At 67.2% G+C, this 108183-nt stretch carries 117 protein-coding genes, 2 tRNA genes and 1 pseudogene (1 of these 120 only partly in view); 64 read left to right on the top strand and 56 right to left on the bottom strand.

Translation table 11 applies throughout. From position 1 onward, the window contains the following. Nucleotides 1-412, bottom strand: partial view of an imidazolonepropionase gene (gene hutI / locus ACORQU_RS19525; protein ID WP_491642684.1) — the beginning only. 794 nt of this gene lie to the left of the window's left edge; only the first 412 of its 1206 coding nucleotides appear in the window; it begins with the start codon at nucleotides 410-412; the stop codon falls past the left edge of the window. 80 nt (nucleotides 413-492) lie between these two features. Here hutI and ACORQU_RS19520 point away from each other — a divergent pair, with 80 nt between their 5' ends. Together ACORQU_RS19520 and hutC are read left to right on the top strand one after the other, a co-directional pair. Beyond that, entirely contained in the window at nucleotides 493-1872 is a 1380-nt protein-coding gene (locus ACORQU_RS19520) for a formimidoylglutamate deiminase (RefSeq protein WP_491642683.1), read from the top strand. Then, a complete protein-coding gene (gene hutC / locus ACORQU_RS19515; protein WP_491642682.1) occupies nucleotides 1872-2600 on the top strand; it encodes a histidine utilization transcriptional repressor HutC in 729 nt (242 codons plus the stop codon). Before ACORQU_RS19520 ends, hutC begins: the two co-directional genes overlap by 1 nt. Nucleotides 2601-2612: 12 nt before the next feature. Here hutC and ACORQU_RS19510 read toward each other — a convergent pair whose 3' ends face one another. The 3 genes from ACORQU_RS19510 to ACORQU_RS19500 all read right to left on the bottom strand — a co-directional run bounded on the left by ACORQU_RS19510 (nucleotide 2613) and on the right by ACORQU_RS19500 (nucleotide 4767). Further along, entirely contained in the window at nucleotides 2613-3590 is a 978-nt protein-coding gene (locus tag ACORQU_RS19510) for a restriction endonuclease (RefSeq protein WP_491642680.1), read from the bottom strand. Between the two features lie 223 nt (nucleotides 3591-3813). Further along, nucleotides 3814-4398: a phasin family protein gene (locus ACORQU_RS19505; protein ID WP_491642678.1), complete on the bottom strand. Its 585-nt coding sequence runs from the start codon at nucleotides 4396-4398 to the stop codon at nucleotides 3814-3816. A 93-nt stretch (nucleotides 4399-4491) separates the two neighbouring features. After that, nucleotides 4492-4767 carry a polyhydroxyalkanoic acid system family protein gene (locus ACORQU_RS19500; RefSeq protein ID WP_271648666.1) on the bottom strand — a complete coding sequence of 92 codons (276 nt, stop codon included), beginning with the start codon at nucleotides 4765-4767 and terminating at the stop codon, nucleotides 4492-4494. Between the two features lie 95 nt (nucleotides 4768-4862). On the opposite strand from ACORQU_RS19500, the gene ACORQU_RS19495 reads away from it, so the two are divergent. Beyond that, nucleotides 4863-5657 (top strand): FHA domain-containing protein, encoded by a 795-nt coding sequence (locus ACORQU_RS19495; RefSeq protein WP_491645185.1) that lies wholly within the window; start codon nucleotides 4863-4865, stop codon nucleotides 5655-5657. Here ACORQU_RS19495 and msrQ read toward each other — a convergent pair. Both msrQ and msrP read right to left on the bottom strand, forming a co-directional pair. Continuing rightward, complete coding sequence (gene msrQ / locus ACORQU_RS19490) at nucleotides 5539-6234, bottom strand: protein-methionine-sulfoxide reductase heme-binding subunit MsrQ (protein ID WP_271648667.1); 696 nt, start codon at nucleotides 6232-6234, stop codon at nucleotides 5539-5541. The two genes, ACORQU_RS19495 and msrQ, sit on opposite strands and share 119 nt — an antisense overlap. A 62-nt stretch (nucleotides 6235-6296) precedes the next feature. Next, entirely contained in the window at nucleotides 6297-7265 is a 969-nt protein-coding gene (msrP, locus tag ACORQU_RS19485; protein WP_491642677.1) for a protein-methionine-sulfoxide reductase catalytic subunit MsrP, read from the bottom strand. Between the two features lie 200 nt (nucleotides 7266-7465). On the opposite strand from msrP, the gene serC reads away from it, so the two are divergent. Then, complete coding sequence (serC, locus tag ACORQU_RS19480; RefSeq protein WP_491642676.1) at nucleotides 7466-8551, top strand: phosphoserine transaminase; 1086 nt, start codon at nucleotides 7466-7468, stop codon at nucleotides 8549-8551. 147 nt (nucleotides 8552-8698) lie between these two features. After that, nucleotides 8699-9868: a prephenate dehydratase gene (gene pheA / locus ACORQU_RS19475; RefSeq protein WP_491642675.1), complete on the top strand. Its 1170-nt coding sequence runs from the start codon at nucleotides 8699-8701 to the stop codon at nucleotides 9866-9868. Between the two features lie 132 nt (nucleotides 9869-10000). Here pheA and ACORQU_RS19470 read toward each other — a convergent pair whose 3' ends face one another. Further along, entirely contained in the window at nucleotides 10001-10351 is a 351-nt protein-coding gene (locus ACORQU_RS19470; RefSeq protein WP_491642674.1) for a hypothetical protein, read from the bottom strand. Nucleotides 10352-10380: 29 nt separating this feature from the next. On the opposite strand from ACORQU_RS19470, the gene aroA reads away from it, so the two are divergent. Continuing rightward, on the top strand, nucleotides 10381-11688 hold the full coding sequence (gene aroA, locus ACORQU_RS19465) for a 3-phosphoshikimate 1-carboxyvinyltransferase (RefSeq protein ID WP_491642673.1): 1308 nt from the start codon (nucleotides 10381-10383) through the stop codon (nucleotides 11686-11688). A 178-nt stretch (nucleotides 11689-11866) separates the two neighbouring features. On the opposite strand, the gene ACORQU_RS19460 is transcribed toward aroA, so the two are convergent. After that, nucleotides 11867-11943, bottom strand: a tRNA-Pro gene (locus tag ACORQU_RS19460). A gap of 153 nt (nucleotides 11944-12096) precedes the next feature. On the opposite strand from ACORQU_RS19460, the gene hisS reads away from it, so the two are divergent. Continuing rightward, nucleotides 12097-13479 (top strand): histidine--tRNA ligase, encoded by a 1383-nt coding sequence (gene hisS, locus ACORQU_RS19455; RefSeq protein WP_491642672.1) that lies wholly within the window; start codon nucleotides 12097-12099, stop codon nucleotides 13477-13479. A gap of 104 nt (nucleotides 13480-13583) precedes the next feature. On the opposite strand, the gene ACORQU_RS19450 is transcribed toward hisS, so the two are convergent. Further along, entirely contained in the window at nucleotides 13584-14699 is a 1116-nt protein-coding gene (locus ACORQU_RS19450; RefSeq protein ID WP_491642671.1) for a hypothetical protein, read from the bottom strand. A gap of 160 nt (nucleotides 14700-14859) precedes the next feature. On the opposite strand from ACORQU_RS19450, the gene ACORQU_RS19445 reads away from it, so the two are divergent. The 10 genes from ACORQU_RS19445 to ACORQU_RS19400 all read left to right on the top strand — a co-directional run bounded on the left by ACORQU_RS19445 (nucleotide 14860) and on the right by ACORQU_RS19400 (nucleotide 24350). Beyond that, nucleotides 14860-15183: a YerC/YecD family TrpR-related protein gene (locus tag ACORQU_RS19445; RefSeq protein ID WP_491642670.1), complete on the top strand. Its 324-nt coding sequence runs from the start codon at nucleotides 14860-14862 to the stop codon at nucleotides 15181-15183. An 11-nt stretch (nucleotides 15184-15194) separates the two neighbouring features. Beyond that, entirely contained in the window at nucleotides 15195-16109 is a 915-nt protein-coding gene (gene hisG / locus ACORQU_RS19440) for an ATP phosphoribosyltransferase (protein WP_491642669.1), read from the top strand. Then, entirely contained in the window at nucleotides 16106-17437 is a 1332-nt protein-coding gene (hisD, locus tag ACORQU_RS19435; protein WP_491642668.1) for a histidinol dehydrogenase, read from the top strand. Before hisG ends, hisD begins: the two co-directional genes overlap by 4 nt. Then, nucleotides 17434-18537: a histidinol-phosphate transaminase gene (gene hisC, locus ACORQU_RS19430; RefSeq protein WP_491642667.1), complete on the top strand. Its 1104-nt coding sequence runs from the start codon at nucleotides 17434-17436 to the stop codon at nucleotides 18535-18537. The genes hisD and hisC overlap by 4 nt, the downstream gene beginning before the upstream one ends. Next, nucleotides 18534-19610: a bifunctional histidinol-phosphatase/imidazoleglycerol-phosphate dehydratase HisB gene (gene hisB / locus ACORQU_RS19425; RefSeq protein WP_491642666.1), complete on the top strand. Its 1077-nt coding sequence runs from the start codon at nucleotides 18534-18536 to the stop codon at nucleotides 19608-19610. The genes hisC and hisB overlap by 4 nt, the downstream gene beginning before the upstream one ends. Beyond that, nucleotides 19610-20209, top strand: coding sequence for an imidazole glycerol phosphate synthase subunit HisH (hisH, locus tag ACORQU_RS19420; protein WP_491642665.1), 600 nt, complete (start codon nucleotides 19610-19612; stop codon nucleotides 20207-20209). Before hisB ends, hisH begins: the two co-directional genes overlap by 1 nt. A gap of 22 nt (nucleotides 20210-20231) precedes the next feature. Continuing rightward, nucleotides 20232-20990: a 1-(5-phosphoribosyl)-5-[(5-phosphoribosylamino)methylideneamino]imidazole-4-carboxamide isomerase gene (gene hisA, locus ACORQU_RS19415; RefSeq protein ID WP_491642664.1), complete on the top strand. Its 759-nt coding sequence runs from the start codon at nucleotides 20232-20234 to the stop codon at nucleotides 20988-20990. Beyond that, a complete protein-coding gene (gene hisF / locus ACORQU_RS19410; RefSeq protein WP_271645429.1) occupies nucleotides 20984-21760 on the top strand; it encodes an imidazole glycerol phosphate synthase subunit HisF in 777 nt (258 codons plus the stop codon). Before hisA ends, hisF begins: the two co-directional genes overlap by 7 nt. Nucleotides 21761-21781: 21 nt before the next feature. Beyond that, nucleotides 21782-22465, top strand: a complete 684-nt coding sequence (gene hisIE, locus ACORQU_RS19405; protein WP_491642663.1) for a bifunctional phosphoribosyl-AMP cyclohydrolase/phosphoribosyl-ATP diphosphatase HisIE — start codon at nucleotides 21782-21784, stop codon at nucleotides 22463-22465. Nucleotides 22466-23018: 553 nt separating this feature from the next. Further along, nucleotides 23019-24350: a carbohydrate-binding protein gene (locus ACORQU_RS19400; RefSeq protein WP_491642662.1), complete on the top strand. Its 1332-nt coding sequence runs from the start codon at nucleotides 23019-23021 to the stop codon at nucleotides 24348-24350. A 170-nt stretch (nucleotides 24351-24520) separates the two neighbouring features. On the opposite strand, the gene uraD is transcribed toward ACORQU_RS19400, so the two are convergent. The 5 genes from uraD to ACORQU_RS19375 form a co-directional block, all read right to left on the bottom strand. Next, on the bottom strand, nucleotides 24521-25030 hold the full coding sequence (gene uraD / locus ACORQU_RS19395; protein WP_491642661.1) for a 2-oxo-4-hydroxy-4-carboxy-5-ureidoimidazoline decarboxylase: 510 nt from the start codon (nucleotides 25028-25030) through the stop codon (nucleotides 24521-24523). Beyond that, nucleotides 25027-25962, bottom strand: a complete 936-nt coding sequence (puuE, locus tag ACORQU_RS19390; protein WP_491642660.1) for an allantoinase PuuE — start codon at nucleotides 25960-25962, stop codon at nucleotides 25027-25029. The genes uraD and puuE overlap by 4 nt, the downstream gene beginning before the upstream one ends. Nucleotides 25963-26118: 156 nt before the next feature. After that, nucleotides 26119-29121 (bottom strand): TonB-dependent receptor, encoded by a 3003-nt coding sequence (locus ACORQU_RS19385; protein ID WP_491642659.1) that lies wholly within the window; start codon nucleotides 29119-29121, stop codon nucleotides 26119-26121. A 413-nt stretch (nucleotides 29122-29534) separates the two neighbouring features. Further along, entirely contained in the window at nucleotides 29535-30017 is a 483-nt protein-coding gene (locus ACORQU_RS19380; RefSeq protein ID WP_491642658.1) for a GNAT family N-acetyltransferase, read from the bottom strand. A 22-nt stretch (nucleotides 30018-30039) separates the two neighbouring features. Beyond that, nucleotides 30040-31398 carry a nucleobase:cation symporter-2 family protein gene (locus ACORQU_RS19375; protein WP_491642657.1) on the bottom strand — a complete coding sequence of 453 codons (1359 nt, stop codon included), beginning with the start codon at nucleotides 31396-31398 and terminating at the stop codon, nucleotides 30040-30042. Between the two features lie 181 nt (nucleotides 31399-31579). Here ACORQU_RS19375 and ACORQU_RS19370 point away from each other — a divergent pair, with 181 nt between their 5' ends. Together ACORQU_RS19370 and ACORQU_RS19365 are read left to right on the top strand one after the other, a co-directional pair. After that, entirely contained in the window at nucleotides 31580-32026 is a 447-nt protein-coding gene (locus tag ACORQU_RS19370) for a hypothetical protein (protein WP_491642655.1), read from the top strand. Nucleotides 32027-32372: 346 nt separating this feature from the next. Next, nucleotides 32373-32954, top strand: coding sequence for a DUF4189 domain-containing protein (locus ACORQU_RS19365; protein WP_491642653.1), 582 nt, complete (start codon nucleotides 32373-32375; stop codon nucleotides 32952-32954). Nucleotides 32955-33005: 51 nt separating this feature from the next. Here ACORQU_RS19365 and ACORQU_RS19360 read toward each other — a convergent pair whose 3' ends face one another. Both ACORQU_RS19360 and ACORQU_RS19355 read right to left on the bottom strand, forming a co-directional pair. Further along, a complete protein-coding gene (locus tag ACORQU_RS19360) occupies nucleotides 33006-33305 on the bottom strand; it encodes a hypothetical protein (protein WP_491642652.1) in 300 nt (99 codons plus the stop codon). Then, entirely contained in the window at nucleotides 33302-33460 is a 159-nt protein-coding gene (locus ACORQU_RS19355) for a hypothetical protein (protein WP_491642651.1), read from the bottom strand. The genes ACORQU_RS19360 and ACORQU_RS19355 overlap by 4 nt, the downstream gene beginning before the upstream one ends. A 97-nt stretch (nucleotides 33461-33557) precedes the next feature. On the opposite strand from ACORQU_RS19355, the pseudogene ACORQU_RS19350 reads away from it, so the two are divergent. Further along, nucleotides 33558-33991: pseudogene (locus tag ACORQU_RS19350) on the top strand (transposase family protein); the annotation flags it as partial. A 153-nt stretch (nucleotides 33992-34144) separates the two neighbouring features. Here ACORQU_RS19350 and ACORQU_RS19345 read toward each other — a convergent pair. The 3 genes from ACORQU_RS19345 to ACORQU_RS19335 all read right to left on the bottom strand — a co-directional run bounded on the left by ACORQU_RS19345 (nucleotide 34145) and on the right by ACORQU_RS19335 (nucleotide 36293). Continuing rightward, nucleotides 34145-34510, bottom strand: a complete 366-nt coding sequence (locus tag ACORQU_RS19345) for a DUF6289 family protein (protein WP_491642649.1) — start codon at nucleotides 34508-34510, stop codon at nucleotides 34145-34147. Nucleotides 34511-35179: 669 nt separating this feature from the next. After that, nucleotides 35180-35764: a hypothetical protein gene (locus tag ACORQU_RS19340; RefSeq protein ID WP_491642647.1), complete on the bottom strand. Its 585-nt coding sequence runs from the start codon at nucleotides 35762-35764 to the stop codon at nucleotides 35180-35182. A 304-nt stretch (nucleotides 35765-36068) separates the two neighbouring features. After that, nucleotides 36069-36293 carry a hypothetical protein gene (locus ACORQU_RS19335; RefSeq protein WP_491642645.1) on the bottom strand — a complete coding sequence of 75 codons (225 nt, stop codon included), beginning with the start codon at nucleotides 36291-36293 and terminating at the stop codon, nucleotides 36069-36071. Nucleotides 36294-36578: 285 nt separating this feature from the next. On the opposite strand from ACORQU_RS19335, the gene ACORQU_RS19330 reads away from it, so the two are divergent. Beyond that, nucleotides 36579-37016, top strand: a complete 438-nt coding sequence (locus ACORQU_RS19330; protein ID WP_491642643.1) for a DUF4189 domain-containing protein — start codon at nucleotides 36579-36581, stop codon at nucleotides 37014-37016. Between the two features lie 51 nt (nucleotides 37017-37067). Here the strand turns inward: ACORQU_RS19330 and ACORQU_RS19325 are convergent, their stop codons facing one another. The 3 genes from ACORQU_RS19325 to ACORQU_RS19315 form a co-directional block, all read right to left on the bottom strand. Continuing rightward, nucleotides 37068-37652, bottom strand: coding sequence for a hypothetical protein (locus tag ACORQU_RS19325; RefSeq protein WP_491642641.1), 585 nt, complete (start codon nucleotides 37650-37652; stop codon nucleotides 37068-37070). 219 nt (nucleotides 37653-37871) lie between these two features. Beyond that, a complete protein-coding gene (locus ACORQU_RS19320; protein ID WP_491642640.1) occupies nucleotides 37872-39701 on the bottom strand; it encodes an AAA family ATPase in 1830 nt (609 codons plus the stop codon). Nucleotides 39702-39929: 228 nt separating this feature from the next. Beyond that, nucleotides 39930-40889: a LysR family transcriptional regulator gene (locus ACORQU_RS19315; RefSeq protein WP_491642639.1), complete on the bottom strand. Its 960-nt coding sequence runs from the start codon at nucleotides 40887-40889 to the stop codon at nucleotides 39930-39932. Between the two features lie 127 nt (nucleotides 40890-41016). Here ACORQU_RS19315 and ACORQU_RS19310 point away from each other — a divergent pair, with 127 nt between their 5' ends. The 11 genes from ACORQU_RS19310 (at nucleotide 41017) to ACORQU_RS19260 (ending at nucleotide 52351) form a co-directional block, all read left to right on the top strand. Continuing rightward, nucleotides 41017-42072, top strand: coding sequence for a Rieske 2Fe-2S domain-containing protein (locus tag ACORQU_RS19310; RefSeq protein ID WP_491642638.1), 1056 nt, complete (start codon nucleotides 41017-41019; stop codon nucleotides 42070-42072). Between the two features lie 5 nt (nucleotides 42073-42077). Then, nucleotides 42078-43046 carry a PDR/VanB family oxidoreductase gene (locus ACORQU_RS19305; RefSeq protein ID WP_491642637.1) on the top strand — a complete coding sequence of 323 codons (969 nt, stop codon included), beginning with the start codon at nucleotides 42078-42080 and terminating at the stop codon, nucleotides 43044-43046. Between the two features lie 2 nt (nucleotides 43047-43048). After that, the gene (locus tag ACORQU_RS19300) at nucleotides 43049-44431 is read left to right on the top strand and encodes an AtzE family amidohydrolase (protein WP_491642635.1); all 1383 of its coding nucleotides are present in this window, start codon (nucleotides 43049-43051) and stop codon (nucleotides 44429-44431) included. Next, nucleotides 44431-46011: a gamma-glutamyltransferase family protein gene (locus ACORQU_RS19295; protein ID WP_491642633.1), complete on the top strand. Its 1581-nt coding sequence runs from the start codon at nucleotides 44431-44433 to the stop codon at nucleotides 46009-46011. Before ACORQU_RS19300 ends, ACORQU_RS19295 begins: the two co-directional genes overlap by 1 nt. A gap of 53 nt (nucleotides 46012-46064) precedes the next feature. Further along, nucleotides 46065-47105 carry a nucleoside hydrolase gene (locus ACORQU_RS19290; RefSeq protein WP_491642631.1) on the top strand — a complete coding sequence of 347 codons (1041 nt, stop codon included), beginning with the start codon at nucleotides 46065-46067 and terminating at the stop codon, nucleotides 47103-47105. After that, entirely contained in the window at nucleotides 47102-48373 is a 1272-nt protein-coding gene (locus ACORQU_RS19285; RefSeq protein ID WP_491642629.1) for an allantoate amidohydrolase, read from the top strand. The genes ACORQU_RS19290 and ACORQU_RS19285 overlap by 4 nt, the downstream gene beginning before the upstream one ends. 37 nt (nucleotides 48374-48410) lie before the next feature. Then, on the top strand, nucleotides 48411-49604 hold the full coding sequence (locus ACORQU_RS19280) for a pyridoxal-phosphate-dependent aminotransferase family protein (RefSeq protein WP_491645184.1): 1194 nt from the start codon (nucleotides 48411-48413) through the stop codon (nucleotides 49602-49604). Beyond that, a complete protein-coding gene (gene hpxZ / locus ACORQU_RS19275; RefSeq protein ID WP_491642627.1) occupies nucleotides 49601-49999 on the top strand; it encodes an oxalurate catabolism protein HpxZ in 399 nt (132 codons plus the stop codon). The genes ACORQU_RS19280 and hpxZ overlap by 4 nt, the downstream gene beginning before the upstream one ends. Then, entirely contained in the window at nucleotides 49996-51417 is a 1422-nt protein-coding gene (locus ACORQU_RS19270) for an FAD/NAD(P)-binding protein (protein ID WP_491642626.1), read from the top strand. The genes hpxZ and ACORQU_RS19270 overlap by 4 nt, the downstream gene beginning before the upstream one ends. Next, complete coding sequence (uraH, locus tag ACORQU_RS19265) at nucleotides 51414-51749, top strand: hydroxyisourate hydrolase (protein ID WP_491642624.1); 336 nt, start codon at nucleotides 51414-51416, stop codon at nucleotides 51747-51749. Before ACORQU_RS19270 ends, uraH begins: the two co-directional genes overlap by 4 nt. Nucleotides 51750-51877: 128 nt before the next feature. Further along, nucleotides 51878-52351, top strand: coding sequence for a hypothetical protein (locus ACORQU_RS19260; protein ID WP_491642622.1), 474 nt, complete (start codon nucleotides 51878-51880; stop codon nucleotides 52349-52351). A 189-nt stretch (nucleotides 52352-52540) separates the two neighbouring features. Here the strand turns inward: ACORQU_RS19260 and mtnC are convergent, their stop codons facing one another. The 4 genes from mtnC to ACORQU_RS19240 all read right to left on the bottom strand — a co-directional run bounded on the left by mtnC (nucleotide 52541) and on the right by ACORQU_RS19240 (nucleotide 56169). Beyond that, nucleotides 52541-53248 (bottom strand): acireductone synthase, encoded by a 708-nt coding sequence (gene mtnC, locus ACORQU_RS19255; protein ID WP_491642621.1) that lies wholly within the window; start codon nucleotides 53246-53248, stop codon nucleotides 52541-52543. Then, a complete protein-coding gene (locus ACORQU_RS19250; protein ID WP_491642619.1) occupies nucleotides 53248-53805 on the bottom strand; it encodes a 1,2-dihydroxy-3-keto-5-methylthiopentene dioxygenase in 558 nt (185 codons plus the stop codon). The genes mtnC and ACORQU_RS19250 overlap by 1 nt, the downstream gene beginning before the upstream one ends. 96 nt (nucleotides 53806-53901) lie before the next feature. Next, nucleotides 53902-54543, bottom strand: coding sequence for a methylthioribulose 1-phosphate dehydratase (locus ACORQU_RS19245; protein WP_491642617.1), 642 nt, complete (start codon nucleotides 54541-54543; stop codon nucleotides 53902-53904). A gap of 78 nt (nucleotides 54544-54621) precedes the next feature. Continuing rightward, nucleotides 54622-56169: an amino acid permease gene (locus ACORQU_RS19240; RefSeq protein WP_271645462.1), complete on the bottom strand. Its 1548-nt coding sequence runs from the start codon at nucleotides 56167-56169 to the stop codon at nucleotides 54622-54624. 183 nt (nucleotides 56170-56352) lie between these two features. Between ACORQU_RS19240 and ACORQU_RS19235 the strand changes: the two genes are divergently transcribed. Continuing rightward, on the top strand, nucleotides 56353-56910 hold the full coding sequence (locus ACORQU_RS19235; protein ID WP_491642615.1) for an NUDIX hydrolase: 558 nt from the start codon (nucleotides 56353-56355) through the stop codon (nucleotides 56908-56910). 162 nt (nucleotides 56911-57072) lie between these two features. Here the strand turns inward: ACORQU_RS19235 and serA are convergent, their stop codons facing one another. Then, complete coding sequence (gene serA, locus ACORQU_RS19230; RefSeq protein ID WP_491642614.1) at nucleotides 57073-58311, bottom strand: phosphoglycerate dehydrogenase; 1239 nt, start codon at nucleotides 58309-58311, stop codon at nucleotides 57073-57075. A 257-nt stretch (nucleotides 58312-58568) separates the two neighbouring features. On the opposite strand from serA, the gene ACORQU_RS19225 reads away from it, so the two are divergent. Continuing rightward, the gene (locus ACORQU_RS19225; RefSeq protein ID WP_271645465.1) at nucleotides 58569-58877 is read left to right on the top strand and encodes a DUF2388 domain-containing protein; all 309 of its coding nucleotides are present in this window, start codon (nucleotides 58569-58571) and stop codon (nucleotides 58875-58877) included. After that, nucleotides 58874-60748: a DUF7844 domain-containing protein gene (locus tag ACORQU_RS19220; RefSeq protein WP_491642612.1), complete on the top strand. Its 1875-nt coding sequence runs from the start codon at nucleotides 58874-58876 to the stop codon at nucleotides 60746-60748. The genes ACORQU_RS19225 and ACORQU_RS19220 overlap by 4 nt, the downstream gene beginning before the upstream one ends. A gap of 276 nt (nucleotides 60749-61024) precedes the next feature. Here the strand turns inward: ACORQU_RS19220 and yeiP are convergent, their stop codons facing one another. The 3 genes from yeiP to ACORQU_RS19205 form a co-directional block, all read right to left on the bottom strand. Then, nucleotides 61025-61591, bottom strand: a complete 567-nt coding sequence (gene yeiP / locus ACORQU_RS19215) for an elongation factor P-like protein YeiP (protein WP_271645467.1) — start codon at nucleotides 61589-61591, stop codon at nucleotides 61025-61027. 48 nt (nucleotides 61592-61639) lie between these two features. After that, complete coding sequence (locus ACORQU_RS19210; RefSeq protein WP_491642610.1) at nucleotides 61640-62410, bottom strand: SDR family NAD(P)-dependent oxidoreductase; 771 nt, start codon at nucleotides 62408-62410, stop codon at nucleotides 61640-61642. A gap of 91 nt (nucleotides 62411-62501) precedes the next feature. After that, a complete protein-coding gene (locus ACORQU_RS19205; protein ID WP_271645470.1) occupies nucleotides 62502-62990 on the bottom strand; it encodes a GNAT family N-acetyltransferase in 489 nt (162 codons plus the stop codon). Between the two features lie 139 nt (nucleotides 62991-63129). On the opposite strand from ACORQU_RS19205, the gene ACORQU_RS19200 reads away from it, so the two are divergent. The 3 genes from ACORQU_RS19200 to ACORQU_RS19190 are packed head-to-tail and all read left to right on the top strand — an operon-like array spanning nucleotide 63130 to nucleotide 65473. Next, nucleotides 63130-63372, top strand: a complete 243-nt coding sequence (locus tag ACORQU_RS19200; RefSeq protein WP_491645183.1) for a FeoA family protein — start codon at nucleotides 63130-63132, stop codon at nucleotides 63370-63372. Next, complete coding sequence (gene feoB, locus ACORQU_RS19195) at nucleotides 63369-65225, top strand: ferrous iron transporter B (protein WP_491642608.1); 1857 nt, start codon at nucleotides 63369-63371, stop codon at nucleotides 65223-65225. Before ACORQU_RS19200 ends, feoB begins: the two co-directional genes overlap by 4 nt. Continuing rightward, nucleotides 65225-65473: a DUF6587 family protein gene (locus ACORQU_RS19190; RefSeq protein WP_491642606.1), complete on the top strand. Its 249-nt coding sequence runs from the start codon at nucleotides 65225-65227 to the stop codon at nucleotides 65471-65473. Before feoB ends, ACORQU_RS19190 begins: the two co-directional genes overlap by 1 nt. 130 nt (nucleotides 65474-65603) lie before the next feature. Here the strand turns inward: ACORQU_RS19190 and ACORQU_RS19185 are convergent, their stop codons facing one another. From ACORQU_RS19185 to ACORQU_RS19165, 5 genes are all read right to left on the bottom strand, one after another. Continuing rightward, a complete protein-coding gene (locus ACORQU_RS19185) occupies nucleotides 65604-65984 on the bottom strand; it encodes a hypothetical protein (RefSeq protein WP_491642605.1) in 381 nt (126 codons plus the stop codon). After that, the gene (locus tag ACORQU_RS19180) at nucleotides 65981-66493 is read right to left on the bottom strand and encodes a bactofilin family protein (RefSeq protein WP_491642604.1); all 513 of its coding nucleotides are present in this window, start codon (nucleotides 66491-66493) and stop codon (nucleotides 65981-65983) included. The genes ACORQU_RS19185 and ACORQU_RS19180 overlap by 4 nt, the downstream gene beginning before the upstream one ends. A gap of 275 nt (nucleotides 66494-66768) precedes the next feature. Then, nucleotides 66769-67110 (bottom strand): hypothetical protein, encoded by a 342-nt coding sequence (locus tag ACORQU_RS19175; RefSeq protein WP_271645479.1) that lies wholly within the window; start codon nucleotides 67108-67110, stop codon nucleotides 66769-66771. A 224-nt stretch (nucleotides 67111-67334) separates the two neighbouring features. After that, complete coding sequence (locus ACORQU_RS19170) at nucleotides 67335-67685, bottom strand: hypothetical protein (RefSeq protein ID WP_491642602.1); 351 nt, start codon at nucleotides 67683-67685, stop codon at nucleotides 67335-67337. Between the two features lie 150 nt (nucleotides 67686-67835). Beyond that, nucleotides 67836-69011: a thiolase family protein gene (locus ACORQU_RS19165; protein WP_271645481.1), complete on the bottom strand. Its 1176-nt coding sequence runs from the start codon at nucleotides 69009-69011 to the stop codon at nucleotides 67836-67838. A gap of 281 nt (nucleotides 69012-69292) precedes the next feature. Between ACORQU_RS19165 and ACORQU_RS19160 the strand changes: the two genes are divergently transcribed. Then, complete coding sequence (locus ACORQU_RS19160; RefSeq protein WP_491642600.1) at nucleotides 69293-72100, top strand: S8 family serine peptidase; 2808 nt, start codon at nucleotides 69293-69295, stop codon at nucleotides 72098-72100. Between the two features lie 86 nt (nucleotides 72101-72186). Here ACORQU_RS19160 and ACORQU_RS19155 read toward each other — a convergent pair whose 3' ends face one another. The 4 genes from ACORQU_RS19155 to ACORQU_RS19140 form a co-directional block, all read right to left on the bottom strand. Continuing rightward, nucleotides 72187-73287 carry a Glu/Leu/Phe/Val dehydrogenase dimerization domain-containing protein gene (locus tag ACORQU_RS19155; RefSeq protein ID WP_271645482.1) on the bottom strand — a complete coding sequence of 367 codons (1101 nt, stop codon included), beginning with the start codon at nucleotides 73285-73287 and terminating at the stop codon, nucleotides 72187-72189. 232 nt (nucleotides 73288-73519) lie between these two features. Beyond that, entirely contained in the window at nucleotides 73520-73735 is a 216-nt protein-coding gene (locus ACORQU_RS19150; protein ID WP_491642599.1) for a hypothetical protein, read from the bottom strand. Between the two features lie 366 nt (nucleotides 73736-74101). Then, on the bottom strand, nucleotides 74102-74590 hold the full coding sequence (locus ACORQU_RS19145; RefSeq protein ID WP_491642597.1) for a pyridoxamine 5'-phosphate oxidase family protein: 489 nt from the start codon (nucleotides 74588-74590) through the stop codon (nucleotides 74102-74104). A gap of 136 nt (nucleotides 74591-74726) precedes the next feature. Continuing rightward, on the bottom strand, nucleotides 74727-75941 hold the full coding sequence (locus tag ACORQU_RS19140) for a cation:proton antiporter (protein ID WP_491642596.1): 1215 nt from the start codon (nucleotides 75939-75941) through the stop codon (nucleotides 74727-74729). A gap of 172 nt (nucleotides 75942-76113) precedes the next feature. Between ACORQU_RS19140 and ACORQU_RS19135 the strand changes: the two genes are divergently transcribed. Both ACORQU_RS19135 and ACORQU_RS19130 read left to right on the top strand, forming a co-directional pair. Next, a complete protein-coding gene (locus ACORQU_RS19135) occupies nucleotides 76114-76971 on the top strand; it encodes a PA4780 family RIO1-like protein kinase (RefSeq protein WP_491642595.1) in 858 nt (285 codons plus the stop codon). Nucleotides 76972-77129: 158 nt separating this feature from the next. Next, entirely contained in the window at nucleotides 77130-77831 is a 702-nt protein-coding gene (locus ACORQU_RS19130) for a phosphatase PAP2 family protein (RefSeq protein ID WP_491642594.1), read from the top strand. On the opposite strand, the gene ACORQU_RS19125 is transcribed toward ACORQU_RS19130, so the two are convergent. Further along, the gene (locus ACORQU_RS19125; protein WP_491642593.1) at nucleotides 77825-79207 is read right to left on the bottom strand and encodes a M28 family metallopeptidase; all 1383 of its coding nucleotides are present in this window, start codon (nucleotides 79205-79207) and stop codon (nucleotides 77825-77827) included. The genes ACORQU_RS19130 and ACORQU_RS19125 overlap by 7 nt on opposite strands. Nucleotides 79208-79352: 145 nt before the next feature. Here ACORQU_RS19125 and ACORQU_RS19120 point away from each other — a divergent pair, with 145 nt between their 5' ends. Together ACORQU_RS19120 and ACORQU_RS19115 are read left to right on the top strand one after the other, a co-directional pair. Then, the gene (locus ACORQU_RS19120; RefSeq protein ID WP_491642592.1) at nucleotides 79353-81122 is read left to right on the top strand and encodes a M1 family metallopeptidase; all 1770 of its coding nucleotides are present in this window, start codon (nucleotides 79353-79355) and stop codon (nucleotides 81120-81122) included. A gap of 61 nt (nucleotides 81123-81183) precedes the next feature. Continuing rightward, nucleotides 81184-81942 carry an SGNH/GDSL hydrolase family protein gene (locus tag ACORQU_RS19115; protein ID WP_491642591.1) on the top strand — a complete coding sequence of 253 codons (759 nt, stop codon included), beginning with the start codon at nucleotides 81184-81186 and terminating at the stop codon, nucleotides 81940-81942. Between the two features lie 18 nt (nucleotides 81943-81960). Here the strand turns inward: ACORQU_RS19115 and ACORQU_RS19110 are convergent, their stop codons facing one another. The 3 genes from ACORQU_RS19110 to ACORQU_RS19100 form a co-directional block, all read right to left on the bottom strand. Further along, nucleotides 81961-82620 (bottom strand): glutathione S-transferase family protein, encoded by a 660-nt coding sequence (locus ACORQU_RS19110; protein WP_333909528.1) that lies wholly within the window; start codon nucleotides 82618-82620, stop codon nucleotides 81961-81963. A gap of 98 nt (nucleotides 82621-82718) precedes the next feature. After that, nucleotides 82719-82958, bottom strand: a complete 240-nt coding sequence (locus ACORQU_RS19105; protein ID WP_271645495.1) for a DUF2789 domain-containing protein — start codon at nucleotides 82956-82958, stop codon at nucleotides 82719-82721. 54 nt (nucleotides 82959-83012) lie between these two features. Next, nucleotides 83013-84014 (bottom strand): cupin-like domain-containing protein, encoded by a 1002-nt coding sequence (locus ACORQU_RS19100; RefSeq protein ID WP_491642589.1) that lies wholly within the window; start codon nucleotides 84012-84014, stop codon nucleotides 83013-83015. Between the two features lie 142 nt (nucleotides 84015-84156). On the opposite strand from ACORQU_RS19100, the gene ACORQU_RS19095 reads away from it, so the two are divergent. Further along, nucleotides 84157-84423: a DksA/TraR family C4-type zinc finger protein gene (locus ACORQU_RS19095; RefSeq protein ID WP_491642588.1), complete on the top strand. Its 267-nt coding sequence runs from the start codon at nucleotides 84157-84159 to the stop codon at nucleotides 84421-84423. A gap of 10 nt (nucleotides 84424-84433) precedes the next feature. Here ACORQU_RS19095 and ACORQU_RS19090 read toward each other — a convergent pair whose 3' ends face one another. Further along, nucleotides 84434-85006 carry a mechanosensitive ion channel domain-containing protein gene (locus ACORQU_RS19090; RefSeq protein WP_491642587.1) on the bottom strand — a complete coding sequence of 191 codons (573 nt, stop codon included), beginning with the start codon at nucleotides 85004-85006 and terminating at the stop codon, nucleotides 84434-84436. Between the two features lie 97 nt (nucleotides 85007-85103). Further along, a complete protein-coding gene (locus ACORQU_RS19085) occupies nucleotides 85104-85634 on the bottom strand; it encodes a DUF1993 domain-containing protein (RefSeq protein ID WP_491642586.1) in 531 nt (176 codons plus the stop codon). A 167-nt stretch (nucleotides 85635-85801) separates the two neighbouring features. Between ACORQU_RS19085 and ACORQU_RS19080 the strand changes: the two genes are divergently transcribed. After that, complete coding sequence (locus ACORQU_RS19080; protein ID WP_491642585.1) at nucleotides 85802-86077, top strand: hypothetical protein; 276 nt, start codon at nucleotides 85802-85804, stop codon at nucleotides 86075-86077. 19 nt (nucleotides 86078-86096) lie between these two features. Here the strand turns inward: ACORQU_RS19080 and ACORQU_RS19075 are convergent, their stop codons facing one another. Beyond that, nucleotides 86097-86543 (bottom strand): carboxymuconolactone decarboxylase family protein, encoded by a 447-nt coding sequence (locus ACORQU_RS19075; protein ID WP_491642584.1) that lies wholly within the window; start codon nucleotides 86541-86543, stop codon nucleotides 86097-86099. Between the two features lie 40 nt (nucleotides 86544-86583). Further along, nucleotides 86584-87471 carry an RNA polymerase sigma factor SigJ gene (gene sigJ, locus ACORQU_RS19070; protein ID WP_491642583.1) on the bottom strand — a complete coding sequence of 296 codons (888 nt, stop codon included), beginning with the start codon at nucleotides 87469-87471 and terminating at the stop codon, nucleotides 86584-86586. Between the two features lie 105 nt (nucleotides 87472-87576). Between sigJ and ACORQU_RS19065 the strand changes: the two genes are divergently transcribed. The 4 genes from ACORQU_RS19065 to ACORQU_RS19050 all read left to right on the top strand — a co-directional run bounded on the left by ACORQU_RS19065 (nucleotide 87577) and on the right by ACORQU_RS19050 (nucleotide 90570). Further along, nucleotides 87577-89142 (top strand): fumarate hydratase, encoded by a 1566-nt coding sequence (locus ACORQU_RS19065; RefSeq protein WP_491642582.1) that lies wholly within the window; start codon nucleotides 87577-87579, stop codon nucleotides 89140-89142. Nucleotides 89143-89225: 83 nt separating this feature from the next. Beyond that, nucleotides 89226-89501: a hypothetical protein gene (locus ACORQU_RS19060; RefSeq protein WP_491642581.1), complete on the top strand. Its 276-nt coding sequence runs from the start codon at nucleotides 89226-89228 to the stop codon at nucleotides 89499-89501. 33 nt (nucleotides 89502-89534) lie between these two features. Next, nucleotides 89535-90173 carry a glutathione S-transferase family protein gene (locus ACORQU_RS19055; RefSeq protein ID WP_491642580.1) on the top strand — a complete coding sequence of 213 codons (639 nt, stop codon included), beginning with the start codon at nucleotides 89535-89537 and terminating at the stop codon, nucleotides 90171-90173. Nucleotides 90174-90204: 31 nt separating this feature from the next. Continuing rightward, nucleotides 90205-90570, top strand: coding sequence for a hypothetical protein (locus tag ACORQU_RS19050; protein WP_491642579.1), 366 nt, complete (start codon nucleotides 90205-90207; stop codon nucleotides 90568-90570). Between the two features lie 3 nt (nucleotides 90571-90573). Here the strand turns inward: ACORQU_RS19050 and arsC are convergent, their stop codons facing one another. The 4 genes from arsC to ACORQU_RS19030 form a co-directional block, all read right to left on the bottom strand. After that, nucleotides 90574-90930, bottom strand: coding sequence for an arsenate reductase (glutaredoxin) (gene arsC, locus ACORQU_RS19045; protein WP_491642578.1), 357 nt, complete (start codon nucleotides 90928-90930; stop codon nucleotides 90574-90576). Continuing rightward, nucleotides 90930-92096, bottom strand: a complete 1167-nt coding sequence (locus tag ACORQU_RS19040; protein ID WP_491642577.1) for a phospholipase A — start codon at nucleotides 92094-92096, stop codon at nucleotides 90930-90932. Before ACORQU_RS19040 ends, arsC begins: the two co-directional genes overlap by 1 nt. Then, nucleotides 92093-93358 carry a phospholipase D-like domain-containing protein gene (locus tag ACORQU_RS19035; protein ID WP_491642575.1) on the bottom strand — a complete coding sequence of 422 codons (1266 nt, stop codon included), beginning with the start codon at nucleotides 93356-93358 and terminating at the stop codon, nucleotides 92093-92095. Before ACORQU_RS19035 ends, ACORQU_RS19040 begins: the two co-directional genes overlap by 4 nt. 108 nt (nucleotides 93359-93466) lie before the next feature. After that, entirely contained in the window at nucleotides 93467-93952 is a 486-nt protein-coding gene (locus tag ACORQU_RS19030; protein WP_491642574.1) for a DUF456 domain-containing protein, read from the bottom strand. A 234-nt stretch (nucleotides 93953-94186) separates the two neighbouring features. Here ACORQU_RS19030 and ACORQU_RS19025 point away from each other — a divergent pair, with 234 nt between their 5' ends. Beyond that, the gene (locus ACORQU_RS19025) at nucleotides 94187-94396 is read left to right on the top strand and encodes a cold-shock protein (protein WP_271645512.1); all 210 of its coding nucleotides are present in this window, start codon (nucleotides 94187-94189) and stop codon (nucleotides 94394-94396) included. 99 nt (nucleotides 94397-94495) lie between these two features. Here ACORQU_RS19025 and ACORQU_RS19020 read toward each other — a convergent pair whose 3' ends face one another. Continuing rightward, a complete protein-coding gene (locus ACORQU_RS19020; protein WP_491642573.1) occupies nucleotides 94496-94978 on the bottom strand; it encodes a glycine zipper 2TM domain-containing protein in 483 nt (160 codons plus the stop codon). A gap of 178 nt (nucleotides 94979-95156) precedes the next feature. Beyond that, nucleotides 95157-95573: a hypothetical protein gene (locus ACORQU_RS19015; RefSeq protein ID WP_271645515.1), complete on the bottom strand. Its 417-nt coding sequence runs from the start codon at nucleotides 95571-95573 to the stop codon at nucleotides 95157-95159. A gap of 86 nt (nucleotides 95574-95659) precedes the next feature. On the opposite strand from ACORQU_RS19015, the gene ACORQU_RS19010 reads away from it, so the two are divergent. Beyond that, nucleotides 95660-96496, top strand: a complete 837-nt coding sequence (locus ACORQU_RS19010) for a tRNA threonylcarbamoyladenosine dehydratase (RefSeq protein WP_491645182.1) — start codon at nucleotides 95660-95662, stop codon at nucleotides 96494-96496. Here the strand turns inward: ACORQU_RS19010 and ACORQU_RS19005 are convergent. Further along, nucleotides 96485-97249, bottom strand: a complete 765-nt coding sequence (locus tag ACORQU_RS19005) for a TatD family hydrolase (RefSeq protein ID WP_491642572.1) — start codon at nucleotides 97247-97249, stop codon at nucleotides 96485-96487. The two genes, ACORQU_RS19010 and ACORQU_RS19005, sit on opposite strands and share 12 nt — an antisense overlap. 3 nt (nucleotides 97250-97252) lie before the next feature. Then, the gene (locus tag ACORQU_RS19000; RefSeq protein WP_491642571.1) at nucleotides 97253-97477 is read right to left on the bottom strand and encodes a DUF6116 family protein; all 225 of its coding nucleotides are present in this window, start codon (nucleotides 97475-97477) and stop codon (nucleotides 97253-97255) included. Nucleotides 97478-97656: 179 nt separating this feature from the next. On the opposite strand from ACORQU_RS19000, the gene ACORQU_RS18995 reads away from it, so the two are divergent. The 3 genes from ACORQU_RS18995 to ACORQU_RS18985 all read left to right on the top strand — a co-directional run bounded on the left by ACORQU_RS18995 (nucleotide 97657) and on the right by ACORQU_RS18985 (nucleotide 99834). Next, on the top strand, nucleotides 97657-98475 hold the full coding sequence (locus ACORQU_RS18995) for a glycine zipper 2TM domain-containing protein (RefSeq protein WP_491642570.1): 819 nt from the start codon (nucleotides 97657-97659) through the stop codon (nucleotides 98473-98475). A 187-nt stretch (nucleotides 98476-98662) separates the two neighbouring features. Next, nucleotides 98663-99211 carry a GNAT family N-acetyltransferase gene (locus ACORQU_RS18990; RefSeq protein ID WP_491642569.1) on the top strand — a complete coding sequence of 183 codons (549 nt, stop codon included), beginning with the start codon at nucleotides 98663-98665 and terminating at the stop codon, nucleotides 99209-99211. 14 nt (nucleotides 99212-99225) lie between these two features. Further along, nucleotides 99226-99834: a glutathione S-transferase family protein gene (locus ACORQU_RS18985; protein WP_491645181.1), complete on the top strand. Its 609-nt coding sequence runs from the start codon at nucleotides 99226-99228 to the stop codon at nucleotides 99832-99834. Between the two features lie 8 nt (nucleotides 99835-99842). On the opposite strand, the gene ygfZ is transcribed toward ACORQU_RS18985, so the two are convergent. Continuing rightward, nucleotides 99843-100709 carry a CAF17-like 4Fe-4S cluster assembly/insertion protein YgfZ gene (gene ygfZ, locus ACORQU_RS18980; protein ID WP_491642567.1) on the bottom strand — a complete coding sequence of 289 codons (867 nt, stop codon included), beginning with the start codon at nucleotides 100707-100709 and terminating at the stop codon, nucleotides 99843-99845. 39 nt (nucleotides 100710-100748) lie between these two features. Here ygfZ and ACORQU_RS18975 point away from each other — a divergent pair, with 39 nt between their 5' ends. From ACORQU_RS18975 to ACORQU_RS18930, 10 genes are all read left to right on the top strand, one after another. After that, complete coding sequence (locus tag ACORQU_RS18975; protein ID WP_271645524.1) at nucleotides 100749-100901, top strand: DUF1674 domain-containing protein; 153 nt, start codon at nucleotides 100749-100751, stop codon at nucleotides 100899-100901. 72 nt (nucleotides 100902-100973) lie between these two features. Then, nucleotides 100974-101369, top strand: a complete 396-nt coding sequence (sdhC, locus tag ACORQU_RS18970) for a succinate dehydrogenase, cytochrome b556 subunit (RefSeq protein ID WP_271645525.1) — start codon at nucleotides 100974-100976, stop codon at nucleotides 101367-101369. Beyond that, nucleotides 101366-101749, top strand: a complete 384-nt coding sequence (sdhD, locus tag ACORQU_RS18965; RefSeq protein WP_271645526.1) for a succinate dehydrogenase, hydrophobic membrane anchor protein — start codon at nucleotides 101366-101368, stop codon at nucleotides 101747-101749. The genes sdhC and sdhD overlap by 4 nt, the downstream gene beginning before the upstream one ends. A 6-nt stretch (nucleotides 101750-101755) precedes the next feature. Further along, the gene (gene sdhA / locus ACORQU_RS18960) at nucleotides 101756-103549 is read left to right on the top strand and encodes a succinate dehydrogenase flavoprotein subunit (RefSeq protein ID WP_271645527.1); all 1794 of its coding nucleotides are present in this window, start codon (nucleotides 101756-101758) and stop codon (nucleotides 103547-103549) included. Nucleotides 103550-103615: 66 nt separating this feature from the next. Continuing rightward, nucleotides 103616-104395 (top strand): succinate dehydrogenase iron-sulfur subunit, encoded by a 780-nt coding sequence (locus ACORQU_RS18955; RefSeq protein WP_491642566.1) that lies wholly within the window; start codon nucleotides 103616-103618, stop codon nucleotides 104393-104395. A gap of 76 nt (nucleotides 104396-104471) precedes the next feature. Further along, nucleotides 104472-104738, top strand: coding sequence for an FAD assembly factor SdhE (locus ACORQU_RS18950; RefSeq protein WP_491642565.1), 267 nt, complete (start codon nucleotides 104472-104474; stop codon nucleotides 104736-104738). Then, complete coding sequence (locus ACORQU_RS18945) at nucleotides 104689-105144, top strand: hypothetical protein (protein ID WP_491642564.1); 456 nt, start codon at nucleotides 104689-104691, stop codon at nucleotides 105142-105144. The genes ACORQU_RS18950 and ACORQU_RS18945 overlap by 50 nt, the downstream gene beginning before the upstream one ends. 50 nt (nucleotides 105145-105194) lie before the next feature. Then, nucleotides 105195-106457, top strand: coding sequence for a lipoprotein-releasing ABC transporter permease subunit (locus tag ACORQU_RS18940; protein WP_271645532.1), 1263 nt, complete (start codon nucleotides 105195-105197; stop codon nucleotides 106455-106457). A gap of 4 nt (nucleotides 106458-106461) precedes the next feature. Then, nucleotides 106462-107151: a lipoprotein-releasing ABC transporter ATP-binding protein LolD gene (lolD, locus tag ACORQU_RS18935; protein ID WP_491642563.1), complete on the top strand. Its 690-nt coding sequence runs from the start codon at nucleotides 106462-106464 to the stop codon at nucleotides 107149-107151. Between the two features lie 61 nt (nucleotides 107152-107212). Continuing rightward, nucleotides 107213-107288: transfer RNA gene (locus ACORQU_RS18930), tRNA-Ala, on the top strand. The last annotated feature ends 895 nt before the right edge of the window (nucleotides 107289-108183 follow it).

The raw sequence follows: 108183 nt of genomic DNA, 5'->3' as shown, positions 1-108183 counted from the left end.
TCTCCAGCGTGGTGACGCCTTCGGCCAACATTGCGTCCAGGCGCGGCAGGCTGGCGGCGACCAGGGCTTGTTCGTCCGCCTGTCGCGTGGCGCGCACGGTGGACACGATGCCGCCGCCGGCCTTGGCGATGTCGGCGTAGCTGACGCCGTTGAGGCGCTGCTCGAACTCGCCGGCGCGATTGCCGGCATAGACCAGGTGTGTATGGCAGTCGATCAGGCCCGGGGTGATCCAGCGACCTGCACAGTCGACGCGGGTGGCGGCATCGAAGGTGGGCGCGGCGTCCGCGGGCCCGACATGCACGATCCGTCCGTCGCGGGCCGCGACGACGCCGTCCTGGATCTCGCCCAGTCCGCCATCGGCGGCATCCAGGGTGGCCAGCTTCGCGTGGTGCCAGAGGGTGTCGCAGCGCATGGCGTTACGTATCGTCGTGACCTTATTTGTCTATACAATAAAACCGTGCCCATGAGAGTGTCCAGCGAGAGGACGAACCGGTGACGACAGGCTTCCAGCACTTCTGGATCGACCATGCCCTGCTGCCCGACGGCTGGGCCCGGCAGGTTCGCCTGGCGGCCCGCGACGGCCGCATCGTGGAGGTGACGCCGGGACAGCGGCCTGGTCCGGAGGACATCCGCGTCGAGGTCGCCGTGCCGGGGCTGGGCAACCTGCACAGCCACGCCTTCCAGCGCGCCATGGCCGGCCTGACCGAGGCGACATCGGCCGGCGCGGTGGCCGCGGGGGGCGACAGCTTCTGGAGCTGGCGCGAGCTGATGTACCGCTTTCAGGACCGGCTGGACCCGGACAGCTTCCAGGCCATCGCCGAGCAGGCCTACGTGGAGATGCTGGAGGCGGGCTTCACCCGGGTGGGGGAATTCCACTATCTGCACCACGCGCCCGATGGCCGCGCCTACGCCGACCCGGCCGAGATGTCTGCGCGCGTAGCGGCCGCCGCGCAGGCCAGCGGGATCGGCCTGAGCCTGCTCCCAGTGTTCTATGCCCATGCCGACTTCGGCGGCGTGCCGCCCAGTCCGGCACAGCGTCGGATGCTGCATGACCTCGACGGGTTCACCCGGTTGCTGGAGCGTGCGGGCGATGCGTTGGCGCCACTGGGCGATGCGGTCCTCGGCGTGGCGCCGCACAGCCTGCGCGCGGTGACGCCCGGGGAACTGGCCGCGTTGCTGCCGCTGACCGAGGGACCGATTCATCTGCACATCGCCGAACAGCTGCGCGAGGTGCAGGCCTGCCTGGATTGGTCCGGCCAGCGCCCGGTGCAATGGCTGCTCGAGCACGCTCCAGTTGATGCGCGTTGGTGCCTGGTGCACGCCACGCACGTCGAGCCGGCCGAGTTGCAGGGCATCGTCGAGGCGGGCGCGGTGGTCGGGCTGTGTCCGATCACCGAGGCCAACCTGGGCGACGGGATCTTCCCCATGCGCGACTTCGCCCGGGCCGGTGGCCGGTTTGGCGTCGGCTCGGACTCGAATGTGCTGATCGACGCGGCCGAAGAACTGCGCCTGCTCGAATATGGTCAGCGCCTGGTGTCGCGCGGTCGCAACGTGCTGGCGCAGGGCGAGGGCGTGTCGACCGGTCGCTGGTTGTTCGACGGGGCGCTGCGCGGGGCGGCGCAGGCATTGGGCGCGGCCGGTGGGCTGCAGGCCGGCGCCTCGGCCGATCTGGTGGCCCTGGATCTGCGGCATCCGGCCCTGCAGGCGCGCGAGGGCGACGCCTGGCTGGATGGCTGGATCTTCGCCGCGCGGCAGGGAGCGGTGCGCGATGTCTGGCGGCAGGGAAGGCACGTGGTGCGCGACGGCCAGCATCTCCAACGCGCGGGCGTGGGCAAGCGTTACGCCGCCGCGCTGGCGCATCTGCTGTCGTGATGCGCGAGGCCAGGCCGCCAAGCCTCCACCAGCGCATCCGGGGCGACATCGAGGGGCGGATCCGCAGCGGTGAGTGGCCACCGGGGCACCGGATCCCCTCCGAGCATGCCTTGATGGCGAGCTACGACTGCTCGCGCATGACCGTCAGCAAGGTGCTGGCGCTGCTGGCGGACGCCGGGATGATCGAACGCCGCCGCCGCGCCGGTTCCTTTGTCGCGCGGCCGCATCCGCACATCGAGCAGGTGGCCCTGTCCATCCCGGATATTCCGTTTGAGGTCGCGGCGCGCGGCCACGTCTACCGCTTCGAACTGCTGGCGCGGCAGCGACGTCGACCACGACGGGGCGCATCCGACGAGGCGGCGCTGGCCGGCGATGGCTGGGTCCTGGCGCTGCACTGCCTGCACCTCGCCGACGGGCGACCTTTCGCCGTGGAGGAGCGCCTGATCAATCCCGCGGCTGCGCCGGAGGCGATGGACGTGGATTTCAGCCAGGTCGTGCCGGGCAGCTGGCTGCTCCAGCACGTGCACTGGACCCGCGCCGAACACCGCATCAGCGCGATCGGCGCCGACGATGCGCAGGCGGGATGGCTGCAGGTGGCGGTCGGGACGCCGTGCCTGGTGATCGATCGCCAGACCTGGTGCGGCGAGCAGCCGGTAACCCGTGTGAGCCAGGCGTTCCTGGGGGATTCCTATGACCTGGTGGCGCGGTTCTCGCCCGGGACGCGCTGAGCGATCCCGGGTTCAGCGCGAAGCGGGCGTGTACAGCGGCTTGGCCTCGCACTGGCGCCAGCGCACGCGGGCGTCGCTGCCTGGGGCAGGGTTGAGCTGGATGCGCGACAGCGCCAGGTCCGGGTATTTGGCCAGTTCCGCGCACACCGTCGGCATCACCATGTCCTCCCCGGCCAGCATGTCCACCGACAGGGTCGAACTGGAGATCCACACCGGCTGGCGCAGGCCGCCCGCCTTGGCCAGCGCCTTGGTGACCGCCACGCGCTGCAGGGCGACCTGTTCCTCGCTGGAGGGCGCGGCAGGCTGGGGCGCTGCCGGTGCCGGATTGTTCGGCGTGGTTGTGGAGGGCGGGGCACTGGCGGGTGCGGGGGCCACCGCTGGCGCCGCCGTCTGCGGGGCCCCGGCGTGCAGCAGGCTGCTCACCAGCACGCCCAGCAGCAGGGCCAGGATCCAGCACAGGCCGATATGCCGGCGCGCGCGCAGGTTGGCCTGGGTGGTGATGCGCTGAACGATGGCGCTGTCCAGCATCGGCTTGACCTGCAGCCAGAGCTTGCCACCGTCGAGCAGTTCCACGCTGGCGCGTTCGGCCTTCTCGCGCCCGGTGGCGTCCACCACGCCTTCGGTGGCCAGGATGCCGCGATGGGCGCCGCGCAGCCGCGCCTCGGACGCGAGTTCTTCCACCGCCACCGAGCTGATCCGGTACGCCGAGCCATGCTTGCAGCTCAGCAGCCAATGCTTGCCTTCGGTATCGGCCAGCAGAAAGCTGGGATGTTGGTTGCGCACGTCTTCTGGCTCGAAGGACACCCGCTGCAGTCCGCGTAGTTGCAGGGACGTCAGCACTAGACTGGAGAAATCCCGCCAACGCAGGCCGGCCAGGGCCAGCAGCCCGGCGGAGATCTCATCGTCGCGACGACGGAAGGTCCAGAGATAGATGGTCGCAGCGAGACCAAGCACCAGGGCGAGGATTGCCCCGATCAGCCAGGAAGCCATGTTCAAGTCGTCCGGTGGATCAATGGAAGGAATTTAAGGACAACGCCTTCTGACGCACACGGGGGAACGCGGCCAGGCACGAAGAGGCCCGCCAGGCTGGAATTCGTAAGGGGAGGGGAGCGAACGAATCGAGCCGGCCTGACGGGCCGACCCCGATTCTGCACACGGCTTGTGCTGCTTTGCAACAAGACCAAGCCTGACATGGTCAAGCGGGCACCAGCCATCAAGGGGTGTCCGACCGGTCGGCCGGTGGAGCCCCGGGCGGAGGAGCAACGGAGGCCGAACGCGTGCGTGGTGCCGTTTTGCGCGCGCGCTTGCGGGCAGTCGGGGCATCGGCGTCGGCGCCTGCCGCAGCCTTGCGCGGCGCCTTCGAGGCGCGCGCCTTGGGCGTTGGCGTTGCCTGGGCCGCGTCGTTATGCCGGCGCAGTTGCGCATTCAACGCATCGATGCGGTCGATCAGCGCGCCGAGTTCGCGCCGGGTCGGGGCTTCCAGGAACTTCAACGCATCGCCGACCCGCCCGGCTGCGCCGCTCGCGCGCTCGCGCGCTTCATTGAGGCCGGCCTCGACGGCATCGCGCATCTGCCGCGCACCAGCGCCGGCGCGCTGCTCGAAACGGCCGCCTTCCTTGACCAGCGTGTCGAACAGGCGGCTGCCTTCGTTCTGTGCGCGCCCAAACGCGCCCACCCCGGCCAGCCAGATCTGCTGGGCCGATTCACCCAGGGCTTGTTGGAGCAGCTCGGCCTGCGCCTGGAGGCTGGGGCCGGCGGTGTCCTGTGAGCGCTTGCGCGAGGTCTTCTTGGTGGTCATGGAAAGCCTCCTGTGATCGGCGCGCCCGCAACAGGCGCATCTCACAGTTTCCGCGCGGTCAGGTGATCGTCACGTCACCGCGAACGCGGAACGTCAGGCGAAGCGCTCATCCAGGACGCGACGGATTTCCGCTTCGATCGGCGTCTTCATGGCCGACAGCAGGAATCCCAGTTCTGCGGTGACATGCAGCGCATCGGGCAGCATCGCGATCCTGCCGTCCACACCGCCGCCATTGAACGCCAATTCGTCGCCTTCCCAGTGATGGCTCACCCCGAAGCGGCTGGCCAGCTTGGCGGCCACCTCCTCCAGTGCCACCCGGGTCTGCTCCGGGCTCTTGGTGTTGGGGTGGAGGATGTCGATGCTGGGCATGGTGTTGGCGAAGAGGCTGCAGGAAAGAAGCGACATTGTGCGCGGCCCGCGCGCGGTGCGCCAAGCGCGGGTGCTGCATGCTAGGCTCGCGCCGCGTGCAGAACCTCAGCCTCCATTTTCCGCAGGGACGTATCCCGGACCGTGCCCTTGGCACCGGTGTGCATCGCGTCGTGCGCGAAGCCAGCGGCACCATCGGGGTGGGGGACGCCGTGCCAGGTGCCTTGCTGGTGCAGTTCTGCCTGGATCGGCGAGGCCTGTGGCTGCAGGTTCCCTCCGGCATGCGCGGCATCCACGTCAATGGCAGGCCGGTGCGACGCATGGCCATGCTGCGACCCGGCGATGCGGTCTACGCCGACGGCGTCGAGGTGCTCGTACGTGGCCAGGTCGGCGAGGCGGCGCCCTATGCCACGCCGCGTGCCGGCGAAGAGGCCGATCCACGCGTGGTCCTGCGCGGGATCGGCGGGCGTCACCATGGCCGCGCCTTTCCGGTCGGCAGCGGGTGCGTGGTCGGCGCCGGGCCGGAGGTGCAGATTCACCTGGACGCGGCCCATATCGGGGTCCAGCATGCGCGCCTGAGTCTGCAGGGCCAAGGTCTGCTGCTCCGCCACTACAGTGGCGCGGCCACCAGCGTGGTCAACGGACTGCCCGTGCACGAAGCCCTGCTGGTGGCCGGCGACCAGGTCGCGTTCGATCCGCAGGCACGCTTTGTGGTCGAGATCCCGTGGGGACGCCCCGAACGCCATGAATCCGGCATGCCGGAGGATGGTGTCATCACTCAGGCGAGCGCGCCGCCTCGGGAGGCTTCGCTGAAGCGCTGGCCGTGGCTGCTGCTGGCGGCCGCGGCGCTGGCCGGGCTGCTTTCGGCGCTGCTGCTGTTCGGCGCCGGCTGACCGCCTTCCAGGCGCGCCATCCCAGCAGGACTGCAAGAATGCCGGCGTAGAGCGCAGGCTCGCGGATGTCGGACTTCACCAGCCACCAGAAATGCAGCACGGCCAGCACGCCGATGGCGTAGATCGCCTTGTGCAGCCGGCCCCAGTTGCGGCCCAGGCGGCGGATCCAGCCGGTGGTGGAGGTGATCGCCAGCGGGACCAGCAGCAGCCAGGCGGCGAAGCCCACGGTGATGTAGGGTCGCTTGACGATTTCGGCGAAGATCTGGGTCCAGTAGCCGCGCAGGTCCAGGCCCAGGTAGGCCGCCAGGTGGAAACACGCGTAGACGAAGGCGTACAGGCCCAGCATCCGCCGGAAACGGATCAGCACCGACTGGCCAGTGAGCTGGCGCAAAGGGGTGATCGCCAGGGTGAACATCAGCAGCCGCAATGCCCACAGCCCGGTGAAGTGCTCGACCTCGGCGATGGGATCGGCCCCCAGCGCGTCCGATCCAGTCTTCCAGACCTCCCAGAACCGCCAGCCCAGCACGGCCAGCGGCGCCAGGCACAGCAGGTGCACAACCACCTTGGCCGCGATCACGCCAGGCGGGGTCTTGGGTTTGGGACGGGCCGGGCGGGCCCGGCCTTTCGGGGCGGCGTCGCTCAGAACCACTTGCGCAGATCCATCCCGGCGTACATCGAGGCCACCTGGTCGGCATAGCCGTTGAACATGCGGGTCTGGATGCGCTCGGCGAACAGCTTGCTGGCGTTGCCGGCGATGCGGCGCTCGGTCTTCTGGCTCCAACGCGGGTGGTCGACCTGCGGATTGACGTTGGAGAAGAACCCGTATTCGTTGGGCTGCAGGTCATGCCAGGCCGTCTCGGGCATCTTCTCGACGAACTTGATCTCCACGATCGACTTGATGCTCTTGAAGCCGTACTTCCACGGCACCACCAGACGCAGCGGCGCGCCGTTCTGCTGCGGCACTGGCTTGCCGTACAGGCCGGTAGCCAGGAAGGTCAACGGGTGCATCGCCTCGTCCATGCGCAGGCCTTCGCGATAGGGCCAGTTGATGGAGCGATAGCGGATGCCGGGCATCTGCTGCGGATCGGCTAGGGTGGTGAAGGCCACGTACTTGGCCTTGGAGGTCGGTGCGAAGCCTTTGAGCACCGCCGCCAGCGGGATGCCGGTCCACGGGATCACCATCGACCAGCCTTCCACGCAGCGATGGCGGTAGATGCGCTCTTCCGGCGAGGCCGCCTTGAGCAGATCCTCCAGGGCGATGGTGCCGGGTTTTTCGCATTCGCCCGAGACCTTGACCGACCACGGCGAGGTCTTCAGCGTCTTCGGCGCTTGCGACGGGTCGGTCTTGTCGGTGCCGAACTCGTAGAAGTTGTTGTACGTGGTGACGTCGGCGTACTTGGTCAGCTCCTCATCGGTGCGAAAGCCCGACTTGGCCTGCTCGGGGGTAATGGTGGTCTTGGGGGCATCCGGCGGATCGGCGTCGGCACAGCCAGCCAGGGCCAGCGCCGGGATCGCGGCGGCCAGCTTGAACAGGTCGCGACGGCCGCGATAGACGGCTTCGTCGGTGACCTGGTGGTCTTTGAGGGTCAGGGCATCGCGGAGGGACACGGGTTTCTCCTGCTTGAAAGTCACATTGGCAACCAATAAGACGCGCGACAGGACCAAAAATTCCAGGGATTGGTGCGCCTGTCCATGCTCATTGCGCCGGGTTTCATGCTCCTTACGCAGATCGCGTCAACGTGGATGCATGGTGGGGCACTTGCCGATTCAGCCTGCGGCATACTATGCGCCCCCAGAAAGAGGCTGCCATGTCCCGCGTCCACAACTTCAGCGCCGGCCCTGCGGCACTGCCCGAAGCCGTCCTGCGTCACGCGCAGTCCGAAATGCTGGAATGGAACGGCGTGGGCGCCTCGATCGTGGAGATCAGCCACCGCAGCGCCGAGTTCATGGAGGTCGCTGCGCGCGCCGAGGCCGATCTTCGCAGCCTGCTCAGCATCCCCGACGATTACGGCGTGCTGTTCCTGGCCGGTGGCGCCACGACCCAGCAGGCGCTGCTGGCGCTGAACTTCGCTGCGCCAGGCCAGACCGTGGCCTACGTGGTCAGTGGGCACTGGGGCAAGACCGCGATCAAGCAGGTCAAGGACTACGTCAACGTCCACGTGGCCGCCACCAGCGAGGCCAGCGGCTTCACCGACCTGCCGCCGCGCCAGACCTGGCAGCTTTCCGACGATGCGGCCTATGTCCACATCACCGCCAACGAGACCATCCACGGCGTGGAGTTCCGCGAGACGCCGGAGGTGGGCGCGGTCCCGCTGTTCGCCGATTTCTCTTCCTCGATCGCCTCCGAGCCGATCGACGTGTCGAAGTACGGGGTGATCTACGCCGGCGCGCAGAAGAACCTGGGCCCGGTCGGTGTGGCCGTGGTCATCGTGCGCCGCGACCTGCTGGAGCGGGCCGGCCAGCCGCGCGCGGACATCTTCAACTACGCCTCGCACCTGGCGCGCGACTCGATGCTCAACACGCCGCCGACCTGGAACTGGTACCTGGCCGGGCTGATGTTCCGCTGGATGCTCGACCAGGGCGGCGTGGCCGAATTCGCTCTCCGCAGTGCGGCCAAGTCGCAGCTGGTCTATGACGCCATCGACGGCTCTGGCGGCTTCTACCGCAACGCGGTGGTGCCGGCGGCGCGCTCGCGCATGAACATTCCCTTCTTTGTGCACGACGAGACGCTGACCGCGCGCTTCGTGGCCGAGTCCAAGGCGGCCGGGCTGATGGGCCTGAAGGGCCACAAGGCCGTCGGTGGACTGCGGGCCTCGCTGTACAACGCGTTGCCGGTGGAAGGCGCGCAGGCGCTGGTGGACTTCATGCGCGATTTCCAGCAGCGCAACGGCTGAACCTTCATGCTCTGTAGCGCCGAGCTCGCTCGGCGGTCGCTCTCCCGGTGAGGGCCCTAGCCGAGCAAGCTCGGCTCTACGGAGGCAGGGGACATCGCCGCCATGGCGGCTCCCACGATAGAAACATCGCTTCATGGATCTTCGCGAATGACCAAGAAAACTCCCAAGCCGGCAGCAGCCAAGTCCGTGTCGGTCGTCAAGCCGGCCAAGGGCAAGGCCGCCAAGCCGACCGCGCCGCCGCTGGTGCTATCGGACGTGCGCGCCAAGATCGACGGCATCGACCGCCAGATCCAGTCGCTGATCGCCGAGCGCGCCGGCTTTGCCCTGCAGGTCGGCAAGGCCAAGGGCAAGCTGGCCGCGGCGGTGGATTACTACCGCCCCGAGCGCGAGGCTCAGGTGCTGCGCATGGTGGTGGACCGCAACGAAGGCCCGCTCTCCGACGAAGTGTTGGTGCATGTCTTCCGCGAGATCATGTCCGCCTGCCTGGCCCAGCAGGAGCCGCTCAAGATCGGCTATCTCGGCCCGGAGGGCACCTTCAGCCAGCAGGCCGTGCTCAAGCACTTCGGCCGCTCGGCGCTGGGCGTGCCGATGGCGAGCATCGAGGAGGTCTTCCAGGAAGTGGAAAGCGGCAACGCCGACTTCGGCGTGGTGCCTGTGGAGAACTCCGGGCAGGGCACGATCCAGATCACGCTGGACATGTTCCTGACCTCCAACCTGAAGATCTGTGGTGAGGTCGAGCTGCGCGTGCAGCAGTTCCTGATGTCGCGCAGCGGGCGCCTGGAGGACATCGAGCGCATCTACGCCCATCCGCAGTCGTTCATGCAGACCGCCGGCTGGCTGCGCTCCAACCTGCCCAAGGCCGAGAAGGTGCCGGTGTCCAGCAACGCCGAAGGCGCGCGCCGTGCGCGCAACAGCGACGATGCCGCGGCGATCGGTGGCGAGAGCGCGGTCCACGCCTACAGCCTGAAAAAGGTGGTGACCAGTCCCATCCAGGACGACAAGGACAACACCACGCGCTTTTTGGTGGTGGGCCGCAAGATCTTCCCGCCGTCCGGTCACGACCGCACCTCGGTGTTGGTGTTCATCCATGACAAGCCCGGTGCGCTGTTCGATGTGCTCAGCCCGTTCGCGCGCCACGGCATCAGCATGAACCGCATCGAGTCGCGGCCTTCGCACCACGCCAAGTGGGAGTACGGGTTCTTCATCGACCTGGCCGGGCATGTGGAGGACGAGTCGATGAAGGCGGCGCTGGCCGAGCTGGAAGCGCACTCGGCGCAGATCAAGGTGCTGGGGTCTTATCCGGTGGCGGTGCCTTAGTCGTTTCCTTCTCCCGTCGGGAGAAGGTGCCCCGGAGGGGCGGATGAGGGTTCGGTGCGCACATGACTCCTCCTTCCCCAGCATGCGGGGGAAGGATGCCCGGAGGGCAGGAAGGGGGGCTTTTGCTTGCTTCTAAACAAAAGCAGCGAAGCTTTCGCGCTTCTTCGAAGCACGATTCACTTTTCTTTGCTTGTGCAAAGAAAAGTAACCAAAAGAAACACACCCGTCCTCGCGCCCTCCGCTGCGCTCCGGGTTCGCAATGCTGGCGGGAATGTCCGGACGCGGCTTCCATGCCGCGACCGGACACGACGTGCATCCATGCACGTCGCCCTGCGGGTTTGACCCGCCAGCGCCGCCGCTGCGGATGGGGCAGGGAAAGCCAATAAGCAGCAGCGACAAGCAAGAGCAACAGCGGAAAGCAAAAGCAACAGCAGCAACAACAACAACAACCAAATCAAGATCAACCACGCATTCGATGCGCAACGCGGCAGGGCCGCTGGATGGACAACACGATGACTTCGCAATCCTGGATCGCTCACACTGGCTCGGCGCTGCAGGGCGCGCTGGCCATCCCCGGAGACAAGTCGGTGTCGCACCGCTCGGTGATGTTCGCCGCGCTGGCGGACGGCACCTCGCGCATCGAGGGCTTTCTGGAAGGCGAGGACACGCGCGCGACCGCGGCGATCTTCGCCCAGTTGGGCGTGCGGATCGAAACGCCGTCGCCCTCCACGCGCATCGTGCACGGCGTGGGGGTGGATGGGCTGAAGGCGCCGAGTGCCGAGTTGGACTGCGGCAATGCCGGCACCGGCATGCGCCTGCTCGCGGGCCTGCTTGCGGCCCAGCCTTTCGATAGCACGCTGATCGGCGATGCGTCGCTGTCCAAGCGGCCGATGCGGCGGGTGACCGGGCCGCTGGCGCAGATGGGCGCGAAGATCGACACGCGCGATGACGGCACCCCGCCGCTGCGCATCCACGGCGGGCAGGCGCTGACCGGGATCGACTTCACCTCGCCGGTGGCCAGCGCGCAGGTCAAGTCCTGCCTGCTGCTGGCCGGCCTGTACGCGCAGGGCGAGACCACCGTGCGCGAGCCGCATCCGACCCGCGACTACACCGAGCGCATGCTCTCGGCGTTTGGCGTGGAGATCGACTTCTCGCCCGGCTACGCCAAGCTGCGTGGCAGCCAGCGCCTGCGTGCGACCGACATCGCGGTGCCGGCGGATTTTTCTTCTGCGGCGTTCTTCATCGTCGCGGCCAGCCTCATTCCTGGTTCGGACGTCACCCTGAAAGCGGTGGGCCTCAACCCGCGTCGCACCGGCCTGCTCGAAGCGCTGCGCCTGATGGGCGCGGACATCGAGGTGCTCAACCCGGCCGAGCACGGCGGTGAGCCGGTGGCCGACCTGCGCGTGCGCCATGCCGCGCTTAAGGGCGCGCGCATCCCGGAAAGCGTGGTGCCGGACATGATCGACGAGTTCCCGGCGCTGTTCGTTGCCGCCGCTGCCGCGCAGGGCCAGACCATCGTCAGTGGTGCGGCCGAACTGCGGGTCAAGGAATCCGATCGCCTGGCCGCCATGGCCACCGGCCTGCGCAGCTTGGGCGTGCAGGTGGACGAGACCCCAGACGGGGCCACCATCCACGGTGGCCCGATCGGCGGCGGCATCATCGAAAGCCACGGTGACCATCGCATCGCCATGGCCTTCTGCATCGCCGGGCAACTGTCCACCGGGGAGGTAGTGGTGCGCGATATCGCCAACGTGGCGACCTCGTTCCCGGGCTTCGACACGCTGGCGCGTGGCGCAGGCTTCGGTCTGCGCGAAGGTTGACCAACCCTCGGCGCAGGCCGGGCGTGCCGCAAAGCCGGTGCCTGCAGGGGCGCCGGCTTTGTCGCATCTGGGCGTGGAAGGGCAGGCGCGTGGCCGCGACGGCGCGGATCGTCTGGCGTGCGGACACAAAAAAACCGGCCAATGGCCGGCTTTTTCAGTCCCGACCAGCTTGAAAAGCTGGTCGGGGAGACAGGATTCGAACCTGCGACCTCTACGTCCCGAACGTAGCGCTCTACCAGACTGAGCTACACCCCGAAGGAGCCGCGCATTTTAGGGAACGCAGCCGGGGAGGGCAAGAAGAATTTTCACTTTTCCTGCCGCGCCCCGGCCGAGCCTGGCCGGCCGGGCGCCGCAGCCCGCGCCAACGCTAGAATATGCGCCCCCCTTTGCATGTCTGGAGTCACCCGCTTGATCAAGCCGCGCACCCCACCGGGGGTCATGGAGCTGCTGCCCCGTGACCAGATCGCCTTCCAGCGCATGCTGGACACGATCCGCCGCAACTACGAGCGGTTCGGCTTCCTGCCGGTGGAAACGCCGGTGTTCGAGCTGTCCGAGGTGCTGTTGACCAAGTCCGGCGGCGAGACCGAGCGCCAGGTGTATTTCGCCCAGTCCACCGGCGCCCTGCAGCAGGACAACGAGGGCCTGCCCGAGCTGGCGCTGCGCTTCGACCTGACCGTGCCGCTGGCGCGCTACGTGGCCGAGCACGAACACGCGCTGGCCTTCCCCTTCCGTCGTTACCAGATGCAGCGTGTGTACCGCGGTGAGCGCGCCCAGCGTGGTCGCTTCCGCGAGTTCTACCAGTGCGACATCGATGTGATCGGCAAGGATGGCCTGAGCATCCGCTTCGATGCCGAGATCCTGGCGGTGATCCACGCGGTGTTCTCCGAGCTGCAGATCGGTGCGTTCACCGTGCAGCTCAACAACCGCAAGCTGATGCGCGGGTTCTTCGAGAACCTGGGCGTGGCCGACGGCGAGCAACAGATGCTGGTGCTGCGCGAGGTCGACAAGCTCGATAAGCGCGGCCCGGACTACGTGCGCGAAACGCTGACCGGCGAAGGCTTCGGCCTGTCTGCCGACGTGGTGGAGCAGATTCTGGCTTTCGTTGCGGTGCGTTCGAGCGGCCATGCCGATGCGCTGGCCCAGCTGGGCAGACTGGGGCAGGGCAGCGAGGGCTTCAACGAAGGCATCGCCGAGCTGCGCGAGGTGCTGACTCTGGTCCAAGCCCTGGGTGTGCCGGAAAGCGCCTACTGCCTGAACTTCTCCATCGCCCGTGGCCTGGACTACTACACCGGCACGGTCTACGAGACCCAACTCAACGACTACCCGCAGATCGGCTCGATCTGTTCGGGTGGCCGCTACGAGAACCTGGCCAGCCACTACAGCAAGTCCAAGCTGCCGGGCGTGGGCATCTCCATCGGCCTGACCCGGCTGTTCTGGCAGCTGCGCGAGGCCGGCCTGCTGGTCGATGCCGAGATCAGCAGCGTGCAGGCGCTGGTGGCCCTGATGGACGAATCCCAGCTGCCCGAGTCGCTGGACATCGCCCAGCGCCTGCGCGCCGGCGGCATCAACACCGAAGTGCAGATGGAGCCGAAGAAGCTCGGCAAGCAGTTCCAGTACGCCTCGCGTGCCGGCATCCGCTTCGTCGCCCTGGCCGGCGAGGACGAACTGGCGCGCGGCGTGGTCACGGTCAAGGACCTGATGCGCGAACAGCAGTTCGAAGTGCCGCGCGACGAGCTGGCCACCACGCTGCGCGTGGAGCTGGCGCAGGTCAGCGCGTTGGCGGGGCGCTAGCTTGGACTGACGTTGAGAAACAAGAGGGCGCCGATGGGCGCCCTCTTTGTTCTGGCTGCCGCAAGGTGTGCGTCGCGCGGACGTTCAACTGATCGAGTGTGAAGTCAGCCGAGCAAGTCATGACGCTGCAGGAGGGCGGTCAGGGCTTCGGCGGCATCTTGCCAATGCTGCGCCCGCTCCAGCACCTCGCCGTTTTCGATCATCAGCAGGATGGGGTGATGCCAGTCGTTCAGCTGCAGGTCGGAGCGGTCTCCGATCGGCCATGCAGGCGTCCTGGGATGACGCAGATCCCAGGGCGCGCGTGCATCGACGGGCTCGCCGCCAAGCGGCAACGTCAGCCAGCCGCCGAAGTGTCGGAGTGCCGGCTGCCATTGCGGCGCGTGCAGCATCAGCGCGAGCGCTTCGGCCTCTGCGGAAGAGGTAATGGCCGCACAGATCCACCACCGGCGCGCAGCCAGGTCGAGGTTTTCGCGCTGCAGTATCTGTTCACCCGCCTCGACGATGGGCCTCCAGGCGCTGGGAGCCCGATGCGCGGTGCGTGCATCGCGCAGGCACGGGAGGATAGGGAGCCCGGCCTTAGGGTGTCGCACACTCAGCTCCCGGGCCTGCTCTGCGCAGCCAGCGCGCAGGAGGGCGCATTGGGCCATGCGCAGGCGCGCAGGCGTGGCCATGCGGCGTGCTTCGATCGCGGCCAGCACATTGAACAGCAGCGGGCGTCGATCGCCACCGGTGAAAACGCAGTCCATCTCCATGTGGCAGGCGGCGACGAAGGCCGCCAGCAGATTCTCCTTGTGCAACTGGCGCAGCGTCTGCGTGTCCCAGGGCGACGCCTGGACGCCGTCGATGATGAGGTTGTCGAGCGGGCCTGCCGGCTCAGGCCTGTCGTTCGGTGCTTCCCGGGTGAAGAGGAAGGATCCGCGGGTCTGGCTGGCATGGCGATGAGGGCGGGTGGACTGCTCGGCGAGCGTCTGTTCCAAGGTTGAATGCTGATCCTCGGGTGTCACCGAAAAGAGGGTCTGCCGGAGCAGGTCCTGCATCGCGGCTTCGGGCAGCACATGGTGCAGTTCATCCAGGCTGAAGCCTGCGAGCTGGTCGCCCTCGAACTGCAGCTGCATGAGGAAGCGTTGCTGCGCGGCCGGACGCAGGCGCGAGAAGGCCTCGGCGGCCATCGGGAAATTTGCGAGCCAGCGTTGGCAGCGGGCGACGTGGTGCTCATCCATGGCGTGACGCTCCTTGTCCGTGTGACGGGCGGCGGCTCCGGCGCGCCTGTCGTCGATCCTAGCGGCGCCGGGGCCGGAATTCATCCCGCGGCGGGATTCCGGGTTGTTCGAGGATGCTGCCTGTGCTAATGTGATAGCGCGTTAATACATTGAGACGTCCATGAAGCGCCGCCCCGAGATCAATGAGAAGACCGCCAGCCTGGCCCAGCAGTCGCTGGCCCGCGCGCTGGCGGGCCTGTCCAAGCCGGAGGAGGTGCGTGCGTTCCTGGTGGACTTGTGCACGCCTGCCGAGCTGGAGGCCATGGCCGACCGCTGGCGCGTGGTGCCCCTGCTGCTGAAGGGCGTGCCATATCGCGAAATCCACGAGCTGACCGAGGTCAGCGTCACTACCATCGGGCGCGTCGCGCGCACGCTGGAGACCGGTACCGGTGGCTATGCTGCCGCCCTGCGCCGCCAGCAGACGCGTACCGCCGCCTCTCACTGAAGTTTCCTGCCATGCCTCCCATCGTTGCCAACGCGACGCGTGATCGTCTGCGTATCGCCATCCAGAAATCCGGCCGTCTGGCCGAACCGGCGCGCAGCCTGCTCGCCGCCTGCGGGCTGAGTTGGCGCGAAAGCCGCGACAAGCTGTTCTGCTATGGCGAATCGCTGCCGGTCGACCTGCTGCTGGTCCGCGATGACGACATCCCCGGCCTGATCGCCGACGGCGTATGCGATTACGGCATCGTCGGGCGCAACGAGCTGGACGAACAGGCCAACGCGCGCGCCGAGATCGGCCTGCCGCAGGCCTACCGCGAAGTGCGCGCCATGGGCTTTGGCGGCTGCCGGCTGATGCTGGCCATCCCGGAGAGCTGGGAGTGGACCGGCCCGCAGCAGCTGCAAGGCCTGCGCATCGCCACCAGCTATCCGGCGATCCTGCGCCAGTGGCTCACCGCGCAGGGCGTGGATGCCTCGGTGGTAGAACTCTCCGGTTCGGTGGAGATCGCGCCCAAGCTCGACACCGCCGACCTGATCTGCGACCTGGTTTCCAGCGGCGCCACGCTGCGCGCCAACCAGCTCAAGCCAGTGGAAACCCTGCTGGAGAGCCAGGCGGTGCTGGCCGGGCCGACCCGCAAGTTCGACGATGCCCGCGCCGACTTGTCGGCCATGTTGCTGCGACGCATGGACGGGGTGCTCAAGCTCAAGGACAGCAAGCTGCTGATGTTCCGCGCCGCGCCGGACACCGTGCCGGCCTTGACCCGCCTGCTGGCCGATGCCGAGCCCCTGGTGCAGTTGCCGGGCGAGCACGCCGAGGGCATCTCGCTGCAGACCATGTGCCACACCGCCCTCAGCTGGCAGCAGTTGGAGGAACTGGAACGCGCCGGCGCACGCGGCCTGATGGTCCTGTCCGTGGAGCGCTCGCTGGCATGAACGCCTCGCTCAAATCCGAATCCCTCAGCGTCCAGCGCATCGTCTGGGCCGCACTGGATGCGCAAGCACAAACCCAGACGCTGGAGCGCCCGGCGCAGACGGTCGCGGCCGAGACGCGCCGCACCGTCGCCGCGTTGATCGATGAGGTCCGCAGCGGTGGCCTGGAAGCGCTGCGCGCCATCACCGCGCGCTTCGATGGCGCCGCGCCCGAGTCCTTCGAAGTGGGCGAGGCCGAATTCGCCGCCGCCGAACGCGCCATCGATCCGGCGCTCAGGCAGGCCATGGTCGAGGCCGCCGCACGCATCACCGCCTTCCACAAGGCCGGCATGGCCCAGCCCTATGCGGTGGAAACCGCCGCCGGCGTGGTCTGCGAACGCATCATTCGTCCCATCGGCCGCGTTGGTCTGTACGTGCCGGCCGGCAGCGCGCCGCTGCCGTCGACCGCGTTGATGCTGGGCGTGCCGGCTGGGCTGGCCGGCTGCCGCGAAGTGGTGCTGTGCACGCCGCCGCGCAAGGACGGCACTGCCGATCCCGCGGTGCTGGTCGCCGCGCGCCTGACCGGCGTGAATCGCGTGTTCGTCCTCGGCGGTGCCCAGGCGATCGCCGCGATGGCCTATGGCGCCGGGCCGGTGCCGGCCTGCGACAAGCTCTTCGGCCCGGGCAACAGCTACGTGACCGAAGCCAAGCAGCAGGTCGCGCAGAGCGGCGCGGCGGCCATCGACATGCCGGCCGGTCCGTCCGAAGTGCTGGTGATCGCCGATGCTGGCGCCAACGCGGACTTCGTCGCCGCCGACCTGCTGTCGCAAGCCGAGCACGGCCCGGACTCGCAGGTGCTGCTGCTGTCCGACGATGCCGGCCTGCTGGACCGCGTGGAAGCCGCGCTTGAGGCGCAGCTGGCCGTGCTGCCGCGCGCGGATATCGCGCGCAAGGCGCTGAGCGCCTCGCGCCTGGTGCTGACCACGTCGCTGGACGAAGCCTTCGCCATCAGCAACCGCTATGCGCCCGAGCATCTGATCCTGGCCCTGCGCGAGCCGCGCCGGTGGCTGGACAAGGTGGAAGCGGCTGGCTCGGTGTTCCTGGGCGACTACACGCCCGAGGCACTGGGCGACTACTGCAGCGGTACCAACCACGTGCTGCCCACCAGCGGCGCGGCGCGCGCCTACAGCGGCGTGTCGGTGGCCAGCTTCCAGAATTTCGTCAGCGTGCAGTCGGCCAGTGCGGCCGGCATCCTGGCCATCGGGCCGTCGGCGGTGACCCTGGCCGAGGCCGAAAGCCTGGAGGCCCACGCCAATGCCGTGCGCCTGCGCCTGCAGGAGGCCGCCCGATGAGCGCCCCTGATCCGACACCACGCGACCTGCTCGACCTGGTCCGCCCGGACCTGCGCGGCTTTGGCGGCTACAAGTCGGCCCGCACCGAAGCCCTGCGCGGCGATGTCTGGCTCAATGCCAACGAAAGCGCGTGGAGCAATGCGGCCGATGCCAACGCGACCTCGCGCCGCTATCCCGATCCGCAGCCGGCCGCGCTGAAGACTGCGCTGTCGGGCCTGTACGGCTGCGCGCCGGATGAGCTGCTGATCGGTCGCGGCAGCGACGAAGCCATCGACCTGCTGGTGCGCACCCTGTGCGTGGCCGGGCGCGATGCGGTGGTCGCCACGCCGCCGGTGTTCGGCATGTACGCGGTCAGTGCGCGCCTGCAGGATGCGCGGCTGATCGAAGCGCCGCTGGTCGATGGGCCGGAGGGTTTTGCGCCGGATTGCGATGCGATTGCCACGGCCGTGCTGGAGCAGGGTGCCAAGCTGGTGTTCCTGTGCTCGCCGGCCAACCCGACCGGCGCGTCGATTCCGCTGGCGCAGATCGAAGGCCTGCTGCAGACGCTGCAAGGCAGGGCGCTGGTGGTGGTGGACGAAGCCTATGGCGAGTTCTCCGACACGCCTTCCGCGCTGACCCTGCGCGACCGCTATCCGGAAGTCGCGGTGCTGCGCACGCTGTCCAAGGCGCATGCGCTGGCCGCGGCCCGGGTGGGTGTGGTGATCGCCGATCCGCGCCTCATTTCGGTGCTGCGCGCCTGCCAGGCGCCGTACCCGGTGCCCACACCGTGCGCGGAGCTGGCCGCGGCCGGCTTGTCCGCATCCGCCCTGGCGGCCACGCAGGCGCGGATCGCCATCGTGATCGAGGAGCGCGCGCGCCTGGCCGCCGCGCTGTCGGCGCTGCCCGGCGTGCGCCGTGTGTACCGCTCCGACGCCAACTTCCTGCTGGTGCGCTTCGCCGATGCCGAACGCGCATTTCGTGTGCTGCTGGCTGCCGGCGTGGTCGTACGCGACCAGCGCGCCGCGCCGCAGCTGGACGACGCGCTGCGCATCACCATCGGCACGCCCGAGCAGAACGCCCGCGTGCTGGCGGCCCTGAGCGCACAGGCGGAGGCCGCATGAGCCAGAAGATCCTGTTCGTCGACCGCGACGGCACCCTGATCGAGGAGCCGGCCGATTTCCAGATCGACGCCTACAAGAAGCTGCGCTTCGTCAAGGGCGTCATCCCGGCGATGCTCAAGCTGCGCGATGCCGGCTTCCAGTTCGTCATCGTCACCAACCAGGACGGGCTGGGCACCGAGGGCTATCCGCGCGAAAGCTTCGACGGTCCCAATGACTTGATGCTGCAGATCTTCGAAAGCCAGGGCATCAGCTTCCGCGAGGTGCTGGTGGACTGCAGCTGGCCGGCTGACAAGGCGCCGACCCGCAAGCCCGAGCTGGGCTTGGTGATGCATTACCTGCGCGATCGCGGCATCGACCTGGATCACTCGGCGATGGTCGGCGACCGCGAGACTGACATCCGCTTCGCCGAGAACTTGGGCATCCGCGGGTTCCAATTGCAGACCGCGCAGTTCGGCGGCGAGTGGGACTGGGCCGGTATCGCCCATGCCTTGGCCGATGCGCCGCGCACGGCGAGCGTGCGTCGTAAAACCAAGGAAACCGACATCCGCGTCGAGGTCGACCTGGACCGGGTCGCAGAGCCCAAAGTCAGTACGGGCCTGCCGTTCTATGACCACATGCTGGAGCAGATCGGCAAGCATGGCGGTTTTGCGCTGGAGATCCAGACCACCGGCGACCTGCACATCGATGAGCACCACACCATCGAGGACACTGCACTGGCCCTGGGCGAGGCGTTGAAGCAGGCGCTGGGCGACAAGCGTGGCATCGGCCGCTATGGCTTCACCCTGCCCATGGACGAGACGCTCGCGCAGGTCGCGCTGGACTTCTCGGGCAGGCCATACCTGGTGTTCGACGGCAGCTTCCAGCGCGAGCGCGTCGGCGACATGCCCACCGAGCTGGTCGAGCACTTCTTCCGCTCGCTGTGCGACTCGGCTGGGGTGAACATCAATGTGCAGGTGCGCGGCGACAACGACCACCACAAGATCGAAGGCAGCTTCAAGGCGCTGGCCCGCGCCCTGCGCCAGGCGATCAAGCGCGAAGGCTCCGAGCTGCCCTCGACCAAGGGCGCGCTGTGATGCGCCTGGCGATGATCGATGCCGGTGGCGCGAATATCGGCTCGGTGCGCTATGCGTTGGGCCGCCTGGGCGTGGAGGCCGAGCTGACCACCGATGCCGAGGTGATCCGCAGCGCGGACCGAGTGATCCTGCCGGGCGTGGGCGCGGCCGCGCAGGTGATGGGCCGGCTGCGCGAGCTGCAGCTGGTCGAGACGATCAAGGCGTTGCAGGCGCCGCTGCTGGGCGTGTGTGTCGGCATGCAGGTGCTGTTCGAGCATTCCGAGGAAGACGACACGCCGTGCCTGGGCCTGCTCTCGGGCAAGGTCGCAAAATTGCCTGTCAGCCCCGGCATTCGCGTGCCGCATATGGGCTGGAACACGCTGAGCGCCCGGCGTGAGGCTTCGCTCACTGCTGGGATCGGCGCGCAGGACCAGGCCTATTTCGTGCACAGCTACGCCGCGCCGGTGAGTGAGGATTGCCTGAGCAGCGCCACGCACGGGCAGGAATTCGCCGCGGTGGTCCAGCGCGGCCGGGTGGCGGGTGCGCAGTTCCACCCCGAGCGCTCGGCTGCGGTCGGCGCGCGCCTGCTGCAGAACTTCATTGAACACGGCCTGGCCTGAGGCCACGCCCGTAGGACGCCTGATGTCTTCCAAGCCTTTCTTCCAACTCTTTCCGGCCATCGACGTGCGCGGCGGACGCGTGGTGCGCCTGGCGCAGGGCGATTACGACCGCGAAACCACCTACGGCGACGATCCGCTGGCCGCCGCACAGGCCTATGCCGCGCAGGGCGCCAGCTGGTTGCACCTGGTCGACCTAGATGCCGCGCGGGCCGGCGGCTACACGCTGGCGCCGCTGTTGCAACAGCTGCGTGCGACCACCGGCCTGCAGGTGCAGACCGGCGGTGGCGTGCGCAGCCGCGATGACGTGGTCGCGCTGCTGGAGGCCGGTGCCTCGCGCGTGGTGGTCGGCTCACTGTCGGTGCGTGCACCCGAGCAGGTGCTGGGCTGGCTGGCCGAGTTGGGCCCCGAGCGCATCACCGTGGCGCTGGATGCGCGCCAGGACGAGGCCGGTATCTGGCAGCTGCCGATCCACGGCTGGACCGAAGGCTCCGGCGTGGCCCTGGATGCCCTGGCCAGCCGCTATGCGCAGGCCGGCATGACCCACCTGTTGTGCACCGACATCGCCCGCGACGGCATGCTGACCGGGCCGAACTTCGCGCTGTATCGCCATCTGGTCGCGCTGCTGCCGCGGGTGCAGGTGCAGGCGTCCGGCGGCGTGCATGCGGTGACCGATGTCAGCGCCGCCAAGACCGCCGGCTGCGGCGGCATCGTGCTGGGTCGGGCATTGCTGGAAGGGCGCTTCACCCTGGAACAGGCCTTCGCGGAGGCCGCCTCATGCTGAGCCGGCGCATCGTGCCTTGCCTGGATGTGCGCGGTGGTCGCGTGGTCAAGGGCGTCAAATTCCGCGACCACATCGACATGGGCGACATCGCCGAACTGGCGCTGCGTTATCGCGATGCCGGCGCCGACGAACTGGTGTTCTACGACATCGGCGCCAGCCCGGAAGGGCGCTCGGTCGACTACGGCTGGGTGGAGAAGGTCTCGCGCCTGCTGGACATCCCGTTCTGCGTGGCCGGTGGCATCCGCAGCGTGGAGACCGCGCGTGCGGTGCTGCACGCCGGCGCGGACAAGGTCTCGATCAATACCCCGGCGCTGGAACGCCCCGCCTTGATCGGCGAGCTGGCCCAGGCCTTCGGCGTGCAGTGCGTGGTGGTGGGTATCGATTCGGTGCGCGAGGACGATGGCCAATGGCGCGTGCGCAGCTATACCGGTGATCCGTCCAAGACCCGTGCCGAAACGTTGCGCACCCTGGACTGGATCGAGCAGGCCCAGGCGCTGGGTGCCGGCGAAATCGTGCTGAACTGCATGGACAGCGACGGCGTGCGTCGCGGCTACGACATCGAGCAGCTCAAGGCCGCGCGGGCGCTGTGCCATGTGCCGCTGGTGGCCTCCGGCGGTGCGGGTCTGCCGGAACATTTCACCGCGGCGTTCAAGGACGCCGACGTGGACGCGGCGCTGGCCGCCAGCGTCTTCCACAGTGGCGCCATCGCCATTCCCGATCTCAAGCGCACACTGGCCCAGGCCGGCATCGCCGTGCGCCAGGCCGCTTGAGCGGTCGCAACAGGAACCGACATGAGTCAGATCGAAGCACTGGACTGGGCCAAGGGCGATGGGCTGCTGCCCGCCGTGGTGCAGGACGCCGACACCCTGCGCGTGCTGATGCTGGGTTACATGGATGCCGAGGCGCTGCAGGTCACACGCGAGTGCGGCCATGTGACCTTCTTCAGCCGCAGCAAGCAGCGCCTGTGGACCAAGGGAGAGACCTCCGGGCATTTCCTGGACCTGGTCGACATCCAGGTCGACTGCGACGCCGACACCCTGCTGGTGCTGGCGCGTCCGCATGGGCACACCTGCCACCTGCAGCGGCCCAGCTGCTTTCCCGAGGCGCCGGGCGTGGTGGGAGCCGCCATGGCGGCGGAAGGCCCTTCCCAGGAAAGCCCAATCGCGGCCATGGCGGCTCCCACCGAAGGGATCGCCTTCCTGGGCGAACTCGACGCCCTGATCGCGCAGCGTCACGCACAGCGTCCGGAAGGCAGTTACACCACCCGACTGTTCGAGGGTGGGATCCGCCGCATCGCACAGAAGGTGGGCGAGGAGGGCGTGGAGACCGCCCTGGCCGCTGTCGCGCAGGACGATGCGGAGTTGCTCGGCGAGAGCGCGGATCTGCTCTATCACCTGACCGTGCTGTTGCGCGCGCGCGGCCTGTCGTTGGGTGATGCGGTTCAGCTGCTCTCGGAGCGTCATCGGCCAGCCTGAGGCCGTGGTGACCACCCTCGTTTCTTCCCGTCGGAGCTGAAGCGCTGTCCGCCGCGATGTCCTATCCCGGACATCTCGTGCAGGACAGCGCCCGCCACACGGCGTTGCGTGAGCCGCGCCCGAGGTGCGGTTGGGGTCGCGGCTGATCCCAGCCCAGCGCCTTCGATAGGCGCTGCGACAGGGAAGCGGTTTCTGTCTTGCGCCAGGACCGATGCGCATCTTGCGTGTCGGGGGAGGGGCGCATTGGTGGGTCTTGATCGCGCCATTTGAAGACCTGCATCGCCTTGTCTGCAGCGCGTTGTGGGTCAATCGCTTGGGGCGACCGACGCCTTTGCGGTCTTGCGCGTAGTCATTGGGACCGTGCACCCAGTTTCAGTTTCTCTCCGTTGACAACGTTGTCTTCGCTCGTGGACGGTGCAGTGGCGGTCGTCGACACGCGTCGGCCATCGCAGCCACGCAGTCCGGATGTCTGCTGGAGCCTCGACGGGAGCGGCAGGCCAACTACGTCACGGCATGGGGCATGCGCCACCGTGCCACCCAATGGAGAGAGACGATGACCCTCAGGAAATTCACCTTGTGGTCCGTAGTCACCGCAGGCACATGCACCAGCCTGATCGGCAGTCTGGCCACCGCAGCCGCGCTTTCGGCCCTACCCATCGCCCCGGCCCATGCCCAGACCGCCTGCGCGCCGGCCTGGAGTGCGGGCACGGTTTATACCGGTGGCAACGCCGCCAGCGAAAACGGCATCAACTATCTGGCCAACTGGTGGACCCAGGGCGACGAGCCAGCCACCCACAACGGAGGTGCCGGCTCCGGCCAGCCCTGGACGTCGCAGGGCAGCTGTTCCGGCGGCGGCGATGATGGTGGCGGCGACACGGGCGGCGGGGACGACGATGGCGGCAATGGCGGCACGCCGACCAATCCGAGCTACGAGAGCTTCATTTTCAGCCCGTACAAGGACATCACCATCAACCTCAACTGGAACAACAACGTGATGCAGACCAAGGTGACCGGCAGCGCCATTCCGGTCGCCGGTGCCGGCAGCCTGCTGTCGACCCAGTTGAGCAATCTGGACACGCTGACCCTGGCGTTCGCCACTGGCGAATGCGGCAGCGAAAGCTGGGGCGGGGTCTCGGCCAACGCCTTCGCCAATGCCAACATCCCCACGCTGGACAGCAGCGGGGTGAACTACATCATCTCCACCGGCGGCGCCTCGGGGACCTTCACCTGCGGCAGTGCGGCGGGCATGAACGCGTTCTTGTCACGCTACGCCTCACCGCACCTGGTCGGGGTGGATTTCGACATCGAAGGCGGGCAGACGCCTGCGCAGACCGATTCGCTGATCGCCGCGGTCAAGGCGGTCGAATCGCAGTATCCGAACCTGCGCTTCTCGTTCACCCTGGCGACCCTGGCCGCTTCCGATGGAAGCTATGGCGGCGTGAATGCCCTGGGCGATCGTGTGATCCGCGCGGTCCAGGCCTCTGGTTTGCAGCACTACACCATCAACCTGATGGTCATGGACTTCGGCCGGGCGCAGGCGTCCAACTGCGTGCTGGGGAGTTCAGGGCTGTGCGAGATGGGGCAGTCGGCCATCCAGGCGGTGCAGAACCTGCAGCACACCTACGGCATCAGCGCCGACCACATCGAGCTGACCCCGATGATCGGGCGCAACGATACGGCCGATGAGATCTTCACGCTCAACGACGTGGACATCGTCTCGCTCTACGCCGCGCAGAACGGCCTGGCCGGCGTGCACTACTGGTCGCTGGATCGCGACACCCCGTGCGCGACGCCGTCGGACTACGCCTCGCCGATCTGCAATTCCTACAGCGGCCCTGCCGCGCTGGAGTACACGCAACGCTTCCTCAACGATCTGGGCTACTGAGTGGGCTTGGCTGCCAGGGAAGGCGGCCCTTGTTGAGCGAAACGGCGCGCAGCGATGCGCGCCGTTGTCGTGTCTCTTGTTGTGGGAGTCGCCATGGCGGCGATGAGGTTTTACGCGGGAAAGCCCGATCGCCGCCATGGCAGCTCCCACACGCAATCAAAGTGCGAGCGCTATTCGGTGATCAGGTCGCACAGCCGCAGCAGGGCGATGCGCTCGATCTGCGCCAGGCAGGTGGCGACTTCCTCGCCGCGCTCGTGCGTCAGGCGGGTGCGCAGGGCGGCGATGACGCTCGCGCGGGTATGACCGCGCACGGCCAGGATGAAGGGGAAGCCGAAACGTTCCCGATAAGCGGTGTTGAGGTCCAGCAATTCGGTGTACTCGGCCGGGCTGCACTGGTCCAGGCCGGCGCCACGCTGTTCGCTGGCCGAGGAAGCGGTGAGTTCACCGGCGATGGCGGCCTTGCCGGCCAGTTCGGGATGGGCACGGATCAGGGCCAGTTGCGCGGGCTCGCCGGCGTTGGCCACCACCTCGCACATCGCTGCGTGCAGGGCGGCGACATCGGCGTAGGGGCGACCCGCCACCGCGCCTTCAGCCACCCATGGCGAGTGCTCGAAGATGCCGCCCAGCGCGGTGATGAAGTCCGTCTCCGGCAGGGCGTTGAGTTCGGTCAGTGTAGTCATGCGGATTCTGCCTTGAACGGATGGCGCTGCTGCCAGTGTCGGGCGATGTCGATGCGCCGGCATACCCAGACCTTGTCGTGCCGGGCGAGATGGTCGAGGAAGCGCTGCAGGGCGACAAAGCGCCCCGGGCGCCCGAGCAGGCGGCAGTGCATGCCGATCGAGAGCATCTTCGGCGCCTCCTCGCCCTCGGCGTAGAGCACGTCGAAGCTGTCGCGCAGGTAGGTGAAGAAGTGATCGGCGGTGTTGAAGCCCTGCGGCGTGGCAAAGCGCATGTCGTTGCTGTCCAGCGTGTAGGGCACCACCAGGTGCGGCTTGTGTTCGCCGCCCGAGGTTTCCACCTGCGTCCAGAACGGCAGGTCGTCGCCGTAGTAGTCCGCGTCGTAGGCAAAACCGCCGTGCTCGACCACCAGGCGCCGTGTGTTGGGACTGTCGCGGCCGGTGTACCAGCCCAGCGGCGCGCTGCCGGTCAGGCGGGTGTGCAGGTCGATGGCGCGCGCCAAGTGTGCGCGCTCGGTGGCCTCGTCCATGTCCTGGTAATGGATCCAGCGCCAGCCGTGGCTGGCGATCTCGTGACCCAGTTCGACGAAGGCGGCGGTCGTCTCCGGGTTGCGTTCCAGCGCCATGGCTACGCCGAACACCGTCAGCGGCAGGCCACGCCGCTCGAACTCGCGCAGGATGCGCCACACACCCACGCGCGATCCGTATTCGTAGATCGACTCCATGCTCATGTGCCGCGCCGAGTAGCTGGCCGCACCGATGATCTCGGAGAGGAACTGCTCGGAGCCGGCATCGCCATGCAGCACGTTGTTCTCGCCACCTTCCTCGTAGTTGAGGACGAACTGCACCGCGATCCGCGCGCCACCGGGCCAGTCGGCGTGCGGTGGATTGCGGCCATAGCCGGTGAGGTCGCGGGGGTAGGGCGTGAAGAGCATCGGCAAGCGCCACCATGGGGATGCGGACCACTCTAGGAACAAGTCCGCTCCTTGGAAAGCATCCCGTGCACGCATCCGCGATAAAAAAAACGCCTGGCGGGGTGAGCGCCAGGCGTCTTGGTCCACGTCAGGCCGTCGGGGCCGTGGTGGTGTGGCTTACCACTCGTACATCAACTGCAGCCGGGCGTAGCGCGGCTCCTGGTAGTACTGGCCCAGGCCATAGGTGGCGTAGTGGGTGGTGCCGTTCTGCTGGACCGACTCGTAGTGCTGATACACCTGCAGCGGCTTGTCGTTGTTGAACAGGTTGAGGATCGACAGCTGCGCGGTCAGGCCCTTGATGGCCGCCGGCTTGTAGACCAGGTTGGGGCTGAGCTCGAAGGTCCACGGGGTACGGCCCTGCGTGCCTCCGTCACTGATCTCGCCGTTGCAGTAGTGGAACTGGCCGGTGTAGCCGTATTCGGTTCCCAGCGTGCCGTAGCCACCGCCGAAGCAGCTGATCGGCGCTCCGGACTGGACCTGCAGATTGGCACCGACCTGCCACTCATCGCTGAACTTGTACGCACCGTACAGCTTGAAGCTGTGCATGTGGTCGTTGGGCAGGAAGCCATAGGCGCCTTCCATGATCTGCGCGAAGTCGAAGTCCGCCGTGGTGCCGGTGTCGTCCTGGCCGTTGTTGGACTTGACCAGTCCCTCGTAGTTGCCCTTGCTCTGCGACCAGGTGTAGCTGGCGTTGACGTACCACTTGTCGGTGCCCTTCTGCGCGCTCAGGGTCAGCGCCTTGTAGGTGCGCTTGGCCTTCGGGCCCAGGGAGTCGGCCGACATGGTGATCGTGTCGGGATTGCCGTCGCCGTCCACGTCCACCGCGATGGTCGAGGAGCTGCCCGGGTTGTACAGCCAGCAGCCCGAGCTGCCTTCCGGCGCGGTCCAGGCATCAAAGCCGGAGGTGTCGTAGCCGTCGGCGGTGGCCGCGTCGTACAGCGCCTGCGAAGAGCAGCTGTCGTCGATGGCGTTGTGGATCTCGCGGTAGGTGCCCTTGGCGCCCAGCACCCAGCCATCCATGAAGGCATTGTCGCTGGTCAGGCGATGCTCGAAGCCCAGGATCGCTTCATCCTGTGTATAAGGCTTGAGCCCCTTGCTGGCGGCAGAGGACGCCGACGGCGTGGTGCCGTTTTCGCCGTTGAAGTACACCGTATCGCCCAGGGCCACCGGATCGATCGGCGAACCATCGGCGGTCACCCCGCTGTAGCTGTAGGCGGTTTCCGAATAGATCGAGGCGCTGGCCCCACGCAGGGCGACGTTGGCCGCGATCGGCAGCGCATAGCGGCCCAGGTTGCCGTACAGGCGGCTGGTGCCGTCGCCGAACATGTCCCAGGAGAAGCCCACGCGCGGCTGCCAGATGTTGTCCTGTTTGACGAACACGCCGCCGGAGGTGTTGTAGTTCTTGAACGAATCGTTGCGCACGCCCAACGACAACAGGAAGTCGTCGGTCACGTGCCAATGGTCCTGCACGTACCAGGAGTTCTGCTTGATCTCCACCGCGCCGCCGGTGGCGTAGATGTCGTCGTACACGAGCTGGTTGCCATCGCTGTCGGTGGTGTAGTCGTAGTGATGCCCACCCGAGTATGACTCGCCCTGCTTGGCGTTGAAGTCGTTGTAATCGTAGCCGAAGCTCAGATCATGGTCGCCCAGCGTCCAGTCGAAGTCGGCACGGTAGTCCTGGCGCTGGCTATAGCCGTTGCTCACGCCCAGTGTGGAGTCCAGGAAGCAGCTGTTCTGCGCGCCGACATAGTCGGATTCATACGACACGTAGGGGCAACCGGTGGCCGGCGCGTTGATGTTGCCGGCGTAGGTGGAGCGCGAACCATCCGGCGACACCGCGACCTGTTCGCTGACCGTCTTCATCTTGCCGTACTGCAGCGACATGGTGAAGTTGTCGGCCAGGTTGCTGGTCCACTTCAGGATGCCGGTCGGGCCACCGCTCTTGGAGATGAGCTGCCCGTTGTAGCTGTCCTTGTAGGCCTTGTTGGCCTCGAAGCCGATGTTGCTGTAGTCGTAGGTGGTGCGGCTGCTGTTGTTGAAGCCGGTGAATTCCAGATGGTTGTTGTCGTTGAGGAACCAGTCCAACTTGACCAGTTCGTAGGGCTTGCTCTCGTTGTAGTCGTCCTGGCTGGCGGTGGTGCCGGAGGGAGAGGAACGACCGCCCCAGGTGCTGCCGGTGGTCTTGTTGTACTGGGCGATGGCAAAGACGAACAGCTTGTCCTTGATCAGCGGGCCACCTTCCCACAGGGCCCAGGTGTTGCTGTTGGAGCGGTTCTTGCTGAGCGGGCGATAGAGGCTGCCGTCACCGAAGTATTCGTTGTCGGTATGCGCGGCCAGTGCGTCCGGGGCCGAATCCCAGCTGATGCCGCCGTGCCATTCATTGGTGCCGCGCTTGACGTTGACGCTGGTGACGCCGCCGGTGGAGAAGCCGTACTTGGCGCCGTAGCCGCCAGTCTGCACGTCCAACTGGTCGATCGCCTGCCACGGCACCTCGCTGAAGGACAGGTTGTCGTAGGAGTCGGTGATGTTCATGCCGTTGACGTAGTAGCTGTTCTCCGCCACCGACGCACCGCCGAACGAGTTGAGGCTGCCAAAGTAGCCGCTGCCGGTGGCGGTGCCCGGGGTCAGCTCGGCCACGGCATTGACGTCGCGCGGCACCGGCAGCTCATTGAGCTGGCCGGCGGTGAAGGTGGTGCGCGACTCGACGCTGCTGGTATCGATGTCGTTCATCACCATCGGGCGCTTGACCATCACCGTGGTCAGCGTGGTGGCATCGCTGCCATCGCCCAGGTTGACCTGCGCGGTCTGACCGGCCAGCACAGTGGCGCTGCCGGTGGAGACGGTGCTGCCGTCTTCGACCAGGGTGACCTGATAGTGGCCGGTGGGCAGGGCGGGCACGCGGAAGCGGCCATCGCTGCCCAGCGCCACGGTGCGGCTGATGCCGGAGCTCGGGTCTTTGATCTGGATCTGCGCGCCGGCCGCGTAGGGCGCGGTGCCGACGATGTCGCCGGAGGTGGCCTGCGCGAACGCGCTGGGGGCCTGGGAAAAGCACAGGCCCAGCAGCGCTGCGGCCAGCGCGTTGCGCTTGAGGGAGCGGGAAGAGGAGGGAGCGTGGCGCATGAGATGCCTTCAGGTTCTTCGACAAAAGCCCACCCGCACGGATCGCATTGGATCCGCGTTGTGATGCGAGCGGTGGTCACCGGTGGCCGGCCCTGACATGCGACCGTGACAGCGGCTTGGCGCGTATTTAACGATTCGATTACACCGGGAATTTTTCATCCGGCACGCGACTTTGACCAAAACTGACAAACGCGACAGCTTGCCAAGCGGGCCGTAGGACGCCTCTGCATCCCACGTTGCTTCCGCAGCGAGGCTCGGGAAGACACCGGCGGCATTCAGCGGCTTTCCACTGGCGCGCCACATGCCGGCACATGGCGTTCAGGCTCGCAGCGCGCGGCGGATTTCTGGACAGCCACGCTTCATGAAGCTCAAGCGGCAGGCGTGCGGATCTTCCCCAGCGCCCCTGTCATTCGCTAGGACGTGCCCAGCCGACGCAGGAAGAAACGTGAGTCCACCGCCATGACCGGGAAGCTGCCCGGCAGCGCCTCGCGCGGCAGTTCGGTGAAGCCATGCTTGCCGTAGAAGCGATGCGCGGCCAGGAAGCGTTCGGTGGTCCCCAGGTAGATCGCCCGCAACCCGCGCGCGACCGCGTGGGCGAGCAAGGTCTCCAGCAGGGCGGCGGCCACGCCGCGCCCGCCGCCCCGGTGCGAGGCCGCCACGAACATCTTGCGCAGGGCCGCATCGCCCTGGCCGATGTCGCGCAGGCCGATGCAGCCGATGATGGCGCCATCGTCCTGCGCCACCCAGAACCCGCCATCGCCATGGAAGTAGAAGTCATCGACCGCCACCAGATCGGGCTGCGCGGTCAGATCGATGTCCAGGCCGTATTCGCCGCGCTGGATGCCCAGGATCAGTGCGCTCACCGCCTCGCGGTCGGCCGGGCGCCAGGGTCGCACCCTCAATGTCTCCATGCGCCGCTCAGCCTGGCGGGGGTTCGGCACCCAGCGGTTCGGGTGCATCGCCGCGTGCTGTGCCAAGCCCGTTGAACCACAGATTCAAGGCCACGCAGGCCAGCGTCGCCAGCAGGATCCCGCTATGCAGCAGCGGCGCCAGCGCCTTGGGCAACTGGTCGAAGACCGTGGGCGCCACCACCGGCGCCATCGCCAGGCCCACGCCCACCGCCACGATCAGCAGGTTGTGCCGGCGCGCGTGGAAGTCCACCAGCGACAGCACGCGGATGCCGTTGGCCGTGACCATGCCGAACATCACCAGCCCCGCGCCGCCCAGCACGGCCGGCGGGATGGCGGCCACCAGCACCGCCAGCTTGGGCACCAGCCCCAGCGCGATCAGGATCGCCCCGGCCAGCACGCACACCCAGCGGCTGCGCACCCCGGTGATGCTGACCAGCCCGATGTTCTGCGAGTACGAGGTATCGGGGAACGCGTTGAACACCCCGCCCAGCAGCGTGGCCAGCCCGTCCACGCGCAATCCGCGCACCAGGGCGGGGCGTTCCACCGGGCGCTCAACGATGTCGCCCAGCGCCAGGAACATGCCCGTGGACTCCACGAACACGATGAACAGCACCACGCACATCGTCACGATGGACCACGGCTCGAAGCGCGGCAGGCCGAAGTGGAACGGCGTCACCGGCGCCAGCCACGCAGCCGCGCCCAGCCCGCTGAAGTCCACCCGCCCCAGCAGCGCCGCCAGCACCGTGCCCGCGGCCAGCCCCAGCAGCACCCCGATGTTGGCGATGAAGCCGCGCCCGTGGCGCAGCAGCGCCAGCACGCCCAGCAGCACCACCGCGGCAATCGCTAGGTTGGCCGGCGCGCCGTAGTCGGCCGCGCCCACGCCACCGGCGGCCCAGTTCACCGCCACGCCCACCAAGGTCAGGCCGATCACCGTGATCACCGTGCCGGTCACCACCGGCGGGAACAGCCGCAGCAGCCGCCCGATCAGCGGCGCAGCCAGGATGCCGATCACGCCGGCGGCGATGTTCGCGCCAAACACGTAAGGCAGGCCCAGCGCCGGGTTGCCGCCGATGGCGATCATCGGCCCCACGCAGGCGAAGGTCGCCGCCATCACCACCGGCAGGCGGATGCCGAAGCCACCGAGCCCCAACGACTGCACCAGCGTGGCCAGCCCGCAGCAGAACAAATCGGCACTGACCAAAAAGGCGGTATCGGCCCGCGATAGATGCAACGCCCCGGCCACGATCAGCGGCACCGCCACCGCCCCGGCATACATCACCAGCACATGCTGCACGGCCAGCAGCAGCCACGGCCCGACCGGCGGCACCGCATCGATGGGCGAAAGCGAGGGCAGGGCGCGGGACATCGGTGGGCTCGGCAGGGGCGAGCGTTGAAGTTAGCCGCAGGGTGGTGCGGTGCACAATCCTTGCGTGCTGGTGCTGAGGAGGCGATTGCCCGGCGGGAGCGAATGAAAGCGGGGAACGTCGCTGAACCGGCAATGTGGCTTTGAGTTGTCCGCTTCTTCTTGAAGGAATGATGGATCTTTGATGGCCGCCCTCGCCAAGGGGCGACGAAGGCAATACAACGATGTCGGAAAAGCCAGGTCTCGCGCAGGCTTCGGTCAGCATCATTTCCACTCTTCTTTGCTTTTGGGAGAAGCTGGCTCAAAAGAGGGCGCTATGCGGGATTATTCACTCTCACTTCTCATGCTGGGCATGCTCTCCATTTCTGCCTGTGCCCAAACCATTAAAGCGCCTGTCCAACCGTCGTCTACACGCAAGGAGCCCCAGATGACCGCGATGAACCATCAGACCGCCCAGACAGAAGCAGGCAAGCTCATCTCCGGGTTGCTGGCGCTGATCAATAGCAGCAGATCCATCGCCGATTTCACTGCGGAGCGTCTTGGCAACGCAATGGATGCCGAGGTCAAGTCGTTCGGTCCCGGGCATTTCGGATACGGCGGCAAGCTGACGGCACAATGGGTATGCGCTTGAAGTCATGCAGGAGAGCATGCATGGGCCCAGGCTCGATCTTGAATTCATGGATCAAAGCCCCTCGAAAGATGCCAGTGCGACCGGGATCTGCGAGGTGGATTTCGATCAGGTTTCCAAAGATCTCAAGGCCCATGGGTTCTCGCAGGAGCCGGCATAAGGCGAGCATGGGAATATCATTGCCTACCACTTCGACCGCGCCGGCTTGAGTGTCACCACCGTCGTGATTGGTGAAGCTTCAAACCCCATTGAGAAGAGTAGCCACCAGTGCGTTCGCGCCATGACCATCCAGTGATAAGGGCATCAAGAGTGGGAACCGATGCTGCAAGTGAAATAGAAGGAACTTGGGATGAACTTGATAAAAAATTTGATGTGCGCTTTGCTACTGGTGGCGATTGCGGGTGACGCATTGGGGCAGCAGCGCCCTGGTGGAAATGGACCGTTGCCGGGCGACCCTGGATATGGGAGGGGCGGGAATCAGCCAGAAGTCCCGATGCCGCCGCTAAAGATGCTCAGTCCTGAAGAAGAAGCATCTCTGGAAAATGAAATCGTCAGCGGGTATGCGGCGGCGATGGGCACCGGCCGTGGCGGTCTTGCTTCCTTCGGCGCCATCGCCATTGAAAGGCGCGGGACTCACTACGGCACCATGGTCAAGCAAATCACGAAGGATTCTGCCGAATACGGCGCCCTCCAGTACTGTCAAAGCGCTGACAGCAAGAAATGCAAGGTTGTACTTTCCTTCCGGGATAGCTGCGGCGCCCTGGTCGCGGGCTTCGAGCCGAAGGGCGCAGCCGATGACGTAAGACAGTGGTTCCCGAAGATCGGGACGACCCTTGATGCGGCGCGTTCCGCCGCCATGGCTGACTGCCAGGCCACGGGCAACAACTATGAGTGCGTGGAAGTCACAAAGGTGTGCTCAGCCAGCGGCTGAGGCCCGGACGCCAGGAAGACCTGCCGGGGATAGGTGGATATCGGATGTGCACTAGGGCGATTTCGTGCTGGTCGAGGGCTTGTCGCAGGCAGATTTTTCCGGCGGAGGCGGCGGTTGGAGCACGGTCCGGCCGGCCACGAACGGGCCGGGGAAGGCGGAGTCGAGCGGAGTCTGCGTATAGAGATGGCGGATGACTGGGGCGATCAGGAAGGAGCGCAGGTTGCTGCGCTTGTCCCGAGGATCATAGAAGCCCTCCAGGTCGATGATCGAGCCGTCGGCCTGCACCAGCTCCATGGTGGGGCCGGCGTCATGGGTTGCGATCAGGTAGTGATGGCCCACGACGAGGTTCACCGCGCCGCACCACGCAGTGGGAACTGGATGCGGGCGTACTGGTTGCCGTCGCCCTTCAAGGTCTGGAGGGGTCGAATCTTGCCTTCGACCCAATCCGTGTAGGCGAGGCGACCAAGCGGCTGCTTGATATAGCGCGCCTCCACCAGCTGGAACACGAAGACGTTGCTCGCCGCGTCCAGCCTTGCGGGGTGCTTGCTCTAGGTTGCGCGATCCTGCGGGCTGGAGAGGAGAGCGGCTAGGTAAACCTGAGCCCGTTATCGCCCCAGCAAGATCTCATGCGCATCCGCGAGCTTGAAAGCCGCTGCGCGGGAACGGGAGCCGTGGTTGATTGTGGCTTCGCCCGAACTCAAGACTCCAAGCGCACGGTAGCTGGTCAATCTTTATGCCAAGCGCACGCAGATCGAGCTTGGCTTTCGCGATCTTGAGCCGAATCGCTACGGCCAAGGTCTGGAAGACAGCCTCACCCGCCAAGGCGCACGGCTACAGGTCCTGCTGCTGATGAGCACGCTTGCCAGTTTCATGAGCTGGCTTTCCAGTCTTGGTTGCGTAGCCACCGGGACCTATCATTGGCTGCAATCCCACCGCACCACGCGCAAGCTCTACTCAACCATGCGTATCGGTCGCGAAGCCTGGTCAGACGATGGACGCTGGAGCTAGTCTTGCGATGGCTTGATCGCATGCGATAACTGCCATCAGCAGTCCTGAACCAGATGACCTCGGTGGCCTGAGAACTTAGGGAAAGCTAAAGGCCTGACCCCGTTACTGGGAAAAGCCCCGCATAGGCGGGGCTTTTTTGTGAATTGGCGACAGCTAGTAGCTGGCCGGGGCCAATCAGGGAGTCACTGGTAGAAGCCACTCGACCACGGGCTAGTCAAATCACTATTACGCCAAGGCCCAACATCACACATCTGTTGACCCCATGTGTCACAAAATACGTTACGCAGAGCGGTAGAAGCGTTGTAGTAGCTAAGCGTGTTCGTATCGCCGGTCTGGCACGAGTAGGTGATCGTTACTCGTACTGTCCCTGCAGTTGTGCCCTGGTGCTCGGACTGATTGTCGCAATAAAGAATGCTCTGCCCAACTAGATTCTCGCTGGAATCAAACCACATTACAGTACGACCGTACTGAGTTGCTGCATCTGCTTTCGGAGCGACAGCCATGGAGGCGATTGCCATCAACGCCGCAGCCAAGATTCCTGATTTCATAAATATCTCCTTGTCTCGCCCCAAATCCTTGGGACAGGGCCATTTAAAGTAACCTCATGTAATTTTTTAGCGCGGATCAAACCGGGCACTTGTCGAGCTTGCAGTTTTCGTAGTTGGCATAGCAGGTTGCTTCGCTTAGGACGCCATTTGTCAGGCAACGATGCAAGCTTGCATCGCACTGAGAGCATGGGGTCACCTGAGCGGAGGCGGATCCAGCGAGAACAACGAGTAGGAAGAGAGCGGACTTCAAAGAGTGCTTAATCATCGACTTCAATCCTTGAATGCCTGAGAGCCAGGCTGGTCTATTTAATCGGACACACCGTGGCGCGCGCTAGTCAGGTGACTGACACTCTCTGAAATCAGCATCGGCTACCGATAGCGCTACTCCGGTAACGGAGTCAGGTCAGCTTCTTAGACATGGACGACTTCCGCTTCACCCCCTTCTTGGATCTCCCCACCAACCGCCCGGCAACCTTTGCAACGCCGCCCCCGTTCTCGCCAGTACTAATTGCGCCGCGCGACTCGGCTGACGTCTAGGCCCGGTACACACACTGCCAGCTGCAGCGGCCGGGCCTGCCAGCCGTGCCGGCGGGACGAAGGCGAGCTGGCCTTTCTCCACGCCATGGTAGACATGCCGGTAACAGGATTGGGTTCACTTTCAGATGCGCGCTACCGCGATGGCGGGGCGGATGAAGGATTTTTGCGGACAGGCTGTTCTAGCGGAGGTGGCGGTTGGAGCACGGTCCGGCCGGCCACGAACGGGCCGGGGAAGGCGGAGTCGAGCGGGGTCCGCGTATAGAGGTGACGGATGACTGGCGCGATCAGGAAGGAACGCAGGTTGCTGCGCTTGTCCTGTGGGTCATAGAAGCCCTCCAGGTCGATGATTGAGCCGTCGGCCTGCACCAGCTCCATGGTGGGACCGGCGTCATGGGTTGCGATCAGGTAGTGATGGCCCACGACGAGGTTCACCGCGCCGCACCACGCAGTGGGGAACTGGATGCGGGCGTACTGGTTGCCGTCGCCCTTCAAGGTCTGGAGGGGTCGAATCTTGCCTTCGACCCAATCCGTGTAGGCAAGGCGACCAAGCGGCTGCTTGATATAGCGCGCCTCCACAAGCTGGAACACGAAAACATTGCTCGCCGCGTCCAGCGCCTCGCGAAAGGTTGGGGGTGGCGGGTACTGGCACGCCTGGGCCGTCAGGCCGGTCGGTAGCATCAAGGCCAGGGTCAAGACCAAGCGGGAAAGAAGGTTCAAGTGCGTACTCCTTGCGGGATGCTTACCCTAGCTTTGCGGCTCTAGCTTGCGTTAGTGCTCAAGCTGGTTGAGGCGTCTAAGTGAACCTGACCCCGTCACCGTTTACTGAGTGAGCGACTCGTGGCGTCTTCCCGGCTCGGCTGTTACGGCGTCACGGAGTACTGCCAGTTTTAGCGGAGGGTATGCCTTCATGTCGATGATCGCGCGGTCAACCAGCACCAGCGAGAGGGGCAAGCACGCGTCATAAGTGGTGCGATGTGCCTGCCGTGGCCTGTGTGGGGCGTCTGGCTGATTCGGGCTTCGGTCAAATGAACGGGAACCTGATGCCGTTACCGTCAAGCGAGTTAGGGCGGCTAAGCGAACCCAACCCGTTACTGGCCGGCATCACCACCGGCAGGCGGAGGCCGAGGCCCTCGATGCCCAGCGACTGCACCAGGGTGACCAGCCCGCGGCCGAACAGATCGGAACTGACCAAAAGGGCGGTATCGGCCCGCGACAGATGCAACGCCCCGGCCACGATCAGCGGCACCGCATCGATGGGCGAAGGCGAGGGCAGGGCGCGTGACGTCGGCAGGCTCGGGAGGGGCGAGCGTTGAAGTTAGCCGGAGGGTGGTGCGGCGCACAATGTTCGAGATGGTTGCTGTGCGTGGCTCGATGCCGCTGCACCAGCTCACAGAGCGAAGTGCTTCATCAAAAAGCCGCACTCTGACCCCTGTTTTCGGGTGACGCATTGGGGCAGCAGCGCCCTGGTGGAAATGGGCCGTTGCCGGGCGACCCTGGATATGGGAGGGGCGGGAATCAGCCAGAAGTCCCGATGCCGCCGCTAAAGATGCTCAGTCCTGAAGAAGAAGCATCTCTGGAAAATGAAATCGTCAGCGGGTATGCGGCGGCGATGGGTACCGGCAGTGGTGGTCTTCCTTCCTTCGGTGCCATCGCCATTGAAAGGCGCGGGACTCACTACGGCACCATGGTCAAGCAAATCACGAAGGATTCCGCCGAATACGGGGCTCTCCAGTATTGTCAAAGCGCTGACAGCAAGAAATGCAAGGTTGTACTTTCCTTCCGGGATAGCTGCGGCGCCCTGGTTGCGGGCTTCGAGCCGAAGGGCGCAGCCGATGACGTAAGACAGTGGTTCCCCAAGGTCGGGACGACCCTTGATGCGGCGCGTTCAGCCGCCATGGCTGACTGCCAGGCCACGGGCAACAACTATGAGTGCGTGGAAGTCACAAAGGTGTGCTCAGCCAGCGGCTGAGGCCCGGGCGTCAGGAAGACCTGCCGGGGATAGGTGGATCTTGGATGTGCGCTAGGGCGATCTCGTGCTGGTTGAGGGCTTGTCGCAGGCAGATTTTGCCGGCGGAGGTGGCGGTTGGAGCACGGTCCGGCCGGCCACGAACGGGCCGGGGAAGGCGGAGTCGAGCGGGGTCCGCGTATAGAGGTGGCGGATGACTGGCGCGATCAAGAAGGAACGCAGGTTGCTGCGCTTGTCCTGTGGGTCATAGAAGCCCTCCAGGTCGATGATCGAGCCGTCGGCCTGCACCAGCTCCATGGTGGGACCGGCGTCATGGGTTGCGATCAGGTAGTGATGGCCCACGACGAGGTTCACCGCGCCGCACCATGCGGTGGGGAACTGGATGCGGGCGTACTGGTTGCCGTCGCCCTTCAAGGTCTGGAGGGGTCGAATCTTGCCTTCGACCCAATCCGTGTAAGCAAGGCGACCAAGCGGCTGCTTGATATAGCGCGCCTCCACCAGCTGGAACACGAAAACATTGCTCGCCGCGTCCAGCGCCTCGCGAAAGGTTGGCGGTGCCGGGTACTGGCACGCCTGGGCCGTCAGGCCGGTCGGTAGCATCAAGGCCAGGGTCAAGACCAAGCGGGAAAGAAGGTTCAAGTGTGTACTCCTTGCGGGGTGCTTACCCTAGCTTTGCGGCTCTAGTTTGCGTCAGTGCTCAAGCTGGTTGGGGCGTCTAAGTGAACCTGACCCCGTCACCGTTTACTGAGTGAGCGACTCGTGACGTCTTCCCGGCTCGGCTGTTACGGCGTCACGGCGTACTGCCAGTTTTAACGCAGGGCATGCCTTGCGTCGCGTTCGTCGTCCATGTCGCTTCTCTTATGGCCGCCGCTCTGTCGTGAGCGTCAGCAGGTTGCTCACCAACTCTTCAAGTTCGTACCGCTCTCTGCCGTCGTCGGTATAGGCCGATCTCTCGCGCATCAGGTCTGCTGTCATGCTGGGCCAGAAATGATCAATCACGTCGTCCGCTGACACTCGTACTGCCGCTCCGATGATCTTCTTCGCATCGCACGTGTCGGTGTAAGCCACGTCCTTGGTAGTCAGCTGCCTGATCAAGTCCGGGCACAAATAGTTTTCGATCTCGCGCTTTCTGGTGGTGTAGAACGGCCTACCGACCGCTTCAACCTCTGCTTTGCGCTTTTGGACGCTCTTCACCGCCACGGGATCACCGCCTACGTCCGAGTCCAAGAACACGCACCACGGAACCCCCAGGCTGTCGGCCACTTTGAGCGTCACCCAATGCTTCACGCTTCCGCATCCGCCCATTGGGACAGGGACAATGCGTTCATCGTCGAGGCTCGACACGAAGTAGCCAGCATCCCGAAGGGCCACCGAGGTATGACGTAGGAACACGACATCGGCCTTGCCCTCCACTAGCACCAGGGCGCGAGCTCGCTCCATTCCGCTTTCAGGCAAGACCCCCAGGCTCTCTGCGGCCTCCTTTAGGACATCCTCATCGGGCATTCTGACTGACGGAGCGCCGTGCTCGTCCTTAGTTACATATCGAATGCCGTCCGTGGGAATAAGGCCCGCCAGTGCAGGAACGTGCGTCGTGACGATGATCTGTCTGTTCGACTGGCCCGCTAACGCAAGCAGAGCTTTCATCAGCATCACTTGGTAATTCGGATGTTGCGAGGTCTCAGGCTCTTCGATCGCATAGATCACGTTGCGCGCGGAATCGGCGCTCTTCTCCGCCTCTGCGCGGAAAAAGTTCAGCAGGATTAATCGCCGCACCCCGCTGCCACGCTTGTTGATCGGGATCCCGTTTTCGCCATCCAAGGTAAAGCTAAAGGACCACTTAGGCTTCTCCTTGAACCGCGGCTTGAGCTCGTTAGCAAGTTCTGGCGCCATCTCCTTGAGTTTCTCAAGCGTGCGATTTGCTACGTCGAGGACACTGTCTTCGACCTGACGTTCAAGCGCGCTGATCTGGTCTTGGAGGGCAGCTTGCGCATCTCTGACTGCTTGCTGGAGAGGGTTTTTCGCCTCTGCGTCACTGTCGCTGCTTTCGCGGTCTGACTTGAACAAAGCAAAAGTCGGCAGCTGCTCCTGGATCTTCGACCAGACCGACTTGGCCTCGGTGGACAACGCCTTGTCGACGTCCAGCAACGTTTCTTGGCACTGGATTGGCGCAGCCGCCTCCCGGATTGCCTGCCGCCACAGCGAGGCCACCCGCTCGTCAGCAACGGCCACTCCCATCTCTCTTCCTAGCTTCTTCAGATCAACGATCTTCTGGCTAAGCAAAGAGTTCAGAGGGGAAGCCGCGGGATGCTCGCAGCGGATCGCGGTGCGCTCAGGCTTACCCGTCGAAGCTTTGAAGGTTTTGACCACTTCGAGAGCGCCACCTGCGTTGAGCAGGTGCTCCCGCTCCAGAGTGGTCTCTACATTTGCATCCAGCACCAGACGGTCCGGCAGATCGTCGAACTCGCACGCGATCTCGAACCGTTCCTCGCCAGCGGCAAGCGCAAAGCAGTCCATATCGCTCTTATCGACCTTGACATTGCCAGACTCAAAAAAGATGTCCAGCGCCTCCAGGATCGTGGACTTGCCAAAATCGTTTCTACCGACGATTCCCGTCATTTCCTCGTCGATAGGCACAACTACTTCGCGATAACCACGAAAGTTGATGAGCTTTACGGTCTTCAAACGCATCCTGCGTTCCCCATGAGAATCTAATGCCCCCGTCCCTGGCGTCGGAACCCAACGTCCGAACTAACCAACCAGGGGGCGGCCCGGCCTCATTTCACGCTGCCCCCGTTCTCTTTGCAACAGCAAAAAAATGGTCAGAGTCGACTTTTCCTCATCTATCTCTGAGGCTAGTTGAAGTCCATGGATTCCCGCGTTCGCGGGAATGACGAGCGTAGAGGGGAACTGGCGCCTTCAGCGGCTTCGCGTCCTTCTGGCACCGACCTTCTTCGCCGGCTTCCCCACCAACCGTCCCGGCAGCCCCTGCAACGCCGCCACCATCCTGGCCAGCACCAGCTGCGCAGCGCGGCTCGGCTGACGCCGCGGCGCGGTACACACCGCCAGTTGCAGCGGCCGGGCCTGCCAGCCGTGCAGGGGGACGAAGGCGAGCTGGCCTTGTTCCACGTCATGGGCGACATCGACCAGGCTTAGGATGCCGACGCCACCGCCATCGCGGATGAGGGAGCGGATCAGGCGGGTGTCGTTGCAGGTGGTGACGCGGCGCGGGTCCACGCCGTGGCGCACGTACAGGCTGCGGGTGCGTTCCTCGATCACCAGCGGGGCAGCAGGCACCAGCAGGCGTTCGTCCAGCAGGCGGCTCATGGCGATAGTGGTTTCGCGGGCCAGGGCGTGGCCGGGCGGCAGCACGGCGCCGACGGGGATGTCGATGGCGGCGCGGACCTCCAGGTTGCCGTGTTCCACTGGATCCAGCAGCAGGCCGAAGTCGACCTCGGCCGCGGCGACCTGCTCGCTGGCGTAGCGGTTACCCACCACGCGCAGGTCGAAGGAGAAGCCGGGGTACTCGCGGGTCAACTCGGCCAGCAGCTGGGGCACGAAGCCTTCGCTCAGGGCGTCGATCAGGGCGATGCTGACGTGGCCGCGGCGCAGGCCGCGCAGGTCGCCCACGCGCTCCAGGGTGCGGGTGTGCTCCTTGCGCCAGCGGCGCAGGTCGCCCAGCAGCAGCTCGCCGGCGGCGGTGAGCTTCATGCCGGTGGGCAGACGCTCGAACAGCTCCACCTCCAGCTGCTGCTCGGCGCCCTGGATCTGGCGGTGGATGGCCGAGGGCGAGACATGCAGCACCTCGGCGGCCTTGCGCAGGTTGCCCAAGCGGGCGACCTCGATGAAGTAGCTGGCGAAGCGGGAGAAGGGCAGCACGGGGTTGGCCTGTTCTGTTTTTTGCAACGCATGATTGAAAAATCTTGAATGGACTGCAACAAGCGCCGCGTCGCAAGGTAGGGCCGCAACCCCGCACTTCCGCGTTTTTTCGCCAGGTCGCCGCGCCATGTCTGCCGTCCCCCATCCCGCCAATCCGCACAGTCTGTTGCCGCCGGGCAGCACCTTCACGACCAGCGACTGGCAGCTGCTGGCCCGCCAGTGGCATCCGGTGGCCAACGCCAGCGAGATCACCGGCGCGCCGTCCAAGGCCACGCTGCTGGACGAGGCGCTGGTGGTGTACCGGGTCAAGGGCGAGGTGGTGGTGGCGCGCGATGTGTGCCCGCACCGCGGCGTGCCGCTGAGCATGGGCAGTCACGACGAAGAAGGCGTGGTGTGCCCGTACCACGGCCTGCGTTTCGGCGCGGGCGGACGCTGCAACCGCATTCCCTCCAGCCCCAATCAGGCCATCCCGGCCAAGTTGAACCTGGCCACGTATCCGGCGGTGGAGCGCTACGGCCTGGTCTGGGTGTGCCTGGCGCCAGACGCCGACAGCCCGGCGCCGTTGCCGGTGATGCCGCACTGGGACGATGCCGGCTTCCAGCAGATCAACTGCCCGGCCTTCGACATCAACGGCTTTGCCGGCCGCCAGGTGGAAGGCTTTCTGGATGTGGCGCACTTCGCCTGGATCCACACCGACACCTTCGCCGATCCGGACAACCAGTTGGTGCCGGACTACACCACGGTGGAGACCGAGCACGGCTTCCGCGCCGACTACATCAGCAGCGTGAGCAACTACAGCGAGGGCTTCCGCCACCTGGCGCCGGCCGACTTCGCCTGGCTGCGGCGGTTCGAGACGCACCTGCCGTTCACCGCCTCGCTGACCATCCATTTCCCGGGCGAGCAGCGGCTGGTGATCCTCAACTGCGCCTCGCCGGTGTCGGCGCGCAAGACGCGGCTGTTCGTGCCGATCGCGCGCAACTTCAACCTGGAGCAGCCGGTGGAAGAAGTGCACGCGTTCAACCTGCGCATCTTCGAGGAGGACCGGGCGATGGTGGAGTTGCAGCGGCCCGAGCGCCTGCCGCTGGACATGGCGCTGGAAGCGCACATCCCCGCCGACCGCAGTTCCATCGCCTACCGTCGCGGCCTGAAGAAGATGGGCTTCGGCGAGTTCTTCCTGGTCTGATGGCGATGGAGACGCTGGAGGTCGTGATCGACGCCATGAGCCGCCAGGGCGCGGGCAACGTGGCGGTGGAACTGATGCGCGCCGATGGCGCGGCGCTGCCGGCGTTCGAGGCCGGCGCGCACGTGGACGTGCATCTGCCGGGCGGATTGATCCGCCAGTATTCGATCGCCAGCCCGCCAGCCGACCGCTCGCGCTACGTGTTGTGCGTGCGCCGGGAGCCGGCCTCGCGCGGGGGTTCGGCCAGCGTGCACGAGCGCCTGCGCGTGGGCCAGGCGCTGACCATTTCCACGCCGCGCAACCTGTTCGCGCTGAGACCCGGCGGCCACCACGTGCTGGTGGCCGGCGGCATCGGCATCACCCCGCTGCTGGCGATGGCCCACCAGCTGCTGGCGGGCGGGGCATCCTTCGAACTGCATTACTACGTGCGCAGCCGACAGGAGATCGCCTTCCTGCGCCAGCTGCAGGGCGAGCTGGGCGATCGCGTGCACCTGCACAGCGCCGAGGAAGGCCGCGACGCGCGCCAGGTGCTGCCCGGGGCGCTGGACGGGGCAGGGAACGACCATCAGCTCTACCTGTGCGGGCCGGCGGCCTTCATGGACCACATCACCGCCGCCGCGCAGGCGCGGGGGTGGGACGCGTCGCGCATCCACAGCGAGGCCTTCGCCCCGGTGGTGCCGGTGACGTCGGCCGATGCGGCCGCGAAGGATGCGGCGTTCGAGGTGCAGCTGGCGTCCTCCGGGCAGGTTTACTGCGTGCCGGCCGATCGCACCATCGCCCAGGTGCTGGGGGAGGCCGGTGTGCCGCTGAGCCTGTCGTGCGAGATGGGGATCTGCGGCGCCTGCCTGACCGACGTGGTCGAAGGCATGCCGGACCATCGCGACTCGGTGCAGAGCGAGACGGAGAAGGCGGGCAACCGCCAGATCACCGTGTGCTGCTCGCGCAGCCGCAGCCCGCGTCTTACATTGGCCCTGTGAACATGACAGACCCTTCGACGCGCCCTGGCGTGTCCCAGAACCTTGAATTGCTGGCTGGCTACGTGGACGCGCTGGCCACCTTCGATTTCTCACCGCTGCCGGCGGCGGGCGATGTGGCCGCCGACCAGCGCGTGGAGCTGCCCGAGCTGGTCGCGACGCTGCACGCGCGCAACTCGGAACTGGTGGCCTTTACCCGCATCTTCGAGGCCGGCAGCACCTCCAATGCGAGTCCCGATGCGCCGCTGGCCGGTGTGCCGTTCGCGGTCAAGGACCTGTTCGACGTGGCCGGCCTGACCACCACCGCCGGCGCGGCGATACGGATCGACGCGGCGCCTGCCACGCGCGATGCCAAGGTCGTGCGCCGACTCAAGCAGGCCGGCGCGGTGCTGGTGGGCACGACCAACATGGACGAATTCGCCTATGGCTTCGCCACGGTCAACGCGCACTTCGGCACCACGCGCAATCCGCATGATGTGCAGCGGCTGGCGGGTGGCTCGTCGGGTGGTTCGGCGGCGGCGGTGGCAGCGGGGCTGGTGCCGTTCTCGCTGGGCTCGGACACCAACGGCTCGATCCGCGTGCCGGCCGCGCTGTGCGGCATCTACGGCCTGCGCAGCACGCATGGGCAGGTGCCGCTGGAAGGGGTGTTTCCGTTCGTGGATGCGCTGGACGTGGCCGGGCCATTCGCGCGCTCGCTGGACATGCTGCAGACCGTGCATGAGGTGATGGCCGAGGCGGCGCTGGCGCCGGTCGAGGTGGCGGGCCTGCGCATCGCACGGCTGGGCGGCTGGTTCGACGCGAACCTGGATCCGGACCTGCGTGCCGGGCTGGACGCCATCGCGGCGGCGTTGAATGTTCAGGACACGGTCGAACTGCCAGAGGCGAAGCACTCGCGCATGGCGGCCTTCGTCATGACCGCCATCGAGGGTGCGTGGCTGCATCGCCAGGCGCTGCAGGATCATCCGGATGGCTTCGATCCGGCCGTGCGCGACCGCCTACTGGCGGGAATGTTGCAGCCGGCCCCGGTGCTGGCGCAGGTCCAGCACTTCGCGGCGTGGTTCCGCGCGGCGATGGCGCGGCTGTGGGAGCGAGTGGACGTGCTGATCGCGCCGGCCGTGCCCTGCGTGGCGCCGCGCATCGACCAGGCCACCATCGAGATCGATGGCCAGCCGGTGTCGGCGCGGGCCAACCTGGGCATCTTCACCCAGCCGCTGGGCCTGGCCGGCTGCCCGGTGCTGGCCGTGCCGTTGTGGCGTCCCGGGCAGCTGCCGCTGGGCGTGCAGCTGGTTGCCGCGCCCGGGCGCGAGGATCGGCTGTTCGCGGTGGCCCGCACGCTGGAGGCCCGCGGCCTCACCGGCGTGCATGCGCCCGCGGGAGGGGCCGCCTGATGCTGCACACCTTGCGTGCCCGCCGCGGCATGGCCGTGGCCCCGCACCATCTGGCCACGCAGGCCGGGCGCGATGTGCTGCGCGACGGCGGCACCGCGGTCGAAGCCTGCGTGGCCATCGCCGCGACGCTGGCGGTGGTGTATCCGCACATGACCGGGCTGGGCGGCGATGGCTTCTGGCTGGTCCGCGAAGCCGATGGCCGCGTGCACGCCATCGATGCCTGCGGGCGCAGTGCGCAGGCGGCAGGCCTGGCGTTCTACGCCGGCCAGGACACGATTCCCTGGCGCGGGCCGGGTGCGGCCAACACCGTGGCCGGCACGGTCTCCGGCTGGGCCAAGGCGCTGCAAGGCGAGGGCAACCGCCTGCCGCTGGCGCGCCTGCTGGAAGATGCCATCCACCACGCCCAGGCCGGCGTGCCGGTCACCGCCGGCGGCGCGCAGATCGCGGCGAGCAAGGGCGCTGAACTGCGCGTGCAGCCCGGCGCCTACGCGGCCATCTTCGAACCCGAAGGCCGCGCGCTGCGCGAAGGCGAACTGCTGCGCCAGCCCACGCTGGCCTCCACCCTGCAACAACTCGCGAGTGCAGGCCTGGACGATTTCTACCGCGGTGCGCTGGGCGAAGATCTCGCCACCGACTTGCAGGCGCTGGGCAGCCCGCTCACGCTGGACGACCTCAAAACGCATCGCGCAGAAGCCAGCGTGCCGCTGCAGGTCCGCCTGCGCGCGGCCACGCTCTACAACCACGCGCCACCGACGCAGGGCCTGGCCTCGCTGCTGATCCTGGCGCTGTTCGAGCGGCTGGACGTGGCCGAAGGCGAGGGCTTCGCGCACTTGCATGGGCTGGTCGAGGCGACCAAGCAGGCATTCCTGATCCGCGATCAACATGTCGGCGATCCGGCGTGGATGACGCTGGATGCGCAGGCGCTGCTCGACGATGCAGCCGCGCTGGACGCGATGGCCGCACGCATCGATCCGCGCCAGGCGCTGCCATGGCCGCAGCCCTCCCAGGCCGGCGACACCTGCTGGTTCGGCGCCATCGATGCGCGCGGGCAGGCGGTGAGCTGCATCCAGTCGACCTATTTCGAATTCGGCTCCGGGCTGGTGCTGCCGGGCAGCGGCATCACCTGGCAGAACCGTGGCTGCAGCTTCCGTTTGGCGCTCGATGGCTGGAACGCGCTCAAGCCCGGCCGCAAGCCGTTCCACACGCTCAATCCCGCGCTGGCGGTGTTCGACGATGGCCGGGTGATGAGCTACGGCACCATGGGCGGCGAAGGCCAGCCGCAGACGCAGGCGGCGGTGTTCAGCCGATACGCGCGCTTCGGCATGCCACTGCAGCAGGCGGTCAGCGCGCCGCGCTGGCTGCTGGGCCGTACCTGGGGCGAGAACAGCACCTCGCTGAAGCTGGAGGACCGCTTCGATCCGGCCGTGGTCGAAGCGCTGCACGCCGCCGGCCACCACGTCGAACTGCTGCCGGCCTATACCTCGGTCATGGGCCATGCCGGCGCGCTGGTGCGCGAGGCCGATGGCACGCTCAGCGGCGCGAGCGATCCGCGCAGCGATGGTGCGGTGGCCGGATGGTGAGCCTGACGCCCGCAGCGCATCATGGGCGGCCCGCCGTTTCCTCGATGCAATCCATGTCCTTGAATTCCTTTCGTTCCAACTCCGGTATGCGCAACGTGCGACCGCGCCGTGGCCTGCAAGCGCTCGCCCTTGCGGCTGTCCTGCTGCTGCACGCAGGCCTGGCCTGCGCGGCCGACGCGGCGAAGCCCGCGCCGATCCCGGTGATTGTGGATAACGACTTCGGCACCGACATCGATGACGGCTTCGCGCTGTCGCTGGTGCTGGCCTCGCCGCGGCTCAAGCCGCTGTTGGTGACCACCGCCTATGGCGACACGCAGACCCGCGCGCAGTTGATCGCCCAGTTGCTGAAGGACACCGGACATACCGACGTCCCCCTGGCCGCCGGCCCAGCCATCGGCACGCGCGAAGGCGAGATCGGGCAGGCTGGCTGGCTGCGCAGCCCCGCGCCGCAGGTGCGCACCGATGGCGTGGACGCGATGCTGGCCACGCTCAGGCAGGCGCCCACTGGCACGGTGACCCTGCTGGCGCTGGGAGCGCTGACCACCGTCGATGCCGCGCTGAAGCAGGACCCGCGGACCTTCGCGCGCCTCAAGCAGGTGATCCTGATGGGCGGCTCGATCCATCGTGGCTACGGCCCGCAGGCGGGCACCAACTCGGACACGCCCAGCGCCGAATACAACATCAAGCTGGCGCCGCAGGCCCTGCGCGACCTGCTGGCCAGTGGGGTCAAGGTGGAAGTGCAGCCGCTGGACTCGACCGAGATCGCGCTGCCGGCGCCGCTGCAGGCGCGGATCTTCGCCGCGCACACGCCGTATGCCGCGCCGCTGTCGGCGCTGTACACGCTGTGGGCCGAGCGCAGCCCGTGGGGCACCACGCCCACGCTGTTCGACGTGGTGCCGGTCGCGCGCCTGCTGGCGCCGTCCGTGTGCAAGCCGGTGCCGCTGCACATCACCGTGGACGATGACGGCATGACCCGCGTCGGCGCCGGTGCACCGAACGCCACCGCCTGCCTGGACGTGGACAAGGCAGGCGTGCTCAAGCTGGTGGAAGCCGCCCTGGCACCCGCTGCGGTGCCGAAGCAGGCGCAGCCATGAGCGCCGCGCCCGCCCTGACGCACGCCGAGGCCGGCGCCCGCGCCATCGCCCGCTGCGATGCGCTGGGCGTGGCGCCGTTCACGGATTCGGACACCGGGCTGTATCGGGCCTGGCTCACGCCCGCCCATCGCGCCGCGCAGGCCCAAGTGGCCGAATGGATGCGTGAGGCCGGCATGGCCGTGCGCATGGACGCAGCCAGTAACCTGATCGGCCGCTACGAAGGCGATACGCCGGACGCGCCGGCGCTGCTGATCGGCAGCCACCTGGACAGCGTGCGTGACGCCGGCCGCTATGACGGGCCCCTGGGCATCATGCTCGGCATCGAGTGCGTGGCCTGGCTGCAGGCCGAAGGCATTCGCCTGCCGTTCGCCATCGAGGTGATCGCCTTCGGCGACGAGGAGGGCTCGCGCTTTCCCGCCTCGATGTTCACCAGCCGCGCCGTGGCCGGCACGCTGGTGCCAGACGCCATTGAGGGCGTGGCCGACGCGGCCGGCGTGTCGGTCGCGCAGGCGCTGCAGGCCTGGGAGCTCGACCCGGCCCAGCTCGGGCAGGCCGCGCGCCGCAGCGATGAGGTGATCGGCTATCTCGAAGCGCATATCGAACAGGGCCCGGTGCTGGAAGCCGAAGGCCTGGCCCTGGGCGTGGTCACCGGGATCGCCGCGCAGCTGCGCTTCGAAGTGAGCGTGCGTGGGCGCGCCGGCCATGCCGGCACCTCGCCGATGCCGCTGCGCTTGGACGCGCTCACCGCCGCCGCCGAGTGCGTGCTGGCGGTCGAGGTGGTGGCGCGCGAGGCCGACAGCGACCTGGTCGCCACCGTCGGCCGCCTGCAGGTGTTGCCGGGTGCGACCAATGTGGTGCCTGGACGAGTGACGTTTTCGCTGGACGTGCGCGCGGGCGACAACCCCACGCGTGATGCGGGCGCGGCGGACATCCTGCGCCGCTTCGAGGCGATCGCCGCGACGCGCGGGATCCAGGTCGAAGCCAAGCAGGTGCAGGACCTGGCCGCCAGCCCCTGCGATGTGCACCTGATCGAACTGCTGGCGCAGGCGGTGCAAGCGCAGGACATCGCGCCACGCCGGCTGGTCTCCGGGGCGGGGCACGACGCGATGGTGATGCGCGCCCTGTGCCCGACCGCGATGCTGTTCATCCGCTGCGACGGCGGCATCTCACACAACCCGGCCGAGCGCGCGCGCGCGGCCGACGCCGGCGCGGCCGTGGCGGCCATGCTGGATTTCATCGAACGATTGGGAGCAACCCGTGGCAACTGACGTTTTTGGCGAGATCGATCCCCCCCAGCGCCTGCTGATGGGCCCTGGCCCGGTCAACGCCCACCCGCGCGTGCTGCGCGCCATGTCCGCCGACCTGCTGGGGCAGTTCGATCCGGAGATGACCGCGTACATGAACGAGGTCATGGCGCTGTACCGTCCGATCTTCGGCACGCGCAACGCACAGACCTTCCTGATCGACGGCACCGCGCGCGCCGGCATCGAGGCGGCGCTGGTCTCGCTGGTGGCGCCGGGCGACACGGTGCTGGTGGTGAACTTCGGCCGCTTCGGCCTGCTGCTGGGGGAGATCCTGGGCCGCATCGGCGCGAAGATCGAAACCGTCGAAGCGCGCTGGGGCGAGGTGGTGCCGCTGGACGTCATCGAGGACGCGCTCAAACGCGTGCGGCCGAAGGTGGTCGCCACCATCCACGGCGACACCTCCACCACCATGGCCCAGCCCCTGGAAGGCTTCGGCGCGCTGTGCCGGCAGTACGGCGCGCTGTCCTACGTGGATGCCACCGCGACCATCGGCGGCATGGAGATCGCGGCCGATCGCTGGGAGGTTGATGTGGTCAGCGGCGGTCTGCAGAAATGCCTGGGCGGGCCGTCAGGTTCGGCGCCGATCACCGTGTCCGAGGCGGCCGCTGCGCACATCTTCGCGCGGCGTCATGTCGAGCGCGGCATCGCGCGCGATGACATCGACGATGGCGACGGCCCGCGCATCCTGTCCAACTACTTCGACCTGGCCATGGTCATGGACTACTGGTCGGACAAGCGCCTGAACCACCACACCGAGGCCACCAGCATGCTCTACGGCGCCCGCGAGTGCGCGCGCGTGGCGCTGCAGGAAGGCCTGGAACGCCGCTACGCGCGCCATCGCGCCGCCGGTGCGGCGGTGACCGCCGGCGCGCGGGCGCTGGGGCTGGAGGTGTTCGGCGACGACCGTCATCGCATGACCAACGTCACCGGCCTGGTGATCCCCACCGGCGTGGATGGCGAAGCGGTGCGCAAGCGCATGCGCGAGGATTTCGAGATCGAGATCGGGACCGCGTTCGGTCCGCTGCAGGGCAAGGTCTGGCGCATCGGCGCGATGGGCTACAACGCGGCCAAGCACAAGGTACTCATCACCCTGGGCGCGCTGAAGACCGTGCTGCGCATGGAGGGCTTCACTTGCCCGCCGGGCGCTGGCGTGGAAGCCGCCTTGGCCGCCTGGAACGCGGAACTGGCCGCATGAGTGCCGCAGGCAAGCCGGCGATCAACGACCCGGCCATCGTGGCCGAGGTCCGCGCGGCCTTCGATGCCTACGAGCAGGCGCTGATGGCCGACGACATCGCCACGATGGATCGCCTGTTCCATGCCGCGCCGACCACGGTGCGCTACGGGGTGGGCGAGGTGCTGTACGGCATCGAGGAGATCCGCGCGTTCCGCGTCGGGCGCGGCGGCTCGCCGCAGCGCAGGCTCGGACGGGTGGAGATCGCCACGTTCGGGCGCGACTTCGCCACCGCCAACGCGGAGTTCTTCCGCGAAGGCGCCACCCGGCGCGGCCGCCAGAGCCAGAGCTGGGTGCGTTTTGCCGAGGGCTGGAAGGTCGTGTCCGCGCACGTCTCGTTGGAGGGCACGCACGCGTGAGTCTGGCCGAGCTGGAACGCCGTCTCGCCCACGACCTGGCCTGCCTGGACCATGGCAAGCCGGACTGGACGCGTCCGCGCGCCAGCGAGGCGGGCCATGTATTCGACGTGGTCATCGTCGGCGGCGGACAGAGCGGGCTGGGCGCGGCGTTCGCGCTGATGCGCGAGCGGGTCTCCAACCTGCTGGTCATCGACGAGTGTCCGGAAGGCCGCGAAGGCCCCTGGGTCAGCTATGCGCGCATGGTCACCCTACGCACGCCCAAGCAGATCACCTCGATCGACCTGGGGATTCCGTCGCTGACCTTCCGCAGCTGGTGGGAGGCCCAGCACGGCGCCGCCGGCTGGGAGGCGCTGGACAAGATCCCGCGCGAGGACTGGATGGCCTACCTGCGCTGGTATCGGCGCGTTCTGGACCTGCCGGTGCGCAACGACACGCGGCTGGTCCGCGTCGAGCCGGTGCCCGAATCCGGCCTGCATCGCCTGCACCTGGATGGTGGCGGCGCGCTGCTGGTGCGCAAGGTGATCCTGGCCACCGGCATCCAGGGCGGCGGGCAATGGGTGGTGCCCAGGTTCGTGTCGGACAAGCTGCCGCCCACGCTGTACGCCCACACGTCCGGCCCGCTGGACTACGACGCGCTGGCCGGCAAGCGCATCGGCATCCTTGGCGGGGGCGCATCCTCGTTCGACAACGCGCAGTACGCGCTGCAGCGGGGTGTCGCGCAGGCGCATGTGTTTGTGCGTCGCGCGCAGCTGCCGCGGGTCAATCCGATCCGGCACATGGAGCAGGCCGGCATCATCGCGCGCTTCCCCGCATTGCCCGATGCCGACAAGTACGCGCTGATGGCGAGCTTCTTCGCCCGCAACCAGCCGCCGACCAACGACACCTACGCCCGCGCGGTGGCGATGCCAGGCTTCCACCTGCATCTGGGCGCGCCGTGGCTGTCGGTTGCAGAGCGCGACGGCAAGGCCGTGGTGACCACGCCGCAGGGCGAGCAGGTGTTCGATTTCCTGGCCATCGCCACCGGACTGGTGACCGATCCGGACCTGCGTCCGGAGCTGGCCGAACTGGCGCCGGGCATCGCCCGCTGGCGCGACCGCTACACGCCGCCCGCGGAAATCGCCAACCCGCTGCTCGATGCGCATCCCTATCTGGGACCGGGCTTCGAGCTGCAGCCGCGCGATGCGCAGGTCGCGGCGCACTTGCATGGCCTGTTCGCGTTCAACTACTCGGCGCTGATCAACCTGGGGTTGTCGGCTGCGGCGTTGTCGGGCCTGAAATACGCGCTGCCGCGGCTGGCGCAGGCGGTGGCCAACCAGCTGTTCGTCGATGATCGCCAGGCCGTGGTGCATGACTTCCTGGCCTTCGACGAGGAAGAATTCACCGGCCAGTGGCCGCCCCTGCAGGAGTCCGCGGCATGACCTCGCTTTCCACCCATGTGCTGGACACCAGTCGCGGCGGCCCGGCGGCGGGGGTGGCCGTGCAGCTGCTGGATGGCGCTGGCACCGCGCTGTGGCAGGGCGTGACCGACGCCGATGGCCGCTGCCCGGCGCTGCGCGAGCATGTCCTGGCGGCGGGGCGCTACCGGCTGGTGTTCGCGGTGGCCGACTATTTCCGCAGCGCGGGCGCCGCACTGCCGGAGCCGCCGTTTCTCGACGTGATTGCGCTGGATTTCGGCATCACCGGGGAAGGCCATTACCACGTGCCGCTGCTGGTGTCGCCGTTCGGCTATTCGACCTATCGCGGCAGTTGAGGGCAGGGCTGCGCGGGCGGTCGAGGTGGCGGCCCGCTAAACTGATGCCACACCCGACGGTGCGCTCGCGCCGACGGTGATGATGTCCTTCCCTTGTTCGCGATGCCCCTGTCTTCGAAGTCCTGCCCATGGCCATTGGCCTGATCGTCCTTGCCACGCTGCTCGCCTTCGCGCTGCTGGCGTGGTTCGCGGCGCGCTGGCGCCGTGGCCGTCGGACCTGGGCACTGCCGATGATCGCCGCGGGCCTGGTCGCCGTCGTGTTGGTATGGGAAATCGCAGCGCCGCAGGACGCGCCAGTCCCGACAGCGCAGCCGGTGGCGGCCATGTCCTTGACGGCGGAGCAGCAGGCGGTGATGTCGATCGTGGTGCAGCACTGCCAGGCCTGCCATTCCAGCCACGCCACGCAGATGGTCTATGCATCCTGGGTGCTGAAGCTGGACACCTTCCAGCAGGTCCAGGACAACGCGCAGCGGATCAACCGTCAGGTGGTGGAACTGCGCAACATGCCGATGGGCAATGCCACGCAGATGACCCCGGACGAGCGCGAAGTGATCGCCCGCTGGTATGCCGGGCGCGCGCGTCCGGCGACGCGCCCGCAATGACGGGGCCGGAAACGCGAAACGCCCCTTGCGGGGCGTTCGAAACGGTCTGCTGGCTGGCTGAAGCTGGCGGGCGGTGACCGGCGCGCGTCCTCGCTGGCAGGCTGCTGGCGGAGGACGCGGGGCGCAGTCTAGGCCATCACATCGATCGATGAAGAAACGCGAATCGTTCTCGAAAAGCGCGGGTCCGGCTTATTCCAACGCAGGCGCGATATGGCTGAAATCGGTGACCCGGGGATGCCCGCCGGTGGCCTCGCCGGTGCGCGGCTGCGCGTAGTCCTCGAGGCGGTCGACCAGGACGGTCTGCAGCCCCGCCTGGCGCGCGGCGTCCAGCTCCTCGACCACGTCGGACAGGAACAGGATCTCCTCCGGCGCATCGCCGATGGACTGGGCGATCGCACGGTAGCTGGCGGTGTCGCGCTTGGGCCCGGTCGTGGTGTCGAAGAAGCCGGAGAACAGTGGGGTCAGGTCGCCGGCGTCGCTGTAGCCGAACAGCAGCTTCTGCGCGGCGATCGATCCGGAGGAGTACACGTACAGCGCCACGCCTTCGGCATACCAGCGTTGCAGGGCCTCGACCGCGTCCGGATACATGTGCGAGGTGAACTCGGCCTCGCGATAGCCGGCCTCCCAGATCATCCCCTGCAAGGCCTTGAGCACGGTGTGCTTGCGGTCCTCGTCGATCCAGGTCTGCAGCAGCGCCACGCGTGCCGCGTCATTGGCGGCCTCGGGCACTTCTTCGGTCAGGGCATCGAGCAGGGCGCGCACATCCGGTTCCTCGGCGTTGCGTGCCACGAAGTCGGGAAGCGCCTGGCGCGCATAGGGAAACAGCACGTCCTTGACGAAGGTGATGCTGCTGGTCGTGCCTTCGATGTCGGTGACGACGGCCTGGATCGTTGTCATCAGTGCGAAGACTCCGGTACGTAGCGGGGGAAGCGTGCGGCGATGGTCTCGCCGGTGAAGTGGCCCACCCAGCCATCCGGCTCGGTGAAGAAGCGGATCGCCACGAAACTCGGCGACTCGCCCATGTCGAACCAGTGCCTGGTGCCGTCGGGCACGGCGATCAGATCGTTCTTTACGCATTCGATCTCGTAGACCTTGTCCTCCACGTGCAGGGTGAACAGGCCCGAGCCGGCGACGAAGAAGCGGACCTCGTCTTCCTTGTGGAAGTGCTCGTCCAGGAACTTGGTGCGCATCTCGGCGCGCGCCGGATGGTCGGGGGCGATGCTGACCACGTCGACGGACTTGAAGCCGCGTTCGGTCACCAACCGGTCGATGTCGGCGCGGTAGGCGTCCATCACTTCCTGCGGCGAGGCACCGGGCTCGATCGGCTTGGACGCCTGCCAGCGCTCGAACAGCACCCCGATCTTCTCCAGCTCGGTGGCGATGAAGTCCGGGTCGTAGCTGGCGAACAGGGGGGTTTCCGGCTGCGCGTGGTCAAAGATGCGAAGACGGCTCATGGGGGACTCCAGGCGGAAAGGGAGCAGGGCGCGAAGCGTAGCAAGCCGGCCCGACGGGCGGCGTGGTGCAATGCAGAACGCAGTGATCGGGCGTGGTCAGCTGCGACAGCCGAGCTTGCGCAGCTCCAGCTCGCAGTGGAACAGGAATTCGAACGCCTCCAGGTGGCGCCGCGCCTCGGCCATGGTCCGGCCCCAGGCATACAGGCCGTGGCCATCGATCAGGTAGCCCCACAGCGGGCGCTCGTCCAGCAGCGCGTCCACCTGCGCGGCCAGCACCTGCATGTTCTGGGTGTTGGCGAACACCGGCACGTCCACGGCCATCTCATGGGTGCTGTTCCCGTGGAAGGCCTTGAGCAGCTCGTAGCTTTCCAGGCGAAGGTGGCCGGCGCCGGCATACAGGCGCGAGGCGATGGTCTGCACCGGCGAGTGGGTGTGCAGCACGCAGCCCACCTCGGGGAAGCGCTTGTACAGCTGGGTGTGCAGCAGGGTCTCGGCCGAAGGGCGCTTGTCGGTCGCCACCGGCGCACCCTCGAAGTCCACCACCATGATGTGCTCGCGGCCCATGCGACCCTTGTCCGCGCCGGAGACGGTGATCGCCGCATGGCGATCGTCCAGACGTTCGGAGAAGTTGCTGCTGGTGGCCGGGGTCCAACCCAGGCGCGCCAGCTCGGCGACGTTGGCGGTGATCTCGTCGGCCAGCACGTCCAGGCGCGCGGCATCGTAGGGCAGGGCGTTCATGCGCGGAATTTTACCCGCATGTGGAAACGGCGCGGGTGACCGCGCCGTTTCCATTCATGCGTTGCCGCGTTGGGCCGATCAGGCCTGGGGGCCCTCGTGGAACTTGGGCTCCGGCGGCATCGACTCGCCGTCGTCCGGCGGCTCGTTGCCCGGGATCATATGGCTGCGACGATAGCCGTACAGGTAGTACACGACCAGGCCGATGACCGCCCAGCCGAAGAACAGCGCGATGGTGTAGCCGGAGAGGTTGACGAACAGCAGCAGGCAGCCGGCGATGGCCAGGATGCAGATCGGCCACGCCAGCGGCGTCTTGAACGGACGCGGGCGGTTGGGCTGCTTCACGCGCAGCACCAGCACGCCCACGGCCACCATGATGAAAGCGAACAGCGTGCCGGAGTTGGAGATGTCCGCCAGGATGCCGACCGGGAACATCGCCCCGAACAACGCCACGAAGATTCCCGTGATCAAGGTAATCCGGTGCGGGGTGTGGAACTTGGGATGCACCTTGGCCAGCCACTGCGGCAGCAGGCCGTCGCGGGACATGGTGAAGAAGATGCGGGTCTGGCCGAAGATCATCATCAGGATGACCGTCGGCAGGGCGAGGGCGGCGACGATGCCGATGGCGTTGCCCAGCCCGGCGAAACCCAGCACGCGCAACACGTGGGCCAGCGGCTCATGGCTGCAGACCAGCGCTTCGGCGTGCTCGGGCAGGGCGCAGGCGGCGGCGAACTCGGTGCTGCCCGGGGCCAGGGCGGCGCCGGTGGCGTCCATCAGCGGCTGTGCGCCCATCGAACCGACCGCGCCGTAGCCGACCAACAGGTAGAACAGGGTGCAGATCACCAGCGAGCCGATCAGGCCGATGGGGATGTTGCGGTTGGGGTTCTTGGTTTCCTCAGCGGCGGTGGAAACCGCATCGAAGCCCACGTAGGCGAAGAAGATCGAGGCGGCTGCCCCCAGCACGCCGATGCCGCCCATGGGGCTGCCCCAGCCGGTCGGCAGGAACGGCTGGAAGTTGGCGTCCTTGGCCGCGGGCACGGACACGGCGATGAACAGGATCAGGGCGACGATCTTCAACGAGACCAGGATCGCGTTGACCCAGGCGCTCTTGGAGGTGCCCAGCACCAGCAGGCCGGTCACCACCAGCGAGATCAGGAACGCCAGCAGGTTGAAGGCGCCGCCGGCCTGAGGGCCGACCTGAAGCGCTTCGGGCAGGCCGAACCCCGCACTGTTGAGCAGGCCATTCATGTAGCCCGACCAGCCCACCGCGACCGCGCCGGCGGCCACCGCGTATTCCAGCACCAGGGCCCAGCCCACGATCCAGGCCAGCAGTTCGCCCAGCACGCCATAGGTGTAGGTGTAGGCCGACCCGGACACCGGGATCATCGAGGCCAGTTCGGCATAGGCCAGCGCGGCCAGCGCACAGACGACCGCGGCGATCACGAAGGCGATCATCAGGCCGGGGCCGGCCTTCTGGCCGGCCTCGGCGGTCAGCACGAAGATGCCGGTGCCGATGACCGCGCCGATACCCAGCATGGTTAGCTGGAAGGCGCCGAGCTGGCGGGTCAGCGCCTTCTTCTCGGCGGTTTCGAGGATTTTCTCAAGCGGCTTGACGCGCCAGAACAGCATGCGGTGTTCCCCTAGGACGAGGCGAAAAAGCGGATCTGAACCCGCTGTTGCCCCCTCGGCGCGGCGGATACGACCGCCGAACCTTACCCGTCATACTGTCAGTTGCACAAGTTACCTTGGACCCTTGCCGGGACCGACGCAGCCGCTGTCACGGCGGGGCGCCTGGCACCCGCTTTCATTGCCATGACCCAGCTTCCCGCGTTGACGGCCCAGTTGGCCGCCTACCGACGTCAGCGGCCCACCGAGGCCGATGTCTGCGATCACTTCGAGGCCTTGCTGACGCACACCGACGCGTTCATGCGCGGGCGCCTGAGCGGGCACTTCACCGCCTCGGCCTGGCTGGTCAGTGCCGATGGCACACGGACCCTGCTGATGCATCACGCCAAGCTGCTGCGCTGGCTGCAGCCCGGCGGGCACGCCGACGGCGACATCGACCTGGCGCGGGTGGCGCTGCGGGAAGCCGAGGAGGAAACCGGGCTGACCGGGCTGGTGGTGGAGGACGCGGCGATCTTCGACCTCGACCGGCACTGGATCCCCGAGCGTGGCGAGGTGCCTGGGCACTGGCATCACGACGTGCGCTACGTGGTCCGGGCGCTGGGAGGCGAGGACTTCGTCGGCAACCACGAGTCGCTGGGCCTGGCCTGGCGGCCGGTGAGCGAGGTGGCGGAGGATCCGGATGTCTCGCTCAGCCGGATGGCGGGCAAGTGGCTGGCGATGACCGCAGATCCGGCGGCCAGATGAGCCGTGTGGGAGCCGCTATAGCGGCGATGGGCTTTCCTGGTGAAGCCCGATCGCCGCTGTAGCGGCTCCTACAAGCACCTACCGCTGGAGCGGAGTTGGTACAGGACGGGCGCCGGTGGCCTTCCTGGTCAAGCCCTTCGCCGCCATGGCGGCTCCCACGGATCAGTAGAGGACGCGCACCCGCAGGGTGCCCTCGATCGCGGCCATGGCGTCCTTGAGTTCGCCGGCCTGTTCCTCGCTGGCGGTCACGTCGATCACCACGTAACCGACCTGCGGATCGGTGCGCAGGAACTGGCCGTCGATGTTTACGCCCTGCTGGCGGAAGACTTCGTTGATCTGCGACAACACGCCCGGCACGTTGCGATGGATGTGCAGGATGCGGCGGCTGCCTTCGTGGCCGGGCAGGGTGACCTCGGGGAAGTTCACCGCCGACAGGGTGCTGCCGTTGTCGCTGTAGCGCACCAGCTTGGCCGCGACCTCCACGCCGATGTTGTCCTGCGCCTCCAACGTACTGCCGCCGACATGCGGAGTCAGGATGACCTGGTCCAGGCCGGCCAGCGGGGACACGAACGCATCGCCGTTGCCCTTGGGCTCGACCGGGAACACGTCCACCGCCGCGCCACCGACGTGGCCGGACTTCAGGGCCTCGGCCAGGGCGTCGATGTCCACCACCGTGCCGCGCGAGGCGTTGATCAGGTGCGCACCAGGCTTCATGCCGGCGATCTGCGCCGGGCCGAACATGTCCTTGGTCGACGGGGTCTCCGGGACGTGCAGGGTGACCACGTCCGACTGCGCCAGCAGCTCTTCCAGGCTCGCCGCCGGCACGGCGTTGCCGAGCGAGAGCTTGGTTTCGATGTCGTGGAAGACGACCTTCATGCCCATCGCCTCGGCCAGCACGCCGACCTGGGTGCCGATGTGGCCGTAGCCAATGATGCCCAGGGTCTTGCCGCGCACCTCGTGGCTGCCGGTGGCCGACTTGGACCAGCCGCCGCGATGGCACTGGGCGCTCTTCTGCGGGATGCCGCGCATCAGCATGATCGACTGTGCGATCACCAGTTCGGCCACGCTGCGGGTGTTGGAATAGGGCGCGTTGAAGACCGGGATGCCGGCCAGTTCCGCCGCCTCGGTATCGACCTGGTTGGTGCCGATGCAGAAGCAGCCCACCGCGATCAGCCGGCGCGCGTGCGAGAGCACGTCCTGCGTCAGCTGGGTGCGAGAGCGGATGCCGATGATGTGAGCCTCGGCGATGGCGGCCTTCAGGTCGTCTTCGGGCAGGGACTTGGTGTGGTAGTCGATCTGCGTGTAGCCGGCCGCGCGGAAGGTCTCCACGGCGGTCTGGCTGACGCCCTCGAGGAGCAGGACGCGGATGTCTTCCTTCGGAAACGAGGTCTTCTTCGACATTGGGGGACGGCATGGGTCGGGCGAAGCGGGGCGCCACTATGCCACGCACCTGCCCAGGCTGCGTGATGCGCCCGAACGACGTGGTGTTGCGCGATTGGCACACCGAAAGCCCTGTTTTCATGCGGTTTCAGACGCAACCGTCGGAACGCCGGTGCACAGGTCCTGCGGCGGAGGATGGCGCGCTGGCGGTGGCCTGCAGTAGCCTGCGCAGCTTGGGCAGCCGGCCGCTGCCCTCAATGACAGTGGAGTGATTGGACATGCGTAGATTCCTCGCCACGGCGATGCTGCTGGCCTGCAGCGCCCCGGTCTGGGCCTCCTCGGCCGGTGGCACCTCGGCCGGCGCCTCCTCGGCGGGCTCGGCTGGCTCATCGGCCTCCTCGGACAGCTCGTCGGACGACGACAAGCTGGTCCTGGATGCACGCGGCGACGCGGCCAGCTTCGTGGCCAGTGACGGCGCCATCCGCGGTGCACGTCTGGAGGCGGCGTTGCGCAACCTGCGCGCGCGCAACGTGGCCGCGCGCGAGGCCTCGGACCTGCAGCTGGCCCAGGCGATCCTGGCGCTGTGAACCGGACGCGCCGGCCGCCGCGCTGGCGGTGGCTGGTGTTGTGCTGGCTGGCCTGCGGCCTGCCTGCCCGCGCGGAGCTCTACTGGGAGCTGGACGCGCAGGGTCTGACCGGGCCTGAACAGCAGGTGGCGCAGGCCGCGCTCGATGATGCCGCCGAACGCCTCCCGCCGGCCTGGCGCCAGGCGCTGGGGGCCGTGCCGGTGCAATGGCGAGACGATCTGCCGGCCCGGGTTCACGGGCGCACCACCGGGGCGGGACGCTTGCTGTTGCCGCGCTCCCTGCTCGATGGCGAACCTCGCGCGGCCCTTGGACCTGATGCCCCGCTGCGTGCCGCACTGATTCATGAATTGGCGCATCTGCTGGATCGCAGTGCGGTCGGGGGGCTGTCGCGTGATCCGCGCCTGCTGGACCTGGCCGGTTGGCAGGTGGGCACCTGGCCGCGTCTGTGGCTGCGTCAGCGGCACAACGCCTTCACCGACCGCTCGCCCGATCCCTACGAGCTGGCATCGCCGCGCGAATACGTCGCGGTGAACCTGGAGCATTTTCTGCTCGACCCGGACTACGCCTGCCGTCGCCCCGCGCTGGCGGCGTATTTCGCTGACCGCCTGTCGATGCCGGTGCCAGGCCGCACGTCCTGCGCGCCCGGTCTGCCGTTCTTCGAGGAGGCGGCCAGGCAGCCGTCGCAGACGCTGGATCCGGCGCGTGTCTATGCCGTCGACTACCTGCTGGCCGAAGGCAACGACCAGCCGATGAGTCGCTGGGGCCACAGCATGCTGCGGCTGGTGATCTGCGCACCGGGGCGGCCACTTGGTCCCGATTGCCGGCTGGACCTGCAGTTCCATCGGGTGCTGTCGTTCCGTGCGTTCGTCAACGACGTGCAGCTTTCCAGCTGGGGCGGACTGACCGGACGCTATCCCGCGCGCCTGTATCTGTTGCCCCTCTCCCAGGTCATCGACGAGTACACGCAGGTGCAGCTGCGCGGCCTGCGCTCGGTGCCGCTTGCGCTATCGCGCGCGGAGATCGCCACGCTGCTGCAGCGTGCCGCGCAAGTGCATTGGAGTTACGACGGGGGCTACCGCTTCATCTCCAACAACTGCGCTGTGGAGACTTTCAAGCTGCTCCACGACGGTGTGCCGCGGTTGGCGGAGGCGGACCTGTCGGGCATCACGCCCAAAGGCCTGCTGCGCCGCCTGGAACGTGCCGGTGTGGCCGATGTCTCGGTGCTGAAAGATGCCCGCCAGGCCGAGCGCGAAGGCTATTTCTTCCCCGCAGCCAGCACGCGCTATCAGGCGATGTTCGAGGTGGTGCGCCGCGCGTTGCCAGTGCGCCAGCGGAAGGTGGAGGCCTGGTTGTCCGCGCCGCCGGACCAGCGCGCCGGTTGGATCGACCGGGGCGACCTGCGCACCACCGCGGCCCTGCTGGTGCTGGAGCAGGCCGCGCGCCGGCAGCAGGAACAGACCGCGCGTGATGCCCTCAAGCATCGCTTCGCGGGGATGCGGCAGGATGCGGCCATGCGCGAAGGCGGCCAGCGCCTGCAGGCCTTGCTGGACGAAGAAGGCCTGTTCGCACAGCCGTCGCGGTTGCTGGCGGTGCAAGCCGGCTATGGACTCCCGCAGCAGGCCGAGCGCGAGGCGCTGATCGCCGACGCGGGACCGCGTGCGCAGCGGCAGCGGCAGGCGCGCGATCGCCTGCAGGCCGATGCGCTGCAGTGGCTGCCGGCGTCACTTCGGGCGCAGATCGAGGGGACCGAAGCCAACCTCACCGCGCTTGGGTCACGCCTGCGGATACTGAATCGAAAAGCGGGCGGGCTGGAACTCGACGGCGGCACCGATTCGTTCAACGGCGGCGCGAATCCGACCCTGCGTCCGTAGTGCTCCGCCGGATGGCGCCTGCTTGCGACGCGCAAATCGACCGAGGGTGTCGGCGCGGTCCGGGCACTGCGCTTGCATCGCCGTGCCGGCTTCGGTCTTGTACCCGACTTCATAAAGCCGCGTGCTGGAGGGATGCACGCGGGCTGGACGCGGTGCGGCCAGCGTGCGGATTCCCATCGGCGTACGAACTCGTTGTCCAGTGTGGTCGGGCCCGGTGCAGGGCGGCGTAGCCGCCGCTGCACCCCCGCTCAGGCCCGGGACGGGCCTGGACAACGATCAGTCGGCGCGGCCGCCGAATTCGCCGGTGGTGGTGTTGACCAGGATGCGTTCGCCGGTGCCGATGTACTCGGGCACCATGATCTCGATGCCGGTGCTCAGCGTGGCCGGCTTGGGACGCTTGGTCGCGGTGCCCCCCTTGAGCTCGGGCGGGGTCTCGATGACTTCCAGGGTCACGTGTTGCGGCAGCTGCAGGGCCACCGGCTGCTCGTCGATGACCTGCACGTAGCAGCCGCTCAGGCCCTCGGTGATGTAGCCGGCATCGTCGCCCAGGACGTCGGGGTCCAGCGTGTACGGGGTGTAGTCCTCATCGTCGAGGAACACGAACGCCTCGCCATCCTTGTAGGAGAAGGTGGCCTGGCGACGCAGCAGTTCGACCTCGGTGAGGTTGTCGTCGGCATCGAAGCTGGCATCGAGCTTGTTGCCGCCCGGCACGCTGTACATGATGAAACGGAAGCGAACGTTGCCGCCGCGGCCCTGGGGCGAGGAGCGTTCGATGTCGCGGATCTGGTAGACGCCGTTGTTGTATTCGACGACGTTGCCCTTCTTGATGTCACCAGCTTTCATGGATTTGACTGTGTTGGGTTGGTGGGTGGTAGGGAGGTGCGCCGGCGCCTACTTGGGCGCCAGGCGGGTGGCGCCGTCCAGGCGGATGGTCTCGCCATTGAGATAGGGCGAGGCCAGGATGAAGGCCACCGTGTCGGCGTATTCGCCCGGCTGGCCCAGCCGCGAGGGGAACGGGATCGAGGCCGACAGCGACTGCTGCACGGCCTCGGGCATGCCGTCGACCATCGGGGTCCAGAAGATGCCCGGCGCGACGGTCATCACCCGGATGCCGAAGCGCGCCAGCTCGCGGGCCATGGGCAGGGTCATGGCGACCACGCCGCCCTTGGACGCGGCGTACGCGGCCTGGCCGATCTGGCCCTCATAGGCGGCGATGGAGGCGGTGTTGACGATGACGCCGCGCTCGCCGTCGGTGCCGGCCGGGTTGTGCTGCATGATCGCCGCGGCGGCCTTGGCCACGTTGAAGCTGCCGACCAGGTTGACCATCACCGTGGTGCTGAAGGTCGCCAGTGGCATCGGGCCTTCCTTGCCCAGCACGCGCCCGGCGCCAAGGATGCCCGCGCAGTTGATCGCCGCGTTGAGCCCGCCCATGAACTGGTTGGCGGCGGCGATCGCCGCGGCGGTGACACGCTCATCGGTGACATCGGTGTTGATGAAGCGCGCGCGGCCCGCGCCCAGCGCCTCGACCGCGGCTTGGCCCTTGTCGTCGTTGACGTCCAGCAGGGTGACCTTGCCGCCGGCGGCGACGATGCGTTGCGCGGTCGCCAGGCCCAGGCCGGAGACGCCGCCGGTGATCACGGCACGGGTGTCGGATAGCTGCATCGCGGGCCTCGTGGGGATCGTGGAAAGGCCGCCCAGTTTACGGGATGGCCGGCCGAGGCCTTGCGCGCTGCACCAGCGCCCGCCCGAACGGTCAGAGCGCCAGTGCGTACCAGCGATCGCAGCCGCCGTGCCCGGTGGCGCCCAGCGGCGCATCAAGCCGGGTGAAACCAGTCCTCTCGTACAGGCGCATCGCGCTCTCCATGCCGTCCAGGGTCTCGATGTAGCAGCGGCGAAAGCCGAAACCCCGGGCGGTCTCCAGGCAACGCGCCATCATCGCCCTCCCGGCACCCAGGCCACGCGCCTGCGACAGGAAGTACATCTTGCGCAGTTCGCAGGTGTCCGCGTCGCCGCCTTCCAGCGGGGCCACGCCGGCACCGCCCAGCACCTGTCCATCGACTTCGACCACGAAGTAGGCGCTGCGCGGCGCGGCATAGGCGCGGCTGAGCCAGTCCACCTCCGGGTCGTTGATGGCAAAGCCCGCGCCGCCGGCCCCGAACTCGGGCATCACTCGGCGGATGATGGCGGCCATGGCCGCGTCGTCGTCGGAGGTGATCGGGCGCAGGGTGAAGGCGGTGGACATGGTGGCGCGGGTCGAGGCGGGCGCGCATCGTACGCCAGCGGCGGTCCGCAGCGTCCTGTCCCATGACTTGCCCGACATACGATGCCAGCGAGGGGAGTGATACTATTGAGAACTGTTTTCATTTGAGCCCGCTCGCGTGATGCTGTCCGAACTGCCAAGACGCACCCAGGCCATCGTCGAATCGGTCGAGGACCGGGGTCCCAACGATGGGATCGCCAGGCGCCTGCGGGAGCTGGGCTTCGTGGCCGGCGAGCAGGTCGAGGTGGTCGCCCAGGGTCCGATGGGTGGCGAGCCGATCCTGGTCCAGGTGGGCTTTACTCGTTTCGCGTTGCGCCGGTCCGAGGCCGCCCGCGTGCGTCTGAGCGGGGAGCGTCCCGCGTGAACGCTGTCGTCAAACCCGCCCGCCTGGCGCTGGTGGGCAACCCCAACTGTGGCAAGACCGCGCTGTTCAACCTGCTGACCGGCAGCCGCCAGAAGGTGGCCAACTACGCCGGGGTGACGGTCGAACGCAAGGAGGGCCGGTTCACCGGTGCCGATGGCCGCGGCTACGTGCTGTTGGATCTGCCCGGGGCCTACAGCCTCAACGCGGCCAGCCTGGACGAGGCGATCACCCGCGACCTGTGCCGGGGCTTCCTGCCCGGCGAACCGGCGCCCGATGCGCTGGTGTGCGTGGTCGATGCCACCAACCTGCGCCTGCATCTGCGCTTCGTGCTGGAGGTGCTGGGCCTGGGACGGCCGGTGGTCGTGGCGGTCAACATGGCCGATGCCGCGCGGCACCGCGGGATCGCCATCGACCTGGAGGTCCTGCAACGCGAACTCGGCGTGCCGGTGGTGGAGACCGTGGCGGTGCGCTCCAACGGCGCGCGCAGCCTGCTCGATCAGATCGACCGGATGGTCGACAACCCACAGCCGCCCCGCCATGTGCCGCCCGAAGACGCGGACCTGCATGCCGAGGTCCGTCGATTGCTGGCGCTGGCGGTGACCATGCCTACCCGCACCGCGCGGGTGGACGACGTGCTGGACCGTTGGCTGCTGCACCCGGTCTTCGGCCTGGTGGCGCTGGCCGTGGTGATGTTCCTGATCTTCCAGGCGGTCTATGCCTGGGCCACGCCGGTCATGGATGCCATCGATGCCGGGACCGCCTGGCTGGGTGCCTCGGTCGGGGATGCCCTCCCTGCCGGGCCGCTCAACAGCCTGCTCACCGACGGCATCATCGCCGGCCTGGGCGGGGTGATCGTGTTCCTGCCGCAGATCCTGATCCTGTTCTTCTTCATCCTGGCGCTGGAGGAATCGGGCTACCTGCCGCGCGCGGCCTTCCTGCTGGACCGGCTGATGTCACGGGCCGGGCTGTCCGGGCGCTCGTTCATCCCGCTGCTGTCCTCCTTCGCCTGTGCGATCCCGGGGATCATGGCTACCCGATCCATCCAGGACCCGCGCGATCGCCTGGCGACCATCCTGGTGGCACCGTTGATGACCTGTTCGGCGCGTCTGCCGGTCTACGCACTGCTGATCGGGGCCTTCATCCCGGCGCGGCCGGTGTGGGGCATCTTCAACCTTCAGGGGCTGGTGCTGTTCGGCCTGTATTTCGCGGCGATCGTCAGTGCACTGGTGGTCTCGTGGGTGATGAAGCGCTGGCGTCGCGACAAGAGCGAGCATGCGTTGCTGCTGGAGCTGCCGTCCTACCGCATTCCGCAGCTGCGCGACCTGGCCATCGGCCTGTACGAGCGCGCGATGATCTTCCTCAAGCGCGTCGGCGGCATCATCCTGGCGTTGACCGTGCTGCTGTGGTTCCTGCTGTCCTTCCCGGGCGCGCCGGCCGACGCGACGCTGCCAGCCATCGATTACAGCCTGGCCGGGCGCATCGGCCATGCCATGACCGCGATCTTCGCGCCGCTGGGCTTCAACTGGCAGATCTGCATCGCGCTGATCCCCGGCATGGCCGCGCGCGAGGTGGCCGTGTCCTCGCTGGCCACGGTGTACGCGCTGTCCGGCGATGACGCGGTGACCTCCGAGGCGCTCAAGCCGCTGATCCATGGCGGCTGGTCGCTGGCCACCGCGCTGTCGCTGCTGGTCTGGTACATCTACGCGCCCATGTGCCTGTCCACCCTGGCCACGATCAAGCGCGAGACCAACTCCTGGAAGCGCATGGCAGTGTCGGCGGGCTATCTGTTCGGCCTGGCCTACCTGGCCTCGCTGGTGACTTACCAGGTGGCCGTGATGCTGGGGGGCGGCTGATGGAGGCCGGCCTGCTCCTTCAATATCTGGTGATTGCGCTGGCCGTGCTGGTCAGCGCCTGGGTCGTTGCGAAAAAACAGTTCCCCAACGCCACGCGCCGCGCGCGCACCGCACTGGCCTTGCCGATGCTGCGCGAGGGTCGGCCGGCGTGGCTGCGCCGCCTGGGGCGCTCGCTTGCGCCGCCGGCAAGATCCACCGCATCGGCCTGTGGCGGCTGTAGCAGCTGCGGGCCGGACGCGCGGAAGTAAGCGCGCCAGGCGCGTTCAACAGCCCGCGGCTGGCGCGGTTTTTTGGCACCTGCAAGCCTCGACTTGCGGGCAATGAGAGAGAAGCGCGCACACAGCGAGTCGCCGCGCGTGTGGACGACGCCCTGTGGCCTCAGGACAGCCTGCGCTTGCCGCGGGGGATGACGCCGCCGTTGTGCGGGAACATCTCCACCGCGAGCGAGAAGGTGCGCGCATCGCCTGGCAGCAGGGCGCCAACGCCGACCACGTGTCGTTCGACCTCGCGTCCGCGCTCGTCGCGGATCACCACCACAGCGGTGTACTCGTAGGCGGGCGCGTCCTGCGGGTGATGCACCGTGCCCTCGACCTTCAACGGCACCTGTCGGCTGGCTTCGCGCTGGCTGACCGTTGCCGAGTCATCGAAGCGTAGGTGGTGCCGACAGGACGGGCAGACCGCCGCCGTCTCCAGGATCATGGCCTTGCAGTGCGGGCAGGCGCGGGTGGCGCCTGCCGTGCCGGGACGGGCCGTGCTCACGCCGCGTCGGGATCCCGATCCTTCTTCTTCGGCTCGCTGCCATCCCAGCCGAAGTCGGCCTGACCGCGCATGCGCGCGCCGGTGGCCACGGTCATGCTGCCGCACTTCACGTCACCGGTCAGCGTGCCCGAAGCCAGCAACTCGACCTGTTTGGCCGCCTCGATGTTGCCCTCGAGTTCACCAGCAATGACGACCTTGTTCGCCTTGACCCCGCCCGAGAGTCTGGCGCCCTGTTCGATGGTGAGGTCGCCCTGCACGTTGACGTCGCCCTTGAATGTGCCGGCGATGCGGACATGTCCGGTGCCTTCGATCTTGCCCTCGATGGTCAGGTCCGAGGCGATCAGCGATTCCTTGACCTCGCGCGCGGCAGGGCGGGGAGTCGGGGTTGGCGTGCTGGCGACCGGCTCGGGCGTGAAGGGCGCCGGGGTGGGCGTCGTTGGCGGCGCGGCTTCGGGGAGCGGGCCGGGGTCATCCTTCTTGCCGGACAGTTGATCTTTCCACATGGACATGTCGCACGATCTCCAGGTCGGGGGAATCAAGAGACTATCGCGGCAAAGCCCGCAGGCGCGTTGTGACTGGGCTCACCGATTGGCCGGTCTTTCCGCGGTACCGGCGTGCTCCGATCCTAGCGCCGGACGTGCCGGCCTGCATGTCGGCGCGCAACATCGGCACCAGTCGCGGTGTGTCGCACTGGCCCGATGTCCACGGACGCGCAAAAAGAAAGGGCCCGCACAAGGCGGGCCCCAAGGCTGCGCGACGCATCGGCCGCATCAGCGTGATCGGCTTACTTCTTCGAAGCGTCCTCGGCTTCCTTGGACACCTCGGCCGCCTTGTCGGCAGTGGCATCGGCACCTTCGGACACGGCCGCAGCGGCGTCGGCGGTGGCCGACTGCGCAGCGTTCTCGGTGGTCTCGGCGGCCTGGCTGGCGGCATCGGCCGCGTTGTCGGCAGCCGCAGCAGCCTTGTCAGCGGCGTTATCCGCAGCCGCGGCGGCGTGGTCGGCGGCGTGGGCAGCGTCCGAAGCGGCGCTGTCAGCGGTGGCCGCGGCGTTGTCCTGCGTCTTCTGCGAGCACGCGCCCAGAGCCAGGACAGCGGCGATCAGCGCGATATTGAGCTTGTTGTTCATAGCGTTCCCCTTCAACGGAATGGATGGATGGGTCGTACTTGCAACGTAACCGACCCAAACAGTGGGAGACCGGAGCCGCTGCAGCGGGCGGATTCTACCGGCGTGGATGTCAATTGAAAGTCGCGTCGGACTTGCGCGGCATCGACTCTCATAAAAAAGGCCGCCGGGTTTCCACGGCGGCCTTTCGCGTTGCGACCGGAGAAATGCTCCGGTCGCTTGGCGGATTACTTCTTGTCAGCGTCCGAGGCAGCCTGATCAGCCGTGTCAGCGGCGTCCTGGGCGGTGTCCTTGGCGTTTTCAGCGGTGTCGGCGGCAGCGTCGGCAGCCTTGTCCGTGGTCGCGGCGCTGGCGTCGGCAGCAGCGTCGGCAGCGGTGTCAGCGGCGGTCGCGGCGGTATCGGCAGCGGCCTGGGCCGAGTCGGCGGTCGCGGTGGAAGCGGCGGTGTCGGCGGAAGCCTGGGCTTCGGTCGCAGCCTGCTTGGCGTCGGTGGCGTCGTCAGCAGCCTGTTCCGGCTTCGAGCAGGCAGCCAGGGCCAGGCCCATTGCCAGCGCGATCAGCGTCTTGTTGATGCTCATTCGGTAAATCCTCGTCGATTAGTTTGGCAACGCGCTGTTGCGCGCCGGGCGACATCATGACAAGCCGGTTTCCACTGTCAAGCATTCGCTCGCGTACGGCTTAGATTCGTCAACTTTGCGTTAATAGCATGCGACGGCTGCGCGAACGCGTCAGGGCACCTCGATCGCAATGGCGGTCGCCTCGCCGCCGCCGATGCACAGCGTGGCGACGCCGCGGCGCTTGCCGGTGGTGCGCAGCGCGTGGATCAGGGTCACCACCAGGCGCGCGCCAGAGGCCCCGATGGGATGCCCCAGCGCACAGGCACCGCCGTGGATGTTGACCTTGTCACGGGGGATGCCCAGCTCCTTGATCGGGACCATCGCCACCACGGCGAAGGCCTCGTTGATTTCGAATAGATCCACGTCCTCGACGGCCCAACCTGCTTTGTCCAGGACGCGGCGAATGGCACCCACGGGAGCGGTGGTGAACCACTCCGGCGCCTGCGAGTAGGTGGCATGGGCCACGATCTTCGCCAGCGGGGTCAGGCCGCGACGTGCGGCGTCCTCGGCGGTCAGCAGGATGGTGGCGGCCGCGCCGTCGGAGATGCTCGAAGAACTCGCGGCGGTCACCGTGCCATCCTTCTTGAAAGCCGGCTTGAGCGAAGGGATCTTGCCGACATCCGAGCGGCCGGGTTGCTCATCGCTCTCCACCACCACCTCGCCCTTGCGCGTGGTGAGCGTCACCGGCGCGATCTCATCGGCAAAGGCATTGCTGGCCTGCGCGGCTTTCGCGCGAGTGACCGACTCGATGGCGTAGGTGTCCTGATCCTGGCGGCTGAAGCCATACTTCTCTGCGGTCGCCTCGCCAAACACGCCCATGGCCTGCCCATCATAGGGATTGACCAGGCCGTCCCAGGCCATGTGGTCGACCGCCTTGAAATCGCCGAAGCGGTTGCCGGTGCGCGAGTTGGGAATCATGTGCGGCGCGTTGGTCATCGACTCCATGCCACCGGCCACGATGACCTCGGCCGAGCCGGCCTTGATCAGGTCGTGTCCCAGCATGATCGCCTTCATCCCCGAGCCGCAGACCTTGTTGATCGTGGTGCAGCCGGTCGAGGTGGGAATGCCAGCGGCCAGGGAGGCCTGCCGTGCGGGAGCCTGGCCCAGGTTGGCCGGTAGCACACAGCCCATGATGACTTCGCTGACCTCTTCGGCAGGAATGCCGGACTGCGCCAGCGCAGCCTGGATGGCCGTGGCACCGAGCTGGGGGGTGGGCACGCCGGTGAACTGGCCGAGGAACGAGCCGATGGCCGTGCGCTTGGCGGCGGCGATGACGATATCGCGCATGAAGAAGGGTCCGTGAATGCGAATGTGGCGGCATTATCCGGGGCGCTCGCAAAGCGGAGCAACACGACCATCGGAGGCGCCTTGCGCCTTGCGCTGACGGGAGCGATTCGTGCGAGTCCCGCCCGGCATCAACCTGAGAGGAACCGTGATTGGCGTGCAAGCCGAGCGTGAGGCATGACGTCTCGCACGGAACGCGGGCGGCGGCGACTGGCTTCTGATTGCGATAGATTGCACCCGGGTGGGCGCAATGCGTTGCGCCGGGCAATCAAGCGGAGGGGGAAATGGACGCCAGGGAGTGGGAGCGGGTCCGCGCAGGTGGCCGCCTGGCCCTGGGAACGCTGGCATGCGCAGTGATGGCGGCATGCGGCGGGGGTGGGGGCGGCGACAATGTGCGCCAGGCGCCGCCACCGGTCACTACGCCGCCTAATCCGGCCACTCCGCCAGTGGTGACCACGCCGGATCCGGCATACAGCAAACACCTGACCTTGACCCACGCCGATGTCGCCCGCGCCGCTGGCTTCACCGGTGCCGGGACCGTTATCGGCATCGTCGACACTGGTGTGAACAGCAAGCACCCGGCCCTCTCGCCGCGGGTCACGGCCAACCTGACCTACGTCAACAGCACCGACAACGACCTGACCAAGCAGGACGTGGTCGGACACGCCACGGCCGTGGCGCAAGTGGCCGCCGGGACCGCGTTTGGTGCCTGGCCAGGTGGCGTGGCGCCGGGCGCGACGATCGTGTCGGCGCGCATCATCTCCGACAAGGAGCCAAGCGACGACGGCTCCGGGCAAGGCAACGAGACCTCCGGCGCACTCGGTCTGGCCAGCGTGCACCAGGCCCTGATCGCACGCGGGGTCAAGGTCATGAACAACTCCTGGGGTGGGGTTTATTGGACCGATCCGGCCGCCACCGCGCCGATCGCGCAGGAGTACCGTCCTTTCGTGATCGGCAACGATGGGATCGTGGTCTTTGCCACGGGCAACGAAGGCAACGCCGAGCCCACCGATACCGCCGCGCTGCCTAGCAAGCAAGGTCCCAATGGAAGCCTGCCTGCGGCGGACCTGGAGCGGGGTTGGCTGGCGGTGGCGGCGCTGGACACCGACAACCCCACGCAGCTGGCTTCCTATTCCAATGCCTGTGGCGTGGCGATGCACTATTGCCTGGTCGCGCCTGGGACGGTCGTGGTCACCGGGACCGACGATGCGCCGACCGCGCCGTCCTACTGGCAGTGGACCGGCACCTCGCTGGCAACGCCGCAGGTGTCCGGCGCCGCGGCCGTGGTCTGGCAAGCCTTCCCGTATTTCAGCAATGATCTGGTGCGTCAGACCTTGCTGGGGACCGCCACTGACCTGGGCATGCCCGGGGTCGACGCCGTCTTCGGCTATGGCCTGCTGGATGTCGGCAAGGCCATCGGCGGTCCGGCCAAGCTCGACTGGGGGACGGTGGCGGTGAGCTTCACTGGGGCATCGACCTGGTCCAACGACATCAGCGGTGCCGGTGGCATCCGCAAGTCCGGCGACGGGACGTTGACCCTGTCCGGGCAGAACAGCTACCTCGGGACGACCGAGGTGCAGGGCGGCAGTCTGGTATCCAGCCACGGCGTCCCTGGAGCGGCCACGATCGCGGCCGGCGCGCGCATGACAAGCTCGGGCGGCATCGGCGGAAACCTCAGCAACGCGGGCAATGTCCGGTTTGATGGCGCGGCGGGGACCCGGATCATCGACGGCAACTTCGTCCAGGCCGGCAGCGGCACGCTGGAGTACCAGGTTGGCACGCCGCTGAAGGCGACGGGGACCGCATCGCTGGATGGGACGCTGCAGGTCTTCGGGATCGCCAGCGGCTACGTGCGCAGCAGCCGGGAGTCGGTGCTGTCGGCCGATGGCGTCCTGAGCGGCACCTTCGCCAGCCTGACCGCCGGCTCCGGGGTGTTCCTGGAGGCCTCGCTGGACTACACCAGCACCCAGGCCTGGCTGGACATCACCCGGCTGGACATCACCGCGACCGCTGCCTCGCTGGGCATGAGCCCGGCTGCGGTCGGCAGTGCCCAGCGCGTGGACCAGGCGCTGGACCAGATCGATGGTGGGGCGGCAGTGTCCGGGGATTTCGTCGGCCTGGCCGGGGACTTCCTGCACTCAGCCAGCACGGCGGCGGCCCAGCGCTCGTTGGAGAGCCTGTCAGGCCAGGCCCATGCCGCGGCCGACATGTTGACCCTGGACGTCCTGGACATGCGTCGGCGCGCACTCTCGGTCCGCGAAGCGGCGCGTACGGGCGGCGCCAGGAGCTGGTTTGCGTCCCTGGACGATCGCCAGGCCCGTGGCCTGGGGGTCAGCGCCTTCGATGTCGGCGGCTGGATGCTGGGCAACGAAGTCGCGTTGGCGCCGGGGCTGGTGTCGGGCGTTTCATTCGGTCAGGTCGATGCCGGTGGGCAGTTCGCCCTGGCCGGCGACAACAGCCGTGACCGGCAGACCCATGTCGCCTTCTACGCGGCCCAGCACTGGTCCCACGGCTACGCGCTGGCCCAGGTCGGCACCGGGTTCTATACGCGCCAGCTGCAGCGCCACCTGTTCCTCGGGGACGCCACCTATAGGGTCGGTAGCCGCGAGCGCGGGGCCATGCACTTTGCCAGTATCGAGGCCGGACTCCCGGTTTCGTGGGCGGATGCGACGCTCACGCCATACGTCGGCGCTGACCAGGTGTCGCTGTCGCGCGACGGTTTTTCCGAGACGGGTGCGCAGGGGTTCGGGCTCACCGCCGATGCCAGCGATGCGCGCCGCAGTCAGCTCATCGCGGGCCTGCGCGTGGAGCAGCCATTGGCGTGGCGAGGCGCGGCCCTCTCCTTGCGTGGTCATGCCGAGTGGCAGCGGGTGGTGTCGGCGGACGGCTTTGTCCGGCAGGCGCGTTTCACCGGCATCGATGCCTGGGGCGCACTGTGGAACGGGGACGCCCAGGCTTCCGGTGGCCAGTTCGGGGTCTCCCTCGACGCGGATCTGGGCCTGGGCCAAGTGATGTCCTTCGGCATGGACCGCCGCTTCGGGCCGCGTGGCACGCTGGGTGTGGTCTCGGCGCAGTATCGGGTCGGCTTCTGAGGTGTCGCTGATCCGTGGGCTATACGCAACGATGCCGGCGCAAGGCCGGCATCGGTCACACTCGGGTTGGGCGGCTGGCCCGTGGTTCAGTGATCGCCGCGCAGGTGGCTCATGTAGCGCGGCGCCGTCCGGCCCAGCGGCAGCTTGAGTTTGCCGATTGAGCCAATGCGCGCCTCGGCGATGCGGTCGGCGGCGTACTGCGGCGCAATCTTTTCCTTTTCCGCCAGATCGAAGATGCGCCCGATGTTGTGGTAGATGTTGCGCATCAGGCGCATGGCGCGCTCGCGGTTGTAGCCGTCGATCTCGAGGGAGACGTTCATCACGCCGCCGGCGTTGACCGCATAGTCCGGCGCATAAAGGATGCCGCGGCGCATGGCGTCCTCGCCAACCACATGCGACATCTGGTTGTTGGCCGTGCCGCAGATGACCTTGGCGCGCAGCCGCGGCAGCGTCTCCTGGTTGATCGAGCCCTCCAGCGCGCACGGCGAAAATACATCTGCCTGCACGTCGTAGATCTCATCCGGCTTGACCGCCTCGGCGCCGTACTCTTCCACCGCGCGCTCGACCAGTGCGGGGTTGAGATCGGTCACGAAGAGCTTGGCTCCGCGCTCCTTGAGCAGCTTCACGAACTCCATGCCGATATGGCCCAGGCCCTGCACGGCATAGCTGTACTTGCCGATTTCTTCGTTGCCGAACCGGCGGTTGAGCGTGGCCATCAACCCCTGTAGCGCGCCGTAGGCGGTGAACGGCGCCGGATCGCCCGAACCCCGGTGCACCTGATGGACGCCGACCACGTACTCGGTCTCGCGGTAGACGTGCTCCATGTCGTTCACGTCGGTGCCCACATCCTCCGCGGTGATGTAGCGGCCGCCCAGCGAGTCGACATAGCGGCCGAACATGCGGAACAGCGCCTCGGTCTTTTCCTGCGACGGCTCGCCGATGATCACCGCCTTGCCGCCGCCGACGTTGAGCCCGGCCAGGGCGTTCTTGTAGGTCATTGTTCGGCTCAGGCGCAGCGCGTCGGTAAGTGCCGCTGCGCTTTCGGTGTAGGGACGCATGCGCACGCCCCCCAGGGCTGGACCGAGCACCGTGCTGTGGATGGCGATGATCGCCTTCAACCCGGCATCGGGGTTGTGGCAGAACACAACCTGCTCATGGCCGGAGGTGTCGAGGGTCTCGAAAATCATGGTGGGCTCCAATCCGCGCAAATCCTCAGTTGCGGAGGCTTGCGTGGAACGTTTCCTAAGTGGCTGATGCAAAAAACAAAAGACGACGCCGCCCAGGTTTGGGCGGCGGCGTCGCGCGGGCACAGTCTAACGATACGGGCGTCCAGTGGCGGCGGATGCACGCAATGCAGAAGGTTTGACCCCTGGTGGCCCGGAAGGGGGTCGTCCGGCATTCGGCCGGGCTGAACTGGGCTCAGCGCTGTTGTTTGCCCGCCTCGTGTGCGGACACCTGGGCTTCATCAGGCTGGCTGGTCTGGAGATCGGCGGTCTTTGCGGCCTCCTCGGCCGGTGAGACGGCGTCAACGGTGCGGACGATGGAGTGTTCCTCGCCCTCACTGATGGCGCGGGACAGGGGAATGCTGGCGGCGAGCAGGATCACGGCGGCGAGCAGGGCAATCACGACTTTCATGCGGCGTCTCCAGGGCCCGGCATCCGGCGGGCAACGCGCACCACGGCGTGGCAACACCGCGGACTATCGCGGCGGCGCGGGGCGAGGTCACGACGCGTCGCACCATCGGGACCGAACTTCCGCACCAAGGCTTTCCAGACGCGCTTGCGTGATACCCGAGAAGGCGTGTTCTGCCCAGTGTGATGAAAGCCGGCGCCCCCTTTTCAATCTGCCGAACGCATGTTCGAAGCTCCGACATCCAGTACCGCCTTGTATGCGAGGTCTCTACGCACCGGGTCTACTCTCGTGCACTGGCGCCCGAAGCTGATAGACCGTCACCCTGCGAGCCCGCCTCGAGGAGGCGGGGCTTCTGCAGAGATCGACGCCTTAGCGAAGCTGGACTTCGGCGACCTTGTCCTTGTAGTCCTGCTTGGGATCACGGCCAAGCAACAGCTTGATTCCGGCCAGCAAGCTCGAGCCGTTTTCCCAGATCTCGGCGTGTTCGGCGTCCAGGCGCAGCAAGGCCAATTTCGGATCATCCTTGCCGCCCTCATACCAGGCGGCGATGAAGGGATTCCAGAGACGATCGATGACGGCGCGATCCTTGTCGGCGACTAGGGTGCCGCGGATGCTGGCAAAAACCTCGTGGTTCTTTGAGGCAAACGCCGCCACGGCCCGATGACCTGCGTCGAGCTTGCGCACCATTTGGTTGTCGGTGGAGGTGAAGAACCAGACTGGCCCGCCTTGGTCACCTTCGATCAGGGCGGTCATGGGTCGCGTGTGGCCATCCTCGGCGCCTTCCAGGCCCAGCATGACGGTGCGATCGGACTTCAGGGCTTTCCAGAACTTCTGTTCCAGTGCTTCTTCCTTCGACATGCGGGACTCCCGTGTGTTTGAGTCCCTGAAGTCTGGAGCACCGAGCGCTTGCCCGATGTCAGCGCAGCGGCACCATGGTGTTGACGCGCGGGCAACACCTGTCGAAATGCGGCACGCCGTGAGCGCCGTTCGCGCGTCAGCCGCCCGACGCATCCGTGTGACACGCGCCGAGCCGCCGCAGGCGCGGGGTCGCCATCGGGGTGGAGAGCATCGTGCTCATCACCGCCATCAACAGCAGCGCGGTGAAGGTGGCGCTGGTGATGATGGCCTTGTCCAGCAGGATATTGGCGAAGATGATCATGATCAGCGCCTTGGTCTGCAGCAGCCAGCCGATCAGCGAGGCCTCGCCAGGCCGCCACTTCAACAGGCGCCCGGCCAAGTGCACGCCGGCCAGTTTGCCGGCGACCGCGGCAAGCAGCAGCAGGAGCGCGGCGGCGAACACGACCGCGCCGCCGACATCCCACTGGGTACGCAGCCCGGTGCTGAGGAAGAACACCGGCATCAGCACCAACAGGACGTTGTGGCGCAGCCGGTCCATGGCGTCCTGATCGAACCAGTGTCCGTCGATCACCACCCCGGCCAGGAACGCGCCGACCATGTAATGCAGCCCCGACCAGTCCGCGCCGAACGCGCACAGCGCCAGCCAGACCAGCATCGCGTACCAGCGGTCGCGTTCGGGCAGGGCGCGCATCAGCCGCCGGAACAGCACGCAGGCCACCGCGAAAGCCAGCAGGAAGCCCAACTGCCGGCCGATCCGCTGCCAGTCCATCAGCACCAGCGCCAGCACGCCCCAGATGGCGATATCGTCCAGGCTGGCGTAGCGCAGGATGCGCTGGCCAAGCGGCTGGCGCAGGATCTCCAACTTCTCCATCAGCAGGATCAGGATGGGCAGTGCGGTGACCGCACAGGCCATGCCGACGCCGACCAGGAATTGCCACCGCTGGCCCTGCGCGCCCAGCCAGCCGGGGAACTGCAGCAGGATCAGCGCCGCCAACGCCCCCATCAGCAAGGGCGCGCCCAGCGCCAACCCGGCGGTGATCCCGCTTTCGCGTCGATTGGCCCAGGCCCGGCTCAGGTCCAGCTCGATCCCGGCGATCAGCACGAACAGCATGACCGCCCAGCCGCCCAGGCCGTTGAGGATTTGCACGACCTGGGGGGTGAACACGAACTGGTAATAGCCGGGCAGGGCCGCCCCCAGTACACCCGGCCCCAGCACGATGCCGGTGATGATCTGGACGACGACCAACGGGGCGAAATAGTCGGTGCGTCCCAGGCGCCAGACCAGGTAGGGCAGGCAGAAGATGATCGCCATGGCGATCAGGAAGACTTCCATAGTGCTGAGGGAATGCATCGATGCGTGACCTGGACGCGCGTTGCGGACGAGGCCGCGGCGGGCGGCATTATGGCGGGCCTGCGGGCGTCCGCGGCAAGCTGCCGGCCATGTCATGCCGCGCGGGAAACAATGCGACACTGCTCGCATGCGACCCGGCGGCGGGGCGCTTCCCCTCACGGCACAGGATGGCATGAAGACACCACAAGGCTTGCAGGCGCTGATCGATGATGGCGTGATCGACGAGGTGCTCCGGCCGCTCAAGAGCGGCAAGGAGGCCTCGGTCTACGTGGTGCGCAGTGGCGGGGAAGTGCGTTGCGCCAAGGTCTACAAGGACATGGCCCAGCGCAGTTTCCAGCAGCGTGTGCAATACCAGGAGGGGCGCAAGGTCCGTGGCAGCCGTGAGGCACGGGCCATGGGCAAGGCCAGCCGCTATGGTCGCAAGCAGGCCGAAGCGGAGTGGAAGAACACCGAGGTCGATGCGCTCTATCAGTTGCGCGAGGCCGGCGTACGCGTGCCCGAGCCTTTCGGATATTTCAACGGCGTGCTGGTGATGGAACTGGTCACCGATGCGGATGGATTTTCGGCGCCGCGTCTGGGGGAAGTGGACCTGAGCCCGGAGCAGGCGCGCGCCTTCCATCAGGTGCTGGTCCGCCAGGTCGTCAGGATGCTGTGCTGTGGCCTGATCCACGGGGATCTGTCGGCGTACAACGTCCTGGTCGGCGCCGACGGCCCGGTGGTGATCGATTTTCCGCAGGTGGTCAGCGCCTCGGGCAACAACGCGGCCAGGCGCATGTTGTTGCGCGATGTCAACAACCTCACCGCCACGCTGGGGCGGGCGGCGCCTGAGTTGCTGGATACGTGGTATGGCGAAGAGCTGTGGGCGCTGTACGAAGCCGGTGCACTGCAGCCCGACACTGCGCTGACGGGGCGGTTCAAGGCCCCCGCGCATCAGGCCGACGTTGACGGCGTGCGCCAGGCGATTGAGGAAGCGCGCTTTGAGGCCATGATCCGCCAGCAGGGGCGTGAGGCGGCCGACGAGCAGGCGTGACGCGGCTGGCTGATGAAGATGTCATTTTCATGACATGATCCAGGTCACAGTTCATCCAGGAACCTGACAGGGGATTGGGCGCCAGCGATGCCGTGCATCGGTCATTGCGGCGGTCGAGCGGTCCGTGTCGTTTCCGGACGCGACACCCTGGAGCCGCCTTGAACACGTTCGACCAGACCCTCATCGACACGGTGAATCATTACGCCCGCCATTCCTGGGCGCTCGATCGATTCGTCGGCGTCGTTGCGATCAACCACTTGATCAAAGGCGGCGTGTTCGCCCTGCTGATCTGGTGGCAATGGTTCCGCCTGTCGCCACGGCAGCAGGAAGACCGGGCGCGGGTGCTGGCGACCATCATGAGCAGTGTGGCGGCCATGGCCCTTGCCCGGGTCCTGGCCATGCTGCTGCCCTTCCGCAACCGTCCGATGCACGAGCCGAGCCTGCATTTCGTCCTGCCCTACGGGGCTGCGCCGGACATGCTCGATGGCTGGAGCTCGTTTCCCAGCGACCACGCCACCTTGTTTTTCGCGCTGGCCACCGGGCTGATGTTCGTCTCCCGGCGCGTGGGCCTGGCGGCGCTGGCCTACGCCACGGTCTTCGTGGCGCTGCCGCGGCTATACATGGGCCTGCACTATCCCACCGACCTGTTGGCTGGTGCGGTGCTGGGCGTGGTAGTGGTCACGGCGGGCAACGCGCTGCTGGTCCGCACGCCGCTGCCTGACTGGCTGGTGGGATGGTGCGACCGGCACCCGGGCTACTTCTACCCGGGGATGTTCCTGTTCACCTACCAGATCGCGGATAACTTCGAAGCCGCCCGTGCGCTGCTCAAGGCGGCCTGGGGCGCGGTCTCCGGTCAGTAGTCGCCAAAGCTGCCGGCCGCACCCGGGAACACCACCGGGCTTTCGCTGCCGTCCTGGGCGACGGCGGCCACGCCGAAATAATAGTTGTCGATCACCACGTCCTGGAGCGTGTGGCGGTCGGTCTTGCCCACGTAGAGGCTGTGGGTCCACTGCGGGTCGGTGGTCAGTCGCCAGTAGACCTTGTAGCCGGCCAGGTTCGGCGCCTGCGCGCTGGGCGGAAGCTGCCAGGTCAACGTGGTGTCGGCACTGACCGCGCCGCTGATCTTGACTCCAGCCGGCGGCGGCGGCGCCCAGGCCATGCCGGCCAGGCTCACCGCGTTCAGTGCGGTCAGGCGCGCGGCATAAGGAAAATCCATCCCGTCGATCGTGTCGCCATAGACACGCCCGTCCTCGGTACGCAGGTCCTGGTGCTGGCGGTCGTAGTGCTCGTTGGTCTCCATCACCCGGACGGCCGGAAAGCCCGCCTCGTTGAATGGGCTGTGGTGGCCGCCGCGGCCGAAGCGATCCAGCCGGTAGACCATCATCACGTCCAGGTTGGGCACGTAGCGCGACATGGCGGCGACATAGCGGCCCAGGTTGCGCGAGGGCGAATCCAGCTCGCCACCGGTGAAGCGGCGCGCGCGGGCATCGGCCTCGGTCTCGGTGGCGCGGGTGCCTTCGGAGAACACGCGGGCGGTGTGGTTGTCGGTCACGCCATTGATGCCGGCGATGTTGCCGATCATGTCGTTGTTGAGCATGCCCTCGATGCGCCAGCCTTCCTTTGTTGCCTGCGCAGCGACGATCTTGCCGCCGAACAGGCCCTGCTCCTCAGCCGACAGGCCCATGTAGACGATGCTGGCCGGGAACCGGTAGCGGGTCAGCACCCTCGCGGCTTCCAGCGTGCCGGCCAGGCCGGAGGCGTCGTCATTGGCGCCGGGGGCATCGTCGATGGCGTTCATCACGTCCGACACGCGTGAGTCGATGTCGCCGCTCATGATCACGTAGCGACCCGGGTCGGCGGTGCCGCGCTGGATGGCGACCACGTTGACGACCTCGGTCGGGTCGGGAATGCGCTTTTCGCCCGACACCGTGCCGCTGATGTAGCGCACCTCCAGGCAACCGCCGCAGTCGCGCGAGATCTGCTGGAACTGTGCATAGACCCAGCGCCGCGCCGCGCCGATGCCGCGCGTGTCCGAAGTGGTGTCCGACAGTGTGTGCCGGGTGCCGAAGCCGACCAGCGTGCGCACGTCGGCCTCGATCCTGGCGGCCGAGGGGGCAGTGCCGATCTCCTGCAGGCGGGCGTCGGCGGATTGCGGCGCGCTGGCTTGCGCACAGGCGAGCGCCAGCATGAGGGCCAGGGGCAGCAACAGCGTGCGGGTGGTCAGGGGAGCAGGCATCGTTGCATCGGGGCTGGCGCGCCGACAGCGCGGGACCTGCGATGTTCGCACGGGGGCGCCATACCGGCGCATGACTTCGGACCGATGCGGTGGCAAGCGCGCAATGGCACGCTAATGCACTTGTGTCCTGTACGTTGGTCCCGCCATGTCCCATTGCCGCCCCGTCCTGTCCATGCTCGCGTTGAGCCTGGCCGTCCTCACCGCACCGGCCTTCGCCGCCGAGCCCCCTGCCGACCAGCCGCCACTGGGTGCGTTGACCCGCGAGACCGGCCTGCCGCGCACGCCCGAGCAACTGGCCGTGGTGTTCGAGCACGCGGACCTGGGCTTCAAGGTGATCCCCGACCAGCGTCGGATCGAGGGCGATGCCACCTTGACCTTCAAGGCCACCGCGCTCCTGGCCGCCGTGGTGCTGGACCTGGATACGGAATACGCGATCAGCCGGGTCGAGATCGACGGGCGCGCGCTGCCGACCAGCGCCTGGACCAATCCGGACGGACGTCTGCGCGTGACGCTGCCCAAGGCCCTGACCCCCGGTCGGCAGGTCAAGGTGCGCGTGGTCTACGCCGGCAAGCCGCACGTGGCCAAGCGCGCGCCCTGGGACGGCGGCTTCGTCTGGTCCACCGCGCCGACCGGTGAGCCGTGGGTGGCTTCGGCGATCCAGGGCGAGGGCTGCGACCTGCTGTGGCCGTGCATCGACCATCCGCAGGGCGAGCCACTGCGGGTGGACGAGCACATCACCGTGCCGGCCCCGCTGGTGGCGCCGGGCAACGGCGTGTTCGTCGGCATGCAGGAAAAGGCCGGTTGGCGCACTTACCACTGGCGCGCGCGCAGCCCGGACACCTATGCGGTGGCGATCAACGTCGGGCCCTACGATGCGCTCAAGGCCGACTACAAGAGCCGGTTCGGCAACACCATTCCATTGGCGTATTGGCACCTGAAGGGCGAGGGCGACAAGCCGGCGGGCCTGTTCGCCGAGCTGCCGAAGATGCTGGACTTCTTCGAGGCCCAGATCGGCCCGTATCCGTTCGGTGACGAGAAGGTCGGCATCGTCGAGACCCCGTACCTGGGCATGGAGCACCAGACCATCAACGCCTACGGCAACGACTACAAGAAGGACAAGTACGGCTACGACTGGCTGATGCAGCACGAGTTCTCGCACGAATGGTTCGGCAATCAGCTGACCAACGCCGACTGGGACGACATGTGGCTGCATGAAGGCTTCGGCAGCTACATGCAGCCGCTGTACCTGCAGTACCTGCGCGGGGAGATGGAATACCACGCGGCCCTGCTGGATCAGCGCGCGGCGCTGACAAACAAGGTGCCGATCGTCAGCGGCAAGCCGCAGACCGAAGAATCGGTGTACAGCCGCGAGCACGGCCCCGGCCTGGACATCTACTACAAAGGCTCGCTGATGCTGCACATGCTGCGCGGGCTGATCGGCGACGAGGCGTTCTTCAAGTCGATCCGCCTGGCCGTGTACGGCACCGATATGCCGAGGCCGGGCAATTTCAAGCCGCGCTACGTCTCGACCAAGGATTACATCGAGATCGTCAACCAGGTCACGGGCAAGGACTACGGCTGGTTCTTCGACGTATACCTATATCGCGCGGCCCTGCCGCAGCTGCTGGCCACGCGTGATGGCACCGGCCTGGCGCTGCGCTGGAAGACGCCAGACGACGTGCCGTTCCCGGTGCCGGTGGAGGTACGCATCGGGCCCAACAGCGGCCGCACGGTCACTGTGCCCATGTCCGATGGACAAGGCCATGTCGATCTGCCCGCCGGCGAGGTCTATACACTGGATCCGCAGTCCAAGCTGCTGCGTGACGAGCCGCGCTTCCCGGCCGCGGTGGCCGATGCCGCGGCCCGCAGGGCAGCGGAAAAGGCGGCTGCGGACAAGGCGATCCAAAAGCCCTGATCGCAAGGCGGGCACATCGCCGGCGTAGACTGCCTCGCTCACCCTTTGGAGGAAGGTCCTGATGATCGACACCCCACTGATCCGCCGCAGCCTGCTGGTGCTGGGCTTGCTTGGTGCGGCTGGCCTGTCGTGTCCGGCCCTGGCCGATGGACAGCCCACTGCCGTGCAGGTCGCCGGGATGCAGAAGCAACTGGCCGACTGGCCGCAGCTGGCGCGTTATCGGGCTGAAAACGCGGCGCTGCCTGCGCCGGTGGCGGGCAAGCCGCGGGTGGTGTTCTATGGCGATTCGATCACCGATGCCTGGGGCCGCAACCACAACGGAAGCGTGTTCTTTCCGGGCAAGGACTACGTCAACCGGGGGATCTCCGGGCAGACCACCGCGCAAATGCTGGTGCGCTTCCGCCAGGACGTGATCGATTTGAAGCCGGCCGCCGTGGTGATCCTGGCCGGGACCAACGACATCGCCGGCAACACCGGCGAGGCGACGCCTGCGATGATCGAGGACAACCTGCGCTCGATGACCGAACTGGCCAAGGCCAACGGCATCAAGGTCGTCCTGGCTTCGGTGCTTCCCGCTCGCGATTACCCCTGGCGTCCGAGGCGCGAACCGGCGCCCAAGATCCGCGCCCTCAATGCCTGGCTCCAGCAGTACGCCTCGCAAGTCGGCGCGACATATCTGGACTACTACAGCGCCATGGACGACGGGCAGGGCGGTCTGCCCAAGCGCCTGTCCGCCGATGGCGTACATCCCAACGCCGCCGGCTACGCGATCATGGCGCCGCTGGCCGAGCAGGCGGTGCAGGCGGCCCTGGCGCGCTGAAGGTTGGCGCCACGCGCCTCAGTCGCGGTCCGGCGCGCCCAGCGGGAAGTAGTGGCGATAGGGCCGCGCTTCGTCCACCGCGCGCCTGACCGAGGGCCGCGCCAGCAGCCGCGCGCGGTACGCATGTACGCGGGTGAAGCGCGGGGCAATGGCGCAGGTCCAGTCGGCGTAGAACAGGAACGGCGCGGCGCCGCAATCGGCCAGGCTGAAGGCATCGGCCACCGCCCAGGTGCGGCCCTGCAGGTAGCCTTCCAGCCAGATATAGGCGGTCTCCAGCTGGGCCCGGGCCTTTTCCACGCCCAGCGCATCGTGCGTGCCGGCTTCGCGCAGACTGTCGAACACGATCGCCTGCTGCGGCGTGGAGATGTAGTTGTCGAAGAACCGGTCCAGCAGCCGCACCTCCAGCGCGGTCATCGGATCGTCCGGAATCAGCCTGGTCGGGCCGGGATGGGCCAGCTGCAGGTATTCGATGATGACGCTGGCTTCCATCCACTGACGTGCGCCATCGACCAGCAGCGGGAAGCGCTGGATCGGCCAGCGCCGCGCCAGTTCCTGCAGGTTGGCCGGCGCGGCCTGGTCCAGCAAGCGCAGGGTGAAGGGTGTGCCGTGCTCGTACAGCGCGATCAGAACCTTCTGGCTGTACGAGGAAAAAGGATGGGCAAACAGTTCCAGCGGCATGGCATCGGCCCGGTCAGTGGCGGTATCGACACGACGAAGCGGCGGGGCCTGATTCGACACGCCGCGGCCACGCCGTCAGCGTGTCGCCTGCGCCGGGCTCACGGCGTGGCGTGCAGCGCCAGGTTGAGCTGGTCGACCACCTCGGCCCAGTCGGCGTCGTCGATGCGCTCTTCGCGCAGCAACTGGGCCTGGGCCGGTGACCAGAACGGGGCTTCTTCCAGCCGCATGTTGTCGGGCAGCGGGGCATGCTGCGCAATAAAGGCCCGGATGCCGGCTTCATCGGACGCCAGTCCGAGCTGTGCGAAGAGTTCGGAAAACGGGTGGACGGTCTGTTCCATGGCAAGGCTCCAAAAAGGTCAGGGCAGCGTGACGTCGGCAACGTCAACGCAGGATCACAGCGAGCCTGCGATGCGTCGGCGCAATGCGGCGGCTGCCGCTTCGTCCAGTGGTCCCAGCACGCCCCGCCTGTCCTGTGGCAGGTGCGCGCCTGGGTCCTGGTCGCCGAAGACATAGTGGTTCATCAGCGTGCGCCACGCGGCGCGTTCGTGCGCGGGCAGGCTGGCGAATGCCAGGCGCGCATGCAGCAGGGCGGGCAGGCCGGGACTGGGAACGCGGCCATCGCTGGTGGTCGAGGACCACCAGAAGTTCACCAAGGCGTTGAGGTCCTCAAGTGACTCCACATGGTGCCACCACAGTGGCGGCAGATAGAGCGCGTCGCCCGGGCCGAGTTCGGCGACAAAGGCCGCATCGCGGGCCTGGGCCAGGCGCGGGAACCGCGCGTCCTCGGCGTGGAGGTCGGCGATGCTGATCGCCGCACCGGTCGGCGCGAAGTCCAGCGGTCCGATGTAGAGGTCGCCGACCTGCGAGGGCGCAAACACGGTGAAGCGTCGCCGCCCGCAGGCCACCACCGCGATGTTGTGGAAGGCATCGAAATGCGCCGGTGTGGTGACACGGTTGCCGAGCCACAGGCGCGGCTGAGTGCCTTCCGGCAGGCCCTCGAGCGCATGCGTCGCAAGCAGGTCGGGCAGGCAGGCCGCGATGGGCGCGCTCTGCAGCGCCACGCCGTGTGCAGGCCCTTCGCGCCGGCTGTAGTGCGCCAGCCGCTGCAGGACATCGGTGACCGAGACCTTGAAATGCTCGTAGTTGAAGCCGTCCAGCGCAGCGTTGTAACCCACCCGTCCATTGGCTTGCGGCGGCATCAGCAGGGTGTCGACGGCGGTGCCGCTGTCGTGCGCCGCCAGCAGCTTGGCGAACTCGGTCTGCGAGCGTTGCGCGGCCCGCACCATCGGCCAGTCCGCGCACAGCCCGCGCAGGACCAAGGGCGCGCCTCGGCCGGTCAGCGTCTCGAGGGCGGGCGTCCCGGGCGTGCGTGATTCTTCGATGGCGGCGGGCATGGCAGGCCAACGGCAGGCGGTGTGGCCGTGCATGCTAGCCAATCGGCCTCGGGTCTGGGGCGGAGGTGCACGATGGGCGTCCCGCGCGGATTCACGCAGATCGGCGTAGCGTGGTGCATTCCCTCATCATCAGGAGTTCGCCATGGCGACCGGATGGGCCAACGATGGCGCGGTTCAGGACCAGATCGACGCGACGGTGTCCGATGCGATCCAGCGTGCGCGTCGCAAGCTTCCGAGCGGGCCAGGGCTGACCCACTGCGAGGAGTGCGATGCGCCGATCCCGGCCGCGCGCCGCCAGGCGGTGCCGGGCGTGCGCCTGTGCGTGCAGTGCCAGGCCGCGCAGGATGCGGAACAGGGCGCTGCCAGTGGCTACAACCGCCGCGGCAGCAAGGACAGCCAGCTGCGCTAGTGCGTGCGCGCTACGAGCCGAGCACGCGCGGGGAGCCGCGCCAGCGCCGGATACCGCGCAGGAAGAACCAGCTATTGGGCACCTGCAGCGAGGTGGGCGCCTCGCCGGTGCCGGCATCGGCTTCCTGCAGCGTCGTATAGAGCAGGTTGATGTCCACGACCTTGCCCTTTAGCCCCGTTTTTTCCCCGTCCTCAAGCAGTTCAACCATCTCGTAAAGGCGGAATGGGCGGGTGATGAAGATCAGGAACGTGCAGAAGATGTTGGACAGCACGCTCCACGCAGCGAAGAACGCCACCGCCGCGACGGTCGCAAATCCCGTAAAGGCGGCCCACAGGACGCCGGCCGACACGCCCAGGCGCTCCAGGATCAGCAAGGTGACGGCCACCAACAGCAGGGTCCCGAAGGCGCGGCGCAAGCCCATTGCCAGTTCCGGCGGCAGGTCGTAGCGCTCCACAGCGCGTCGGATCAAACGACGGACCAGCAACTGCACCAGGCGCGCCAGCAGCAGGATGAGCAGCACGTGCAGGCCGGGCACGATGACGTCGAGCCAGTCGTGCAGCCAGGAAGGAAGGTGTTCTTTCATCGCGGGAAAGGGTGGGGAGCGAACAGTCCACCATGATGCCGGCGCACCCGAGACGGAGCAAAGTCCGTCCGGGTGGGATCACGTCACGACCGGTGCTTCAGCCTTCCACGGGCAGGGGCGTGCCGATCTGGCCGAGGAAATCCCGCTTGCCCAGCGGCGCGCCCTGATGGCGCAGGATCGCGTAGGCGGTCACCAGGTGGAAGTGGAAGTTCGGCAGGCCAAACTGGATCAGGTAGTCGCTGCCAGTGAAGCGAGCCCCCATCGGGCCGAACTTCAGGGTGATCTCGCGCGTGGCGCCGGCATCGACCTGGTCGTCGGGCAGGGACTCGAGATAGTCCAGCGTCGCGGCGACCCGTGCCTGCAGTTCGTCGAAGCTGCGTTCGGTGTCGGCCAACTTGGGGGCGGGAATGCCCGAGAGACGCTCGCCGGTGGCCTTGGCCGTATCGCTGGCGCGCTGGATCTGCGCGGTCAGATCGAGCATGTCCGGGGCCAGGCGCGCCGTGATCAGGCTGGCCGGATCCAGGCCGGTCTCGGCGGCGTGGCGTGCCCCGACCTCCAGGATATGGGACAGCTGGCGCAGGCCATGGGTCAGCGACGGGAGGACGAGGGCATGCAGGGGCAGGGACATGGAAGGCATCACAGGGAAAGGAATCGACAGCCTACGTGGACCGCGCCGGCGCAGTGACCCTGCCGGCAAGGACGCGGCGTTGCACCGATGCGCCCTTGTGCTGGCGCCGGTCCGGCAGGACCTCCGGCATGCGCGCTGCCGGCGCTGGGCGGGCACAATCGGTCGGGATGAAACCGATCATCCCCCTGTTCCTCAACGCGTTGGCGCTGCTGCTGTTCGGCATCGGGCTGACCGGACCCCTGGTGCCGGCCACCGGGACGCCGGGTCGCTGGCCGCTGTTGCTGTTTGGCGCCGCGCCGATCGCCTGTCTGGTGGTGTGCGGTTATTCGGCCAAGGGCTGGCCGTCACGGGTGGCCTTCGTCCTGCAGGCGACCGCGCTGCTGGCCGTGCTGCTGGCCATCCTGTCGATCGAGTCCGGCGCACTGGGCCCGCGCCCGGGTTGAGGGCGCGGGCTGGCGTCGGTCACGGCAACTGCGGCAACAGGCCGACGCCAAGCCGGTTCCATGCGTTGATGATGGCCACGGCCATGGTGAGCGTGGCGATGCCTTCGTCGTCGAAATGCGCATGCAACGCCTCATACAAGGCTGCCTCTGGTTCGCCCGAGGGTAGGGTGGTCAGGGCTTCGGCCCAGGCCAGCGCGGCGCGTTCGCGTGGATCGAAGAAACGGCTGTCGCGCCAGGCCGCGACCGTATCCAGCTTGCGCGGCTCCACGCCAGCCTTGTGCAGCGCGGTGGCGTGCATGTCCAGGCAGTAGGCGCAGCCATTGAGCTGGGACACGCGCAGGAAGATCAGCTCCACCAGGCTATGTTCCAGCGTGCCGGCGTGGACGCGCTGGCTGGCGGCATAGAGGCCCTTGAACGCTTCCGGTAGGTGCTGGGTGTAATCGACGCGGGCGAATTGCACTTTCATCGGGAAATCCTTGGCAATGTGGCGGCCGACCGGGCCACCTTCATTGCAAGGACGGACCAGCCTGCGGGCCTGTGACAACCGCGCCCAGCTTGTCGGGGTTCATCAGCGTCAGGATCTCGCTGATGGCCTCGCCGTCGCTGACGATGACCGTGAACGAATGCAGGCGATCACCGGCAAGCCGCACGATCGCCGGCTGTCCGTCCACTCGGCCCAGGACCGCTGGCATGCTGCCGCCGCGACGCGCGATGGCCCAGTACAGCCGCGCGATACGCTCGGCGCCGACCAGCGGACGCAGCGCCGCGGTGACCTTGCCCCCCCCGTCGGAGACCAGGCGCGCATTGGCGCTGAGCAGGGCGGTGATCGCAGCCTTGTCGCCGGACTGCGAGGCCGCCATGAACCGCTCCAGCAGATGTCGATGGCGATCCGGGGCGACGTCGAACCGCGCATGTCCGGCCTGCAGCCGGGCGCGGGCGCGATGCACCAGTTGCCGGCAATTGGCCTGGCCGTGGCCCAGCAGCGCGGCGATCTGGCCGTAGTCGTAATCGAAGACCTCCTTGAGCAGGAAGGCGGCGCGCTCGTCCGCGCCCAGGCGTTCCATCAACGCCATGAGCGCCCATGACACCGTCTCGGCGACCTCGTGACGTTCGGCCGGATCGGGCGCCAGCTCCACCCGGAGTGGTTCGGGCAGCCACGGTCCCACATAGTCCGTGCGCGCGCTGCGTGCCGCACGCAGGCGATCCAGCGCCAGCCGCGTGGTGGTGGTGACCAGCCAGGCCTCATCGTCGCGGATGCCGTCCGGCTCGGCGCCATGCCAGCGTAGCCAGGCGTCCTGGAGGACATCCTCGGCCTCGGCACGGCTGCCCAGCAGGCGATAGGCGAGCGAAAACAGGCGGGAACGATGGGTTTCGAAGCGCGAAAGCGTGTTCATGCGTCCCAGGACGTGGGAGGGCGCCGCCCTGTGACAAGGGGTGGCCCGGCAGTTTGGCCTAAAATGGCCGGATTCCGCCTCCCCACCGCTAGCGCCGAGCCAGCCATGAACCTCCACTCTCACACCGCCGTGCCTGCATCCACCGATCCGGTGTCGATCAAGCAGGAAGACCTGATCCAGTCCATCGCCGATGCGCTGCAGTACATCAGCTATTACCACCCGGTCGATTACATCAAGAACCTCGCCGCCGCCTACGAGCGCGAGGAGTCGCCGGCGGCCAAGGACGCCATCGCCCAGATCCTGATCAACTCGCGCATGTGCGCCGAGGGTCACCGGCCGATCTGCCAGGACACCGGCATCGTCACCGTGTTCCTGGAAATCGGCATGAACGTGCGCTGGGATGACGCCACGATGGGCGTGGAGGACATGGCCAACGAGGGTGTGCGCCGCGCCTACCTGCACCCGGACAACAAGCTGCGCGCCAGCGTGCTGGCCGACCCGGCCGGCAAGCGCCAGAACACCAAGGACAACACCCCGGGCGTGGTCAACGTCAAGGTCGTGCCGGGCAACAAGGTCGAGGTGATCGTCGCGGCCAAGGGCGGTGGCTCGGAAGCCAAGTCCAAGTTCGCCATGCTCAACCCGTCCGATTCCATCGTCGACTGGGTGCTCAGGACCGTGCCGACCATGGGCGCCGGCTGGTGCCCGCCGGGCATGCTCGGCATCGGCATCGGCGGCACCGCCGAGAAGGCCATGCTGCTGGCCAAGGAAGCGCTGATGGAGCCCATCGACATCGTCGACCTGCAGGCCCGTGGCGCGTCCAACCGCGCCGAGGAACTGCGCCTGGAGCTGTGCGAGAAGGTCAACGCGCTGGGCATCGGCGCGCAGGGCCTGGGCGGGCTGACCACGGTGCTGGACATCAAGGTCAAGGACTATCCGACCCACGCGGCCAACCTGCCGGTGGCGATGATCCCCAACTGCGCCGCCACCCGCCATGCGCACTTCACCCTGGACGGCAGCGGCCCGGTGATGCTCGATCCGCCCTCGCTGGAGGACTGGCCGGAGCTGACCTACAACCCAGACGGCGCGCGCCGCGTGGATCTGGACACCATCACCCCGGAGGAAGTGACCAGCTTCAAGCCCGGCGAGGTCCTGCTGCTCAACGGCAAGCTGCTCACCGGCCGCGACGCCGCACACAAGCGCATGGTCGACATGCTCGACCGGGGCGAGCGCCTGCCGGTGGACCTAAAGGGCCGCTTCATCTACTACGTGGGTCCGGTCGATCCGGTGCGTGACGAGGTCGTCGGCCCGGCCGGCCCGACCACGGCCACGCGCATGGACAAGTTCACCAACCAGATCCTCGAGCAGACCGGTCTGCTGGGCATGGTCGGCAAGGCCGAGCGCGGCCCGGCGGCGATCGAGGCGATCAAGACGCACAAGTCGGTCTACCTGATGGCGGTCGGCGGCTCGGCCTACCTGGTGTCCAAGGCGATCAAGGCCGCCAAGGTGCTGGCCTTCGAAGACCTGGGCATGGAGGCGATCTACGAGTTCGAGGTCAAGGACATGCCGGTGACCGTGGCGGTGGATTCGACCGGCGAGTCGGTGCACAAGACCGGCCCGCGCCAGTGGCAGGCCCGGATCGGCAAGATCCCGGTGGTGGTCGAGCCGGCCTGAGCGCCGGCGCCAGATTGCGGACATCAGCAGGGCCGGCGTGCATACTCCGGCCCTGTTTGCATGTGACGGACAAGGAGCGCCGCATGGCAGGACGCTGGATCACGATGGGCGCGCTGCTGCTGTTGACGAGCTGTGCGACACCTTCCACGCCGACCACCTTGCTGCGTCCGGCCACGGTGCAGGGCCAGGCCTGTGCCCATCAGTGCGACCGGATTCGCGCCGCCTGCGTTGGCATGCCGTCGCCGCCTGCACCCGCCTCGCTGGGCGGGGGCGCCGATCCGCGTCCCAGCGCGGCCTCCTGCAGCACGTCCCACGCCGACTGCGTGCTGGCTTGCGGTGGTCGCCTGGTCGGCGACTGATATCGTGCTTTCCCCCTCCCGCGAAAGATTCCGATGACCGACGCCGTCCTGTACTACAGCCCCAGCACCGCCAGTCTGGTCGTGCATTGGCTATTGATCGAACTGGAGATTCCGCACCGCCTGGAGCTGGTCGATTTCGAGACTCGCGCGCAGCGGTCGCCGGAATACCTCAGGCTCAACCCGCAGGGACGCGTGCCCACGCTGGTGCTGGATGGGCAGGTCCTGACCGAGTCGGCCGCCATCGCCATGCACCTGGCCGACCTGCATCCGCAGGTAGGCCTGGCCCCGGCCATCGGCACCCCGCAGCGCGCCGCCTACTACCGCTGGATGTTCTTCTGCGCATACACGCTGATGCCTGCGTATCGCAGCTGGTTCTATCCGGATGAACCGGCGGGCGAGGCCAACATCGAAGCTACCAAGGCCGCCGCACGCGGCGTGCTGGAACACGCCTGGCAGCAAGTGGCCGAGCATCTGGAGGCGCACGGGCGATACCTGCTGGGCGCGCAGTGCTCGGCCGCGGACTTCGTCCTGACGATGCTGATGCGCTGGTCGCGCAACATGCCGCGGCCGACCGACGACTGGCCTGCGCTGAAGGCCTTCGCCGCGCGGATGAAGGCACGTCCGGCTTTCCAGGAAACTTACCGGCGCGAAGGCATCACCGACTGGCTGTAGCATCCAGGCGGACAGCAAAGGGAGTGGTGCGATGCGCAGGGAAGTAAATCTGGCGATGGCGCTGGTCGCCATCGCGCTTAGCGGCTGCTGGGCACCGGTCGTCCATCGGCCGCCCACCGCAGCCGGCGGCATCTGTGCGGACCAATGCGATCAGCAACGGGTGCAGTGCGATGACCACGCCGAGTTCGTGGCGCAGAGTGCCCAAAGCAGCTGCCAGTCAACACAGGACCATGTCGAGCGGCGCTGCTCGCCCTGGGTCAAGGACTCGGACAAGCAGCGCTGCGAACTGGTGAACAACCCCGGTGGGCAGCACTGCTCGGCAGCGGTGGCCGACTATGGCAGCTGCACCAGCACTTGGCGCAGCTGCATCGTCTCGTGCGGTGGCCGGTTCGAATAGCCCTCAGGCCGGCAGGAGTTCCAGCACCCGTTCCGGCGGCCGACACAGGCGGGTGCCGCGCTCGGTGATGACGATCGGGCGGTTGATCAGGGCCGGGTTGCGCATCATGGCCTCGATCAGGGCGGCATCGTCGATACCCGGATCGTCCAGGCCGAGCGCCTTGTAGTCTGGCTCCTTGTGGCGCATCAGCTCACGCAGCGGCAGGCCGGTGGCCGCGAGCGTGGCGGTGAGCGTTTCGCGGTCGGGTGGATCGGCGATGTAGTCCACGATCTCCGGCTCGATGCCTGCGTCGCGGATGAGCTGCAGGGCGCCGCGTGAGTTGCTGCAGCGCGCGTTGTGCCAAATGGTCACCGCCGCCATCAATACCATTCCAGCAGCGAGATACCCACGCCGACATAGGTGGCCTTGTGGTTGTAGTCGATCAGGCTCTCGCCATAGCCGTGGAAGACCTCGATGTGGCCACGCAGGTTGCGGTCGATCGGAAAGCCCCACGCAGCCTTCAGCGCGCCATGGGAACGATCGCCGGTGCGCAGGGAGTGGCGGCCCATGAGCGAGAACTCCTGGCCGTTGTTGCTGTAGACCAGCGTGGCGTCGCCACGCCCCATGTAATCCTCGATGTCCGGATTGTCGTCGTCATTGCCGTCGGGAATCCGATACCACGGGCGGACCGTCAGGGCCCAGTGGTCACGATCGAAGCCCACCATGCCGATCACCCGGTTCCAGCTGCGGGAGAGCGGATCGCCGCGTCCATTGGACTGGTGGTTGAGGCTGAGGCCGGCCATGCGCCCGTGCCAGCCGCCGAGCGCATAGTTGGTGCGGAACACCATCATGATCTCGGGTTCGTAGTTGGTTTCGCGGAACGGGCGCGAGGCATCGCCGTTGTAGACCTGCCAGCGCGAACTCTGGGTGTAGCCGCCCCAGATGTCGCCGTTGTTGCCGAACACGTTCTCCACGAACTTGGTCTTGAAGCTCAGCTGGAACTTGGCTTCCACGCTTTGCAGGTCCTGCGGCGTGGTCACGGTGTTGTCCGGGTTCGGAGAGGAGGGCATTTCGTTCTTCTTGCTGGTCCAGAAGGCCGGCAATAGATAGACCGGCTTGTAGGCGCGCATCTGGAACACGCCAAGCTTGGAGTCCGCCGCGAGCTCCCAACGGCTGTCCAGCAGCGATCCCTTGCCGGCGTTGGCGCGCACGGCGTCGTAATCGTCATCGGCAAACATGGCGCCGGCGCGATGGCGCAGGCGCTCGCGCAGGGGGGCATCCTCAGGCGGCGCGGACTGTTCTTTCTGTTCCTTGGCCAGTGCCGCGGCGCGGTCCGCCGCCGCGTCGGCTTCGCTGGTGCTGGGCGCGGTGCGCTTGATCGCCGTGTCGTAGCAGGCCAGGCGCTGGGCGTCGGTTTCCACCAGTGCGCAGGCCTCGATCGAGGAGGGGTTGATGGTCGGCTTGCCGTCTTGGGCGGCGGCCATGCCGGGCAGCGCGGCTGCGCACAGCAGGGGAAGCAATCGGGGCAGGGGGCGGCGCGGGCTCATAGCTGGGACCTGATGGGAAGGACGAATTTCTCGAAGAGTTTCTCCCGCAGCGGCCGATTCTGCCAACGCGCCAGGTCATATCGCTGCGTGTGCTCCAGGTCCTGCTCGAAGATCTGGGTCATGTGCGCGGCAAGTTCTCGATCATAGACATTGAGACTGGCCTCGTCGTTGAGGCGGAAGGAGCGGATGTCGAAGTTGGTGGACCCCACCGAGACCAGCAGGTCGTCGATGATCAGCAGCTTGGTGTGCAGCATGGTCGGCTGGTACTCGTAGATCTCCACGCCGGCTTCCAGCAACGGTCCCCAGCTGGCCTTGGACGCCAGGCGCACCGAGTCCGAGTCGATGTGAGGCCCGGGGAGCATGACGCGGATGCGGACGCCGCGCTGGCGGGCCTCCAGCAGGGCCTGGGTGATCAGCTCGTCGGGGACGAAGTAGGCCGCCGCCAGGTCGATGCGGGTTTCGGCCGCGGCGATGGACAGCAGATACATCAGGTGCATGCTCTCGCTGCCACCTGCGGGCGAGGCCAGGAACAGCTGCGCGTCGCTCTCACCGGCCGGCGACAACGCCGGGTAGTAGTGATCCCCGTTGAGGACCCGCCCGGTCGTCTTGATCCAGTTGTCGTTGAAGGCGGCCTGCACCTGGCTGACCACCGGCCCCTCGATCCGGTAGTGGGTGTCGCGCCAGTGCTTGGGATCCTGTGCGTGGCCCATCCACTGGTCGGCCACGCCCACCCCGCCGGTGAAGCCGATCCGGCCGTCCACGACCAGCAGCTTGCGATGGGTGCGGTTGTTGACGCGGTGGAGCGTGTACCAGGCCAGCGGCCGGTAGCGGTGGATCTTGACCCCGGCCTGCTCCATGGACTCAAGCAGGCTCTGATCCATTTTCAGGCTGCCGCCCCAGTCGATGGTGACGTTGACCTCCACGCCCTCCCGCGCGCGATCGGACAGTGCGTCGCTGAATTCACGGCCAATCTCGCCGGACCAGTAGATATAGGTCTCGAAGGTGATCGTGTACTTGGCCGCATGGATCGCCTCAAGCATCGCCGGAAAGATCTCCTGGCCATTGTTGAGGACCTGGACGCGGTTGCCGGGGAGAATCGTGGGGCCGAGCAGCACGGACATCTCGCGCTTGAACTCGGGATCTTCAATGCCGTGCCGATGGGGGGGAACGTGCTCGAGTTCCTTCTCGGGTGTGGAGAAATTCAGCGCGACCAGTCCCGCCACCAAGGTGGCCACCACGGCCGCAACGATGATCCATGTCATCCGCCCAAATCCCCATCTCCGCGCCATTTCGGCCTCCCCGTCGAACCGCGATTCTGGCAAAGCCCGTCGCACGCGATACGTGAAGACGGCAAGGGAGAGGGCGCGCGGTCAGTAGAACCACGCCACGAAGAACAGCCCCAGCATCGCGAATGCCAGGCCGACCTTGAGCACCATGCCGGCCACCAGCCCGACCCAGGTCGCCAGTCCCACCTTGGTGGCCATACCGACCTTGCGGCCGTGCAGCAACTCGCCGGCCAGCGCACCGGCGAAGGGGCCCACGAACAGGCCCAGCGGCAGGAAGAACAGCCCGGCGAAGGTGCCGATGACTGAGCCGACGATCGCCATCCGGCTGGCGCCGACCCGCTTGGCCCCCAGTGCCGTGGACAGAAAATCCACCACCACCGACAGGAGGGTGAGCAGGCCCAGCAGGCTGAGCGACACCCAGCCGACCTGCTCGAATCCGCCAGCCCAGGCCGCCAATACCATGCCGGCGAAGGTCAGCGGGAGTCCCGGAAGTACCGGCAGGACCACGCCGGCCACCCCGACAACCATCATCAGCGCTGCCAGGACATAGAGAATGGTCTGTAATGTCACTTATTTTCCATTGCAAACAGGGGGTTAGTCGAAGATGAACCGGCGTTGAAGTGCGTTGCAATTTAAAATTTGAAGGGTTACTGTCAAGCCGCTGCGTTTGCCAGGGTCACCGTGAATCGTGGCCTGATGCGGTAGATCCACCGATCCGCTACATCGTTGTACCTCGTTTCCTCCTTGCAACCAGCCGCCCGTCCAAGGTGTCAACAAACCCCCTGTTCCAAGGAGTCAACGACAATGGCAGACCGCGAGTCCGGTACCGTGAAGTGGTTCAACGATGCGAAGGGATTCGGCTTCATCAGCCGCGAGAATGGCGAGGATGTCTTTGTGCATTTCCGCGCAATCCAGACCCAGGGCTTCAAGAGCCTGAAGGAAGGGCAGAAAGTGTCCTTCACCGTGGTGCAGGGCCAGAAGGGCCTGCAGGCTGATGCGGTGACGCCCGAGTAAGCCGTCGCTGTAATCGCGCAGCCATCGATCCCCCGGGGTGGCGCGCAAAGAAAAACCCGGCCTGCGTGCCGGGTTTTTCTTGGGTTGCTTCCGCTGGCTTCAGCGAACCACGACGCGTCCGTTGACCACGCGCACGTAGGTGTTTTCCGTGATGCCGCCGAGATCGCGCTGGTTGATCACGATCGTCCGGCCGTCGTCCATGCGCACGGTGACATCGTAGGTGTCGCTGGTGACCCGGTTCTGGATCGCGTTGCCGGCCAGGGCACCGCCCGCCGCGCCCGCAACCGTGGCGACGTTCTTGTTGCCCTTGCTGCCGCCGGTCTCCTTGGAGATCTGGCGGCCGGCCACCGCACCGACGATGCCGCCGAGCACCGCGCCGGTGCCGGTCGGAGCGCTACGGTTGGAGGACACCGCGTCGATCCGGGTCACGATCCCGCAGTCCGCGCAGGTGCGCGATGACGGTGCCGGATAGCTGGAGCTGCGGCTGCCGCCGTAGCCGTAGCCGCCGTTCGGCGAGGTGGTTGCGCAGCCGGCCAGCGTCAGCGCGCCAGCGGCCATCAGGGTCAAGGTTCGAAGTTGCATGCCGGACTCCCTCGCCGTGTCGGCGAATCGAAAACGAAGACGGCGCGGCTGCGCCGTGTGCCAGCATCGTGTTCGGGTCGCTATGAATGTGGCGTCAACCGACGCGACACGTTGCAGATGGAGCCTGGCGACATCGACAGCCGGTCAGGTACAGGCGTCCTTTCGGGTGCAGGCGTCCTTAGTGCGCGAAGTCGTCGTGGCACGCCTTGCAGGCCTCACCGACCTTGGCCAGGGTGGCCTTGGTATCGGGGCAGCCGACCGGCGGTGCCGACAGCGCACCATCCAGCGTCGCGCGCAGCTGACTGGCATGGGTCACGAAGCGCTGGTCCTCGGCCAGATCGGGAAATGCGGTTTCCAGGTCGTTGCTGACCGCGCGCAGGGTCTGCAGCCGGGGCAAGGCGTCGCTGCTGGTGCAGCGATTCTGGGCGAGGTTCTGCTTGAGCATGTCGGTCTGCTTGCTCATCACATGCATCACGCTGTCCGGGAACGGATCCTTTCGCGCCTGCAGGGCACGCATGGCCATGACCGTGGCCACGGCGCCGACCAGCAGCCCGAGCAGGAAAAGAAACAGGAAACGTGATGCCTGGCTTGCCATAGGGCGCGCTCCGTCGAAGGGGTGGTGCTGGATGGTACGACGCCCGGCGTCAATGCGGCGCGCCGTAGAATGACGCGATGAACGCCATGACCTCGCCCCAGCCCCCTGTCGCCAGCACCGTTTGGAAGGAGCGCTTTGCTGGCGTGGACCGGCTTTACGGCGTGGGATCGGTCCAGCACCTGGCCGCGCGCCGGGTCGTGGTGGTGGGGCTGGGCGGCGTTGGATCCTGGGTGGCGGAGGCCTTGGCGCGGTCCGGCGTCGGTGGCCTGCGTCTGATCGATGCCGACGACATCTGCCTGTCCAACACCAACCGCCAGCTTCCGGCGCTGGATGGGCAATACGGGCGCAACAAGGTGGCCGTCATGGCCGAGCGCTGCCGGGCGATCAATCCGGAGATCCAGGTGGAGACGGTCGAATCCTTCCTGACGGCCGGCAATCTGGAGACCCTGCTTGGCGATGGGCCGGATCTGGTGATCGACGCCTGCGACAGCTTCCGGACCAAGGTCGAGTCCATTGCCTGGTGCAGAAGGCGCAAGCTGCCGGTGATCACCGTGGGATCGGCCGGTGGGCGCACCGATGCGACGCAGGTGCGGGTGCGCGACCTCTCGCGCACCGAACACGATGCGATGCTGGCGCTCGTGCGCAAGAAGCTGCGCGCGGAGTTCAACTTCCCTCGCAATCCCCAGCGCTACTTCGGCGTGTCTGCCATCTATTCGCTGGAGAACGTCAAGTATCCCCAGGCCGATGGCACCGTCTGTGGCCTGCGCCCCTCGCTGGATGCCGATGCGGCGCTCAAGCTCGACTGTGGTGCAGGTCTCGGCGCCGCCACGCACGTGACGGGCACCTTCGCTTTCGCCGCGGTGGGACGGGCGTTGGAACTGCTACTCAAGTCCGCGCGTGGCGCTGCCGGTTCACCCGGGTAGGGCGAACAGCCGAGTCGCGTTGTCCGAGGTCGCCTTGGCGATGTCTTCGGGGGGCTGCCCGCGCAGCTGCGCGATCACCTCGCAGACCCGGGGCAGTCTTGCCGGTTCGTTGCGCTGTCCCCGATGGTGGGCGTCGGGCTGGTCCGGGGCGTCGGTCTCCAGCAGCAGGGAATCCAGCGGCATCTGGGCGGCCAGGCGACGCAGGCGTTGGGCCCGTTCGTAAGTCACCGGTCCGCCCAAGCCGATGAGAAATCCGTTGTCCCACAGCTGCCTGGCCTGTTCCGGGCTGCCGGCATAACTGTGGATCACCCCGCGCAGGCCCCCGACGCGCCGGATCGCGACGATCACCGCTTCCACGGCACGGCGCGCATGGATGATCAGGGGCAGGTCTAAGTCCCGGGCCAGACGCAGTTGGCCTTGGAAGTAGTGTTGCTGGGCATCCGGGTCCAGCGTCGGGACATGAAAGTCCAGGCCGCACTCACCGACGGCGACGGGTTGCTCGCGCTCGATCCAGTCAGCCAAGGCCTGAAGATCGGCAGGCTGGTGCCGAGACAGGAACATCGGATGCAGGCCGTACGCCGGGAACAGCCCCGACGCCATCTGGCACGCCTCGCGCAGACGAGGCCAGCTGGCGGCGTCCACCGCAGGGACGATCTGACGCATCACCCCGGCCTGGCGCGCGCGCGCGATCACCCGCTCGCGATCGGCATCGAACTCCGGGGCGTCCAGGTGGCAGTGACTGTCGGTCAGCATCGATCAGCGGGTCGGCCGGTGCGACGGCATCTCCACGGGCGCACGCTTGCGATCCTTCCAACTGGCCAGCAGCAGCGTGCCCAGACCGAGCAGGATCTCATCGGCGAACGGGACCACGTCGGGGATCGCCAGATCCAGCACGAACAGCGCGGCGGTGATCTTGAACAGGGTCGGATAACGGAGCTTGCGTGCCCAGTGGAGTAGGGGCGTGGTCATCGGGGACGGCATGGCGGCGTCACCTCGGTACAGGGGAGTCCAGACGCTAGCACGGGCGGGGCCGGCGCCACGTCGTCCACCGCGTTCATCGCACGTGCGGGTAGACAGGTGTCAGTCGATGCCTTGTTCAGCTTGATAGGGCAACAATCCCGCCACGTCAGCACGCGGGTCCACCCGCCCCGGAGGCTTCCATGAAAAACACCACCACCATGATCCTGGTTGGCGCTGGCGCGCTGCTGTTCGGCGGCGTCGCGACGGCGGCCTATATGAATCATCACCAATCCGCGCAGACCCTGGCGGCCACGGATGAGGCGTCCGTTTCCAGCGCTCCGCTGGAAGACGCGCTCCCCGCCAACGATGTCCCCGCCGGAGCCCAGCTTCAGTACGCCGATGTGGTGAGCGTCGAACCGGTGACCAAGTCGGGAACCTTGTACGCCACCGTCATTGGCACCGATCCGGTGCGGGAAACCACCACGACGACCACGCCACACGAAGTCTGCGAGGACGTCGTGGTGAATGAGCGCCTCCCCGAGCGGGATGGCAACGTCGGCGGCACCGTCGCTGGTGCGGTGATCGGCGGCCTGATCGGCAACCAGATCGGCGGTGGCCACGGACGCGACGCAGCCACGGCCGCCGGTGCGGTGGCGGGCGGCTTCGTTGGTAACCGGGTGGATCGCAACCACGTGGGCGGTCGCCAGGTGCAGCGCACTGAACGCCAGTGCCACACCGAGAACGCGACTTCCGAGTCGTCCCGGGTGACCGGCTACAACGTGACCTATCGCAATCCCGATGGCACCACCGGCACCATGCGGATGGACAGCAAGCCGGGCAGCCGCATCGCGATGGGCAAGTCCAAGGAGGTCGCCGGCTACAACGTGACTTATCGCTACGACGGCCAGGAGAAGACCGTGCGCCTGGACCAGAAGCCGGATTCGGACCGTCTGCCGGTGATCGACGGGCGCGTCGTAACCCAGACCGCTTCGCTGGATGCTGGGGATGGCAAGGGCTGATCATCGCCTGGATGCAGGTGGTTCGAGAGCCGGCGCAAGCCGGCTCTCTCGTGTCAGGTGCTTGCACGACGCGCGCGGGTTGCTTCAATGCCGGCGCGACACGCGCCTTGGCCTGTTGCATCGGGCGCGGCACGGGATGACGGCGCGCCTGGGTAAACTGCCGCACTGACTCCTCGACGGGTTCGCCATGGATGTGTCCAAGCTGCAACTGCAGACCGAGCGACTGCTGCTGCGTCCGCCGCGTGCAGAGGACCTGGAGGCGTGGGCCGCTTTCACGGCCGATGCAGAGGCCATGCGCCACCTGGGGGGCACGCTGCCGCGCCCGATGGCGTGGCGCAGCTTGGCCACGGTCGTAGGCGGCTGGCAGCTGCAGGGTTTCGGCTTCTTCTTCGTGTTCGAACGTGCGACCGGCGAGTGGGTGGGGCGGGTCGGCCCGTGGTGGCCAGAGGGCTGGCCCGGGAGCGAGGTGGGTTGGGCCATCCGCCGCGACCGTTGGGGCAGGGGCTACGCGACCGAGGCGGCCGTGGCCGCCATCGACTGGGTCCTGGAGCACCATCCTTGGAATGAGGTCGTCCACACCATCGCACCGGACAATCTGGCCTCCAAGGCCGTGGCGGCCCGGTTGGGGTCCGGCCTGTTGCGGATGGACACCTTGCCTGAGCCCTATGCGGGGCAGGTGGTCGAGGTCTGGGGGCAGCGTCGTGCGCAGTGGCGCGCCAGAAAGGGGCCGGCGTGATCACGGTCTACGGGATGTCGGCGTCGGGCAATTGCCACAAGGTCCGCCTCGCGCTGGACCTCTTGGGGCGGCGATACGAGTGGATCGAGACCGACAGCGCAGCCGGCCAGACACGGACGCCGGCGTTTCTGACGCTCAGCCCGGCTGGCCGGGTGCCCATCCTCGTGCGCGATGACGGACAGGTGCTGGCCGAATCCAATGCGATCCTGTGCTGGCTGGCCGACGGAACGACCTTGCTGCCGGCCGACGCCTGGCAGCGCGCGCAGGTGCTCTCCTGGATGTTCTTCGAGCAGTACAGCCACGAGCCCTATGTCGCCGTGGCGCGCTTCATCTGCGGTTGGCTGCCCGATGATTCACCGCGACGCGAGGAGCTCCCGCGACTGCACGCCCGGGGGCGCGAGGCGCTGGCGGTGATGGAGCGGCATCTGGCCGAACACGCCTGGTTTGGTGCACCGTCCCTGTCCGTGGCAGACCTGGCCCTGTATGCCTATACGCACTGCGCGGGCGATGGCGGCATTGGGTTGGATGACTTTCCCGGGGTGTTGGGCTGGCTTTCGCGCATGCAGGCCGTGCCGGGCATCATCCCGATGCCGCCGCAGCCCGGGCTGCGCAACACGGATTGAGCGCGATGTCAGCGCGCCAGGCCGTCCAGCAGCGGCGCGATACGTAGCGGCGTGCCGTGGCTGTGCACGGCTTCGGCGCTGTGGTCCAGCGGCAGGACCGCCAGCGCCAGGCCTGGCGCGTGGGTGCTCGACCCGACGATCTGGCCCAGCGGCCGATCGGCCTGCTCGACCGGCGCGCCCGGTTGCAGCAAGGCATCGCACTCGAACAACACCAGGCCGCGTTTGGCCTTTCCCAGAAAATGCGTGCGGGCCACGATCTCCTGGCCTGGATAGCAGCCCTTCTTGACGCTGAAAGCGCGTAATCGCTCAAGCGAGAGCTGTTGCGGCGTCCACTGCTCGCGCTGGGAGGCGTCCAGGCGGATCAGGCCGTGACGCAGGTCGATGTCGCGCCACCTGCCAAGTTCCGCCGGCCCCTGTTCACCGGCGCGCGGCCCAACATGCAGGGTCCGCGGCTCTTGTGCGGTGCCCAGGTCCAGGGTGACCTCATCGGTCGGGTCCAGGTCGATCAGGGCGCCCTGGGCGCGTGTGGGCTTGACGAAGGCCGCGCTGACCGACAGATCCGGTGGCACCTCGATGGTGACCTTCTTACGGAACACGAAGCGCTTGAGGGCCGTGGCCAGCTCGGCGGCGGGCGTGTCGGGAACCACCATCAACAGCTGGTCGTGGGCAATGCGGAGCAGGGCGAAGACCGCGATCACCCGGCCCTTGGGCGTCAGCCACGCGTTCCACTGCCAGCGGCCATCCTCAAGCGCGTTGAGGTCATTGGAGAACTGGGCTTGTGCAAAGGGGATCGCATCCGCACCCTGCAGCCGCACCACGCCGTGGTCGGACAGGGCAAAGACCCGTTCACTGGGATTTTGACGGTTGTCAGTCAAGATCGTGAGGATTAACATTTTGTGCGTTGCGAGATACACATGATAGGCCAAACACCTCCCATCCCCGAACCCGATCCTGAAACGCTGCAGCCCGAACCGGTGCCAGCGCAGAAGGAAATCGGTGGGCGCGACGGCCCGGAGCCGACCCGCTACGGAGATTGGGAAAAGAACGGGCGCTGTATCGACTTCTGATGTCGAGTAGCACAGCGCCTTCCAGCCAACGCGGCCTTAGCTGACCGCCCAGCCGAGACAAAGAGCCACGCAATGGCGACACGTCAACGTCCGCTTTCCCCGCACCTGCAGGTGTATCGCTGGCAGATCCAGATGGCCACGTCCATTCTGCATCGCGCCACCGGCATCATCCTGGCGCTCGGCGCCCTGCTGATCGCCACCGCCCTCGTCACGCTGGCCACCGGGCCCGATGCGTGGAACTGGATCAGCACCCAGGCAGGCACCTGGTACGGCCTGGTCTTCCTGTTCCTGTGGACCTGGGCGTTCACCTATCACCTGCTCAACGGCATCCGCCACCTGGCGCAGGACGGCGGCCTAGGGTTTGCCGTGTCGGCGTTCGTGCGCAATGGCTGGCTGGTGAGTCTCGGCAGCCTGGTCGTCGCGGTGCTGATCTGGGGCGCCGTGTACGCCAAGGGGGGCCTGGCATGAAGCAGTTCCGCACACCGCTCAAGACCGCCCGCGGCCTGGGCTCGGCCAAGCAGGGCCTGCATCACTGGCTGGTTCAGCGCTACACCGCCGTGGCTCTGGTCTTCCTGGCCCTGTGGTTCGTCTACTTCGTCGTGGGCCTGATCCACGCCGATTACCTGGCTGCTACCGACGCCATCGCCAAGCCGTGGAATGCCACGCTGCTGGTGGCCTTCCTGGTGGCCATGTTCTGGCACGCCCAACTGGGCGTCCAGGTCGTCCTGGAGGACTACGTCCACGCGCCGCTGACGGCGATGGTCACGCAGCTCCTGGTCCGTTTCATCTGCATCCTCGGTGCGCTGGCCAGCGTGTTTGCCGTGGTCCGCATCGCATTGGGGAACTGAGTACTCATGGCTTCCGCATACAAGATCACCGAACACAAGTACGACATGGTCGTGGTTGGCGCCGGCGGCGCGGGCCTGCGCGCCACCTTCGGCCTGGCGGCCAAGGGCCTGCAGACCGTGTGCCTGACCAAGGTGTTCCCGACCCGTTCGCACACCGTGGCCGCGCAGGGCGGCATCTCCGCCGCGCTTGGCAACATGGGCGAGGACGATTGGCGCTACCACTTTTACGACACCATCAAGGGCTCGGACTGGCTGGGCGACCAGGACGCCATCGAGTACATGGTGCGTGAGGCGATCCCGGCGATCATCGAGCTGGAGCACTACGGCGTGCCGTTCTCGCGCACCGAGGGCGGCAAGATCTACCAGCGCCCGTTCGGCGGCATGACCACCAAATTCGGCGAAGGCCCGGCGGCGCAGCGCACCTGCGCGGCGGCCGACCGTACCGGCCACGCCATGCTGCACACGCTCTACCAGCAGTCCCTGGCACACAACGCGCGCTTCATGATCGAGTATTTCGCGCTCGATCTGATCTTCGACGAAGAGGGTGTCTGCCGCGGCGTGCTGGCCCTGGACATGGCCGAGGGCACGCTGCACCTGTTCCGCGCCCATGGCGTGGTGCTGGCCACCGGTGGCTACGGCCGCGCCTACTTCAGCGCCACTTCGGCCCACACCTGTACCGGTGACGGCGGCGGTCTGGCGATGCGCGCCGGCCTGCCGATGCAGGACATGGAGTTCGTGCAGTTCCACCCCACCGGCATCTACGGTGCGGGCTGCCTGATCACCGAGGGCGTGCGTGGCGAAGGCGGCATCCTGCGCAACGCCAGCGGCGAGCGCTTCATGGAGCGCTATGCGCCGCACTACAAGGACCTGGCCTCGCGCGACGTAGTGGCCCGCTCCATGACCATCGAAATCCGCGAAGGCCGTGGCGTGGGCGAGCACAAGGACCACATCCTGCTCGATCTGACCCACCTGGGCCCGGAAGTCATCCACGAAAAGCTGCCCGGCATCGCCGAAAGCGCGCGCATCTTCGCTGGCGTGGACGTGGCCAAGCAGCCGATCCCGGTGCTGCCGACCGTGCACTACAACATGGGCGGCATCCCGACCAACTACCACGGCGAAGTGGTGCGCAAGGTCGGCGACGACCCCGATGCGGTCGTGCCTGGCCTGTACGCCATCGGCGAGGCGGCGTGCGTCTCGGTGCACGGCGCCAACCGCCTGGGGTCCAACTCGCTGCTGGACCTGGTGGTCTTCGGTCGTGCCGTGGCCAATCGTTGCGCCGACACGATCAAGCCGAACCAGCCGCACAAGAACCTGCCGTCCGACGCCTGCGACAAGGCCCTGGGCCTGCTCGACAAGCTGCGCAACGCCAATGGCGATACGCCGACCTCGGTCATCCGCGACAACATGCAGCGCACGATGCAGGCCGACGCCGCTGTGTTCCGCACCAGCAAGACGCTGGCCGAGGGCTGCGAGAAGATGGCCGGGGTGTTCGACAGCTTCCAGGACGTGAAGGTCTCCGACCGTTCGCTGGTCTGGAACTCGGACCTGATCGAGACCTACGAGCTCAACAACCTGCTGCTCAATGCCGTGGCGACCATCAACTCGGCCGAACAGCGCAAGGAAAGCCGTGGCGCCCACGCGCACGAGGACTTCCCGGACCGCGACGACGAGCACTGGCAGAAGCACACCCTGGTCAACGTCGACGACAAGGGCAAGTGCAGCTTCGACTACCGTCCGGTGCACATGTACACGCTCACCAAGGACGTGGACGTGGTCCCGCCGAAGCCGCGCGTTTACTGATCAATGCCGTGAACCGGTGGCGCCGCCAGCGCCGCCGGCTCCCCAATCCACTATCGGACCTAGGCCATGGCTGAGTTTGCACTCCCCAAGAATTCCAAGATCGGCAAGGGCAAGCATTTTCCCGCCCAGGGTGCCAAGAACACGCGCACCTTCAAGATCTACCGCTGGAGTCCGGACGACGACCAGAATCCGCGCACCGATACCTACGAGGTCGACCTGGACAAGTGCGGCCCGATGGTCCTGGACGCGCTGATCAAGATCAAGAACGAGATCGATCCGACGCTGACGTTCCGTCGCTCCTGCCGCGAGGGCATCTGCGGTTCGTGCGCGATGAACATCAGCGGCACCAACACGCTGGCCTGCACCAAGGCCATCGAGGACTGCGGCCGTGGCGAGGTGCCGATCTATCCGCTGCCGCACATGGACGTGGTCAAGGATCTGGTCCCGGACCTGACCCATTTTTACGCCCAGTACGCCTCGATCAAGCCCTGGCTGCGCACCCAGACCCCGGCGCCGGATCGCGAGCGCCTGCAGTCGCCGGAAGACCGCCGCAAGATCGACGGCCTGTACGAGTGCATCCTGTGCGCGTGCTGCTCGACCAGCTGCCCCAGCTACTGGTGGAACGGCGAGCGTTACCTGGGCCCGGCGATCCTGCTGCAGGCCTATCGCTGGATCGTCGATTCGCGCGACGAGGACACCGGCTCGCGCCTGGATGACCTGGAAGACCCGTTCAAGCTGTACCGCTGCCACACCATCATGAACTGCGCGCGCACCTGCCCGAAGGGCCTGAACCCGGCCAAGGCGATCGCCGAGATCAAGAAGCTGATGCTGGCCCGCGCGGCCTGATCGCGGCGCCGCGACCGCACCACGCAATGCGCCCTCCGCCGGAGGGCGTTTTGCGTTCTACCGACTGGATATGCCCATGAGCGACGCTCCCGAGCCCACCTTCGACCCGGTCATCAAGCGCCTGCGCTGGCGCAGCCGGCGCGGCATGCGCGAGCTGGACCAGCTGTTCGAGCGCTACCTGGACCATGCGTGGGCGACCGATTCCGAAGCGCAGCGGGCGGTTTTCCTACGACTGCTGGATTGTGAGGACGATAAGCTCTGGCGCTGGTTCATGGGCTACGAGGAGTGCCCCGATGCCGCGCTCGACCAGCTCATCGAACGGATCCGTCAGCTGCCGACTTGAGTGGCGGCCATCGCGGCTGTTGGCCGCTGCGCTGGTCCTGATCGGCGCGCTGGCCGTGCCCGCCGTACTGGCCAGTGCGTTGCCACGCGCGATGGCGTGGGGCATGGCCGCCGTCGCGTTGGGCGACGCGATCTGCATGGCGTGGCGCGAGCTGCATAGGCCCCGGCGCTGGCTGGTGATCCCGACGGGGGAGGGCGCGGTGCCGACGCTGGACGGCGAGCCCCTCGTCCGCTGCCTGGTTCGGTGGCGCGGTCCGCTGGCGATCCTGGCCTGGCGCCTGCGTGATGGCCGGCGGGGCCGGCTGGTGTGGTGGCCCGATACACTCGCCCTGGCGCAGCGACGTGAACTGCGTCTGGCCGCTGGCGGCCTGGGGTTAACCGTCGACGCGGTGGCAATGGCACCATAGCGGGCCAACTGGGCCATGCGGCCCGATCACCTCGTCTTCCGCGGGACGCAATGTTCAAACCCATTTCTGTCGCCATCGGCCTGCGCTACCTGCGCGCCAAACGGCGCAACGGCTTCATCTCCTTCATCTCCATGGCCTCGATCATCGGCATCGCGCTGGGCGTGATGGTGCTGATCACCACGCTGTCGGTCATGAGCGGATTCCAGAAGGAGATCCGCGACCGCCTGCTGGAGATGACCGCCCACGCCACGGTGGAAACCGCCGGACAGCCGATGCAGCACTGGCAAGGCGCGGTGAAGCTGGCGATGGAAGACCCCCGCGTCGCCGGCGCGGCGCCCTACGTGGACAGCGAGAGCCTGCTGACAGGCAACGGGACCCAGAACATGGGGGCCATGGTGCGCGGCATCGTGCCGGTACAGGAAGCCCATGTCTCGGTGCTGGCCAAGAAGATGGACGCCGGTTCGGTCGATTCGCTGCAGCCGGGAAAGTTCAACATCCTGCTCGGCAGCGAGCTGGCCGCCTGGCTCAACGTGCGGGTCGGCGACAAGGTCACGGTGATCACCAAAAACATCCAGGGCTCGGTGGTCGGCGCATTGCCGCAGACCAAGCGCTTCACGGTGAGCGGGATCTTCACCGTAGGCTACAACGACATCGACAAGGGCATGGCCTTCGTCAACATGCAGGACATGCAGCGCCTGATGCGCATGGGTGATGGCGTGACTGGCGTGCGCCTGATGCTGCACGACATGGACCAGGCCTATGCGGTGGCGCGTGACCTGGCCGGGCACCTGCAAGAACTGGGTCCGTACCCGTATCGCATCCGTGACTGGAGCGAGGAAAACGCCAACCTCTACCAGTCGCTGAAGATGGAAAAGACGGTGATGGGCGTGCTGCTGTCGCTGATCATCCTCATGGGTGCCTTCACCCTGGTCAATTCGCAGGTGATGCTGGTCACCGACAAGCAGGCCGACATCGCCATCCTGCGCACATTGGGACTTACCCCGCGCGGGGTGATGCAGGTCTTCATGGTGCAGGGCTCGCTGATCGGGATCATCGGCACGGTGGTCGGCGTGATCAGCGGCATCGTGCTGACGATGAACCTGGAGCGGATCCTGGAATTGATCGAGCACACCTTCAACGTGGTGCTGCTGCCTTCGGACGTGTACTACATCACCGGCCTGCCGTACGTGCTGAATGCGCACGAGATCGTGGTGATTTCCCTCGTGGCCTTGACCATGAGCTTCCTGGCTACGCTGTATCCGGCCTGGCGCGCGGCCCGCACCGACCCGGCCGAGGCCCTGCGTTATGAGTGAGCCCATGCACGACAGCACCGTGATCCGCGCCGAGGCACTGGCCAAGACCTACGCCGAGGGCAAGATGCGCACGCCGGTCTTCGACGGCCTGGGCCTGGCGGTGGAGGCCGGCGAAACCGTGGCCATTGTCGGAGCGTCCGGCGCGGGCAAGAGCACGCTGTTGCATCTGCTGGGTGGGCTGGATACGCCCACCTCGGGCGAAGTGTTCGTCGCCGGCCAGCGGATGTCCTCCCTGTCCAATGCCGCGCGCGGCAGGCTGCGCAATCGGTCACTGGGCTTTGTCTACCAGTTCCACCACCTGCTGCCGGAGTTCACCGCGCTGGAGAACGTGATGATGCCGGTGGCGCTGGGCGGCGGCGACATGGCGCAGGCACGCGAGCGCGCGGCCGCCTTGCTGGAGCACGTCGGCCTGGGGCATCGCCTGGAGCACAAGCCCGGCGAGCTGTCCGGCGGCGAGCGCCAGCGTGCCGCCGTGGCGCGTGCGCTGGTGAACAAGCCGGCCTGCGTGCTGGGCGACGAACCCACCGGCAACCTGGACGAGAAGACCGCCGCCACGGTCTTCGAACTGATGCTCGAGCTCAATCGGTCGCAGAAGACCAGCCTGGTGCTGGTGACCCACGACCGCCGCCTGGCGTCCCGCCTGGACCGGACCCTGGAGCTGCACCAGGGGCGCTTACGGCCGTTGGTCGACTGAGCCGGTTCACCGGCGATGTTGGCAAGGCGCGCGCGCGGCCGGTAGAATGCGCGGGCCACGTGGGGCCATAGCTCAGCTGGGAGAGCGCGTCGTTCGCAATGACGAGGTCGGGAGTTCGATCCTCCCTGGCTCCACCACGATTCAAGACAAAGCCGCCTTCGGGCGGCTTTGTTTTTTCAATGACTTAGCGTCTTTGATCGATGTTCTGGCGTGGACAGTGGCAGGACCAGGCTGATCCGCAGCCGAGCCCGCTTCGTCGAATGCTCCCGTTCTTGCACTTTCCGTGCACTTCGGAAACTCGCCCCGGGACTGCCAGGTGCCCTGACGAAGCGGGTCGTCGCTGGCGCGGGCCCGAGCCGGCGCACCTGAGAGATCCGCGAGGGACCCGCTGTTTAGTGGCATCCGAGCTGACACAGCCTCGGTGGTCACCTGGGCGTGCGGGGGACGGCGGACTTTGGGATTAACAGCGCATCTTTCGCTCTACCAAACGAGGGATGTGGCCTGGCAGACCGTCGCGGAGTGCGTTCAGGCATGGGGGGGGCGGGTCTGGCCAAGAAGCAGAAAGCCGGCGTCAGGCTTCAGGGCTCCCTCGGTGAGCCATACGAAGGCCGGCCAAGGCTCGACCTAACAAGCGGAGCAAACGCGCTGCGGCGGCTGAAACAGGCCTGTTCTGCGCTGCCTTGATGAAGTGCGTCCGAATCGACGCGGCAGGGATGGGGGGCTGATCGGCTTGCACAGCCGATGCATGTGGCCACGACGTTGCCAAAACTGAGAAGGCCGCCTTCGGCGGATCGGGATCGGGATGGAGCCATCTGCACGGCGCGCCTGCATGTGGCTGCATCGTGTGAGGATCGGCGGCGATTTGGCTCACACCTGATTACGGAAGCGTCCCTAGCTTCGATCCATGACTAGGACAACGCTTTCGTCCGAGCGCGTGGAGACCGCGCGCCCGGGCTTTCCCTCGCTGTCAGACCGAGTGCGGCAAGCGGTGCATTCGGTTCGTGCCTTGCCCAGGCCCGGGGGTGGCGACAC

The organism is Pseudoxanthomonas sp. JC1303 (assembly GCF_058448525.1).
Note: the sequence above shows the minus strand (reverse complement) of the source record. Positions and strands in the feature narration are given on the sequence as shown.

What these genes read in the sequence shown, in the direction of transcription:
- hutC (WP_491642682.1), top strand. Translation starts at nt 1,872, where the DNA reads ATGCGCGAGGCCAGGCCGCCAAGCCTCCACCAGCGCATCCGGGGCGAC.
- ACORQU_RS19510 (WP_491642680.1), bottom strand. Translation starts at nt 3,590, where the DNA reads ATGGCTTCCTGGCTGATCGGGGCAATCCTCGCCCTGGTGCTTGGTCTC.
- ACORQU_RS19505 (WP_491642678.1), bottom strand. Translation starts at nt 4,398, where the DNA reads ATGACCACCAAGAAGACCTCGCGCAAGCGCTCACAGGACACCGCCGGC.
- ACORQU_RS19500 (WP_271648666.1), bottom strand. Translation starts at nt 4,767, where the DNA reads ATGCCCAGCATCGACATCCTCCACCCCAACACCAAGAGCCCGGAGCAG.
- serC (WP_491642676.1), top strand. Translation starts at nt 7,466, where the DNA reads ATGTCCCGCGTCCACAACTTCAGCGCCGGCCCTGCGGCACTGCCCGAA.
- pheA (WP_491642675.1), top strand. Translation starts at nt 8,699, where the DNA reads ATGACCAAGAAAACTCCCAAGCCGGCAGCAGCCAAGTCCGTGTCGGTC.
- aroA (WP_491642673.1), top strand. Translation starts at nt 10,381, where the DNA reads ATGACTTCGCAATCCTGGATCGCTCACACTGGCTCGGCGCTGCAGGGC.
- ACORQU_RS19450 (WP_491642671.1), bottom strand. Translation starts at nt 14,699, where the DNA reads ATGGATGAGCACCACGTCGCCCGCTGCCAACGCTGGCTCGCAAATTTC.
- ACORQU_RS19445 (WP_491642670.1), top strand. Translation starts at nt 14,860, where the DNA reads ATGAAGCGCCGCCCCGAGATCAATGAGAAGACCGCCAGCCTGGCCCAG.
- hisG (WP_491642669.1), top strand. Translation starts at nt 15,195, where the DNA reads ATGCCTCCCATCGTTGCCAACGCGACGCGTGATCGTCTGCGTATCGCC.
- hisD (WP_491642668.1), top strand. Translation starts at nt 16,106, where the DNA reads ATGAACGCCTCGCTCAAATCCGAATCCCTCAGCGTCCAGCGCATCGTC.
- hisC (WP_491642667.1), top strand. Translation starts at nt 17,434, where the DNA reads ATGAGCGCCCCTGATCCGACACCACGCGACCTGCTCGACCTGGTCCGC.
- hisB (WP_491642666.1), top strand. Translation starts at nt 18,534, where the DNA reads ATGAGCCAGAAGATCCTGTTCGTCGACCGCGACGGCACCCTGATCGAG.
- hisH (WP_491642665.1), top strand. Translation starts at nt 19,610, where the DNA reads ATGCGCCTGGCGATGATCGATGCCGGTGGCGCGAATATCGGCTCGGTG.
- hisA (WP_491642664.1), top strand. Translation starts at nt 20,232, where the DNA reads ATGTCTTCCAAGCCTTTCTTCCAACTCTTTCCGGCCATCGACGTGCGC.
- hisF (WP_271645429.1), top strand. Translation starts at nt 20,984, where the DNA reads ATGCTGAGCCGGCGCATCGTGCCTTGCCTGGATGTGCGCGGTGGTCGC.
- hisIE (WP_491642663.1), top strand. Translation starts at nt 21,782, where the DNA reads ATGAGTCAGATCGAAGCACTGGACTGGGCCAAGGGCGATGGGCTGCTG.
- ACORQU_RS19400 (WP_491642662.1), top strand. Translation starts at nt 23,019, where the DNA reads ATGACCCTCAGGAAATTCACCTTGTGGTCCGTAGTCACCGCAGGCACA.
- uraD (WP_491642661.1), bottom strand. Translation starts at nt 25,030, where the DNA reads ATGACTACACTGACCGAACTCAACGCCCTGCCGGAGACGGACTTCATC.
- puuE (WP_491642660.1), bottom strand. Translation starts at nt 25,962, where the DNA reads ATGCTCTTCACGCCCTACCCCCGCGACCTCACCGGCTATGGCCGCAAT.
- ACORQU_RS19385 (WP_491642659.1), bottom strand. Translation starts at nt 29,121, where the DNA reads ATGCGCCACGCTCCCTCCTCTTCCCGCTCCCTCAAGCGCAACGCGCTG.
- ACORQU_RS19375 (WP_491642657.1), bottom strand. Translation starts at nt 31,398, where the DNA reads ATGTCCCGCGCCCTGCCCTCGCTTTCGCCCATCGATGCGGTGCCGCCG.
- ACORQU_RS19370 (WP_491642655.1), top strand. Translation starts at nt 31,580, where the DNA reads ATGGCCGCCCTCGCCAAGGGGCGACGAAGGCAATACAACGATGTCGGA.
- ACORQU_RS19365 (WP_491642653.1), top strand. Translation starts at nt 32,373, where the DNA reads ATGAACTTGATAAAAAATTTGATGTGCGCTTTGCTACTGGTGGCGATT.
- ACORQU_RS19345 (WP_491642649.1), bottom strand. Translation starts at nt 34,510, where the DNA reads ATGAAATCAGGAATCTTGGCTGCGGCGTTGATGGCAATCGCCTCCATG.
- ACORQU_RS19330 (WP_491642643.1), top strand. Translation starts at nt 36,579, where the DNA reads ATGCCGCCGCTAAAGATGCTCAGTCCTGAAGAAGAAGCATCTCTGGAA.
- ACORQU_RS19320 (WP_491642640.1), bottom strand. Translation starts at nt 39,701, where the DNA reads ATGCGTTTGAAGACCGTAAAGCTCATCAACTTTCGTGGTTATCGCGAA.
- ACORQU_RS19310 (WP_491642638.1), top strand. Translation starts at nt 41,017, where the DNA reads ATGTCTGCCGTCCCCCATCCCGCCAATCCGCACAGTCTGTTGCCGCCG.
- ACORQU_RS19305 (WP_491642637.1), top strand. Translation starts at nt 42,078, where the DNA reads ATGGAGACGCTGGAGGTCGTGATCGACGCCATGAGCCGCCAGGGCGCG.
- ACORQU_RS19300 (WP_491642635.1), top strand. Translation starts at nt 43,049, where the DNA reads ATGACAGACCCTTCGACGCGCCCTGGCGTGTCCCAGAACCTTGAATTG.
- ACORQU_RS19295 (WP_491642633.1), top strand. Translation starts at nt 44,431, where the DNA reads ATGCTGCACACCTTGCGTGCCCGCCGCGGCATGGCCGTGGCCCCGCAC.
- ACORQU_RS19290 (WP_491642631.1), top strand. Translation starts at nt 46,065, where the DNA reads ATGTCCTTGAATTCCTTTCGTTCCAACTCCGGTATGCGCAACGTGCGA.
- ACORQU_RS19285 (WP_491642629.1), top strand. Translation starts at nt 47,102, where the DNA reads ATGAGCGCCGCGCCCGCCCTGACGCACGCCGAGGCCGGCGCCCGCGCC.
- ACORQU_RS19280 (WP_491645184.1), top strand. Translation starts at nt 48,411, where the DNA reads ATGGGCCCTGGCCCGGTCAACGCCCACCCGCGCGTGCTGCGCGCCATG.
- hpxZ (WP_491642627.1), top strand. Translation starts at nt 49,601, where the DNA reads ATGAGTGCCGCAGGCAAGCCGGCGATCAACGACCCGGCCATCGTGGCC.
- uraH (WP_491642624.1), top strand. Translation starts at nt 51,414, where the DNA reads ATGACCTCGCTTTCCACCCATGTGCTGGACACCAGTCGCGGCGGCCCG.
- ACORQU_RS19260 (WP_491642622.1), top strand. Translation starts at nt 51,878, where the DNA reads ATGGCCATTGGCCTGATCGTCCTTGCCACGCTGCTCGCCTTCGCGCTG.
- mtnC (WP_491642621.1), bottom strand. Translation starts at nt 53,248, where the DNA reads ATGACAACGATCCAGGCCGTCGTCACCGACATCGAAGGCACGACCAGC.
- ACORQU_RS19250 (WP_491642619.1), bottom strand. Translation starts at nt 53,805, where the DNA reads ATGAGCCGTCTTCGCATCTTTGACCACGCGCAGCCGGAAACCCCCCTG.
- ACORQU_RS19245 (WP_491642617.1), bottom strand. Translation starts at nt 54,543, where the DNA reads ATGAACGCCCTGCCCTACGATGCCGCGCGCCTGGACGTGCTGGCCGAC.
- ACORQU_RS19240 (WP_271645462.1), bottom strand. Translation starts at nt 56,169, where the DNA reads ATGCTGTTCTGGCGCGTCAAGCCGCTTGAGAAAATCCTCGAAACCGCC.
- ACORQU_RS19235 (WP_491642615.1), top strand. Translation starts at nt 56,353, where the DNA reads ATGACCCAGCTTCCCGCGTTGACGGCCCAGTTGGCCGCCTACCGACGT.
- serA (WP_491642614.1), bottom strand. Translation starts at nt 58,311, where the DNA reads ATGTCGAAGAAGACCTCGTTTCCGAAGGAAGACATCCGCGTCCTGCTC.
- ACORQU_RS19225 (WP_271645465.1), top strand. Translation starts at nt 58,569, where the DNA reads ATGCGTAGATTCCTCGCCACGGCGATGCTGCTGGCCTGCAGCGCCCCG.
- yeiP (WP_271645467.1), bottom strand. Translation starts at nt 61,591, where the DNA reads ATGAAAGCTGGTGACATCAAGAAGGGCAACGTCGTCGAATACAACAAC.
- ACORQU_RS19210 (WP_491642610.1), bottom strand. Translation starts at nt 62,410, where the DNA reads ATGCAGCTATCCGACACCCGTGCCGTGATCACCGGCGGCGTCTCCGGC.
- ACORQU_RS19205 (WP_271645470.1), bottom strand. Translation starts at nt 62,990, where the DNA reads ATGTCCACCGCCTTCACCCTGCGCCCGATCACCTCCGACGACGACGCG.
- ACORQU_RS19200 (WP_491645183.1), top strand. Translation starts at nt 63,130, where the DNA reads ATGCTGTCCGAACTGCCAAGACGCACCCAGGCCATCGTCGAATCGGTC.
- ACORQU_RS19190 (WP_491642606.1), top strand. Translation starts at nt 65,225, where the DNA reads ATGGAGGCCGGCCTGCTCCTTCAATATCTGGTGATTGCGCTGGCCGTG.
- ACORQU_RS19180 (WP_491642604.1), bottom strand. Translation starts at nt 66,493, where the DNA reads ATGTCCATGTGGAAAGATCAACTGTCCGGCAAGAAGGATGACCCCGGC.
- ACORQU_RS19175 (WP_271645479.1), bottom strand. Translation starts at nt 67,110, where the DNA reads ATGAACAACAAGCTCAATATCGCGCTGATCGCCGCTGTCCTGGCTCTG.
- ACORQU_RS19170 (WP_491642602.1), bottom strand. Translation starts at nt 67,685, where the DNA reads ATGAGCATCAACAAGACGCTGATCGCGCTGGCAATGGGCCTGGCCCTG.
- ACORQU_RS19165 (WP_271645481.1), bottom strand. Translation starts at nt 69,011, where the DNA reads ATGCGCGATATCGTCATCGCCGCCGCCAAGCGCACGGCCATCGGCTCG.
- ACORQU_RS19160 (WP_491642600.1), top strand. Translation starts at nt 69,293, where the DNA reads ATGGACGCCAGGGAGTGGGAGCGGGTCCGCGCAGGTGGCCGCCTGGCC.
- ACORQU_RS19155 (WP_271645482.1), bottom strand. Translation starts at nt 73,287, where the DNA reads ATGATTTTCGAGACCCTCGACACCTCCGGCCATGAGCAGGTTGTGTTC.
- ACORQU_RS19150 (WP_491642599.1), bottom strand. Translation starts at nt 73,735, where the DNA reads ATGAAAGTCGTGATTGCCCTGCTCGCCGCCGTGATCCTGCTCGCCGCC.
- ACORQU_RS19145 (WP_491642597.1), bottom strand. Translation starts at nt 74,590, where the DNA reads ATGTCGAAGGAAGAAGCACTGGAACAGAAGTTCTGGAAAGCCCTGAAG.
- ACORQU_RS19140 (WP_491642596.1), bottom strand. Translation starts at nt 75,941, where the DNA reads ATGCATTCCCTCAGCACTATGGAAGTCTTCCTGATCGCCATGGCGATC.
- ACORQU_RS19135 (WP_491642595.1), top strand. Translation starts at nt 76,114, where the DNA reads ATGAAGACACCACAAGGCTTGCAGGCGCTGATCGATGATGGCGTGATC.
- ACORQU_RS19125 (WP_491642593.1), bottom strand. Translation starts at nt 79,207, where the DNA reads ATGCCTGCTCCCCTGACCACCCGCACGCTGTTGCTGCCCCTGGCCCTC.
- ACORQU_RS19120 (WP_491642592.1), top strand. Translation starts at nt 79,353, where the DNA reads ATGTCCCATTGCCGCCCCGTCCTGTCCATGCTCGCGTTGAGCCTGGCC.
- ACORQU_RS19115 (WP_491642591.1), top strand. Translation starts at nt 81,184, where the DNA reads ATGATCGACACCCCACTGATCCGCCGCAGCCTGCTGGTGCTGGGCTTG.
- ACORQU_RS19110 (WP_333909528.1), bottom strand. Translation starts at nt 82,620, where the DNA reads ATGCCGCTGGAACTGTTTGCCCATCCTTTTTCCTCGTACAGCCAGAAG.
- ACORQU_RS19105 (WP_271645495.1), bottom strand. Translation starts at nt 82,958, where the DNA reads ATGGAACAGACCGTCCACCCGTTTTCCGAACTCTTCGCACAGCTCGGA.
- ACORQU_RS19100 (WP_491642589.1), bottom strand. Translation starts at nt 84,014, where the DNA reads ATGCCCGCCGCCATCGAAGAATCACGCACGCCCGGGACGCCCGCCCTC.
- ACORQU_RS19095 (WP_491642588.1), top strand. Translation starts at nt 84,157, where the DNA reads ATGGCGACCGGATGGGCCAACGATGGCGCGGTTCAGGACCAGATCGAC.
- ACORQU_RS19090 (WP_491642587.1), bottom strand. Translation starts at nt 85,006, where the DNA reads ATGAAAGAACACCTTCCTTCCTGGCTGCACGACTGGCTCGACGTCATC.
- ACORQU_RS19085 (WP_491642586.1), bottom strand. Translation starts at nt 85,634, where the DNA reads ATGTCCCTGCCCCTGCATGCCCTCGTCCTCCCGTCGCTGACCCATGGC.
- ACORQU_RS19080 (WP_491642585.1), top strand. Translation starts at nt 85,802, where the DNA reads ATGAAACCGATCATCCCCCTGTTCCTCAACGCGTTGGCGCTGCTGCTG.
- ACORQU_RS19075 (WP_491642584.1), bottom strand. Translation starts at nt 86,543, where the DNA reads ATGAAAGTGCAATTCGCCCGCGTCGATTACACCCAGCACCTACCGGAA.
- sigJ (WP_491642583.1), bottom strand. Translation starts at nt 87,471, where the DNA reads ATGAACACGCTTTCGCGCTTCGAAACCCATCGTTCCCGCCTGTTTTCG.
- ACORQU_RS19065 (WP_491642582.1), top strand. Translation starts at nt 87,577, where the DNA reads ATGAACCTCCACTCTCACACCGCCGTGCCTGCATCCACCGATCCGGTG.
- ACORQU_RS19060 (WP_491642581.1), top strand. Translation starts at nt 89,226, where the DNA reads ATGGCAGGACGCTGGATCACGATGGGCGCGCTGCTGCTGTTGACGAGC.
- ACORQU_RS19055 (WP_491642580.1), top strand. Translation starts at nt 89,535, where the DNA reads ATGACCGACGCCGTCCTGTACTACAGCCCCAGCACCGCCAGTCTGGTC.
- ACORQU_RS19050 (WP_491642579.1), top strand. Translation starts at nt 90,205, where the DNA reads ATGCGCAGGGAAGTAAATCTGGCGATGGCGCTGGTCGCCATCGCGCTT.
- arsC (WP_491642578.1), bottom strand. Translation starts at nt 90,930, where the DNA reads ATGGCGGCGGTGACCATTTGGCACAACGCGCGCTGCAGCAACTCACGC.
- ACORQU_RS19040 (WP_491642577.1), bottom strand. Translation starts at nt 92,096, where the DNA reads ATGAGCCCGCGCCGCCCCCTGCCCCGATTGCTTCCCCTGCTGTGCGCA.
- ACORQU_RS19035 (WP_491642575.1), bottom strand. Translation starts at nt 93,358, where the DNA reads ATGACATGGATCATCGTTGCGGCCGTGGTGGCCACCTTGGTGGCGGGA.
- ACORQU_RS19025 (WP_271645512.1), top strand. Translation starts at nt 94,187, where the DNA reads ATGGCAGACCGCGAGTCCGGTACCGTGAAGTGGTTCAACGATGCGAAG.
- ACORQU_RS19020 (WP_491642573.1), bottom strand. Translation starts at nt 94,978, where the DNA reads ATGCAACTTCGAACCTTGACCCTGATGGCCGCTGGCGCGCTGACGCTG.
- ACORQU_RS19015 (WP_271645515.1), bottom strand. Translation starts at nt 95,573, where the DNA reads ATGGCAAGCCAGGCATCACGTTTCCTGTTTCTTTTCCTGCTCGGGCTG.
- ACORQU_RS19010 (WP_491645182.1), top strand. Translation starts at nt 95,660, where the DNA reads ATGACCTCGCCCCAGCCCCCTGTCGCCAGCACCGTTTGGAAGGAGCGC.
- ACORQU_RS19005 (WP_491642572.1), bottom strand. Translation starts at nt 97,249, where the DNA reads ATGCTGACCGACAGTCACTGCCACCTGGACGCCCCGGAGTTCGATGCC.
- ACORQU_RS19000 (WP_491642571.1), bottom strand. Translation starts at nt 97,477, where the DNA reads ATGCCGTCCCCGATGACCACGCCCCTACTCCACTGGGCACGCAAGCTC.
- ACORQU_RS18995 (WP_491642570.1), top strand. Translation starts at nt 97,657, where the DNA reads ATGAAAAACACCACCACCATGATCCTGGTTGGCGCTGGCGCGCTGCTG.
- ACORQU_RS18990 (WP_491642569.1), top strand. Translation starts at nt 98,663, where the DNA reads ATGGATGTGTCCAAGCTGCAACTGCAGACCGAGCGACTGCTGCTGCGT.
- ACORQU_RS18985 (WP_491645181.1), top strand. Translation starts at nt 99,226, where the DNA reads ATGTCGGCGTCGGGCAATTGCCACAAGGTCCGCCTCGCGCTGGACCTC.
- ACORQU_RS18975 (WP_271645524.1), top strand. Translation starts at nt 100,749, where the DNA reads ATGATAGGCCAAACACCTCCCATCCCCGAACCCGATCCTGAAACGCTG.
- sdhC (WP_271645525.1), top strand. Translation starts at nt 100,974, where the DNA reads ATGGCGACACGTCAACGTCCGCTTTCCCCGCACCTGCAGGTGTATCGC.
- sdhD (WP_271645526.1), top strand. Translation starts at nt 101,366, where the DNA reads ATGAAGCAGTTCCGCACACCGCTCAAGACCGCCCGCGGCCTGGGCTCG.
- sdhA (WP_271645527.1), top strand. Translation starts at nt 101,756, where the DNA reads ATGGCTTCCGCATACAAGATCACCGAACACAAGTACGACATGGTCGTG.
- ACORQU_RS18955 (WP_491642566.1), top strand. Translation starts at nt 103,616, where the DNA reads ATGGCTGAGTTTGCACTCCCCAAGAATTCCAAGATCGGCAAGGGCAAG.
- ACORQU_RS18950 (WP_491642565.1), top strand. Translation starts at nt 104,472, where the DNA reads ATGAGCGACGCTCCCGAGCCCACCTTCGACCCGGTCATCAAGCGCCTG.
- ACORQU_RS18945 (WP_491642564.1), top strand. Translation starts at nt 104,689, where the DNA reads ATGCCGCGCTCGACCAGCTCATCGAACGGATCCGTCAGCTGCCGACTT.
- ACORQU_RS18940 (WP_271645532.1), top strand. Translation starts at nt 105,195, where the DNA reads ATGTTCAAACCCATTTCTGTCGCCATCGGCCTGCGCTACCTGCGCGCC.
- lolD (WP_491642563.1), top strand. Translation starts at nt 106,462, where the DNA reads ATGCACGACAGCACCGTGATCCGCGCCGAGGCACTGGCCAAGACCTAC.